106 protein-coding genes, 2 pseudogenes and 1 other annotated feature (1 of these 109 cut by a window edge) are annotated in these 115,343 nt (G+C 38.4%); of the genes and pseudogenes, 84 read left to right on the top strand and 24 right to left on the bottom strand.

Features of this window, described 5'->3' with window-relative positions; genetic code table 11:
• The 6 genes from IGI37_RS14485 to IGI37_RS14460 form a co-directional block, all read left to right on the top strand.
• On the top strand, positions 1 to 656 hold the 3' end of the coding sequence (locus IGI37_RS14485) for an ABC transporter ATP-binding protein (protein ID WP_438762774.1). 1,138 nt of this gene lie to the left of the window's left edge; 656 of the gene's 1,794 nt are visible here — the last part of the coding sequence; its start codon lies off the left edge, out of view; the stop codon is at positions 654 to 656.
• Positions 657 to 668: 12 nt separating this feature from the next.
• Entirely contained in the window at positions 669 to 1,670 is a 1,002-nt protein-coding gene (locus IGI37_RS14480; RefSeq protein WP_438762773.1) for a hypothetical protein, read from the top strand.
• A 290-nt stretch (positions 1,671 to 1,960) separates the two neighbouring features.
• On the top strand, positions 1,961 to 3,265 hold the full coding sequence (locus IGI37_RS14475) for a hemolysin family protein (RefSeq protein WP_438762772.1): 1,305 nt from the start codon (positions 1,961 to 1,963) through the stop codon (positions 3,263 to 3,265).
• A 331-nt stretch (positions 3,266 to 3,596) separates the two neighbouring features.
• The gene (gene istA / locus IGI37_RS14470; protein ID WP_438759505.1) at positions 3,597 to 5,162 is read left to right on the top strand and encodes an IS21 family transposase; all 1,566 of its coding nucleotides are present in this window, start codon (positions 3,597 to 3,599) and stop codon (positions 5,160 to 5,162) included.
• Positions 5,152 to 5,910, top strand: a complete 759-nt coding sequence (gene istB, locus IGI37_RS14465) for an IS21-like element helper ATPase IstB (RefSeq protein ID WP_438759506.1) — start codon at positions 5,152 to 5,154, stop codon at positions 5,908 to 5,910. The genes istA and istB overlap by 11 nt, the downstream gene beginning before the upstream one ends.
• Positions 5,907 to 6,101, top strand: coding sequence for a hypothetical protein (locus IGI37_RS14460; protein WP_438759507.1), 195 nt, complete (start codon positions 5,907 to 5,909; stop codon positions 6,099 to 6,101). Before istB ends, IGI37_RS14460 begins: the two co-directional genes overlap by 4 nt.
• A 348-nt stretch (positions 6,102 to 6,449) precedes the next feature.
• Here IGI37_RS14460 and IGI37_RS14455 read toward each other — a convergent pair whose 3' ends face one another.
• From IGI37_RS14455 to IGI37_RS14440, 4 genes are all read right to left on the bottom strand, one after another.
• The gene (locus IGI37_RS14455) at positions 6,450 to 7,067 is read right to left on the bottom strand and encodes a GNAT family N-acetyltransferase (RefSeq protein ID WP_438762771.1); all 618 of its coding nucleotides are present in this window, start codon (positions 7,065 to 7,067) and stop codon (positions 6,450 to 6,452) included.
• A complete protein-coding gene (locus tag IGI37_RS14450; RefSeq protein ID WP_438762770.1) occupies positions 7,057 to 8,412 on the bottom strand; it encodes an MATE family efflux transporter in 1,356 nt (451 codons plus the stop codon). The genes IGI37_RS14455 and IGI37_RS14450 overlap by 11 nt, the downstream gene beginning before the upstream one ends.
• Before the next feature lie 261 nt (positions 8,413 to 8,673).
• Positions 8,674 to 8,994 (bottom strand): DUF960 domain-containing protein, encoded by a 321-nt coding sequence (locus IGI37_RS14445; RefSeq protein ID WP_438762769.1) that lies wholly within the window; start codon positions 8,992 to 8,994, stop codon positions 8,674 to 8,676.
• A 247-nt stretch (positions 8,995 to 9,241) separates the two neighbouring features.
• Positions 9,242 to 9,859 carry a 50S ribosomal protein L25/general stress protein Ctc gene (locus tag IGI37_RS14440; protein WP_438762768.1) on the bottom strand — a complete coding sequence of 206 codons (618 nt, stop codon included), beginning with the start codon at positions 9,857 to 9,859 and terminating at the stop codon, positions 9,242 to 9,244.
• Between the two features lie 328 nt (positions 9,860 to 10,187).
• Here IGI37_RS14440 and IGI37_RS14435 point away from each other — a divergent pair, with 328 nt between their 5' ends.
• From IGI37_RS14435 to IGI37_RS14395, 9 genes and pseudogenes are all read left to right on the top strand, one after another.
• Positions 10,188 to 10,904 carry a 16S rRNA pseudouridine(516) synthase gene (locus tag IGI37_RS14435; RefSeq protein WP_438762767.1) on the top strand — a complete coding sequence of 239 codons (717 nt, stop codon included), beginning with the start codon at positions 10,188 to 10,190 and terminating at the stop codon, positions 10,902 to 10,904.
• A 15-nt stretch (positions 10,905 to 10,919) separates the two neighbouring features.
• Positions 10,920 to 11,606: a YjjG family noncanonical pyrimidine nucleotidase gene (locus IGI37_RS14430; protein ID WP_438762766.1), complete on the top strand. Its 687-nt coding sequence runs from the start codon at positions 10,920 to 10,922 to the stop codon at positions 11,604 to 11,606.
• A gap of 121 nt (positions 11,607 to 11,727) precedes the next feature.
• Positions 11,728 to 12,351 carry a uridine kinase gene (udk, locus tag IGI37_RS14425; protein ID WP_438762765.1) on the top strand — a complete coding sequence of 208 codons (624 nt, stop codon included), beginning with the start codon at positions 11,728 to 11,730 and terminating at the stop codon, positions 12,349 to 12,351.
• 182 nt (positions 12,352 to 12,533) lie between these two features.
• On the top strand, positions 12,534 to 13,949 hold the full coding sequence (locus tag IGI37_RS14420) for a glycoside hydrolase family 1 protein (RefSeq protein WP_438762764.1): 1,416 nt from the start codon (positions 12,534 to 12,536) through the stop codon (positions 13,947 to 13,949).
• An 88-nt stretch (positions 13,950 to 14,037) separates the two neighbouring features.
• Positions 14,038 to 14,757, top strand: a complete 720-nt coding sequence (locus tag IGI37_RS14415; RefSeq protein WP_438762763.1) for a GntR family transcriptional regulator — start codon at positions 14,038 to 14,040, stop codon at positions 14,755 to 14,757.
• A gap of 143 nt (positions 14,758 to 14,900) precedes the next feature.
• Complete coding sequence (gene celB, locus IGI37_RS14410) at positions 14,901 to 16,166, top strand: PTS cellobiose transporter subunit IIC (RefSeq protein WP_438762762.1); 1,266 nt, start codon at positions 14,901 to 14,903, stop codon at positions 16,164 to 16,166.
• 206 nt (positions 16,167 to 16,372) lie between these two features.
• Positions 16,373 to 17,305: pseudogene (locus tag IGI37_RS14405) on the top strand (Gfo/Idh/MocA family protein); the annotation flags it as partial.
• Between the two features lie 39 nt (positions 17,306 to 17,344).
• The gene (locus IGI37_RS14400; protein WP_438763660.1) at positions 17,345 to 17,845 is read left to right on the top strand and encodes a GNAT family N-acetyltransferase; all 501 of its coding nucleotides are present in this window, start codon (positions 17,345 to 17,347) and stop codon (positions 17,843 to 17,845) included.
• A gap of 103 nt (positions 17,846 to 17,948) precedes the next feature.
• Positions 17,949 to 18,263: a hypothetical protein gene (locus IGI37_RS14395; RefSeq protein ID WP_438763659.1), complete on the top strand. Its 315-nt coding sequence runs from the start codon at positions 17,949 to 17,951 to the stop codon at positions 18,261 to 18,263.
• Positions 18,264 to 18,453: 190 nt separating this feature from the next.
• On the opposite strand, the gene IGI37_RS14390 is transcribed toward IGI37_RS14395, so the two are convergent.
• Entirely contained in the window at positions 18,454 to 19,218 is a 765-nt protein-coding gene (locus IGI37_RS14390) for a DeoR/GlpR family DNA-binding transcription regulator (RefSeq protein ID WP_438762761.1), read from the bottom strand.
• A gap of 191 nt (positions 19,219 to 19,409) precedes the next feature.
• Between IGI37_RS14390 and ulaG the strand changes: the two genes are divergently transcribed.
• The 23 genes from ulaG to yicI all read left to right on the top strand — a co-directional run bounded on the left by ulaG (position 19,410) and on the right by yicI (position 45,852).
• Complete coding sequence (gene ulaG, locus IGI37_RS14385; RefSeq protein WP_438762760.1) at positions 19,410 to 20,477, top strand: L-ascorbate 6-phosphate lactonase; 1,068 nt, start codon at positions 19,410 to 19,412, stop codon at positions 20,475 to 20,477.
• A gap of 29 nt (positions 20,478 to 20,506) precedes the next feature.
• Entirely contained in the window at positions 20,507 to 20,968 is a 462-nt protein-coding gene (locus tag IGI37_RS14380; RefSeq protein ID WP_438762759.1) for a PTS sugar transporter subunit IIA, read from the top strand.
• An 11-nt stretch (positions 20,969 to 20,979) separates the two neighbouring features.
• Positions 20,980 to 22,467 carry a PTS ascorbate transporter subunit IIC gene (locus IGI37_RS14375; protein WP_438762758.1) on the top strand — a complete coding sequence of 496 codons (1,488 nt, stop codon included), beginning with the start codon at positions 20,980 to 20,982 and terminating at the stop codon, positions 22,465 to 22,467.
• A gap of 72 nt (positions 22,468 to 22,539) precedes the next feature.
• Complete coding sequence (locus IGI37_RS14370; protein ID WP_438762757.1) at positions 22,540 to 22,839, top strand: PTS sugar transporter subunit IIB; 300 nt, start codon at positions 22,540 to 22,542, stop codon at positions 22,837 to 22,839.
• Positions 22,840 to 22,889: 50 nt separating this feature from the next.
• A complete protein-coding gene (locus IGI37_RS14365; RefSeq protein ID WP_438762756.1) occupies positions 22,890 to 23,531 on the top strand; it encodes a 3-keto-L-gulonate-6-phosphate decarboxylase UlaD in 642 nt (213 codons plus the stop codon).
• The gene (locus IGI37_RS14360) at positions 23,532 to 24,392 is read left to right on the top strand and encodes an L-ribulose-5-phosphate 3-epimerase (RefSeq protein WP_438762755.1); all 861 of its coding nucleotides are present in this window, start codon (positions 23,532 to 23,534) and stop codon (positions 24,390 to 24,392) included.
• Positions 24,382 to 25,095, top strand: a complete 714-nt coding sequence (locus IGI37_RS14355; protein ID WP_438763658.1) for an L-ribulose-5-phosphate 4-epimerase — start codon at positions 24,382 to 24,384, stop codon at positions 25,093 to 25,095. The genes IGI37_RS14360 and IGI37_RS14355 overlap by 11 nt, the downstream gene beginning before the upstream one ends.
• Positions 25,096 to 25,882: 787 nt before the next feature.
• On the top strand, positions 25,883 to 27,157 hold the full coding sequence (gene ltrA, locus IGI37_RS14350) for a group II intron reverse transcriptase/maturase (RefSeq protein WP_438762754.1): 1,275 nt from the start codon (positions 25,883 to 25,885) through the stop codon (positions 27,155 to 27,157).
• A 438-nt stretch (positions 27,158 to 27,595) separates the two neighbouring features.
• Positions 27,596 to 28,906 (top strand): PTS sugar transporter subunit IIC, encoded by a 1,311-nt coding sequence (locus IGI37_RS14345; RefSeq protein ID WP_438762753.1) that lies wholly within the window; start codon positions 27,596 to 27,598, stop codon positions 28,904 to 28,906.
• A 56-nt stretch (positions 28,907 to 28,962) separates the two neighbouring features.
• Positions 28,963 to 29,226 carry a hypothetical protein gene (locus IGI37_RS14340; protein ID WP_438762752.1) on the top strand — a complete coding sequence of 88 codons (264 nt, stop codon included), beginning with the start codon at positions 28,963 to 28,965 and terminating at the stop codon, positions 29,224 to 29,226.
• Entirely contained in the window at positions 29,223 to 30,311 is a 1,089-nt protein-coding gene (locus IGI37_RS14335) for a DUF871 domain-containing protein (protein WP_438762751.1), read from the top strand. Before IGI37_RS14340 ends, IGI37_RS14335 begins: the two co-directional genes overlap by 4 nt.
• A gap of 22 nt (positions 30,312 to 30,333) precedes the next feature.
• Positions 30,334 to 31,440, top strand: coding sequence for an amidohydrolase/deacetylase family metallohydrolase (locus IGI37_RS14330; protein WP_438762750.1), 1,107 nt, complete (start codon positions 30,334 to 30,336; stop codon positions 31,438 to 31,440).
• Positions 31,430 to 32,521, top strand: coding sequence for a DgaE family pyridoxal phosphate-dependent ammonia lyase (locus tag IGI37_RS14325; RefSeq protein ID WP_438762749.1), 1,092 nt, complete (start codon positions 31,430 to 31,432; stop codon positions 32,519 to 32,521). Before IGI37_RS14330 ends, IGI37_RS14325 begins: the two co-directional genes overlap by 11 nt.
• 91 nt (positions 32,522 to 32,612) lie before the next feature.
• Positions 32,613 to 33,353, top strand: a complete 741-nt coding sequence (gene dagF, locus IGI37_RS14320) for a 2-dehydro-3-deoxy-phosphogluconate aldolase (RefSeq protein ID WP_438762748.1) — start codon at positions 32,613 to 32,615, stop codon at positions 33,351 to 33,353.
• Positions 33,354 to 33,365: 12 nt separating this feature from the next.
• Positions 33,366 to 34,379, top strand: a complete 1,014-nt coding sequence (locus IGI37_RS14315; RefSeq protein ID WP_438762747.1) for a sugar kinase — start codon at positions 33,366 to 33,368, stop codon at positions 34,377 to 34,379.
• Between the two features lie 420 nt (positions 34,380 to 34,799).
• Positions 34,800 to 35,828 (top strand): zinc-ribbon domain-containing protein, encoded by a 1,029-nt coding sequence (locus tag IGI37_RS14310; protein WP_438762746.1) that lies wholly within the window; start codon positions 34,800 to 34,802, stop codon positions 35,826 to 35,828.
• 152 nt (positions 35,829 to 35,980) lie between these two features.
• Entirely contained in the window at positions 35,981 to 37,597 is a 1,617-nt protein-coding gene (locus IGI37_RS14305) for a zinc ribbon domain-containing protein (RefSeq protein WP_438762745.1), read from the top strand.
• Positions 37,598 to 37,957: 360 nt separating this feature from the next.
• Positions 37,958 to 38,416: a YaiI/YqxD family protein gene (locus tag IGI37_RS14300; protein ID WP_438762744.1), complete on the top strand. Its 459-nt coding sequence runs from the start codon at positions 37,958 to 37,960 to the stop codon at positions 38,414 to 38,416.
• A complete protein-coding gene (locus tag IGI37_RS14295) occupies positions 38,413 to 39,282 on the top strand; it encodes an AraC family transcriptional regulator (RefSeq protein ID WP_438762743.1) in 870 nt (289 codons plus the stop codon). The genes IGI37_RS14300 and IGI37_RS14295 overlap by 4 nt, the downstream gene beginning before the upstream one ends.
• A 238-nt stretch (positions 39,283 to 39,520) precedes the next feature.
• Entirely contained in the window at positions 39,521 to 41,002 is a 1,482-nt protein-coding gene (locus IGI37_RS14290; RefSeq protein ID WP_438762742.1) for a glycoside hydrolase family 1 protein, read from the top strand.
• A gap of 149 nt (positions 41,003 to 41,151) precedes the next feature.
• Positions 41,152 to 42,561, top strand: a complete 1,410-nt coding sequence (locus IGI37_RS14285) for a response regulator transcription factor (RefSeq protein ID WP_438762741.1) — start codon at positions 41,152 to 41,154, stop codon at positions 42,559 to 42,561.
• A gap of 127 nt (positions 42,562 to 42,688) precedes the next feature.
• Positions 42,689 to 43,591, top strand: a complete 903-nt coding sequence (locus tag IGI37_RS14280; RefSeq protein WP_438762740.1) for an ROK family protein — start codon at positions 42,689 to 42,691, stop codon at positions 43,589 to 43,591.
• Complete coding sequence (gene yicI / locus IGI37_RS14275; protein WP_438762739.1) at positions 43,588 to 45,852, top strand: alpha-xylosidase; 2,265 nt, start codon at positions 43,588 to 43,590, stop codon at positions 45,850 to 45,852. Before IGI37_RS14280 ends, yicI begins: the two co-directional genes overlap by 4 nt.
• A gap of 91 nt (positions 45,853 to 45,943) precedes the next feature.
• On the opposite strand, the gene IGI37_RS14270 is transcribed toward yicI, so the two are convergent.
• Together IGI37_RS14270 and IGI37_RS14265 are read right to left on the bottom strand one after the other, a co-directional pair.
• Positions 45,944 to 47,716: a sensor histidine kinase gene (locus tag IGI37_RS14270; protein ID WP_438762738.1), complete on the bottom strand. Its 1,773-nt coding sequence runs from the start codon at positions 47,714 to 47,716 to the stop codon at positions 45,944 to 45,946.
• Between the two features lie 10 nt (positions 47,717 to 47,726).
• Positions 47,727 to 48,332 (bottom strand): YesL family protein, encoded by a 606-nt coding sequence (locus tag IGI37_RS14265; RefSeq protein ID WP_438762737.1) that lies wholly within the window; start codon positions 48,330 to 48,332, stop codon positions 47,727 to 47,729.
• Positions 48,333 to 48,584: 252 nt separating this feature from the next.
• Here IGI37_RS14265 and IGI37_RS14260 point away from each other — a divergent pair, with 252 nt between their 5' ends.
• The 18 genes and pseudogenes from IGI37_RS14260 (at position 48,585) to IGI37_RS14175 (ending at position 67,276) form a co-directional block, all read left to right on the top strand.
• On the top strand, positions 48,585 to 49,526 hold the full coding sequence (locus IGI37_RS14260; RefSeq protein WP_438762736.1) for an ABC transporter permease: 942 nt from the start codon (positions 48,585 to 48,587) through the stop codon (positions 49,524 to 49,526).
• Between the two features lie 17 nt (positions 49,527 to 49,543).
• Positions 49,544 to 50,485 (top strand): carbohydrate ABC transporter permease, encoded by a 942-nt coding sequence (locus tag IGI37_RS14255; RefSeq protein ID WP_438762735.1) that lies wholly within the window; start codon positions 49,544 to 49,546, stop codon positions 50,483 to 50,485.
• Between the two features lie 24 nt (positions 50,486 to 50,509).
• Positions 50,510 to 52,240, top strand: a complete 1,731-nt coding sequence (locus tag IGI37_RS14250) for an ABC transporter substrate-binding protein (RefSeq protein WP_438762734.1) — start codon at positions 50,510 to 50,512, stop codon at positions 52,238 to 52,240.
• Between the two features lie 82 nt (positions 52,241 to 52,322).
• Positions 52,323 to 52,991, top strand: coding sequence for an SGNH/GDSL hydrolase family protein (locus tag IGI37_RS14245; RefSeq protein ID WP_438762733.1), 669 nt, complete (start codon positions 52,323 to 52,325; stop codon positions 52,989 to 52,991).
• Positions 52,978 to 54,442: pseudogene (locus tag IGI37_RS14240) on the top strand (alpha-L-fucosidase). The gene IGI37_RS14245 and the pseudogene IGI37_RS14240 overlap by 14 nt, the downstream one beginning before the upstream one ends.
• Before the next feature lie 15 nt (positions 54,443 to 54,457).
• Positions 54,458 to 55,261, top strand: a complete 804-nt coding sequence (locus IGI37_RS14235) for an alpha/beta hydrolase (protein ID WP_438762732.1) — start codon at positions 54,458 to 54,460, stop codon at positions 55,259 to 55,261.
• 211 nt (positions 55,262 to 55,472) lie between these two features.
• The gene (locus tag IGI37_RS14230; RefSeq protein WP_438762731.1) at positions 55,473 to 56,555 is read left to right on the top strand and encodes a Gfo/Idh/MocA family protein; all 1,083 of its coding nucleotides are present in this window, start codon (positions 55,473 to 55,475) and stop codon (positions 56,553 to 56,555) included.
• 1 nt (position 56,556) lies between these two features.
• Entirely contained in the window at positions 56,557 to 57,306 is a 750-nt protein-coding gene (locus IGI37_RS14225) for a sugar phosphate isomerase/epimerase family protein (RefSeq protein ID WP_438762730.1), read from the top strand.
• A complete protein-coding gene (locus IGI37_RS14220; protein ID WP_438762729.1) occupies positions 57,303 to 58,019 on the top strand; it encodes a ThuA domain-containing protein in 717 nt (238 codons plus the stop codon). The genes IGI37_RS14225 and IGI37_RS14220 overlap by 4 nt, the downstream gene beginning before the upstream one ends.
• Positions 58,020 to 58,058: 39 nt before the next feature.
• Positions 58,059 to 59,027, top strand: coding sequence for a sugar phosphate isomerase/epimerase family protein (locus IGI37_RS14215; protein ID WP_438762728.1), 969 nt, complete (start codon positions 58,059 to 58,061; stop codon positions 59,025 to 59,027).
• Positions 59,028 to 59,066: 39 nt separating this feature from the next.
• Positions 59,067 to 60,116, top strand: coding sequence for a Gfo/Idh/MocA family protein (locus IGI37_RS14210; protein WP_438762727.1), 1,050 nt, complete (start codon positions 59,067 to 59,069; stop codon positions 60,114 to 60,116).
• Between the two features lie 335 nt (positions 60,117 to 60,451).
• Positions 60,452 to 61,531 carry a D-alanine--D-alanine ligase gene (locus IGI37_RS14205; protein ID WP_438762726.1) on the top strand — a complete coding sequence of 360 codons (1,080 nt, stop codon included), beginning with the start codon at positions 60,452 to 60,454 and terminating at the stop codon, positions 61,529 to 61,531.
• 76 nt (positions 61,532 to 61,607) lie between these two features.
• Entirely contained in the window at positions 61,608 to 62,975 is a 1,368-nt protein-coding gene (locus IGI37_RS14200; protein ID WP_438762725.1) for a UDP-N-acetylmuramoyl-tripeptide--D-alanyl-D-alanine ligase, read from the top strand.
• A gap of 336 nt (positions 62,976 to 63,311) precedes the next feature.
• Positions 63,312 to 64,892 (top strand): degradosome RNA helicase CshA, encoded by a 1,581-nt coding sequence (cshA, locus tag IGI37_RS14195; RefSeq protein ID WP_438762724.1) that lies wholly within the window; start codon positions 63,312 to 63,314, stop codon positions 64,890 to 64,892.
• A 126-nt stretch (positions 64,893 to 65,018) separates the two neighbouring features.
• Complete coding sequence (gene acpS / locus IGI37_RS14190; protein WP_438762723.1) at positions 65,019 to 65,369, top strand: holo-ACP synthase; 351 nt, start codon at positions 65,019 to 65,021, stop codon at positions 65,367 to 65,369.
• A gap of 16 nt (positions 65,370 to 65,385) precedes the next feature.
• On the top strand, positions 65,386 to 66,507 hold the full coding sequence (gene alr / locus IGI37_RS14185) for an alanine racemase (RefSeq protein WP_438762722.1): 1,122 nt from the start codon (positions 65,386 to 65,388) through the stop codon (positions 66,505 to 66,507).
• Positions 66,508 to 66,518: 11 nt separating this feature from the next.
• Positions 66,519 to 66,926 carry a type II toxin-antitoxin system PemK/MazF family toxin gene (locus IGI37_RS14180; RefSeq protein WP_438762721.1) on the top strand — a complete coding sequence of 136 codons (408 nt, stop codon included), beginning with the start codon at positions 66,519 to 66,521 and terminating at the stop codon, positions 66,924 to 66,926.
• Between the two features lie 62 nt (positions 66,927 to 66,988).
• Complete coding sequence (locus IGI37_RS14175; protein WP_438762720.1) at positions 66,989 to 67,276, top strand: DUF2500 family protein; 288 nt, start codon at positions 66,989 to 66,991, stop codon at positions 67,274 to 67,276.
• 151 nt (positions 67,277 to 67,427) lie between these two features.
• On the opposite strand, the gene rpsN is transcribed toward IGI37_RS14175, so the two are convergent.
• Positions 67,428 to 67,697 (bottom strand): 30S ribosomal protein S14, encoded by a 270-nt coding sequence (rpsN, locus tag IGI37_RS14170; protein WP_438762719.1) that lies wholly within the window; start codon positions 67,695 to 67,697, stop codon positions 67,428 to 67,430.
• Between the two features lie 129 nt (positions 67,698 to 67,826).
• On the opposite strand from rpsN, the gene murI reads away from it, so the two are divergent.
• The 5 genes from murI (at position 67,827) to IGI37_RS14145 (ending at position 74,925) form a co-directional block, all read left to right on the top strand.
• Positions 67,827 to 68,588, top strand: coding sequence for a glutamate racemase (gene murI, locus IGI37_RS14165; protein ID WP_438762718.1), 762 nt, complete (start codon positions 67,827 to 67,829; stop codon positions 68,586 to 68,588).
• A 118-nt stretch (positions 68,589 to 68,706) separates the two neighbouring features.
• Positions 68,707 to 69,666, top strand: coding sequence for an NADP-dependent oxidoreductase (locus tag IGI37_RS14160; RefSeq protein WP_438762717.1), 960 nt, complete (start codon positions 68,707 to 68,709; stop codon positions 69,664 to 69,666).
• Positions 69,667 to 69,669: 3 nt separating this feature from the next.
• Entirely contained in the window at positions 69,670 to 69,984 is a 315-nt protein-coding gene (locus tag IGI37_RS14155) for a hypothetical protein (RefSeq protein ID WP_438762716.1), read from the top strand.
• 408 nt (positions 69,985 to 70,392) lie between these two features.
• Positions 70,393 to 73,101, top strand: a complete 2,709-nt coding sequence (locus tag IGI37_RS14150; protein ID WP_438762715.1) for a YhgE/Pip family protein — start codon at positions 70,393 to 70,395, stop codon at positions 73,099 to 73,101.
• A 168-nt stretch (positions 73,102 to 73,269) separates the two neighbouring features.
• Positions 73,270 to 74,925, top strand: coding sequence for a MutS-related protein (locus tag IGI37_RS14145; protein ID WP_438762714.1), 1,656 nt, complete (start codon positions 73,270 to 73,272; stop codon positions 74,923 to 74,925).
• Positions 74,926 to 75,105: 180 nt separating this feature from the next.
• On the opposite strand, the gene IGI37_RS14140 is transcribed toward IGI37_RS14145, so the two are convergent.
• Positions 75,106 to 77,040 (bottom strand): fructose-1,6-bisphosphatase, encoded by a 1,935-nt coding sequence (locus tag IGI37_RS14140; protein ID WP_438762713.1) that lies wholly within the window; start codon positions 77,038 to 77,040, stop codon positions 75,106 to 75,108.
• Positions 77,041 to 77,359: 319 nt separating this feature from the next.
• Here IGI37_RS14140 and IGI37_RS14135 point away from each other — a divergent pair, with 319 nt between their 5' ends.
• The 3 genes from IGI37_RS14135 (at position 77,360) to IGI37_RS14125 (ending at position 80,034) form a co-directional block, all read left to right on the top strand.
• Complete coding sequence (locus IGI37_RS14135) at positions 77,360 to 79,183, top strand: APC family permease (RefSeq protein ID WP_438762712.1); 1,824 nt, start codon at positions 77,360 to 77,362, stop codon at positions 79,181 to 79,183.
• Positions 79,184 to 79,433: 250 nt separating this feature from the next.
• The gene (locus IGI37_RS14130) at positions 79,434 to 79,622 is read left to right on the top strand and encodes a type II toxin-antitoxin system HicA family toxin (protein ID WP_438762711.1); all 189 of its coding nucleotides are present in this window, start codon (positions 79,434 to 79,436) and stop codon (positions 79,620 to 79,622) included.
• A gap of 31 nt (positions 79,623 to 79,653) precedes the next feature.
• Positions 79,654 to 80,034 carry a type II toxin-antitoxin system HicB family antitoxin gene (locus IGI37_RS14125; protein ID WP_438762710.1) on the top strand — a complete coding sequence of 127 codons (381 nt, stop codon included), beginning with the start codon at positions 79,654 to 79,656 and terminating at the stop codon, positions 80,032 to 80,034.
• A 78-nt stretch (positions 80,035 to 80,112) separates the two neighbouring features.
• Here IGI37_RS14125 and IGI37_RS14120 read toward each other — a convergent pair whose 3' ends face one another.
• The 4 genes from IGI37_RS14120 to IGI37_RS14105 are packed head-to-tail and all read right to left on the bottom strand — an operon-like array spanning position 80,113 to position 83,556.
• Positions 80,113 to 80,775, bottom strand: a complete 663-nt coding sequence (locus IGI37_RS14120; RefSeq protein ID WP_438762709.1) for an ABC transporter permease — start codon at positions 80,773 to 80,775, stop codon at positions 80,113 to 80,115.
• Positions 80,776 to 80,779: 4 nt separating this feature from the next.
• Positions 80,780 to 81,700: an osmoprotectant ABC transporter substrate-binding protein gene (locus IGI37_RS14115; RefSeq protein WP_438762708.1), complete on the bottom strand. Its 921-nt coding sequence runs from the start codon at positions 81,698 to 81,700 to the stop codon at positions 80,780 to 80,782.
• On the bottom strand, positions 81,700 to 82,338 hold the full coding sequence (locus IGI37_RS14110) for an ABC transporter permease (RefSeq protein WP_438762707.1): 639 nt from the start codon (positions 82,336 to 82,338) through the stop codon (positions 81,700 to 81,702). Before IGI37_RS14110 ends, IGI37_RS14115 begins: the two co-directional genes overlap by 1 nt.
• 3 nt (positions 82,339 to 82,341) lie before the next feature.
• Positions 82,342 to 83,556, bottom strand: a complete 1,215-nt coding sequence (locus IGI37_RS14105) for a betaine/proline/choline family ABC transporter ATP-binding protein (RefSeq protein ID WP_438762706.1) — start codon at positions 83,554 to 83,556, stop codon at positions 82,342 to 82,344.
• A 609-nt stretch (positions 83,557 to 84,165) separates the two neighbouring features.
• Here IGI37_RS14105 and queA point away from each other — a divergent pair.
• From queA to IGI37_RS14070, 7 genes are all read left to right on the top strand, one after another.
• Positions 84,166 to 85,197, top strand: a complete 1,032-nt coding sequence (gene queA, locus IGI37_RS14100; protein WP_438762705.1) for a tRNA preQ1(34) S-adenosylmethionine ribosyltransferase-isomerase QueA — start codon at positions 84,166 to 84,168, stop codon at positions 85,195 to 85,197.
• 718 nt (positions 85,198 to 85,915) lie between these two features.
• Positions 85,916 to 88,558: a cation-translocating P-type ATPase gene (locus IGI37_RS14095; protein WP_438762704.1), complete on the top strand. Its 2,643-nt coding sequence runs from the start codon at positions 85,916 to 85,918 to the stop codon at positions 88,556 to 88,558.
• Between the two features lie 167 nt (positions 88,559 to 88,725).
• Entirely contained in the window at positions 88,726 to 89,871 is a 1,146-nt protein-coding gene (gene tgt, locus IGI37_RS14090) for a tRNA guanosine(34) transglycosylase Tgt (RefSeq protein WP_438762703.1), read from the top strand.
• Positions 89,872 to 89,952: 81 nt separating this feature from the next.
• Positions 89,953 to 90,282 carry a preprotein translocase subunit YajC gene (yajC, locus tag IGI37_RS14085; protein WP_438762702.1) on the top strand — a complete coding sequence of 110 codons (330 nt, stop codon included), beginning with the start codon at positions 89,953 to 89,955 and terminating at the stop codon, positions 90,280 to 90,282.
• 106 nt (positions 90,283 to 90,388) lie between these two features.
• Complete coding sequence (locus IGI37_RS14080) at positions 90,389 to 90,667, top strand: post-transcriptional regulator (protein ID WP_438762701.1); 279 nt, start codon at positions 90,389 to 90,391, stop codon at positions 90,665 to 90,667.
• Between the two features lie 250 nt (positions 90,668 to 90,917).
• Entirely contained in the window at positions 90,918 to 93,515 is a 2,598-nt protein-coding gene (gene adhE, locus IGI37_RS14075; protein WP_438762700.1) for a bifunctional acetaldehyde-CoA/alcohol dehydrogenase, read from the top strand.
• Positions 93,516 to 94,139: 624 nt separating this feature from the next.
• Positions 94,140 to 94,649 carry a hypothetical protein gene (locus IGI37_RS14070; RefSeq protein ID WP_438762699.1) on the top strand — a complete coding sequence of 170 codons (510 nt, stop codon included), beginning with the start codon at positions 94,140 to 94,142 and terminating at the stop codon, positions 94,647 to 94,649.
• Positions 94,650 to 94,762: 113 nt separating this feature from the next.
• Here IGI37_RS14070 and fni read toward each other — a convergent pair whose 3' ends face one another.
• From fni to mvk, 4 genes are read right to left on the bottom strand one after another with little or no spacing between them, the layout of a single operon-like run.
• Positions 94,763 to 95,806 carry a type 2 isopentenyl-diphosphate Delta-isomerase gene (gene fni / locus IGI37_RS14065; protein WP_438762698.1) on the bottom strand — a complete coding sequence of 348 codons (1,044 nt, stop codon included), beginning with the start codon at positions 95,804 to 95,806 and terminating at the stop codon, positions 94,763 to 94,765.
• Positions 95,803 to 96,885 (bottom strand): phosphomevalonate kinase, encoded by a 1,083-nt coding sequence (locus tag IGI37_RS14060; RefSeq protein ID WP_438762697.1) that lies wholly within the window; start codon positions 96,883 to 96,885, stop codon positions 95,803 to 95,805. The genes fni and IGI37_RS14060 overlap by 4 nt, the downstream gene beginning before the upstream one ends.
• Positions 96,886 to 96,897: 12 nt before the next feature.
• Positions 96,898 to 97,875: a diphosphomevalonate decarboxylase gene (mvaD, locus tag IGI37_RS14055; protein ID WP_438762696.1), complete on the bottom strand. Its 978-nt coding sequence runs from the start codon at positions 97,873 to 97,875 to the stop codon at positions 96,898 to 96,900.
• Complete coding sequence (mvk, locus tag IGI37_RS14050; RefSeq protein ID WP_438762695.1) at positions 97,868 to 98,806, bottom strand: mevalonate kinase; 939 nt, start codon at positions 98,804 to 98,806, stop codon at positions 97,868 to 97,870. Before mvk ends, mvaD begins: the two co-directional genes overlap by 8 nt.
• Positions 98,807 to 99,174: 368 nt before the next feature.
• On the opposite strand from mvk, the gene IGI37_RS14045 reads away from it, so the two are divergent.
• Together IGI37_RS14045 and IGI37_RS14040 are read left to right on the top strand one after the other, a co-directional pair.
• Positions 99,175 to 99,819, top strand: coding sequence for a deoxynucleoside kinase (locus IGI37_RS14045; protein ID WP_438762694.1), 645 nt, complete (start codon positions 99,175 to 99,177; stop codon positions 99,817 to 99,819).
• Positions 99,820 to 100,594: 775 nt separating this feature from the next.
• The gene (locus IGI37_RS14040; protein WP_438762693.1) at positions 100,595 to 101,095 is read left to right on the top strand and encodes a QueT transporter family protein; all 501 of its coding nucleotides are present in this window, start codon (positions 100,595 to 100,597) and stop codon (positions 101,093 to 101,095) included.
• Positions 101,096 to 101,682: 587 nt separating this feature from the next.
• On the opposite strand, the gene cbpA is transcribed toward IGI37_RS14040, so the two are convergent.
• The gene (gene cbpA, locus IGI37_RS14035) at positions 101,683 to 102,327 is read right to left on the bottom strand and encodes a cyclic di-AMP binding protein CbpA (RefSeq protein WP_438762692.1); all 645 of its coding nucleotides are present in this window, start codon (positions 102,325 to 102,327) and stop codon (positions 101,683 to 101,685) included.
• Between the two features lie 343 nt (positions 102,328 to 102,670).
• Between cbpA and IGI37_RS14030 the strand changes: the two genes are divergently transcribed.
• The 6 genes from IGI37_RS14030 to IGI37_RS14005 all read left to right on the top strand — a co-directional run bounded on the left by IGI37_RS14030 (position 102,671) and on the right by IGI37_RS14005 (position 106,873).
• Positions 102,671 to 104,086, top strand: coding sequence for an ISLre2 family transposase (locus tag IGI37_RS14030; RefSeq protein WP_438760992.1), 1,416 nt, complete (start codon positions 102,671 to 102,673; stop codon positions 104,084 to 104,086).
• A 260-nt stretch (positions 104,087 to 104,346) separates the two neighbouring features.
• Positions 104,347 to 104,499, top strand: coding sequence for a 50S ribosomal protein L33 (gene rpmG / locus IGI37_RS14025; RefSeq protein WP_161841189.1), 153 nt, complete (start codon positions 104,347 to 104,349; stop codon positions 104,497 to 104,499).
• A gap of 12 nt (positions 104,500 to 104,511) precedes the next feature.
• The gene (gene secE / locus IGI37_RS14020; RefSeq protein ID WP_438762691.1) at positions 104,512 to 104,682 is read left to right on the top strand and encodes a preprotein translocase subunit SecE; all 171 of its coding nucleotides are present in this window, start codon (positions 104,512 to 104,514) and stop codon (positions 104,680 to 104,682) included.
• 170 nt (positions 104,683 to 104,852) lie between these two features.
• Positions 104,853 to 105,395, top strand: coding sequence for a transcription termination/antitermination protein NusG (nusG, locus tag IGI37_RS14015; protein ID WP_438762690.1), 543 nt, complete (start codon positions 104,853 to 104,855; stop codon positions 105,393 to 105,395).
• A 60-nt stretch (positions 105,396 to 105,455) separates the two neighbouring features.
• Entirely contained in the window at positions 105,456 to 106,316 is an 861-nt protein-coding gene (locus IGI37_RS14010; protein WP_438762689.1) for an alpha/beta fold hydrolase, read from the top strand.
• Positions 106,317 to 106,378: 62 nt separating this feature from the next.
• The gene (locus tag IGI37_RS14005; RefSeq protein ID WP_438762688.1) at positions 106,379 to 106,873 is read left to right on the top strand and encodes a prolyl-tRNA synthetase associated domain-containing protein; all 495 of its coding nucleotides are present in this window, start codon (positions 106,379 to 106,381) and stop codon (positions 106,871 to 106,873) included.
• Positions 106,874 to 107,041: 168 nt separating this feature from the next.
• Here IGI37_RS14005 and sdaAA read toward each other — a convergent pair whose 3' ends face one another.
• Positions 107,042 to 107,917: an L-serine ammonia-lyase, iron-sulfur-dependent, subunit alpha gene (gene sdaAA, locus IGI37_RS14000; RefSeq protein WP_438762687.1), complete on the bottom strand. Its 876-nt coding sequence runs from the start codon at positions 107,915 to 107,917 to the stop codon at positions 107,042 to 107,044.
• Between the two features lie 13 nt (positions 107,918 to 107,930).
• Complete coding sequence (sdaAB, locus tag IGI37_RS13995; protein ID WP_438762686.1) at positions 107,931 to 108,599, bottom strand: L-serine ammonia-lyase, iron-sulfur-dependent subunit beta; 669 nt, start codon at positions 108,597 to 108,599, stop codon at positions 107,931 to 107,933.
• Positions 108,600 to 108,868: 269 nt separating this feature from the next.
• Here sdaAB and IGI37_RS13990 point away from each other — a divergent pair, with 269 nt between their 5' ends.
• The 5 genes from IGI37_RS13990 (at position 108,869) to rplL (ending at position 112,107) form a co-directional block, all read left to right on the top strand.
• Positions 108,869 to 109,408, top strand: a complete 540-nt coding sequence (locus IGI37_RS13990; protein ID WP_438762685.1) for a hypothetical protein — start codon at positions 108,869 to 108,871, stop codon at positions 109,406 to 109,408.
• Between the two features lie 294 nt (positions 109,409 to 109,702).
• Positions 109,703 to 110,125 (top strand): 50S ribosomal protein L11, encoded by a 423-nt coding sequence (gene rplK, locus IGI37_RS13985; RefSeq protein ID WP_438762684.1) that lies wholly within the window; start codon positions 109,703 to 109,705, stop codon positions 110,123 to 110,125.
• Positions 110,126 to 110,253: 128 nt separating this feature from the next.
• Positions 110,254 to 110,943, top strand: a complete 690-nt coding sequence (rplA, locus tag IGI37_RS13980) for a 50S ribosomal protein L1 (protein ID WP_438762683.1) — start codon at positions 110,254 to 110,256, stop codon at positions 110,941 to 110,943.
• 54 nt (positions 110,944 to 110,997) lie between these two features.
• Positions 110,998 to 111,124: a sequence feature (ribosomal protein L10 leader region), on the top strand.
• Positions 111,125 to 111,177: 53 nt separating this feature from the next.
• Positions 111,178 to 111,678: a 50S ribosomal protein L10 gene (gene rplJ, locus IGI37_RS13975; protein WP_438762682.1), complete on the top strand. Its 501-nt coding sequence runs from the start codon at positions 111,178 to 111,180 to the stop codon at positions 111,676 to 111,678.
• Positions 111,679 to 111,738: 60 nt separating this feature from the next.
• A complete protein-coding gene (gene rplL / locus IGI37_RS13970) occupies positions 111,739 to 112,107 on the top strand; it encodes a 50S ribosomal protein L7/L12 (RefSeq protein WP_438762681.1) in 369 nt (122 codons plus the stop codon).
• 87 nt (positions 112,108 to 112,194) lie between these two features.
• Here rplL and IGI37_RS13965 read toward each other — a convergent pair whose 3' ends face one another.
• From IGI37_RS13965 to IGI37_RS13950, 4 genes are all read right to left on the bottom strand, one after another.
• Positions 112,195 to 113,334 (bottom strand): tyrosine-type recombinase/integrase, encoded by a 1,140-nt coding sequence (locus tag IGI37_RS13965; RefSeq protein WP_438762680.1) that lies wholly within the window; start codon positions 113,332 to 113,334, stop codon positions 112,195 to 112,197.
• 91 nt (positions 113,335 to 113,425) lie between these two features.
• Positions 113,426 to 113,701 (bottom strand): DNA-binding protein, encoded by a 276-nt coding sequence (locus IGI37_RS13960; protein ID WP_438762679.1) that lies wholly within the window; start codon positions 113,699 to 113,701, stop codon positions 113,426 to 113,428.
• A 44-nt stretch (positions 113,702 to 113,745) separates the two neighbouring features.
• Positions 113,746 to 114,594 (bottom strand): rolling circle replication-associated protein, encoded by an 849-nt coding sequence (locus tag IGI37_RS13955; protein ID WP_438763657.1) that lies wholly within the window; start codon positions 114,592 to 114,594, stop codon positions 113,746 to 113,748.
• Positions 114,595 to 114,809: 215 nt separating this feature from the next.
• Entirely contained in the window at positions 114,810 to 115,181 is a 372-nt protein-coding gene (locus IGI37_RS13950) for a hypothetical protein (RefSeq protein WP_438762678.1), read from the bottom strand.
• Positions 115,182 to 115,343 lie beyond the last annotated feature (162 nt).

Raw genomic sequence — 115,343 nt, 5'->3', positions numbered from 1 at the left:
AAGTTGCAATCGTTGGCGAAAACGGCGCAGGGAAAACCACGCTGATAAAGTTGATTTGTCGATTGTATAAACCAACCAAGGGAAGAATATTGATGAATGGACTCGATATACAAAAAATTGATCATAAGGAATTTACACAATTAATTGCCACTGTATTTCAAGATTTTAAACTATTTTCCTTTAGCCTTCGAGACAATTTGGTCTTTGAAAATAAAGGGAAGATACCTGATTTCTTAATATGTGAGACACTCAAAAATAATGGTTTTGACATTGAGAAATATGAAAATGGTTTAGATACCTCGCTCTATAAAAATTTTGATGAAAAAGGATTCGAGCCGTCAGGTGGAGAAGGGCAAAAGATTGTATTGTCTAGAGCAGAATTAAAACAGGCACCCATTATTATCTTAGATGAACCAACTGCAGCGATGGATCCAAAAGCAGAAATGGAACTATATACAAGATTTAATTTATTAACAAAAAACAAGACGACCTTTTTTATTTCTCATAGGTTAGCCAGTACAAAGTTTTGTGATTATATATTCTGTTTGAACAATGGAGAAATCATTGAAAAGGGTACTCATGAGGAGTTGCTTAAGGCGGAAGGACTGTATAGTAGCTTGTATTTCATGCAATCGGAGTTGTATGCTAATGACTAGGGGAGAGTAATCGTGAGAAAGATATTACCAATCTCAACACAGCCTATTGTTTCTTGTTATAATGACGAATCATTTAGGTATAATATAATTGACCAAGATTCATCTTATGAGGGATGGATTGCAATGGAATATATTAACTTATGTATGCATAATAATGTATCACTTAAAACAAGTCATTTAAAAGGATATCATAGTTGGCCATATGTAGTACCAAATTTGGAAGAAACAAAAATACAACGAAATTTTCTGAAAAAGTATTTAAATAAAGTAAATATTATCTCCTTAATTGTCGATACCTTAACAAATGATGTGTATGTATACTTGTTTCTAGATGAATTTTTTATACCGAATCGTTTTGCATATAAAAAAGAACAATGGGTTCATGACAATTTAATAATCGGATTTGATACTGAAAAATCAGCATTTTACATGCTAGGATATGGAATTTCAGGCTTAATTGAAATCTCAGAAGTATCATTTGAGCAATTTGAGAATGGCTTCAGATATCTAAACGAAATTCATGAGACTTTATCCGACATATTTTTTATGAAACCTGAAATGTGTACAGTTGATTTTGATGTAAGGCTTTTCCGTACTAGGTTAGAAAGATATTTAAATGGAAGTATTTTAAATGAGGGTTTAACTGATTTTAGCTTTGGATATGAGGTTTATACTAATTTAAGAAACTACTATAAACAAAATTTAGAAGAATATGATATAAGAAATGCACATAAATTGTTAGAACACAAAAAATGTTTGTTACGCTCTTTAAATTTTATAAAGAAACAATCATTAGTAGAAAAGCATACATTAGATTTAGCGATTCAAGGAATTGAAGAGTTAGTAGTGAAATGTGAGAAAATTAAAAAGATGACAATAAAATACAATATATATTCTGTTAATCATAAAAAAATAAAAAGAGAGTACATTAAAGAAGTTTTAGTAGAATTAGCAGATATAAAAGTTGAAGAGAAGAAATGTTTAGAAAGCATACTAAAAGATATAGAAGGATGATTCTCCAGTTCAATTACGCTATTTTTGCTTATTAGTTTTGACTCACTTCGTTCTAGATATTATTTAATTTACTAAAAATTGTATAGCGGTGTCTAAGATAGCTAATCTAACAACAAGTTGAACTTATTTTAAGTGAAGAAAAGTAACTTCGTGCAAAATAGGATCGTTTCTTTATTATAAATAGCAAATTTATTGATTATTCAAGACTCTAGCCAAATGTAATGGTTTTTAGTGGGGATTTTCATCGGAAAACAGTATAATAAGCCATGAAGAAAAAAGGAGCGTTATATATGTGGCTGAATTTTATAATACTGATTTTGATGATTGTTTTGACAGCAATTTTTGTGGCGAGTGAATTTGCACTTGTCAAAATTCGTCCCTCTCGGTTAGAGCAGTTGAAGAATGAGGGCGTGAAAAATGCCAGTCTGGCTTTACAGGTAACGCATCATTTAGACGCTTACCTTTCAGCAAGCCAATTGGGGATTACATTGACTGGATTAATTATTGGTTGGGTCGGGGAAGGATCCGTAGCAGCTGTTTTAGAACCATTAATTGGTCAGTTGCCGCTTAGTGAGGCACTGATAAAGACTATCTCAGTGGCTATGGGCTTTGTTATTGTGACCTATATTGATGTAGTTGTTGGAGAGCTTTTGCCGAAAAGTTATAGTATTGTTTATACGGAAAAAGTTGTTTTGGCTATTGTTAAACCGTTGCACTATTTTTATAAGGTAATGTTTCCCTTTATCTGGTTGTTAAATCATTCAGCGGCAGGTTTGGGGAAAATTTTAGGTGTCAAATTAGCCACTGAAGGAGAAGAAACGTTAAGCCAAGAAGAATTGACTTTGGTTGCTATGAATTCGTATCAAAAGGGAGAAATTACTAAGGAAGAGTATCATTATTTGGAAAATGTGTTCGAATTTGATGATACTTTAGCAAAGGATATTCAAATTGACCGAACTTCAATGGCCGTGTTTGATGCTACAGAAACAGTCCAACAAGCGATTAAAAACTCGCTAGAACAAGGGCATACACGTTATCCTGTAGTAGAAGGCTCAAAGGATAGGGTGTTGGGATATGTCACTTTACCGAATTTGATTCGTCAATCCTATAAAGAAGCACAAGTACCTGTAAGTGAGTTAGTTGAAGAGGTTATTGTCATTGCTGAAAATATGCCAATTAAAGCGGTTTTGACTTTGATGAGAAAAGAACGCAAGCATTTAGCAATTGTTAAGGATGAATATGGTGGGACAAGTGGTTTGGTTACGATAGAAGACATTCTTGAAGAGCTGGTGGGGGATATTCGTGATGAAACGGATGTGGATCGTTCACTAATTGTGAAGCAAGCGGATAACAGTTATATTGTTTCTGGCAAGATTACTCTAGATGATTTTCAACGATACTTCCGAGTTGAGTTACCAGAATTTGAGTTTTCCCAATTTACAACATTAGCCGGTTATATTTTGGATCTTGATAAAACAATTAAAACGGATAGTCAAGTAACCGTGGGGCCGTTTGAGTTGACGGTTTTAGACTACGAGCCGGCCCACGTGAATTATTTTAAGGTAATAGTCAAAAAAGAAGAGCCAGTGAAATAAGATAAAACAACCTTTCATAATGTCGGCATATCTATCTAGGCCACCAACGTTATAGAGGGTTGTTTTTAAATGATAAAGAGTTTATCTGGTGTCGAAATACTAGGAAGCATAAGGTATTCATAGTTTGCAATTCAACGTATAATTAGAAACTGAGACAGAATGAAGGCGGCATTGTAAATTGACCACCTCTGCGAAAGAATTGACCAGTCAGTGCGAAGAAGTTAACCACTCTCGGCGAAGAACATGACCAATATCTAAATTAGCATATAAAACCTCCTGTATAATAGTCTTTCATGCAAGTGCATGAAGAATAAATACAGGAGGTTTTTTTATGCTTCAATATCGAAAAATTTTGGAATTGAATGAACAAGGGTTTAGTATGCGTAGTATTGCCGCAAACACAGGTAATTCGCGACCCAAGGTCTCTGAAATCATTAAGAAAGCAATGGAAAAAGGAATTAAAGAACCGTTCACTGAAGAAATGACTGATTCCTGGTTTGAGGGTCTACTGTTTCCTGAAAAAATGCGTGAATCTAAAGGAAGGGAGTTACCTGACTTCGAATATATTTATAAAGAACTCGCAAAACCAAACGTTACATTATCGTTGCTTCACCATGAATATGAGCTTGAGTGCAGAAATAGTGATAAAATTCCATATGCCTATCGAACCTATTGTCAGTATTACACTGAGTATGCAAGAAAATACAAAGCCACTATGCGTATAAAACGTAAGCCAGGAGAAATCATGGAAGTCGATTGGGCGGGTGCAACACTTAAATTAGTCGATAGAGATACTGGTAACCAAGTTAAAGCGTATCTTTTCGTTGCCACACTTCCGTGTACACAATATACCTATTGTGAAGCAACACTATCGATGAAACAAGACGATTGGATTAATGTTCATATTCGCGCATATAATTATTTTGGCGGTGTAACAGAACTATTAGTACCGGATAATCTTAAAACGGGTGTGAGCAAAACTGAATATGGTGCAGCTATTTTGAATGAAGTTTATCGCGAATTGGCTGATCATTATGGGACTGTGATTCTTCCGGCTCGTATTAGAACACCTAAAGATAAAGCGAGTGTTGAAGGAAATGTTGGAAACCTGTCAACATGGGTAATCGCTAGTTTAAGAAATTCGGTGTATTTTACACTTGATGAATTAAATGCAGATATAAAAAAGAAGTTAGATGAATTCAATGACCGGCCCTTTACAAAAAAATATAAGTTGGGAAATAGAACAACGGCATTTGAGGAAGAAGAAAAGTTCGCGCTTAAACCTCTTCCTCTTACACCATTTAGATTAGCAACATGGAAAACAGCAACCGTTCAATTAGATTACATGGTTTCGATTGAAAGCATGTTTTACTCAGTCCCTTATGAGTACATCCAAAATAAAGTTGATATTCGCCTTACAAAAGACTTAGTAGAAGTTTTTTATAAAGACAGCCGTATTGCCACACATAAGCGATTATACGGTAAATTCGGACAATTTTCGACTAATCGCGACCATATGCCAGATAATCATAAACTCTATATAGATCACACGAAAGAATCAGTCATTGACTGGGCGAATACAATTGGTGAAGCGACCACTAAAGTGGTCACGTTTATTTTTGACTATGCGCAAGCTGAAAGACAAGCGTTAAAAGCTACCATGCGCTTGAAAAATCAAGGAAAGAAATACTCGAAAGAAGAGCTTGAAACAGCTTGTGAGGCAGTTCTTAAGTTAGCATCAACTCCAACTGTTCGTACAGTTGAAACACTATTAGCAAGTAATAAGAAGAAAAACGCAAAAATGAAATTGAATGGAGACATACCAGAGGAAACAACGAAAGACTATGGGTTTACTCGAGGAGCGAGTTATTTTGGAGGGAAACTAAATGATGAATGAAGATACGAAACGCAAGCTACATGAAATGCGCCTCAACGGCATGGTAGAAGCAATAGAATCACAGCAATTAGATAATAAAAGTTACAACGATATGCCATTTAATGACCGGCTCAATTTAATTGTCGATGCTGAATATGCTCGTCAGAAATCAGCTCGGCTTGATCGTTTGATTAAAAGTGCAAATTTTCATAACCGACAGGCGGCAATTGAAGACATTGAATATTATCCAGATCGTCAATTAGACAAAGAATTAATTCTAAAACTTAGAATGGGGACATATTTAGCAGAGCATCATAATATCATACTCATGGGTGCTTCAGGGAATGGGAAGACCTGGCTTTCTAATGCCTTTGGTATTGAAGCATGCCGTCAAGGTTATAAAGTACGTTATATCCGGCTACCTGAACTATTAGATGAACTAACAATTGCCAAAAATGAAGCCGATGGAAGCTTCAGGAAAGTATTAAATCGTTATAAAAAAGTGGACTTACTTATTTTAGATGAATGGTTATTGACCCCTTTAACGCTTGAGCAATCCACTTATATTCTTGAGTTGGTAGAAAGCAGGCTTCAAGTGACGTCAACGATCTTCTGTTCACAATTTTCCCCTGAAGGTTGGCATGAAAAACTTGGTAATCCACAAATTGCCGATGCCATACTTGATAGAATTATTCATGATGCCTATCCTATTTTAATTGATGGAAAAGTATCTATGCGTGAACGGCATGGTTTGGTCATAAAGCCATGATGATTCCGGACAATGTTTATATACGAATTAAGGACTTCCATTACCGCTTAACAGCTCCTGAGGATCTGATAAATTTGGTAGATGAATCACTTCTACAAGCCATCTGGGACTCACAAGAATCCCTTACAGACGATGAGCTCGTTGCCCTTGGGATTAAATTAATTAAGAAATATGACCATTTAAACCACTAAGGGCCACTTTAGTCTAAACTAGCCCTTAATAAATACCTTTACAAGCCTAACGACGCTTTTAGGGGTATTTATGTATTTTTCATATGGTATAAACTGTTGATATTCATTTAATTTTCTTTGAGTGGCAAATTACTGCGCACAAAGTGGTTCATTCTTTCGCCGAAGGTGGTCAATTTCTTCGCAGAGGTGGTCAATTTACAATGCCGCCTTCACAGAAGGAGCAGCTTTTTATTTTTGCCGCATATTCGTGTTTAAGTAGATGGAAATGATATTTTTGAGTACCATTGTTGCTCCGATCTCTAAAAGATATACCCCACTAATTACTATTTTTTGATAGTGTATCAGCTTTTATAAATCTGTGTCTTGTGGCGCACGTTTCTTTTTGTTAGGAAAATTCTGTTCAAATGCTTTCACCGCGTCTGATGTAACTGAGAATTCTGGTGCAAAGGAAAAGATTCCTAATTGGTCTGGCGCTTGACGGGAAAAGTACTGAGGGTTTAATTCAAGCGCCATAAAATAAGGTGCATCATCTGTTGAAGAAATTCCATCTAGTTGAATCCCGAATTCTTTGGCTGTTTTGAAACCAAATCTATGATAGTAGCCAGGATCTCCCGTGATTAAAACGGCTTGATAACCTAACTCCTTGGCTTTTTCTAAAGTGAAGGTGATAAGCTTTTGTCCAATTCCTTCTTTTTGATGGTCAACTGCAACACTCAGTGGGCCAAAACAGATGACCTCATCAGAAAGAGTACCATTTATAAACAGCTTGCTATAGGCAATCTGTCCAATCACTTGTTGTTCTTCAACTGCTAGATAGCTAAGTTCATTGATAAAAGCCGGGGACGTTCTTAACTGGTGGAGCACTAGATGCTCTGTACAACCAGGTTGATAAACGTTCCAGAAAGCTTCGCGAGTTAACGCTTCACTTACTCGATATTTAGAAGGGGTCTCAAGTTCAAATCTCATAGTTTGTTGCTCCTTTTTCTAATTTTTTTAAGGATTTCATAGCTTTACTATAGGAATAAAGCAGGACTGCGACGGAGCCAATCCAAGCAAGTGGAGAAGCAGCTGCCGCTCCTGTATAGCCAATGAGTTGCGTTAAAAAGATGGCGGCAAATGACCGCATAATTAACTCCATGATGCCAGCAATGGTTGGGATTTTACTTTGCCCTAAACCTTGTAACGTGTAACGCAAAATAAATAATATAGCTAAAATCCAATACATTGAACCATTTACATTGAAATAAATCTGAGAAAGCTCAAAGACCTTGACTTCACTTGTACTGACAAAGAGACGAACGAGATAATGGCCAAAAGTGATAACAACAAACCCAGCGGCGATACTGAATCCACAGCTCATAAGTAAACACTGTTTGACACCTCTCAATATTCGGCCATATTCCTTTGCTCCATAATTTTGAGCCGTGAAGGTTGCCATGGTGACACCAAAAGACATCATTGGTTGTGTGGCAAACTGATCAATCCTTCCTGCTGCGGCTTGGGCAGCAACAACATCTGTTCCTAAGCTATTTAGTGCAGACTGTAGGATAATCGCTCCAATCGCAATAATCGATGCTTGAAAGGCCATGGGTAAAGCAATATTTAGATGTTTACGTAGTTCTATTTTATCCCAAACAAAGTCTTTTCGATGAATTTGTAAGAGTGGAATTTTCTTTTTGATATAAATCAGACAAAGTAAACTAGCTGATACCTGTGCAATTACTGTAGCATAGCCAGCTCCGGCAACGCCCATTTTAAAATAGATAATAAAAACCAAATCCAAAATCACATTGACAATGACTGCGATGACAAGAAAAAATAACGGTGTTCGACTATCGCCCAATGCTCGAATAACATTTGAGAGAAGGTTGAAACTCATGGCCGCAAAAATTCCAGCTAAAATGACTGAGATAAATGATTGTGCTTGATCAATAATTTCTGCAGGAGTTTGCATCAGCAAAAGCATTGGTCGTAAAAAGGTCAGACTTAAAATAGTCAGAATAGCCGTGACAATTAGACTAAGAATAATGCTTGTCGCAAAGCTTTTTTTGACTCCCCGAAAGTCTTGTGCGCCGAAGCGTTGAGCGGTAATAATTGAAAGTCCAGAGGTTAGCCCTTGAGCAAATCCGATGATTAAGAAGGTCAGACTACCCGTTGAGCCGACCGCGGCCAAGGCGTTTTTACCAAGTGTTTGACCGACAATGATCATGTCGACCATGTTATAAAATTGCTGGAAGATATTCCCAATTAATAGAGGAATCGTAAAAATAAAAATCAATTTGGCAGGATTTCCTTTTGTTAGTTCTCTCACAATGACACCCTCATCTCACAATAGTCTCAAATAATAAGTACAATACTAGCACACGAAAGAAAAGTTAGCTATCGTTTCAAACGCTTTTGAGCAAGCTAACGAAAGATTTCAGCAAATTAAAACCAACCGGGTATCTGACTTATTTGCTCCTGTGAAAAATAACACATCGAATCAACATGAAAAGCAACGAACTTCTGTAGAAATAAGCGCAAATAAATGCTTAAATGAAGAAGTTCATTGTTTTCACCGATGAGCAATTCCTTATTGACGAATCTCACTGGGAAGAAGAATGGTTTCTCGCATCCCATCGTCATAAGCAAATAGTTGTTTAGGAAACGTGTCTGAATATGGAAAAGGGAGATCAATTGCCATTTCTACCTCAGAATTTTTTTGAGAGAAATGCATGGTCACAAAGCCTTTTCGGTTAACCAAGTCAACCGTTAGACTATTGGTTAATGGAAGCACTCCTTTTAGATTTAGATCAATATTTATCCAGACGCTGTCTATTAATTCACCAGGCAAGCTTGAAACGACACCGACTGAGGCAAATCGACTACGGTTGCTATCAAATTTTTCAAACATAAGTAAAACCTCCTTGTATGAATCGATTACTTACTTTAAGTATAAATCAAAATAGAAAAGAAACCCATTTTTTCGCTTTGATATAGCTTGAATTTTTTGAAAATGAACAATCCTATATCAAAACGAAAAAAACTCCAACAAGCAGGACTATCCGCTTGTCGGAGAATCTAATAAGTAATCAGGAACAATAGGAAGAACAGGCTCTTAACAAAACCCGAACGCTTAGCTCCTAACCCTAAAGTACTAGTTATTTTTCTTCTTTTTCACCAATTACTTGAGGTTCACTCGGAGTGTTGGCGTTATCTTCCTCAAGTTCTGCTTTTGGTTCAGTGATTGAGACGATTTGTTCTTCTGGATCAGCGACAATAGTGAATTTGTCATTTTTAGGCAAATCAGCAATTGTCATAGAATCACCAATCTCTAATTTAGTAATATCGATTTCGATGTTTTCTGGAATATTATCTGGTGTAGCTGAGACAAGGACGTTGTGTAGATTTTGGTTTAGAACCCCGCCACTTTTTACGCCGGCTGCTTCACCAACTAAAAGAATTTCTGCTTCTAATTCGGTAACTTCCGTCATATTAACTGATAAAAATTCTAAATGTGTTAATTTTTTGGTAAAAGTATCAACTTGATATTTAACAAGCAAAGTATTGATTTTTTTTCCTTCAATATCTAAAGAAAACACTGCATTGGCTCCATGATCACGTAATAGTCTACTTAATACTTTATCCTCTACTGTGATTGGTGTACTTTCAATTTGATACCCATAAACGACGGCCGGAATTTTTCCTTCGTGACGTAGCTTGTTTCTTAATGAACGGGGACGGACTACTCTTTTACTTACTTCCAATGATACTGACATAACCTAAAACTCCTCCTTAAAAAGTGACTGTCCTTGGTATCAGACAGATTTTATTTAAGTGAACTTGTTTTTTGGTTATTCTCGTGCACATTGAACGGTGCGAAAAACACAAAAAGGACAATTGTCCACACAACTGTCCTAAAAAGTTTGAGTCAACTTTTCTCCACCAGGTCATTACGCTGTGTATGAGAAACCATATTCACTTTACTCTTCTACCCTAGTCCCTATTTTGAGGGAAGTCAAGGATTTACCCTTTGCTCGTTTCTTTCTCTGTTTTTTTGGCGTTCTTTTCGTTATACTGTTTGATGAACAAAGAGAGGGAGTCTGTATGCGTTTAGATAAGTTAATTGAAACGGAACTTCTTACTAGTCGTAAGGAAATGAAACAGTATTTTGCTCGGAGGCTTGTCAAAGTAGATGGGCAGGTAGAGATGAATGCCAGTCGAAATGTCGATAGTCAACTACATACGATTCAAGTAGGGACCGATTTTTTAACCACCAATCATGTGTATCTTCTATTAAATAAACCAATAGGTGCCGTGACAGCTGTTAAAGATGAACGGCATACAACGGTTACACAGCTGATTGCCTCCGCTGATCAAAGGGAGAATCTTTATCCGGTGGGGCGTTTAGATAGAGATACTGAGGGATTGTTGTTAGTAACGGATAACGGCCAGCTAGGTTATGAACTGCTGTTACCTGATAAAAAAGTAGAAAAAACCTATGAGGTCTGGATCAATGGCCTACTTGATACGTCAGATGTTGTAGCTTTTGAAAAAGGGATTCAGTTTATCGGCGGTGAAATCTGTAAGCCAGCAGAATTGGTTATTGTTGAAAGCTTTGCTAAACTAAGTCATTGTTATCTGACTATTCAAGAGGGAAAATTTCACCAAGTAAAAAAGATGTTTCTTGCAAGAGGGAGTAAAGTCCTCCGTTTACGAAGAACCAAGATGGGTCCTCTAACCTTGGATGAGAAATTACCACCAGGCGGCTACCGGCCCCTAACTGGCATTGAGCTAAAAGAACTTGCACACTATTTTAAATGAATATGGAGGAATGAAATGAATTATTCAACTTTATTATTTGATGTGGATGACACATTATTGGATTTTCAAGCAACCGAAGAGAAGGCTCTCAAGGCTCTGTTTAAACAACAGGGAGTGAAACTAACGCCAGAAAGAAAAGCTAGCTACAAAACGTTAAATCACCAACTGTGGCGTGAATTTGAGGAAGGTCTACGAACACGTGATGAAGTAACAAATCAACGTTTCTCTCTGTTTTTTCAACAATTTGGAAAGATTGTAGATGGCTTAGAATTGGAGAAAAATTATCGGGAGTTTCTGAACCAAGGGCATGATTTGTTAGGAAATAGTCGGGAAATTATCGCTGACTTATCAAAAAAAGCTGATTTATATATTGTCACAAATGGTGTTTCCAAGACACAGTATCAAAGGCTTGGAGACGCGCGATTGACTGATTATTTTAAAGGGATTTTTGTCTCGGAGGATACGGGCTACCAAAAACCAATGACAGAATATTTTGATTACGTTTTTGCTCGAATCAAAAATTTTGACCCGCAAGAAACTTTGATTATTGGTGATTCCTTGACTTCTGACATTAAGGGTGGTCAGCAATCTGGAATTGACCAAGTTTGGTTACAGCCAGAAGGTGCCAAGGAAGATCTTTTTATTCAACCAACGTATAAAATCCGCCGCCTTGAGGAAATTTATTCAATTTTGGAAGGATAAAATGACTAATTTTTGTCAGAAAGCATAGAAAAATCATGTTTTTTCGTTATAATAGACACGGGACTATCGGTAATGTTATAACCAAATAAATGTAACTCATAATGAAAGAGGTTTTTACGTAATGACAAAGAGTAAACCCATTATAATCGGTGTAACGGGAGGTTCTGGTAGTGGAAAGAGCAGTGTTAGCCGAGCGATTTTGAATCATTTTCCAGATCATTCAATTATGATGCTCGAACATGATTCTTATTATAAGGATCAGAGTCATTTGAGCTTTGAAGAACGATTGACTACGAATTATGATCATCCATTTGCGTTTGACACGGACCTCTTGATTGAACATTTAGGACAACTTTTGAACTATGAATCAATTGAAAAACCAGTTTATGACTATGTGGCACATACGCGTAGTGAAGTGACAATTATTCAAGAACCAAAAGAAGTAATTATCTTAGAAGGAATTTTAATTCTTGAAGATGAGCGCTTGCGTGACTTGATGGATATTAAACTGTATGTAGACACAGATGATGATATTCGGATTATCCGCCGAATCAAACGTGATATGGAAGAACGTGGCCGAACATTGGATTCAATTATCCAACAATATCTAACCGTTGTAAAACCAATGTATCACCAATTTATCGAACCTACGAAACGGTATGCAGATGTGATTGTGCCAGAGGGAGCCGAAAATCACGTGGCAATCGATTTAATCACAACCAAGGTAGCAACGTATCTAAATTAAAAATGAAGAGAAACTGTTAAGTCTGCACTATCAGTCATTTTGACGAATAGTGCAGGCTTTTTTATGATTTCTTAACTGGTATAGAATAATTTGTTTAAAAGTATAGACATTTCTTGATTATATATATATAATTTGGAGGTGCACAAAACAAAAGTAATTAAGATAAGTGGGGGATAAATTGAATGGAGCTTAAATTTCCAGAGGGTTTTTGGTGGGGTGCTGCTACATCTGGTCCACAATCAGAGGGGCGTTTTGAGAAGGAGCACGCGAACGTTTTTGATTATTGGTACGACATTGAACCAGAAGCTTTTCATAACCAAGTAGGGCCAAATGTTGCCTCTAATTTTTACAATAGCTACAAGGAAGATATTCAATTAATGAAGAAAGTGGGCTTAAATTCCGTTCGAACGTCTATTCAATGGACTCGATTGATGGATGATCTTGAAGAGGGCACAGTTAATGAAACAAATGTGCGTTTTTACAATCAGGTCATTGATGAATTTATCGCAAACGGGATTCGTCCGGTGATTAATTTGCATCATTTTGATTTGCCTGTTGAGCTCTATCATAAGTATGGTGGATGGACGTCCAAACATGTGGTTGATTTATTCGTGAAGTTTGCTGAAAAGTGTTTTGAACTATTTAGTGACCGAGTGACAGATTGGTTTACGTTTAATGAGCCCATGGTAATCGTAGAGGGGGAGTATCTGCATCAGTTCCATTACCCAAATCTTGTTGATGGAAAAAAGGCTGTGCAAGTGGCCTATAATATTCAGCTTGCCTCAGCAAAAGCGATTGCTTCTTTTAGAAAATTGAATAAGCGGGCAGAGGGCAAGATTGGGATTATCCTCAATTTAACACCAGCATACCCAGCCTCACAATCGGAGGGGGATTTGAAAGCCTCTAGATTTGCTGACTTGTGGCTCAATCAATTGTTTATGAATGCTTCTACATTGGGTGAATTTCCTAAAGAGCTAGTCGAAGTTTTAACAAAAGACAAGGTACTTTGGTCAGCTACCAAAGAGGAGTTAGCAATTATTAAAGAACATACGATTGATTATCTAGGTGTAAATTTCTATCATCCCCATCGAGTGAAGGCACCAGATGTTTCTCCAGATAGTTTAGCGGTTGATTGGTTGCCTGAAAAGTATTTTGATGAATATCAAATGCCAGGCAGACGAATGAATGTTGATAAAGGTTGGGAAATCTATCCTAAGGCGGTCTATGATATTGCCTTAAATATTCGCGATAACTATCACAATATTGAGTGGTTTATTTCGGAAAATGGGATGGGCGTTTCCCGTGAAGAGCGTTATCTGAATGAACAAGGAATGATTGAAGACGATTATCGGATTCAGTTTATTCAAGAACACTTATATTGGCTTCATAAAGGGATGGAAGAAGGCTCGAATTGTTTTGGCTACCATTTGTGGACGCCGATTGACTGTTGGTCTTGGAAGAATGCTTATCGCAATCGTTACGGATTTATTTCGACAGATATTCGCACGCAAAAGAAAACAATCAAAAAATCAGGCTACTGGTTTAAAGAGGTGTCTGATAATCATGCTGTTCAGGTCTCAGACACGCTTAAACGATGAAGTCAAAAGAGAAATCAGGCATACAGTTTATGTAGAAATGCTACTTGATAAAAGAAACACGTTGGTAATTAGTGGGGGAACAATTGAGATGAAAAAGTACGTACACATTTTTAATGATATAAAAAATAAAATGATTGATGGTACCTACGTCGCAAATCAAAAGCTCCCTTCTGAAAAGCAGCTGAGTGAAAGGTATCAAGTTAGCAAGATGACGATAAAACAAGCGTTGGATATTCTCGTCACGGATGGTTTAATTATAAAAAAGCGGGGCTTGGGAACGTTCGTTAAAGATTTATCACAAGAAGAACTAGTGAGAATGTCGTTGATGGCACAATTTCGGGGAAAGACCGCTGAATATCCCCGAGAAAAGGTGACTAGTAAGGTGTTACAGTTTTTAGTGAGTCATCCTTGTGAGGCAATCCAGCAGAAACTGAATATTTCTGAAGAGGATTTTGTTTATCATCTGTGTCGCGTTCGTTATATAAATGATGAACCGTTTGTTATAGAGGAAACCTACATGCCGATCTCGCTTATAAGAGATTTGAAACGGCGTCATGTGGAGCAATCAATTTATGAATATATAGAAACTGAATTGTCGTTTAAGATTCAAAGTGTGCATAGAAAAATTACGGTTCGAAGGTCCAATCAAAAAGACGCGAGAGAATTAGCGATGTTGACAGGTGACCCTGTTGGAGTGGTCGAGCAGATAGGATACTTATCCAATGGGGCAGCGTTTGAGTACTCAATCTCCACTCATCGGTATGATCGGTTTCAATCAGAGATGATTTTAAATCGGACATCCATCTGAGTTGAGCAACTGGTGCGACAGTCAATAATTAATTTTTTTGGAAGGAAAACAGATTTGGTTGATTCAAGTCCAAATTTTCGGACTGTAGTTATAAGTAATTAGAATTGCTGAGGATTTTTAAATTTAAGAATGAGGTGGAAAAAGTGAACGGATTTATGGATAAGCTTAGTGAAAAAATTATGCCTTTAGCTAATTGGTTGGGACAAAATAAATATTTAATGGTATTGAGAGATGCTTTTATGCTCTCGTTTCCGCTGACGATGTTCGGCTCAATTATTGTTGTTATTGCTAACTTACCCTTCTTTAGTGATGAGACCAAAGCTACATTAAACACGCTTCTTGGAAGTGGTCAAAGTGCTACAATGAGTATTATGACGGTCTTTGTAACTTTTGGTATCGGGTATTATTTGTCAAAAAGTTATGAGGTAGAAGGAATATTTGGTGGGGCGGTTGCCTTCTCAAGTTTCCTAATATTAACGCCCTTTTTCATTGATACAGAGGCAGGAGAAATCTCTGGTGTGTTGAGCCTCGATCGTTTGGGCGCTAAAGGGATGTTTATCGGGATGTTGGCGGCCTTTATTGCTGCTGAAATTTATTGTCGAGTAACCAAACGTGGTTGGCAAATCAAAATGCCTGATGGTGTACCACCTGCCGTTTCAAAATCGTTTGCCGCGATGATTCCGGCAATTGTTACGTTGAGCTTTTTCTTATTAATTAATGTCCTCATGACGGGTATTTTTCATGCGAACCTACATGACGTAATTTATGAAGTGATTCAAAAACCATTAACAGGTCTAGGAAGCAGCTTGCCTGCGACATTGATTGCCTTATTTTTTGTTCAATTCTTATGGTTCTTCGGTTTGCACGGTCAAATTATTGTCAACTCAGTGATGGATCCGATTTGGAATACCTTGATGTTAGATAATCTGGAGGCCTACAAAGCAGGAGATAAATTACCTCATATCATCACAAAACCTTTTATGGAGACCTTCACTGTTGGTTTGGGTGGTTCAGGGATGACGTTAGCTGCAGTGCTGATTTTGGCTTTCTTCATGAAGAAAAAACAATATAAGGATATTGGACGATTAGCATTAGGTCCTGCTGTTTTTAACGTAAACGAGCCCGTCATCTTTGGGTTTCCGATTGTTTTAAATGTGACCATTTTAATTCCTTGGATTTTGGGTCCGCTACTTGTAACAACGGTTAATTATCTCTTGATGGCAGCTGGAATTTTCCCAGCACCAACAGGGGTTTCAGTTCCTTGGACAGTACCAATCATTGCTAGTGGTATTTTGGCGACTAATTCATGGTTAGGTGGTTTGCTACAAGTGATTGATTTTGCGATTCTTTTTGTCTTATGGTTCCCATTCTTAAAGACGTTAGACCGCTCAAAAGATATTGTTGCCTAATATAAAGTAAATAAAGTAAGGAGGCCGGGGCTCAAAGTGTGAGATCCCGTCCTCCTTTTTGTATAGACTAAAACAGAACAAATCCTTCATTTATAGAGGAGTTGCATGAAATAAAAAGTTAGGTATACTAAAAAAGAGGTCCTGCTTTGCGATGAATAAAATCAAAGTAGAAATTTTAGAAATAGCTAAAATGGAGGAGTTGGAAGATGACCATTCGATATGGCATTATAAGTACAGCACAAATTGTTCCTCGATTTGTTGAAGGGGTGCGACAAAGTGATAAGGGTGTAGTCGCAGCTATTGCGTCTCGTTCAATAGACAAGGCTGAAAAGATGGCGCACGAATTATCAATTCCAAAAGCTTATGGAAGTTACGAAGCGCTTTGTCAGGATACAACCATTGATGTGGTATATATTGCTACCTACAATAAAGGACATTTTGAAGCCGCAAAGCTTGCATTAGAAATGGGCAAACACGTGCTATTAGAAAAACCGTTTACCTTAACGACTTCTGATGCCAAAATACTTTTTAGAGTCGCAGCAGAAAAGGACCTGTTTATTATGGAAGCGCAAAAGGCTGTTTTCTTACCGATTACTCAAAGAATCAAAGAAGCGCTTCAAAAGGAGATCATCGGCAAGGTGCATTACGTAAAAGCGGTCACTTCGTATCCCAAGATTGACCACCTGAGCTGGTTTTATTCTCTGGAAGCAGGCGGCGGGTTGTTACATGGTTCAGGTAGTTATCCAATCGAGTATTTAACGTATTTATTCGGTGATATAGCCGAGTCTAGCGGTGCGGCGACTTTTTCTGATGGTGTGGACGAGCAAGTCTCTCTTACTTTAAAATTTGAGCCGAATCGTTTGGCGGATCTTTTTCTAACGGTTAAACTGGATTTACCAAGTCAATTAATTATTTATGGTGAAAAAGGCCGAATAGAGGTTCCAAATTTCTGGAAGGCAAGAACAGCCGTCATTTATGATAATCAAGAAAAGGCACAGGCTATTTCTTCGGCGTTTACGAATGAGTTTGTATTTGAAGTCAACCATGTCAATAAGTGTGTAGAAAATGGCTGGCAAACAAGTCCGATTATGACAAAAGAAAGGACGCTTCAATCGGTTGAACTGGTCGAGTCGTTTTACAAAAAATGGTTTGAGAAAATCAAAGAGGGAGAGAGTTCGATGCAGCTTGAGAAACATGCAGTGAAAACAAACGATGAGGTTGACGCGTTATATGCAGTAATTAAAGAAATTTGGCCAGAGGTATTTACTCCGATTATTGGGGCGGATCAAGTGGCGTACATGTTGAGAACCTATCAATCTCCTGAAAATATACTGTCAGAGATAAAGCGAGGCGCCAATTACTTTGTCTTAAAGGAAGGAAACGTGTCAGTGGGTTATACAGCCTACGAGGTGAAAGAGGAAGCAGTTTATATAAGTAAGATATATTTGAATGATTCTGTGCGAGGAAAAGGCTATTCTTCTGCTTTGTTTGATTGGTATGAAGAAGTGGCACAAGAGAACCACAAAAATAAGCTTTATTTACGTGTCAATCAAGAAAACGCCCAGGCAATTGCTGTCTATGAGCATAAAGGCTTCATCAACAAAGGCGTTTTGGTTTCTCCAATCGGGGAAGGGTTTGAGATGACGGATTTTATCTTTGAAAAAGAAATCAGTCAGTAGCCATGAGGTTGGGACATAACTTATAAAGTCATGACCTTAAAAGAGTGATAGTAGCTGGGCATTACCTGGTGGTTGGGCGGATGTTGGTTTTTCTCCGGGTGAAATTGCGACAAAAGAAACCAAAGAAGAAGCAGGATTGACGGTTACGCCTAAACGGCTAATTAAGGTTGTCGATAAAGCCAAGCACGAATATCCGAAAAGTTTGGAATATGTGTATAAATTTTTTATCTACTGTGTCTGTGAAGCTGAGTCTGTTGCTCCTTTCTCTGGGCTTGAAACGAGTGCCGTCGCCTTTTACAAACGTGACGAGATCTCTTCAATAGAGGCGACTCTCTCTGTTGAAAGAAACACATTGGCCGATATTTACGAGGCCTTTGATTACTTTGAAAAACCGTGGAGCCACACCAAGTTTGACTGATTGTACAGAAAAGCATAAGAGAAAATAAACCCCAGATTGAATAGATGAACTGGTCGTGGAGGCTGATAAAGCTAGAATGCTCGTCCTCATTACAAAATAGAATACAAGCCAGAACAATGAAATTAACTCTTCAAATTTCATTGTTTTGGCTTATTTTGCGTATCCTATTATAAGACATGTTGGCTTACGATTAGCTGACTTGAATTACTTTTAAGCCGAGTTTTTTGATTTCTTTTAGTAGTTCAGGGGAGCAATATTTATCGGTGATTAAATAGTCAAACACGGAGATGTCGGCAATTTTAAACTTAGAGGTTCGTCCCATTTTTCGGTGATCGGCTACCAATATTTTATGTTTAACGGTGTGCTTAATCATTAATTCGTTAATCTTTGCTTCATTAAGAATTTTGGTTGTAATTCCATTCTCTATACTTACGCCACTACAACCGATAATACAAATATCAGAGTTCATTGACATAATCGTATTTGCTGCGATGTCACCAACGAGAACTTCTTTTGGAAAACGCAGTTCGCCACCAGTAACGATATAATTATAGTTCGCATTATGTGGTGTTGAGGCAATTTTTAGATTGTTTGTGACAATAGTCAAGTGCTCGGCCTTAAAATGATTGACCGCGCTCAAAGCTGTGGAGCTTGAATTAATAAAGACGGTGTCATAATCACTGACATAGGTGCTAGCGATACGAGCGATAGCCTGTTTAATCAACTCGGGACCGGACTGATCAAAGTCTCGTTGATTATTGTAGTTAAAAATACAATACCCATATTTGCGAATGATGTCGTTTTTTTCTTCTAAGATATTCAGATCACGACGAATTGTACTAATAGAGACCTCGAGTTTATCTGAGAGCTCTTGGGTGGTTAGTTGTTGATGTTTTTCGAGGACACCTAATATTTTTTGATGGCGGGCCTCGATGTTGGCAATTGAATTTTTCATGCGAAGGACTCCTTATAGTAAAGTTTTATGCTTGATTAGTTTTTATATGATTTATTATACAGGATACAAAATATAAACGTTCTGAAAAATCATATAAAGTTCAAACAATCATATAAAAGGGTTTTCATTGTGTTTTATTGACGTTATGATTTGGTTGTAAACGATAAATAAATCACAAAGGAGCAATTAATATGGCAAATACAGTGAACGAAGTTTCAAAAGAAAGTTGGATATTGTCAACATTTCCGGAATGGGGAACTTACTTAAATGAAGAGATTGAACAAACGATTGTAGAGGAAGGGACAGTTTCTATGTGGTGGTTAGGTTGTACCGGGATCTGGATTAAATCACATGAAAATACCAATATCCTGTGTGACTTATGGTGCGGAACGGGAAAAAGAAGTCATGGCGATGGACTGATGAAAAAAGGGCATCAAATGATGCGTATGAGTGGGGTCAAAAAAATGCAGCCCAATTTACGGACACAACCATTTGTTATTGATCCGTTTGAAGTCAAGAATGTAGATGCTTTAGTAGTGACGCATATCCATTCTGATCACTTAGATATCAATACGGCAGCGGCTGTTCACCAAAATTGCCCAGACGCCAAATTTATTGGTCCTAAGGAAGTGGTGGAAACATGGTTACGTTGGGGGATTCCTAAAGAAAAAACGATAATTGTGGCTCCTGGAGAAGAAGTCAAAATTAAAGACATCAATATTGTCGCATTAGAAGCGTTTGATAGAACAGCATTAGTTACTTGTGAAGATCCCGATATGGAACTAAAAGGAAAAATGCCGCAAGATATGAATTTAATCGCGGTGAACTATTTATTCGAAACGTCAGGTGGATCGATTTACCACGCAGGCGATTCTCATTACTCTAATATGTTTGCTAAACACGGGAATGAACACAAAATTGATGTTTGTCTAGGTGCTTATGGGGAAAACCCACGTGGTATCACGGATAAAGTGACATCTGTTGATATGCTACGAATGGCAGAATCATTAAATGCCAAAGTGGTTATTCCTGTTCATTATGATATCTGGGCTAACTTTATGGCAGACCCGAAAGAAATTACAGAAATTTGGAAATTTAAGAAGGATCGTTTGCAGTATCAATTTAAACCCTACATTTGGCAAGTTGGTGGCAAATTTACGTATCCAACAAATAAAGATGATTTGGAGTTTAATTTTTATCGTGGATTTGATGACGCGTTTACAGGAGAAAACGATACACCATTCCCATCGTTTCTATAAATTAATTTTTACAAGGAGGTAGAAGTAGGATGTTGCGCTATTTTTTAGAAAATGATCTGGTCTATTATTCTGAATCAGATAGCACAGATTGGAAAGAAGCAATACAAGAAAGCTGTACACAATTACTACAGAAACAAATCATTGATCAAACCTATGTCGATGAAATCATTCATTGTGTGAATGAGCATGGTCCTTATATTGTGATTGTTCCGGGTGTAGCAATGCCACACTCTTCTGAGGATAGTCAGGGTGTGTTTGGAACGGCGATTTCATTTACGAAAATGAAGCAGCCCATTATTTTTGATAGTGAGCAGCAAGAGGAAAAGTCAGCGAGCTTATTCTTCACCTTAGCAGCGAAAAATGCGGAAGAGCATATGCAAAACATTCAGAATCTATCGGAATTATTAATGACAGATGGGTTAATTGATGACCTACTTCAAACACAGTCAATAGAAGAATTTAAGACAGTTGGAAAAGAATACAATCTCTAGGAGGAGAAAAAATGGGTGAATTTTTGCTAAGTATTTGGACATATTTTGCAACAAACATTTTAACACAGCCTGCTTATTTAATCGGATTTATTGTATTACTGGGGTATATATTGTTACGACGTCCATTATATGAGTGTTTGGCAGGCTTCTTAAAGGCTACGGTAGGTTACTTTATTTTGTCCGTTGGTTCAGGAGGATTGGTTAACAATTTTCGGCCGATTTTGGTGGGCTTAAAAGAGCGTTTTAATCTAAATGCGATGGTTACTGACCCCTATTTTGGGCAAAATGCGGTTGATGCAGGCTTGAAGGAAACGTTTGGTCGAACGTTTGGGGATGTGATGATTCTATTATTAATCGCCTTTATTATGAATATTTTGTTAGTTCGTTTCCAAAAATATACGAAGCTTCGTGCCGTTTTTACAACAGGGAATGTTCAAATTCAACAAGCTGCTACAGCATTTTGGATTTTATTATTCTGTTTCCCAAGTTTGGGAAGAATTGAAGTACTTGTTTTTATGGGCTTAATTTTAGGTTGTTATTGGGCAGTGGCAAGTAATTTAACAGTAGGTATCACACAAGAGTTAACAGAGGGCGCGGGGTTTGCGGTCGCTCACCAACAGATGTTTGGGATTTTCATTTTTGCTAAGTTAGCAGAATTTATGAGAAAACGGGATCAGAAAAACCATAAATCAGAAAAAGCAGATAAGAAACTAGAGGATATGGAATTGCCAGGGTTTTTATCTATCTTTAATGAAAATATGGTTGCAACCTCCATATTAATGCTATTTTTCTTTGGAATCATTCTATTGGTATTAGGGCAGGATTACTTAATACAAGCAGGCTTTATGCAAGAGGGGCAAAGCTTCTTGTTTTACATTATGACGACTTCACTTAATTTTGCGGTTTATCTCGCTATCCTACAATTGGGCGTACGTACCTTTGTTGATGAATTAACACAGTCCTTCCAAGGGATATCCAATACAATTCTTCCAGGTGCTGTACCAGGAATCGACGTGGCAGCAACATTTGGGTTTGGTTCACCGAATGCAGTGACAATTGGTTTCTTGTTTGGAGCTTTAGGTCAGTTCTTGATGATTGCCTTACTAATTATCTTTAAATCACCAACAATTGTAATTGCTGGGTTCATTCCACTATTCTTTGATAATGCCGTTATCGCAGTATTTGCTAATAACCGAGGCGGGTTCAAAGCAGCATGTATCTTCCCGTTTTTATCAGGAATTATCCAAGTCGGTGGTTCAGCACTATTTGCGACATGGATTGGTCTTTCTCAATACGGCGGCTATTTAGGAATGTTCGACTGGGCAACTGCTTGGCCTCTATTCACTGTTATCATGAAATTCTTGGGTTATGTAGGTGTGGCGGTTGTTGTCATCGGCTTACTTATTATCCCTCAATTACAATATCGCAAAAATCCAGAAGGTTACTTTATGATTGTTGACGATTATGAAGAATATGCTGAAAAATTTTTAAATAAATAAAAAAAATGAGTGTAAATGAAATAAAAAATCTTATTGACTGAAAAAAAATAGAGAGTATCGGAGGAATTACAAATGAGAATTTTAGTATCTTGTGCAAATGGTTCTGGAACCAGCTTAATGATGATGAGAAGTGTTGAAAAAGCGATGAAGGAATTGGGCGTCAAAATCACAAAAATTCATCACTGTGCAATTTCTGAAGGGGAAAGCTCAGCTAGCCAGTATGAAGTTGTCTTTACACCAATGAACTTTTTATCGATGTTTGCTCAAGCAGAGAAAAAAGGAGTCACGGTCATTGGTATTCGTAATGTGATGTCAGCTAAAGAGATTGAAGAAAAATTTGCTGAGTCAGAGCTCTACAAAAAAATGAAATAACGGTACTGAATCTGTGTTATCAAAAACAACTAATAAAAGGAATGAATAGAATGGGAATCCCTAAATTACAAATTGCATTGGATCATAATGATTTGGAGCATGCTTTATCAGACGCGGTAAAGGTTGGTCATATTGTTGATATTATTGAGGTTGGTACTATCCTTTGTCTGCAGGAAGGGCAAAAAGCGATAAGTTGTTTGCGTAGTCTGTTTCCAGATAAGTTAATGGTTGCAGATACGAAATGTGCAGATGCTGGGGGAACGGTGGCTAAAAATGTTGCAGATGCTGGAGCTGATTTTATGACTGTCATCTGTTGTGCGACAATTCCAACCATGGAAGCTGCAAAAAAAGAAGTCAAAGAATTGCAGGTTGAGCTTTATGGCGATTGGACGTTCGAGCAAGCGCAACAGTGGTTAGATATCGGGGTTAAGCAAGCGATTTATCACCAAAGTAGAGATGCTTTATTATCTGGTGAGACTTGGGGTGAAAAAGACTTGAATAAAGTCAAAAAGCTGATTGACATGGGCTTTAATGTCTCCGTAACGGGTGGTCTAGATGTAGGTACACTTTCGTTATTTGAAGGAATTGACGTCTATACATTTATTACCGGAAGAGGAATTTCAGGTGCTGCTGAACCAGAAAAAGCAGCGCAAGCGTTTAAAGATGAAATTCAGCGGATATGGGGTGAGTAAATGGCCCAAATAGGAATTTATGAAAAAGCATTACCTAAAGATATCTCTTGGGCAGAACGTTTCCGTCTGGTCAAAGAATTAGGCTTTGACTTTATTGAATTATCGATTGATGAGACGGATGAGCGAATTAGTCGCTTAGATTGGACTAAAGAAGAAATCCGCCAAGTTCGCGAGGTTATGTTTGAAGCAGATACTCGGATTCAATCAATTTGCTTAAGTGCTCATAGACGCTTTCCATTTGGTTCAGTAAATGCTGAAACACGCGAAGAAGCAGATGAGATCATGAGAAAGGCAATTATTTTAGCCCATCAGTTAGGCGTTAAGATTATTCAAATTGCTGGTTATGATGTCTATTATGAAAAAAAATCTGTGACGAGTCGTGAAGGATTTATTGAAGGATTAAAAAAAGGTGTGAAATTGGCCTCAACATATGGGATTATTCTCTCAATAGAAATTATGGATGATCCTTTTATGAACTCTATTCAAAAATTTGTCCAAATAAAACAACAGATTCATTCACCTTATCTGCAGGTCTACCCTGATTTGGGTAATCTTTCAGCCTGGCCTGAGAATAATCCAGCCAATGAACTCGAGTTAGGGATTGATTGTATTACTTCGATCCATTTAAAGGATACTTATCCTGTGACGGGTGAATCTGCAGGTCAGTTCCGAGATGTTCCTTTTGGCGAAGGCTGTGTTGACTTTTTGGGCATGCTGAAAAGTCTCAAGCGTTTAGAGTATGATGGCACTTTTTTGATTGAGATGTGGAGTGAAACAAGTCCTGAGTTTAGACAAGAGATTCAGCAAGCAAAGGCGTATCTATATCCTAAATTATTGGAGGCGGGTTATGATGTCAAATGAGCAAATAATTGCTGCAATGAAAGCACGTGTCTTTGAAGCGAACCTTATCTTACCCAAGTTAGGATTAGTCAAATTGACATGGGGAAATGTCAGTGAAATCAATCGCGAATTGGGCATTATTGTGATAAAACCAAGTGGGGTTGATTATGAAAAGATGACCCAAGAACAAATGGTCGTAACGGATTTGAATGGGCAGGTTTTGGAAAAAGAAAGCCTTCAACCGTCATCAGATTTAGCGACCCATGTCGTTTTATATAACGAGATGCCAAGTATTGGTTCAATCGTTCATACACACTCAACACACGCAGTAATGTGGGCTCAGGCTGGTCGAGCACTACCAGCTTATGGAACCACTCATGCAGATACCTTTTATGGCCCCGTTCCTTGTACACGACAGCTGACAAAAAAAGAAGTTGAGGAAGCTTATGAAGTGCATACAGGAAATGTGATTGTGGAACGATTTACAGAAAATAAACTAGATCCTGAAGCAGTGCCTGCCGTCTTAGTCTATGGCCATGGTCCATTTACATGGGGTGAGACACCAAACAAGGCAGTGCAGAACAGTTTGGTACTTGAGGAAGTCTGTAAAATGGCGAGCGAGACGGAGAAGCTAACTCCAGAGGTTGAACCAATTCCTCAGTTTTTATTAGATAAACATTATTTTCGTAAACATGGCGAAACGGCTTATTATGGGCAAAAATAAACAAAGGATTCAAATAGATTTTGAGAAAAACTAGTGTATTTCTTTGAACTGTGTTAAACTACTATTTATGCGACGGGTCGAGATGGTTTCGTATTCTTTTAGATGCGACAACCAGATTGATTTAGCGGAGGCCACGACGCGAGTCACCTACCGGATGTAGGGGGTCGGATGAAGACTTTTGTGGAGAAGGTTTTATCTATTTGAGCAATTGAATACCGCACAAACACCAACGAGAAATCGTTGGTGTTTTTTTTTGGTGCGCCAGGCATGGCAATTAGCTAGGTGGTGAAAGTCCACTGCGAGGGTACACATCGACCAATCGCTAGAGAAACGCAAGGTGGCATTCGTGAGGATGTGGCTGAAGGAAGCGTGTATCAAATTCTTGGCTCGACGAACAGAAATCTGATACCAAGGCTCGGTAAGTGGATAAGGTTCCCAAACAAACCAAAGTCCAAAAGATGTGCGTAAACTTATCGGGTAGATCAGACGAGTAAAAGAGGAAAGTTAGTTGTCTTACCCTGGGAGGTCTCACGGACGATTGAGGAGTCCCCTAATAAGAAAATCGGTCGAAAAAGGTTTATCGTGAGAAGTCAGCCGAGGTCATAGTAGTGAAAGGTTTTTTTTTTTTTTTTTTTCATGAAGGACCGAACAACTTATAGTGTTTCTACACCACGAATGCGCGGAAGAGTTAGTTCTGAATGTGTTAATGATGAAAGTATGAGCGTATCTCAAAGGATAGTCAAAAGAGAACGATTTTTCGTTACGTGAAAGGAAGGCAGAAACGAGTATGGAACTTTTAGAACAAATACTGAGTAATCAGAACATGAACCAAGCCTACAAACGTGTTTACCGTAATAAAGGGGCAAGCGGAATAGATGGTATTACGGTTGAAAAATTGAAGACCTATCTTCGGGAACACAAAGAAGAACTTCGCTCCCAAATTCGTCAACGTAAATATAAGCCACAGCCAACTTTACGAGTTGAAATCCCAAAGGAAAATGGGAAAATGCGTCAATTAGGTATTCCAACAGTAGTGGATAGAGTTATCCAACAGGCGATTAGTCAAATCATCACCCCGTTATTTGAAAGACAATTCAGTGAGTATAGTTATGATTTTCGCCCAAACCGTAGTTGTGAAATGGCGATTATTCAAGCATTGGACTATATGAATAACGGATATGATTGGTTAGTGGATATTGACTTAGAACGGTTCTTTGATACCGTCCATCATGATAAACTAATGCGAATTGTTTCGTTCACAATAGAAGATGGAGATGTTATATCCCTTATTCGGAAGTATCTAGTAAGTGGCGTAATGAAGAATGGAAACTATGAAGATACCCTTATAGGTACACCGCAAGGAGGAAATCTCAGCCCATTGTTGAGTAACATTATGTTAAATGAACTAGATAAAGAACTAGAATCAAGAGGTCTCCATTTTGCTCGCTATGCAGATGATAGTGTGATTTTTGTCAAAAGTGAAAAGTCAGCGCAGCGAGTACTAGAGTCAGTGACGACGTTCATTGAAAAGAGATTAGGATTGATTGTCAATGCAGAGAAAAGCAAGATAAGCCGTCCAAATCAAACCAAGTTTTTAGGTTTTGGCTTTTATTTTGACAGTCATACAAAAAGCTATCAACCAAGACCACATAAGGACTCTATTCAGAAATTTCAACGGAAATTACGTCAGCTAACAAAAAGGAACAGAAGTATTTCTCTTGATGAACGGATTGTGAAACTCAAACAAGTGATTTATGGTTGGATAAACTATTTTCGCAAAGCGAAAATGAAAGGGAGACTCACGGAAATAGACGCGAAACTTCGTTCAAGGATACGAGTCATTATCTGGAAGCAGTGGAAGAATAATAGGAAAAGAATCCGTTCTTTGATTCAGTTAGGAATACCAGAAGAAGAGGCAAAAGGCTTAACGTATTGTCGAAAGGGGTATCGGTTTATTGGCTTATCGAAAGTTGTTCATAGAGCGTTATCCACTAAACGACTAAAGCAAAGAGGAATTCCCTCTGCATTAAGTTATTATCTAAAAGTGCACACTGCAATATAAGTTGAACCGCCGTATGCCGAACGGCTTGTACGGTGGTGTGAGAGGGGTGAAAAGTTAATTAACTTTTCCCTCTACTCGATCATTAAAGAAAGGATAATCTTTTGGATGGTAGAAAGTTTTTTCACAATAAATTTCCTGACACTTTTCAGGTTTCTGTTTGGTTTATTTTCAAAAATCTAAAGTTTTCATAATAGGTATTTTTTGTTTTAGAAAACACATTAAGTAGAACAACCGAATTTTCAGAAAGCACAAGTTTACGGAAGGAATGTTTTAGTCCACTGATTTGAGCCAGATTATCGCTCATTATTGTAGACTATTTCTTTAAATAGACAACAAATGAACTTCATCTTAATCGTTTACATTATAATGTTAGTATGTTATATTTATTTTGCATTCATTGATAAAATAAAAGATTACGAATAAATGGAGGGACACAAAATGAATGGATTTGTAGGAGTCATCGAGCAAAAGATCATGCCGTTGGCGAATAAGATTGGCTCACAACGTCATATGACAGCAATAAGAAAAGGGATTATCGCAACGATGCCACTGACAATTGTCGGCTCATTCTTTACAATTTTATTAAATATTCCGATTGAATCAGTTGCAGCAATCATTGAACCCTATAGAGAAGTCTTAGATATTCCGTTTCGTTATACAGTTGGGATTTTAGCATTATATGCAACGTTTGGGATTGCCTCTTCTCTAGCAAAAAGTTACAAATTGGATTCATTAACTGCAGGGATTTTAGCACTGATGGCTTTCTTAGTGACCGCAGCACCCCCACTTCGCGTGTTTAAAGATGTTGAGAATATTGTTGCTGCTGGACGTTATATGAACATTGCTAATCTAGGTTCAGGATCATTGTTTGGTTCTATTGTGACAGCTATTATTTCAGTTGAAATTTATCGACTATTTATCGTAAAAAATATTACGATTAAAATGCCTGAGGGGGTACCACCGGAAGTTTCAAATTCATTTATTGCTTTAATTCCTGGTGCCGCTATTTTAATTTTATTTTGGGTGATTCGCCACATGTTAGGCTTTGATATTAATGGGTTCTTAAGTCAGATCTTAATGCCGTTAAAAGACGTGTTGGCTGGAAATAGCTTGTTTGGAGGATTATTAACAGTCTTCTTAATTTGTTTCTTCTGGGTACTTGGGATACACGGGCCTGCTATCATGGGACCGGTCATTCGTCCATTTTGGGATATGTCAATTGCAGAAAATATGGACGCCTTCCAAAATAATGTCAGCGCATTTGATATGCCAAACATTTTTACTGAACAATTCTTACAATGGTTTATCTGGATTGGTGGAGCAGGAACAACTCTTGCTTTAGTAGTCTTAATGATGTTCTCAAAATCAGAGTACCTAAAAAGTTTAGGTCGCTTGTCATTTTTACCTGGGATTTTTAATATTAATGAACCAGTTATTTTTGGGGCACCGATTGTTATGAACCCAGTATTAGGGATTCCCTTTATCGTAGCACCATTAATTACAACAACCATCTCTTATTTCTTAACGATTACAGGTGTGGTACCAATGATGGTGGCACGTTTAGGATTTGCAATGCCATCACCAATCGCGGCTTGGATGAGTACAAACTGGAGTGTTCCAGCGGCTATCTTGGTAATCTTTAACTTTGTTTTGACTTTAGGAATTTACTACCCATTCTTTAAAGTGTTTGAAAAACAACAGTTACAAAAAGAACATGAAGAAAAACAAGCAGAAGCAGCTACAAAATAATATAATAAAAAGGTAGAGGAGGGTGAAATGAACCTTCCTCTTTGGTGAATTCTATGATGAGCTTTATCTATTATATTGGGTTGTTTTTTATTTGCCAGATCTTGGTAGAGAAAAAAATGTTGCCTGAGAAAATTTTAGCTATGCGCTTACGATATGTTTTATTGTTCTCATTAGTGGCGATTGCTTTAGCGATGGTTTTGGGGCAATTAATTGGCATCGGTGTGTATGCGACAGCTACAGTGACGGTGATAGCAAGTTCCATCATTGCCGGGAAATATCGTTCGAAATTTGAAGACATGGAAAGAGGGAAACGTGTATGAAACGTCAATTAGGAGTCTCAGTTTATCCAGACCATAGTGATATAAACAAAGACAAGGCTTATTTGAAAAAAGCGAGTGAGTGTGGGTTTAGCCGCATCTTTATGAGTATGCTTGAAGTAACAGAAGGAACAGAAGTCGTAAAAGCTAAATTTAAAGAATTAATTTCATATGCAAAAGGGCTAGGATTTGAAACCATTTTAGATGTTGCCCCTAATATCTTTGACGAGCTACAAATTTCCTATGACGATATGACCTTCTTCCATGAAGTTGGCGCAGATGGCATTCGTTTAGATGTCGGTTTTGATGGCAATAAAGAGGCGATGCTGACCTTTAATCCGTTTGGCTTGGCTGTCGAATTAAATATGAGTAATGATGTGGCTTATCTAGATAATATTTTGACGTACCAAGCGAATAAACCGTTTCTTTACGGCTGTCATAATTTTTATCCGCAAGAAGGAACAGCTCTACCTTATGACTTTTTTGAAAGCTGTAGTATTCGGTTTAAAAAAGAAGGACTACGTACGGCAGCCTTTGTTTCTTCACAGACAGGAACGGTGGGACCATGGGATGTCAATGATGGTTTACCAACATTAGAAGCCCATCGTCATTTGGCGGTTGATGTGGCCACAAAACACTTATTTGCGACGGGTTTGATTGATGATGTCATCATTGGCAATGCTTATGCGTCAGATGAAGAATTAGAAAAAATGGGTGCATTGAATCGTTATCAGACTGAGCTTGCGGTTGAATTTGTTGATGATGTGAATGAGGTGGAAAAGGCGATTGTTCTGAATGAGCAGCATTTCCGTCGAGGGGATATTACTCATCAAGTGGTTCGTTCAACTGAGGTCCGAAAAAAATATAAAAATGAAGCCAATCAGCCACACAATAATCATCAAGAATTTCAAGTAGGAGACATTGTGATTGGAAATGATACTTTTGGGAAATATAAAAATGAACTACAAATTGTTTTAGAGCCACACACTGATGATAGAAAAAACAAAGTGGGGCAAGTGACCGAGACTGAGAGAATTCTATTACCATTTATTAAGCCGTGGACTAAATTTAAATTTTCCGCAAAGTAAGATGAGAAAAGTAGGGATGAAAATGTTAGATTTACTTATCAAAGAGGCAAGACTAATTGATGGGACTAAACTCGAAATTGGTGTGAGGGATCAGAAAATAGTCGCAGTTGAAGAAAAAATCACAGAGGATGCAAAACAGACAATCGTTTTAGACCCAGATGTCTTTCTTTCGGCGGGGTGGATTGACGATCATGTTCATTGTTTTGAAAAAATGAATCTTTACTATGACTACCCTGATCAAATTGGCGTTGAAAAAGGCGTGACATCGGTGATTGATGCTGGAACAACTGGGGCAGAAAATATTCATGAATTTTATGAGTTAGCACAACAAGCAAAAACGAATGTTTATGCGTTGGTTAATATTTCAAAATGGGGTATCGTAGAACAAGATGAGTTAGCCGATTTGTCTAAAGTCAAAGAAGCGCTTGTCAGAAAAGTCTTGCAGTCATTACCGGATTTTATTGTGGGTATTAAAGCACGTATGAGTAAAACCGTCATCGGTGATAATGGGATTACTCCGTTAGAGATGGCCAAAAAAATTCAAGCAGACAATCAACACCTCCCATTGATGGTTCATGTGGGATCTGCGCCACCAGAATTAGAAGAAATTTTGTCGGTAATGGAAAAAGGAGATGTCCTGACACATTGTTTTAATGGAAAAGTGAATGGAATCTTGGACCAAGAAACAGATAAAATTAAGTCCTTCGTTTGGGATGCTTACAATAAAGGAGTTATCTTTGATATTGGTCATGGGACGGATAGCTTTAATTTCCATGTTGCACAAAAGGCATTACAAGAAGGGTTGCAGGCTAGGTCTATCAGTACTGATATCTATATTCGCAACCGTATGAACGGGCCTGTTTATGATATGGCGACAACGTTAGAAAAATTATTTGTTGTTGGCTATTCATGGGCAGAAATCATCAATAAAATAACTGAAGCACCAGCGCAGAATTTTGGTCTTCGAAATAAAGGAAAAGTCCAAGTGGGTTATGATGCTGACTTTACGTTGTTTAAGATTGAGGAGAAGGAAAAAGAGTTAACAGATTCTAACGGTTATACTCGTATGACTAATCAACAAATTACACCAGTAAAAACAATTATTGGAGGAATCGTTTATGACAATTAGTTATGAAAAGTTTGGGCTAAAGGAAGTCATTAATGCTTCCGGACGAATGACGATTTTAGGTGTTTCAAAGGTTTCTGAAGCAGTTCTAAAGGCACAACAGTTCGGTGGGGAACACTTTTTTGAGATGGCTGATTTGAGTGAGAAAACAGGGGCGTATATCGCCAATCTATTAAAGGTGGAGGATGCCCAAATCGTCTCTTCAGCTTCAGCCGGGATTGCCCAAAGTGTGGCGGCTGTGATTGGACAAGGCAGTCTTTTTCATGCCTATCATCCGTACACGGAAAAAATAACCGCGCGGGAAATTCTTTTACCAAAAGGCCACAATGTTGACTATGGGACGCCGGTTGAAGTAATGGTTCAACAAGGTGGCGGTCAAGTGGTCGAAGCAGGGTATGCTAATATGTGTTCAGCAGAACATGTGGAGATGATGATTACTGATCAAACTGCAGCAATCTTGTACATTAAGAGCCACCACACGGTTCAAAAAAGTATGTTAACGGTGAAAGAAGCGGCGGCGGTTGCTAAGAGCCATCAGCTGCCACTGATTGTGGATGCAGCAGCGGAAGAAGATTTGTTTAAATACGTAGCTGAGGGTGCTGATTTGGTGATTTATTCGGGTGCCAAAGCAATTGAAGGACCAAGTGCGGGCCTTGTAATTGGCAAGAAAACTTTGATTGAGTGGGTTCGTCTGCAAGGAAAAGGTATTGGTCGGGCGATGAAGATTGGGAAAGACAATATTCTAGGCTTTACCCAAGCGATTGAAGACTATCTGGCAAAGGGCAGTGAATCAGGGGTGTCAATGAAAACTCGCTTAGTCCCTTTTATTGAGGGTCTCAATAAGATTAAAGGACTTACAGCTCAAGTGGTTCAAGATGGTGCGGGGCGTGATATTTATCGCGGCAGTGTTCAGGTGACGGGTGAAAAATCAGCCAAGGAAGTCATCGCTGAATTAAAAGAGAAGAACCCAGCTGTCTATACGCGTGAATATCAAGCGAATAATGGGATTATTGAGTTTGATATCCGTTCTGTTAATGAAGAGGAAATGAATAAAATCGTCCAACGATTGAAAGAAATTATGTAGGCGTTTGGTAAGGTTTACTAGATGAGTACGAATAAAACTATCGCTCATGGGAACCAATAGACTAACAAGAACAATGAAGGAGAGAAAATTTATGTCATTAACACCCAATTATTTAGAGGATCGAATCTGTTTGAACGTTTTAGCGAATTCTGTAGAAAATGCGAAGGCTTGTTACGAAGCGGCAGAAGGACACGTAGTCTTAGGTGTCCTTTCAAAAAATTATGCGACAGATGAAGCGGCGATTGAAGACATGAAACGTTATCAAGAAGCAACAAACAATGCCTTGTCTGTTGGACTAGGCGCGGGAGATCCGAACCAAAGTCAAATGGTGTCTCGTCTGTCAGGTGTGTTGCAGCCACAACATGTGAACCAAGTGTTCACAGGAGTGGGAACTTCTCGTGCGTTATTAGGTCAAGACGAGTCGATCATTAACGGCTTGGTCTCACCAACTGGAAAAGTCGGGATTGTAAATATTGCGACAGGGCCACTAAGCTCAGGCGCCCCAACAGGAGAAGTCCCTATTGAAACAGCTATCAAGTTGTTAAAGGATATGGGCGGCAGCTCGATTAAGTACTTCCCGATGAAGGGGTTGGCCCACAAAGAAGAATATAAAGCCGTCGCAGAAGCTTGTGCGAAGTATGATTTTTATTTGGAGCCAACAGGAGGCATCGATTTGGAGAACTTTGAAGAAATCGTTCAAATCGCCGTAGATGCTGGCGTCAAAAAAATTATTCCTCATGTGTATAGCTCGGTTATCGATAATCAAACAGGCGATACCAAGGTTGAAGACGTCAAGAAATTAGTCGAAATGATGAAAAATACGTTAAAATAAAGAGGGATGTCAATGAAGGTCGCTGCTTTCGGTGAAGTGATGCTTCGCCTTACACCACCAGAGTTTTTATTACTGGAACAAGCCCGTTCCTTACGAATGGAGTATACGGGAACCGGCGTTAACATCATGAGTAACTTAGCACATTTTGAGGTAGATAGTTATCTTGTTACGACGCTTCCTGACAATCGAATTGGGGATGCTGCCAGAGCTAGTCTTCGTCAATTGGGTATCAAGGATTCATTTATTCAACAAAAACATCAGCATATGGGGACGTATTTTGCCGAGATGGGTTACGGTATGCGCCCCACCCAAGTGACCTATCAAAATCGTCATAGTAGTTCATTTGGTCAAACTGATGACAAAGATTATGATTTCACAGAGTTATTGAAGACAGTTGATTTGGTGCATATTTGCGGCATCTCATTGAGTTTGACGGATGAAACAAGACGTGCAGCGCAAGCTCTAGCCAAACAAGCTTTTGAGCAAGGAGTTAAGGTTTGTTTTGACTTCAATTTTCGTCCTAGCTTGAATACGGAGAAAAACAAAGTCCAACTGATGAAAGAACAATATGAAACCATCTTACCCTATTGTTCAATCGTTTTTGGAAGTATCCGAGATTTGACTGATTTGTTAAAATTGCCAGTGAATGAGCAGCTTGAAAAAGGACAACAAGAGAGAGAATTGATTCAGCGGTTTATCAAACACTATGATTTGGAATTGTTTGCTGGAACAAAAAGACAACAGATTAACATGGTTAAAGAAATGACAGGCTTGCTTTATACAAAGACTCAAGTGATTGAATCAACTCCTAAGCAATTGAACGTTTTAGATCGAATTGGAACCGGGGATGCTTATGCAGCAGGTTTACTGTTAGGCTACTGTGAAAACTGGACACTTGATGAAACGGTGGAATTTGCGACAGTTAATGCGGCAATCGCCCACACGATACAAGGCGATGTACCCTTAACGACAAAGGAACAAATTCGACAAATCATGGAGAATCCTACCATCGATTTGATTCGCTAAATAAAAAAGACGCCAAGCCAAAAGCGATTAGTTAGGAGTCTTTAATTCAAAAGTATGTGGCCTGTGTAGAGGTTGTTGAGAGCGAAGATGGAGATGCTTTTGGCCTACCGTTTATTTTTCTTTAAAGCGTGAGGTTGGGACAGAACTTTACAAGTTTATGTCTCAACTTCATGCTTGTTTTTTTCTTCATCAAATAGTGTGGTTGAGAAAAAATAATCCTCTTTAGAATTATCAAAAGCTTATAGAATTTTTAGTAAAAATGACTATTCATATGAATGAGTAGAGAAATATCTTAAGAAAATGAGTATTTAAACAAAACTGTCACAAAAAATTTAAAAAAATAGTGCAAGTCAACTGAAAATACGGTATTGTTATAACGATGAACATTATTATTAAATGACAGAAATATAGGAGGTAGACATGAAGTATTGTGCGGAATGTGGGAAAGAAATTAAAGTCGATGTCAAATTTTGTCCATTTTGTGGTGCGCCACAAAAATTAAGCGAGACAGAGGAACAGCCTCAACAAGAGTCTGTGAATTTATCAAGTTCTGAGACGGAACCAAAAGAAAAGGTGCAGGAATTAGAACCGGTAAAAACATCGACACAAAACCAGCAGGGAGACCAATCAACACAGATAGCTGAATCAGAAGAGGTCGTTAACACGGCTCAAGAGCCTCCCTTACAAAATAAATCTGAACAAGCACCTGAGACAATAAGTGAACCTATACAGGCAGTATCAAACCAACAGTCAGAACAGACTAATTCTGGCAATTCAGGGTTCTCAGCAGAACAATTAAAAAATAATGAGACAGTTCAGCAATTATCTAAAAATGGAAAAAATTATTTAAATTATTTAAATCAAAATGTGAAGGAACCAAAAATCGGCCAGGTAGAAACTAATTGGTTTGGCTTAATCAACTTTATTTTGATTTCTTTATTCAGTAGCTTAGCTATTAGCCATGCATTTTCACCAATCTTCCATTATACATCAACAAAGGCTTCAGCCTTCCCATATGCTATCCACATTTTCTTATGGATTGGATTGAGTTTATTGGGTGGCGTTCTTGTCTTGTATCTCGTCGGAACGAAGATTTATAAACGTTCGATGAGTTTTCTCGAAGCATTTGATTATATCTATGCACCAAACAGTCTCTCTGTTTATATCAGTTTATTTACTTTTGTACTTTCATTTTTACTCAAAGGTGATTCACAGCTTTTCTATCTATTCTTTATCGCTTCATTTGTTTTGATTAATATTACAAATGCGATTTGTTTATGGGAGTTATCTATTGATAAAAATCAAAAAAACAAATTTTATATCGTTGTTTTATCAATCGTTGTTGGGTTGATAATTTCAGTTTTTGTTGCTAGAATATTTGGAGAAATCATTGTAAAAGATTTTACTACAAATAATCCGTTTATGAACCTCTTTGGTGGCAGATTCTAAGAGAGTATAAAAAAGGACAACACCAAACAATCACTTTTGGGTTGTCCTATTTTTTTCGAGAAAAATTGGGTATAATATACTAGGTAAAATTATGGGGAGTTCCCAAGCGGCGAGTGAAATAAGGCATGTTTTGGGCTATTGGAGGAAATTTTATGAAATTGTGTAAAAATTGTGGACATGAAAATGTCGAAGAATCAAAATTTTGCGAAAACTGTGGATCGGTTTTAGAAACAAGTGAAACAGAAACATCCGTTAACAAGGTGACGCAAGAAGTACCAGAAGATCTCGCGGAAAACGAAGAAGTTTTGGCGAATAAGACAAGTGAATCGACGCCTGCAGAAGAAGCTAGTTCACCAGAAACTGTGGAAACAACAGAGCCAGAAACAGCGGATCAAGTCGAGGCTGATGTGACAGTAACGCCAACAGAAACAGCCAAAGAATCTGGGGAAGATATGCAGGACTCAAAAGCGATAAATTCGCAAGAACAATCAAACCAAGAGACACCGACACCGGCTAAGAAAGGTTCTCTTTCTAAAAAGCAAATCACTATAGGCGCAGTTGTCGTGATTATTTTAGTTGCTTTATTTGGAGGGTATAAGTATGGTAGCTCTATCTATACATCTGAAAACCAAATCGACGCTTTCGTGCAAGCAATTACCGACAAAGATAGTAAAAAAGTCGTTCAGATGATGACAACAGATGATGATCATCTAGATTTAACTGAAAAGAACGTGAAGCCACTAATCAAGTATTTTACTGAGAATAAAAAAGCATTGGCTGAAATGAAAAAAGACATGAAAAAAAATTTACGGACATATAATCTTGAAATAAAAAAATCTGGCAAGAAATTTTTAGTTTTTGATGATTATAAGGTTGAGGTTTATCCTGTCTATCCAGAGGTTTCGACTAATCAAAAAGGAACAATTATTTCCGTTAATGATGAGAAGTACACGACGACAAAAGAAGACAGCTTCGATGAGGAGCTTGGACCCTTTGTACCGGGAGTATATAAATTTAGTGCAGCTTCTGAAAAGCTGACCGAATCAAGCGAAAGCAATGAGAAAACTTACAATCTGTTTAATTCGGAAGATACAGAGATTGATCTAACCTTTTCTGTGATGATTATCCCGATTGAGTCAAATATTAAAGATGCCAAAATTTTAGTTGATGGAAAAGAAGCAGGTAAACTGAAGGATGGTGAGGGAACAGTTGGCCCTCTTGTCTGGCATGATGGCTTAACGATTCAATTAACAAGCGGTGAAGGAAAAGACCAAATCACCACTGAGGAATATGAAGTAGAAGAATGGGAGTACACTGAAGACTCTGAGGATGACTATCCAGTTTCTCTTGATTTTGATGTTGTGGATATGTATAAGCTTGAAATTGCAATTGATAGTTTTTATTCTGATATTCAAGATGCTGTTATTGAATCAAACAAATATGACAAAGAGTCATTGGGCGAATATTTCAAAGATGGCACTAAAAATGCTAGCTTTAAAGCGATTGATGAGTATATCACGTCTTCAAGAGAAAAGAATAAGAAAAAGGAATTCGATGGTGTGTGGTTCTACCAAGAAATAACCGATATGGCTCCTTTAGAAAAAGATCAATATAAGATTGACTATGAAGTAACCTATTTTATTAATGGTGATGAAGATAACGTTACGTATAAATACACGGGTGTAAAAGTGACGGCTTTTACTGATGAAAACGGGAAACTCAACTTTGAGTTTATTGATTTAGGTGATGGTGGAAAAATAGTGAAGTAATCATTATAGTGAGTACCAACTAAAAAGTGATTCAAGAGTCATTTTCTAATAATGAATTGAAGTAATTTAATCTAGAAACTAAAAAAGGCGAACAAGCACCAAATCATTTACTTGAGAAAGCGGGATAGTTTTCTCATTCAGAGTAAATATTTGGTGTTTGGTGGTCTTTTTTTATAAAATAATCTTTTAATATTTAGAGACTAGGAAATAAAAGTAGTTAAAAAAGACGTGTCATCTGCATTGGAATCTCCTCATATTAATGATAAACTAAAAAATATAGTTACTATTTATAGAATCAGCAAATGTAACCTACACATAGCAGATTTATAGAAGAGAATTTGAGTGAATTGAGGTGTACAATTGAAACTATTTATTGATGGGGATGGATCTCCAGTGAAAGAAGAAACAATTGCACTGGCGCAGATGTACCATCTTCCAGTTGTGATTGTTACCAGTATTGATCATTATACTACAAAAGAATACCCAGAATTTGTGACATTTGTTTATGTAGATAAAGGGGCAGATAGTGCGGATTATCGGATTGTAGGTCTGACGCATCCAGGAGACATTTTAGTGACTCAGGATTACGGACTGGCCTCTTTAGTTCTTAGTAAAGAGGTTCGAGTGCTTCACCAGTTAGGGACAGAATACACCCTAGAAACGATTGAAACCTTACTTGAGCAACGATATTTTAGTGCTAAATTAAGAAAAGCAGGTCAACGAACGAAGGGACCAAAAGCTTTCACACTAGAAGACCGCATGCGCTTTAAAACAAGCTTAGAAACCATAATTATTGAGCAGGTAGGTGAGAGACCGTGAGTACCTATTTAGAAATCCCAACGTTTGATAGCGATTTATTATACCGTTCGTTTCTAAATGATGGTATGGGAATTGTATATCCACACTGGCATAAAGAAATCGAGATTATTTACTCAATTGTTGGAAATGTTCGTATTGGTGTCGGAGAAGAGATTGTTCAAGTGAATCAAGGGGAGATTTATTTCTTTTCTAGTGGCGAGCCTCATTATTTTTTGTCCTCACCGGATAGTGAACGTTATGTGTATCAGTTTGATTTGAAGATGTTTGATGAAAAAACCTTACGGATAGGTGAGAAATCACTGGTCTCACTCTTTGAAACAAGCGAGCGTCACAGTTATAATTGGCCAAAAGAAACAGAAAAAAAGGTTCGTGAAATTTTGTTAAATCTTTACCGTTACAATGAAGATACGGCAGATGGTGCCAACTATCTCCTTTTATCTGAGCTGTATCATTTGATGGGGGTCTTTTATCGTGAACTGCCGACAACTAGCCAAGAATATCGTCTATCACATCGGTCAACCATCCACTATAAGGAAACATTAGAGCGATTGAACAAGGTGTTTGACTATGTGGAAGAACGTTTCCTAGAGCCAATTACCTTAGAAGAAGTGGCCCATTTTGTTGGTTTCAGTCCCTATTATTTTACGCGTTTTTTCAAAACGAATACGGGCAAAACCTTTATGGGTTTTCTAAATGAGTACCGAATTACACAAGCCAAATTTATCTTAGCTAATGAAAAAATCCCTATGGCAGAGGTAGCCGAAAAATCTGGGTTTACCAGTGTTAAAACATTCCATCATGTGTTTAAGGAGTCGGTTGGACTAGCGCCATTACAGTATCAAAAACAGTTAAATGAGCGTTTATAAGTACTGACAAAAGAGCGTTTCTAAAAGGAGTCCAATAGTCGACTGATCTTTAGAAACGCTCTTTTTTTCAGATGTTTTTTAGTGTAGATTTTTTTGAAAGCGTTGACTTTTAAAAAAATCTACGCTATATTTTATTTGAAAAGTAAGTTTATCATACTAACTAACTTACGAGAGTCTATTGAGGATTTGTGGATTGGTTTTGCGCAGAGAGTTGATAGATGCTGAAAGGATTATATTTATGTATTACAAAGAGCTAGAATCATTTCCAGAGAATTTTTTATGGGGAGCGGCTTCTGCAGCGTACCAAATTGAGGGTGCTTGGGATACTGATGGGAAGGGGCCGTCTATTTGGGATGAATTTTCTCGAATTGAAGGGAAGACGTTTGAGAAAACAAATGGTGACGTAGCAGTCGACCATTATCATCGTTATAAAGAGGATGTCGCTTACATGAAGAAGATGGGGTTAAAGGCCTATCGGTTTAGTGTAGCTTGGAGTCGCGTGATTCCTGATGGAGAAGGCGAAATCAATGAAAAGGGGCTAGCCTTTTACGAAAACCTTGTTGATGAACTACTTGCCAATGGTGTTGAACCAGTTCTTACGTTGTATCATTGGGATATGCCGCAAGCCTTACAAGATAAGTATGGAGGTTGGGAGTCAAGAAAGGTGATTACAGCTTTTAAAAAATATTGTGAAGCTTTATTTATTCGTCTAAAAGATAAAGTGAACTATTGGGTAACTATGAATGAGCAGAATGTTTTTACCTCACTAGGTTATCGTTGGGCGGCGCATCCACCAGCAGTCACAGACTTGAAAAGAATGTATGCAGCGAACCATATTGTCAACTTAGCGAATGCCGAAGCAATTTCATTATTTCACGAGCTTGTTCCTAATGGACTGATTGGTCCTAGTTATGGATATGGTCCGATTTATCCATTAACAGCAGATCCTTCTGATGTTTTAGCTGCTGAAAACGGCGAGGCCTTTAATAACGATTGGACACTAGACGTCTACTGTAAGGGAACCTATCCCAAATTTATTATGAAACAATTAGAGCGATTAGGGATTGCTCCAGAGGTTACACCAGAAGATAGTCGAATCCTAAAGGCTGCAAAACCAGACTTTTTAGGGATAAACTATTATCATGGGGGAACAGTGCGCCAAAACCGCATCGAAAAGCCAGAAGAGAGCTCCTCAGACCAAATAAATACCGAAAAGAATTTTTCGAAGACAGATCCATATTTGATGCAACCAAAAGAAGAACAAGCGATGGCCCCTGAAGTTCCGATGTTTAATGGCATTGAAAATCCTTATTTAGAAAAAACGAAGTGGGGCTGGGAAATTGATCCAGTTGGGTTCCGAGTTGCATTGCGAAGAATTCAATCAAGATATGATTTACCTATTTTTATCACTGAAAACGGATTGGGTTCCCTTGATGAGCTGACGGAGGATAAAAAAGTGCATGATGACTATCGAATTGCTTACTTAAATGAACATTTACTTGAAATGAAAAAGGCAATCACAGATGGAGTCGAAGTCATAGGTTATTGCGCATGGTCATTTACAGATTTGCTGAGTTGGTTAAACGGTTATAAAAAACGGTATGGTTTTGTCTATATTGATCGCGATGAGCATGACGAGAAAACGTTAGAAAGAATCCCTAAAGATAGTTTTTATTGGTATCAAGAAGTCATAAAAGAAAACGGCGAGAACTTGAAATAAGACACAATTAATTGAATACATGATAAACTATAAACGATCAATGCAACAGCATCTGAAAGTTCCAAATTATCTAGAAAAGAAGCTGAGATAGACTAGTGGTTCCGTCTCGCTTTTTTTCTTTTTCAATATTTATAGAAATGAGGGGTTAGATGAAAAAGATTTTAGTGGTGGATGACGAGCAAGCCATTCGTGAAGGTTTAACGTATCTGATTGATTGGGAAAGCTATGGGTATGAAATTATTGGGACAGCCAAAAATGGCAAAGAAGGCTTGCAATTACTAATCGAACAGATTCCTGACTTAGTGATTACAGATATCAAAATGCCACAATTAAACGGCCTTGATATGATTAAGGAAGCCAAAAAATTAGGGCATTGTCCTCAAGCAATTGCCCTATCAGGCTATTCTGAATTTGAGTATGCCAAAAAAGCAATTCAGTTAGATTTTTTTTCGTATTTATTAAAACCAATTGACGAGGAAGAGTTAATAGAAAGTTTAACCAAACTCAATGAATTGGAAGAATCTGAGCGTACAGTGAGCTTACAGCATGAGCTAGTGAATAAGCTATTTGGAAACGATGCAAAGCCGCTAGTTGGTTACACCTGGGTCAATTGTTTGCGCACAAGACAGCCGTTAGAGGAGAAAGTTCTAGCAAAATTTAAGAAACACCAGCTAGAAGTAATTTCGTTGAGTCACTATGGGTATACCTACCAAGTGCTACTGTCAAATGCGACGGATACACAAAAAATAGCTGTTGAAAAATTGGTGAAATCTAGTCAGGAAATTATTTCGACAGGGTGGGTAGAAGCGAACCAAAACTTAGGTGTGTTGTATTCTGAAATTAATTACCTGTCGAGATTGACCTTTTTATTTCCTAATCAATATATTTCACCTGAACGTTTTTCAAATGAAAATCAGGGCGTTTTTTCGCATGAAGAAATTGTGCAACAGTTAGTGAAAGCAGTTGTTACAGCAAATGAGTTAAAAACGACAATCACCAACTATGCCGCTTATTATTACAATAGATTATCGTTTGAAGAGGATGTAAAATGGCAAATAAACCAGGATTATCACTTGATTATTCGTCAAGTCCGTGGGCAAGCGACCGTTGATATTCAGGAATTTACGATGACCTTTAGCACAGATATCTTTGAAGCAACGACCTTTGATGAATTATTAAAGCGCTTTACAAGGCAGATGGTCCGCTTATCATCCGTTGTTGCGGAAGCCTTAAATAATGTGGATATCATTTCAGAGATTCTCCATTATGTGAGTGAAAACTATATCGAAAATCTTTCCTTAAAATCAATTGCTGAAAAATTCAATTATAATAGTGCCTATTTAGGCAAAAAATTCCGTAAAGAAACCGGGAAGAGTTTTGTGAATTATCTCGAAGGAATTCGGATGGAGAAAGCGGCGAGTTTACTCTCTTCATCTAATTTGATGGTGTATGAGATTTCTGAGCAGGTCGGTTATAAAAATGTGGATTACTTTTATAAGAAGTTTCGTCAGTACTATAAGATTTCTCCAAATGAGTATCGTAATTTGAAGAAACAATAGACGCATCAATTAGCTAATCACTACTTTTGTGGGTATAAAACACTAATCTGCGCTGTATAAAAGTTTGGGTGCCATTCGCTATAATATGGGTAGTATGATAACGTTTACTTTTCAAAGGTGGGATTCGATGTTTTTATGTTTTGATGTAGGTGGAACCTTCGTGAAATATGGGCGATTCGACCAAACTGGTAAAAAAATAGAAAAAGGAAAATTTAAGACCTGTTTACAGTCTAAAGAAGCGTTTATTGATTCTCTTGTGGAACAGATAAACAAAGCGGATAGGCAATCACAAAACCAACTAAAAGGAATTGGCTTAAGTTTTCCGGGCTTTGTTAACACAGAAACAGGTGAAGCAATCTTGGCGGGGGCACTGACACCTCTACATGGAGAAAATATTTATGAGTTGTTGAAAGAACGACTTGGTAAAGAGTATCCCATGGTCATTGAGAATGATGCCAATTGTGCAGCACTAGCAGAAAACTTTGGCGGAAAGGCAGCGGCGGTTTCTGATTTTGCACTTATTACACTTGGAACGGGGATTGGTGGCGCGATTGTCGTGAATAATCGAATTCTGCATGGTCATACGTTTCGGACAGGAGAGCTGGGTATGATGGTGACAGATTACCATCAATCTGCTTATAAAACGCTTCATGAACTCGCCTCAACACAAGCATTGGTTACGAGTTATCGAAAACAAAAAGGAATGTCTGCCTCAATTGAGGTTTTAGGGGAGACCATTGTTTCAGAGCTCGAAGATCCGCTCGTAAAAGAAGTAGTCCAAGAATGGGCGCAGTTCGTCGCGATTACCGTATTTAACACCGTCGTTATGCTAAATCCAGAAAAGGTTTTGATTGGTGGAGGGATTAGTCAGAGTCACCAGGTTATTGAAATGATTCATGAAGAATTAAAGAAAAACAGTCATTGGGTTGATTTTAAAGTGCCTGTTGAGGCCTGTCAATTTTTTAATGACTCAGGTTTAATGGGAGCTTATTATTTGATTAAGCAAAAGGTTGAGGAGGAGACAAGATGAAATTCACAGATGGAGGCTGGCTTGTAAAAGAAGGCTTTGAAGTCAATTATGCCGTTCATGTATATGATACAAGACAACAAGACAACACACTAATTTTTTATATGCCGTATAGTTATATTGGTCATAAAGGTTTTACTTTAGATGGTGGGCTAATGACTATGGAGGTATCCACACCCCATGAAGATGTGATTGGCGTTAAACTGTACAATTATAAAGGCGTTCAGCCAAAAGCACCCGATTTTCTTATCCAAACACAAGAGGTAATCCCAGTGATTGCAACAGATGGTGAAGTCTACCAGTTTGAATCAGGGGACTTACGTGTGGAAATTACTAAAGGTGAACAGCTATTTACGCGTTTTTATTATAAAGGAAAATTGATTACTCAGAGTAAACCACGAGGAAAAGCCCTAGTGCATGATCCAAGAGGCGAGGCTCATATTAGTGAACAGCTAAGTATTGATGTGAGTGAAGCTATCTATGGTTTAGGAGAAAGGTTCACAAATTTCGTAAAAAACGGTCAGACTGTCGATATTTGGAATGCGGATGGTGGAACAGGTACAGAACAAGCCTACAAAAATATCCCCTTTTATGTGAGCAACAAAGGGTATGGTGTGTTTGTCAATTCACCAGATAAAGTCAGTTTTGAAGTTGGCAGTGAAAAGGTCTCAAGAGTCCAGTTTAGCGTGCCGGGACAATCGCTTGAATACTTTGTGATTGCAGGCGAAACCATGAAAGGCGTCTTGAAAAACTATACGGATTTAACAGGCAAGCCTTCTTTACCGCCTGCGTGGTCCTTTGGGTTGTGGTTAAGTACTTCTTTCTTAACTGATTATGACGAAACAACTGTGAACTCGTTTGTGGATGGCATGTTAGAGCGTAAAATTCCACTAGAGGTCTTTCACTTTGATTGCTTATGGATGCGCGAATATGAGTGGTGTAATTTTACGTGGGATGAACGAACATTCCCAGACCCAATCAACATGTTGCGTCGTTTGAAAGAAAAAGGCTTAAAAATCTGTGTCTGGATTAACCCGTATATTGGTCAAAAATCTCCGCTATTTGATGAAGGAATGGCCAAGGGGTACTTCTTGAAACGGGCAAACGGCGATGTTTGGCAGTGGGATAAATGGCAAGCAGGGATGGCCATTGTTGATTTTACCAATCCAGAAGCGACTGCTTGGTATACAGAGAAGTTAAGAGAGCTGATTGGTATGGGCGTAGATTGTTTCAAAACGGACTTTGGAGAACGAATTCCAATCGATGCTGTTTATGCGGATGGTTCTGACCCAGAGAAGATGCATAACTATTATGCCTACCTGTATAATAAAGTCGTTTATGATTTATTAGTTGAAGAAAAAGGGCAAGAGGAAGCTATCTTATTTGCGCGGTCAGCCTCTGTTGGTTCACAAACATTGCCTGTTCACTGGGGTGGTGATAGTACATCTGATTACCCATCAATGGCTGAAACCTTGCGTGCAGGTCTTTCATTCGGGTTGGGTGGTTTTGGTTATTGGAGTCATGACATTTCAGGCTTTGAAGCAGGTGCGACACCTGATTTGTATAAACGGTGGACCCAGTTTGGCTTATTGTCTTCTCATAGTCGCTATCATGGAAGCTGGGAATATAAAGTGCCATGGATTTATGGAGAAGAAGCGGTTGATGTCGCTCGAGACTTTACCAAATTGAAACTCCGCTTAATGCCGTATCTACAAGCACAATCAGTCAAGACAGCAACAGTTGGTTTGCCAATGATGCGAGCGATGGTCTTAGAATTTACTGAAGACCGTGCCACGCATCAATTAGATCAACAGTATATGTTTGGGGATGATTTATTGGTGGCGCCAGTCTTTAATGAAGAAGGCCAAGTCAGCTTCTATGTTCCAAATACAGAAGGACGATGGACAGATTATTTAACAGGCAAACGTTATGCAGGTGGTCAATGGTACCATGAAACGGTGGATTATTTCCATCTACCATTATTAGCTAGACCAAATGCCATCATCATCGAAGGAAATACTGATGACAAAGCCGTGTATGACTATACTGAAACGCCAACGATCCATGTCTTTGAGTTAGGGGCAGATGAAACGGCCTCAGCATTTGTCTATAATGAACATGGCGACAAAGTGGGCGAAGTATATGCCAAACGAGTGGCAGGTCAAGTGGAAGTCAAACTAGAAGGAATCAAACAAGCAACTCTGGTATTACATGAAGACGAGACAAAAGAAGTGGCAGTAAAAGAAGGAACAACATCTATTTAAAGACACTCAAACAGTAGAGACTGGAGCATAACTGATAAAGTTATGTCCCAGCCTCGTTTTTTAGCCATCTATAAGTGGATGATAGACTTGTTTAATAGGTTGTTAGACTGTTAATGATGATTTGGACTTTGGTTCCTTTCATGACCTCACTTCGGATACTGAGCCCGTATGTCTCTCCATAAAACATCTTAATTCGATTGTTAACATTACGTAACCCGATATGCTCGGTAACATCCAGATCATTATGTGTCATCTGCGTACGAAGATAATCTAGGTGTTCTTGAGAAATGCCGACCCCATTATCTGTGACTTCGATGATTAGTTTGTGGTCGCGTTTTTCGATGTTTAGGGTAACTAGCCCATTTTCTTCGATGCCTTCTAGCCCATGAGCAATCGCATTTTCAACAAGAGGCTGAATGAGTAGCGGTAGTAGTTCAATTTGTGTAGGATTGATGGTATCTGATAGAAACATTTGAAAGTTTACACGATCGCCAAAACGCATTTTTTGAATATCCGTGTAAACTTTAACCGTTTCGAGTTCTTCTTCTAAAGTAGTAATTTTTTTCCCTTGGTAATCTAAAGTAAAACGCATGGATTTTGCCAAAAGTTTGATGGAATGTGCCACGTCAGGATTGCCGTTTTTTAGAGCCGTCATTCGAATTGTTTCAAGTGTATTAAACAAAAAATGCGGGTTAATCTGCCCTGCTAAGAGTCGGAACTCCATTTGTTGCTGCTGGTTTAAGAGTTCTTTTTCTAGTAACTGGGCTTCAAAAATCTGTTCTTCTTTTTGTTTGATACGCTGGGTAATCGTATGGAAATCTAGAGAAATTCTGGAAACTTCATCAGCACCGTCAATTTGTTTGAAAAAGTTATAATCTTCTATGGAAGCATGGTAGACGGCTGCTTGAAGATTTTTGATTCGGCTTGAAAAAAAGTTCGCAAACACAAGCATAACGAGAGAAGTCATAACTAACACAATGATTAAGATGCTAATCCAACGAATGACATTGGCGCGTAAATTGCGATAAGCACTGTAGTCCACTGAATAGACCACTATTTTATCCTGATCGTTTGGTAGATGCAGGGTATTCAGGGCAACTAAGGCATCTTTTTTTTTATCTGTTGATTGAAAGGATTCTTCTTCATCTGAGTGATTTTCTATGGGAAATGAGACCTTTTTGCCGGCCAGTTTAATGGTATCACTATAAAATAGCTTTTGATTATTTAGTTGGATTTCCGTGTAATAACTGGAATGTTGCATGCGATTTTTTAAATAATTATAATCCACTTGCATCTTTAGAACCGCTTGATAATTTGTTAAAGGCAGAGGTAAAGACATATATAATGCCAGCTTTGGAATACTATCTTCCGTTTCGATTTGCCAAAATTCGTTTGGTTGACTGACCGCTTGACTGAACCATGAAGAAGTTTGAATTTCAGGTGTTGCATAGGCAAAATTTTTATAGTTGACGAGTGTCGTATTGGTTGAATAAATAGTGATACTATAAATCGATGTTTCTTGTTTTTTAATCCGATTAATGTAAGAATACTGATCCTCAGCATACAAAGAATCTGACTCATCTTCGTAGGTCGTTGAGAGAATTTCACGCAGCTGGGGGTCTGTGGACATGTAATTCGCGATATTTTTAAACGAGTTGGTTGTATCAAGAACTACCGACTTCGCTCGTTGGGCATTGGCAGCAGCTAGGCCTTTATAGTTTTCGGTTAATTGCCGGGTGGAATCAGTCGTTAAGATGAGGCCGATAGCCAAAGTTGATAAGAGAACTAAGGGTACAAAGATGATAAACAGTTGCTGTCGGATTGGGTAACGGTTGATTTTATTCATGAATAAGCGCAAATTCATAGCATTCATCCTAGTCTAAGTATTGTTTATAAATAGAAAGAAATAAAAATGAGCAGCAGTACGCTGCAAAAGAAAAACCAAAAACAAATAATAGAAGCTTCATACCAGGCATTAGAACAAGTAAACAAAAGATCGTTACTGGTAATAAAAGCACACCTATCACTTTAACAGGATTGTCAAAGGGGAGCAATAAAGCATTTTTTAGGGTTTGCTTTAACGTATTTTTATAGCGACCAATCAAAGAGAAGCTGAGAAGTAAAGAAAGTAAAAAGAAGGCGGCTATAAAGAGAGCAAAAATACCAATGATACTTGTTAAGATGGTTTTAAAGGCAAACCAAAAGATGCTACTAAAAAATAAGAATAGCATAGGCAGACCAAGACTAAAGAAAGCGGCAGTGGCCTGTTTGAAATTTTGTTTAAAATAGCTGAAATAATCTTTAATAAGATAGGCATCTTGATGCTCTGCGTATTTAGTTGTCACAGCGAGTAAGGCAGTGACAGATGCACCGATTGTTACAATAGGTAAACAAGTCAAAATAAATAGCACGTTAAGTAGAACAAATTGAATAAAAAGAGTCAGACCTTGATGGAATGAACTATCCATGTTGAATTTCATATAGAGAACCTCCGATTGTTTTGATTGTCTTCATTTTACCCGAATTATTCGTTTTGTGAAAGCGGTCGCAAAAATGATTGCGTAGTTTAGAAAGCCTATTTAACAGCGTTTGTAGAATATTTTGTGGTAAAACACTAAAAAAGATGTCTATTTTTTACTGTACGGAGGTGCACTTTGTCATAGTTTCAAAAAAGAAATCGGATGCTATGATTACAAATGTAAAAGCGGTTACAGATTAAAAGGGGTGAAAAAATGGAAATCAGACAGAGCACGAAAGAGAAAGCGAAAAGTCGGAATAGAAGAGACGGAAAAATAATGTTTCTCTGCATTATTCCCTTTCTAATCCTTGTCTTTTTATTCTCTTATTTCCCTTTACATGGTTGGATTTATGCTTTATATGATTACAAACCAGCCTTGGGATTATCGGGAAGTGAATTTGTTGGATTGAAATGGTTTAAGATTCTTGTTTCCAGTCCAACACAGCTCAGTCAAATTATTCAAGTATTAAAGAATACATTTGCGATGAGCTTTTTAGGAATTGCAACTTCGATGTTGCCTGTATTTTTTGCAATTTTATTAAATGAAGTGAAGTGTAAATGGTTCAAAAACCTCGTTCAAACATTAACGACTTTACCAAACTTCATTAGTTGGGTGTTGATTTATACAATCGCATTTAGCTTATTTTCTTCTACAGGCTTAATCAATACGTTACTACAAGAAAATGGCTTTATTTCAGAAGCAATCAAGTTTTTAGATAGCGACAATCATACCTGGTTGATGATGTGCTTGTGGAATATCTGGAAGGGATTAGGCTGGGGGGCTATTATGTATTTGGCCGCCATTGCCGGGATTGACCCAGAACTTTATGAGTCAGCCAGAATTGATGGCGCCAATCGTTTCCACCTGATGCGTTATATCACCTTACCGGCATTAATGCCGACCTACTTAGTTATGTTGATGTTATCGATTGCCAATCTTTTAAACAATGGGATGGATCAATACTTTGTTTTCCAAAATGCTTTTAATAAAGAACATATTCAAGTATTGGATTTGTATGTCTATAACATTGGACTAGGTGGAAATAGCCTGTCTCTAGCAACTGTTTTAAGTATGTTGAAGAGTCTGGTTAGTGTGGCGCTGTTAGCCATCGTGAACTTTGCTTCGAAAAAAATTAGAGGAAGCTCTATCATTTAAGGAAGGAGAAACGTACCATGGAATTATCACTAAAGAAAAAAGACAAAACGAAACCTCACAAGCTTCCTCGCACGAAAGAGGATATTCTCTTTAATGTCGTGAATTATACCTTCTTTGGACTGATTACATTAATCTGTGCCTATCCATTTTACTATTTGATTATCAATTCGATTAGTAACAATGAGTTTAGCGCTCTAGGATCCATTCGTTTTGTTCCTGAGGGGATTCATTTTGAAAATTACAAGGAGGTTCTACAGTTAGATGGCCTTTCTATTGCGGCTGTTGTCTCTGTCGCTAGAACAGTAATCGGCACAGCCTGCACTGTTTTGGCTTCGGCTTTCTTAGGCTTTATGTTTACACAACGTAAAATGTGGAAACGTCAATTCTGGTATCGGTTTGTGATTGTTACCATGTACTTTAATGCTGGGCTGATTCCACTATTTATTACAATGAAAACGCTGGGCTTAACGAATAATTTTTGGGTGTACATTTTACCAGCGATTGTTCAACCGTTTAATATTATTTTAGTTAAAACTTATATTGAATCGATTCCGGCTTCTTTACAAGAGGCGGCTGAAATGGATGGTGCCAACATCGTCCAAATTTTCTTTAAGGTAATCTTGCCGAACTGTACACCTATCTTAGCGACCGTTGCAATATTCTCAGCCGTTGCGCAATGGAATTCATTCCAGGACACACTTATCTATATTACTGATCAGAAGTTATATTCTCTACAATACTTATTATACACCTACATTAACCAAGCGAATTCATTAGCGCAGATGGTTAAAAATACGACAGGGTCATTATCAGGGGTTATCTCTGCGGCAACTACCCAGACACCAACCTCCATTCGGATGACCGTTTCAGTTATTGTTGTTTTACCAATTATGTTTATCTATCCTTTATTTCAACGCCACTTTGTAAAAGGAATTATGTTAGGCGCGGTCAAAGGATAAGACTACTTTTAAGGAGAGTTTATGATGAGTTTAAAAAAGAAAATTGTTGCGGGGTTATTAGGGGTTTCGCTACTTGTCAGCATGTCTGCTTGTGGTTCTGAGAAAAAAGAAAGTAAACCAGATAAAGATGAATTGTTGACGATTGATGTATATGACGGATTAGCCAACTATATGGGGATTCAAAAAGGTTGGTTTGCTGAAGTGGTTAAAGAAAAATTTAATATCGAACTAAATATCATTGCGCCAAACGTTGCTGGAAACGGCGATACCTTGTACCAAACACGAACAGCAGCAGGTGATTTGGGTGACTTAATTATTGTCGATAACGGCAAACAATATAACGAGTTAGTACAAGGTGGGCTGTTATATGATGCTACTGATTTATACAAGGATATGAAAAATGTCAGTAAGTATGATGCGGCGGTTCAGCATTTGAATGATGGCTCTGAAGGAATCTATGGGTTCCCAACCAGCGTCTCTAGTTTATCACCGACAACTCCGTCAGAAGGGTTAGACTTGAACTTCGGCGCCTATATTCGTTGGGATTTATATAGTAAAGAAAATTATCCTGAGATCAAGACAATCGAGGATTTGTTACCAACATTGAAAAAAATGCAGGATGCGAATCCAACGACTGAATCTGGGAAAAAAGTTCATGCGTTTTCACTATTTAGCGATTGGGATGGCAATATGATGGCTATGGCTAAACAACTGAGCAATTTATATGGTTATGATGAGGTTGGTTTTGCTTTAGCAAAAGCAGATGGTTCTGATTATCAAAGTATCATTGATAGTGATTCAGAGTATACACGGGCATTAAAATTCTATTATGCTGCGAACCAAATGGGGTTAGTGGATCCAGAATCAACGACACAAAATTACGATACAATGTATTCCAAATATCAAGATGGTCAAGTGTTGTTCTCATGGTGGCCATGGTTGGGTCAGGCCGCCTATAATACAACGACAAATCTCGATAAAGGACAAGGCTTCATGTTGGCACCTATTAAGGATCAAAAGATTTATTCATTTGGTGCAGAAGTGTATGGTGGCAAACAATTTATCGGAATTGGTTCAAAAGCGAAAGACCCTGAACGCTTAGCCAAATTTGTTGACTGGTTATATTCACCTGAAGGCGCACTTGCAAATACTTCTCAAACACAAGGAAGTGCTGGGATTGAAGGTTTAACTTGGGAAATGAATAAAGATGGCTTGCCTGAGTTGACTGATTTCGGGAAAGAAGCCTTATTTGGTGGTGAAGCAACGGTTCCAAAAGAATACGGTGGGGGCAGTTACAAGGATGGTGTTTCTGCATTAAACGTAACGACTATTCTAGGGATTGATGTTAATCCAGATAATGGGTTCTCATATAATTATACGTTATGGGAAACTTATCAAAAAGAAAATACCAATCCATTAAAAGAAGACTGGTCGAAAAAAATGGATGGCGCAGAAACAACTTTAGATTATTTAGAAAAGACAAACCAAATTGAGGTGGCGCCAGGAGCAAGTTATGTGGCACCAGAAGATAGTTCAGAGATTTCTGTGTTAAGAAACCAAATTAAATCAACAATAGTTGAATATTCATGGAAAATGGTCTTTGCCAAAGACGAAAATGAATTTAACAAGCTTTTAAAAGAAATGCAAGATACAGCAAATGGTTTAGGTTATGACCAAGTGTTCGAAGTAGATATGGCGAACGCGAAGGATCAAAATGATCAGCGTGTTGCAGTAGCGAAGGAATTTGCAAAGTAGGAACGTTCTAGTTAAAGAGTGAAACATGCAAACAGATAGTTTGGTTGCTGTTTCGCTCTTTTTTGCGGAAAGGAAGAGGACAATGTTTATTTCAAAAAAAGATCGAATCGTTTTTGTAGGGGATTCAATTACCGATAGCAATCGTAATTTAGAGATGCCGCCAGCTAAATGGGCATCTTGGGGAGATGGTTATGTTCATTTGATTAATGGCTATACGACAGCTTTTCACCCCGAAAAAGAGTTAATGGTGGTTAATAAAGGAATCAGTGGGGATCGAGTGGTCGATCTTTCAAAACGTTGGCAAGAAGATGTGCTAGATTTACGACCAGATTGGGTAGTGATAATGATTGGGATTAACGATGTCTGGCGTCATTTCGATAGTACGTTTAGCCAAGATGAACAGGTTACCCAGGAGATGTTTACTACAACCTATCGAGACTTACTGACAAAGACAATACCCAGTGTTAAAGGACTCATACTATTATCTGCATTTATGGTAGAAAAGAATTTAGAAGATCCGATGAGAAAAAAAGTGGACCAGTACAATCGATTGACGAAACAGCTAGCTGAAGAATTTTCTTTACGATTTGTTGATGTGCAAGCCTATTTTGATGAGTTTTTGAAGCATCAGTCTTCATATGTTCTGAGCTCAGATCGTGTCCATCCTTCTACAGCTGGGCACATGTTAATTGCCAAGGCCTTTATTGAATCTTGTAGTTTAGGGGGAGGTATGGCAGATGAAAACCATTGATGATATTAAAAAAATTGCAAATGCGGGGCCGTTTCAACCAAACTGGCAATCGCTTAATGAATTTGAAACGCCGTCATGGTTTAAAAAAGCCAAGTTTGGGATTTTTATTCACTGGGGCCTCTATAGTGTTCCTGCATTTAATAATGAATGGTACTCAAGAAATATGTATAGAAAAGGGACGGAAGAATATCAACATCATATTAATACGTATGGATCGCATGAAGAATTTGGGTATAAAGAGTTTATTCCACTATTCACAGCAGAAAAATTTGATGCGGATGAATGGATCCAGCTGTTTAAAGACGCAGGTGCAAGATACTTTTTCCCAGTGGCAGAACATCATGATGGTTTTCAGATGTATCAAAGTGAGTTGTCTAGATATAATGCTTTTGAGATGGGCCCACAGCGAGATATTCTAAAAGAGCTAAAAGTGGCCGGAGAAAAAGGAGGTCTTGTTTTTTGTACCTCCTCACACAGAGCAGAGCACTGGTTTTTTATGGGTCATGGTAAAGAATTTCCAAGTGATATTAAAGAACCAATGAAAAAAGGCGACTTTTATTGGCCAGCACAACCGGAGCCAGATAATCAAGCGTTACAGAGTCAGCCCTATCCAAACGCAGAGTTTTTTAGAGGATTGGTTGCTTCGAACAGTAGAAATCATTGACCGTTATCAGCCAAAAGTTTTATACTTTGATTGGTGGATTCAGCATGAGGCATTTAAAGAATCTCTTCAACTATTGGCGGCTTACTACTATAATAGTGGGGAGACATGGGGACAAGAGGTTGCGATTTGTTATAAACACGATGCGATGATGTTTGGATCGGGTGTGGTTGAAATCGAACGTGGGAAATTTTCAGAGGCTCAACCATTTTACTGGCAATCAGATACAGCTATTGCAAGAAATTCTTGGTGTTATACAGAAACACTGGATTATAAAGAGGTAAAAGAAATTCTCTATGATTTGATTGAAGTGGTTTCTAAAAACGGTAATCTACTATTGAATGTCGGTCCTAAAGGAGATGGTTCAATCGCTGAAAAGGATCAGCAGATATTAAAAGAAATCGGTCGTTGGCTGAAGACGAATGGGGAGGCAATTTATGCTTCGAAGCCTTGGAGAAAAGCTGGAGAAGGTCCGACACGTTTAATATCAGGACAGTTTCAAGAAAATACACCTACAACATATACAAAAGAAGATATTCGATTCGCGGTTGCAGGAGACGCAATTTATGCCTTTCTGTTAGCACCAAACGAAGGGGAACCATTGACTATCAAATCATTGGCCGCTTCATCGAATCAGGATGTTCCTGAATTTCATGGTTTAATCAAAGAGGTTCATTTATTAGGTGGAAAGGAAGAACTCGATTGGCAAGTGACCAATCAAGGGTTGACACTGACTCTTCCTGAACACTTAGATGACCTTCCAAAAGTATGTAAAATAATAATTGTGTAGAGGAGTAATGAATAAATGAAACATGAACGAATTCAATTGGATAACAGCACGGCGTACGTGGATACGTACTTTTTATCAAATTCACCTGAGATGATTGAAGATAGAAAACGTCCTTTAGTTATTATTTGTCCAGGGGGAGGTTATGAGATGACCTCTGATCGCGAGGCTGAACCAGTAGCTATTCGGATGTTGAACATGGGGTTTCATGCGATGATCTTACGTTATAGTGTCGCTCCAAGTCGTTTCCCAGAGAGTCTTGTACAGCTAGCAAGAACCGTCCAAATCGCGCGTCAACATGCTCAAGATTGGGGAGTGGATACGGCTAAAATTATCGTCGCTGGTTTTTCAGCAGGCGGTCACTTAGCCGCTAGTTTAGGTGTCTTTTGGCACGAAGATTTTCTTAAAGATTCTCTTGAAGGGGACCAAGAGACGTGGCAGCCTAATGCTTTATTATTAAACTATCCTGTAATAAGCTCGGGATCCTTTGCGCATCTTGGCTCGTTTCATTCTTTGTTAGGCGAGAACTATGAGGAGTTAAAGGAATTTGTTTCCTTAGAGAAGAGAGTTTCTAATAAAACACCACAGACATTCTTGTGGCATACGCTTGAAGATGATACCGTACCTATGGAAAATAGCTTGGCCTTTGCACAAAGCTTGCGTAAATATGACGTTCCTTTTGAGCTACATTTGTTCCCTAAAGGTGGACATGGCTTAAGTCTAGGAACCAAAGAAACCAGTGTTAGTAACGGTTATGGCATTCAAAAAGAGATTACCGTTTGGCCCGATTTGTTTCGAACTTGGGTTGAAAATAATTTATAAAAACTAGTCTTATTAATCGACGTGGTGCGCAAAAATTGACTCACTGCGTCGATTTATTTTTTTGCTGAATTTAAGCAGTTTGAAAGACAAAATAAAAAAGCGCAATATTCGGGAATTTTTTAGATGGAAATTGGGAAGAAAGCCTTCTCACAATCGGCTAAAATGGAACTATCAAAAAGAATTCAAATAAAGAATTACTAGGAGGAAACAAATGTCAGTAAAAGTTGGAATCATCGGATGTGGCGGAATTGCCAATGGGAAACACATGCCTTCATTATCAAAAGTCAAAGAAGTTGAATTGGTGGCATTTTGTGATTTAGTCGTTGAACGAGCAGAAGAAGCAAAAGAAAAGTATGGAACGGACTCAGCAAAGGTTTACACAAATTATAAAGAAATGTTAACGGATTCAGACTTGGATGTTGTTCATGTCTGCACACCAAATTCTTCTCACTCAGAGTTAACAGTAGCAGCTCTAGAAGCTGATTGTCATGTAATGTGTGAAAAACCAATGGCAAAAACTTCAGAAGAAGCTAGAGCAATGATTGACGCTGCAAAACGAACAGGTAAAAAATTAACGATTGGGTATCAAAATCGTTTTAGAACGGACTCACGTTACCTACATGAAATCTGTGAAGATGGTGAGTTAGGTGATATTTACTTCGGAAAAGCGCATGCTATTCGTCGTCGGGCTGTCCCTACTTGGGGTGTTTTCCTTGATGAAGAAGCACAAGGTGGCGGACCATTAATTGATATCGGCACACATGCGTTAGATTTAACTTTATGGACGATGAATAATTACAAACCGAAATTTGTAGTAGGAAAGGCCTACCATGAGTTGTCACAAACGGAAAATGCAGCAAATGCTTGGGGCCCTTGGGATCCAGCTAAATTTACAGTTGAAGATTCGGCGTTCGGTTATATTGTGATGGAAAACGGCGCCTCTATTTTCTTAGAATCTAGTTGGGCATTAAATAGCTTAGATGTGAAAGAAGCAAAAACCAGTTTGTATGGCTCTAAAGGTGGAGCAGATATGGATAATGGCTTGACCATCAATGGCGAAAATCGCGGCCTTCTTTTTGAAAAACAAATTGAATTAGAAACTGGCGGTGTGGATTTCTATGATGGTGCTACACAATCACCAGAATTATTAGAAGCACATTCTTGGATTCAAGCGATTTTAAATGATACGGAGCCCGTTGTAAAACCCGAACAAGCACTGGTTGTAACAGAAATTCTGGAAGCTTTGTATGAATCATCAAATACAGGGAAGCCTGTTTACATCAAAGGAGAATAAGATGAAACCACAAATCGCCTTACAATTATGGAGTGTTCAAGAAGCTTGTCGCGAAGATTTTTTAGGCACCCTAAAAGCGTTGAAAGAATATGGTTATGAGGGGGTTGAATTTGCTGGCTACAATGGGTATTCGGCAGAGGAAGTCTTAACAATGCTAAAAGAAACCGGCCTTCAAGTGGCAGGTTCGCATATTCCTTTTGAGCAAATGGATACAAATCTGGACGAAGTGATGGCCTTCGAAAAAACAATTGGCAACAAACGAATTGTTTGCCCCTATGCTAGCTTTGAAACGGCCGAAGAATGGCATGCTTTTATTAAACGGATGGCAGAGATTGCTACAATCGTGAAAGAGCACGGCTTTGAGTTTTATTATCATAACCATGCGCATGAATTTAAAGAAGTCCCAACAGAGGATTTGTTGGAAGTTATGACACAGAAATCTTCGGCTATTCGTTTGGAAGTCGATTTATATTGGTTGAGTGCTGCAGGAAAAGATGTCGCGCAATGGGTGAAAGCTCATTCAAACGCAATTGGGCTATTCCATATGAAGGATATGCAAAAAGAGCCACAAGAAAGTACAGAGATTGGTTCAGGAATCCTTCCTATGGGTGAGTATGTTGCGTTGGCTAAAGAGCTTAACTTACCGTGGTTAGTTGTGGAACAAGAAGCATTCCAAGCGTATACACCAATGGAAGCGGCAAAAATTGATTGTGATGTGTTACATCGTTTAGTAGAGGAGCGTTTCAAATGATACAAGTAACTATATGGAATGAATTTAGACATGAAAAAACAGATAAAGCCGTTCAGGAGATGTACCCAGAGGGCATCCACGGACAGCTTGCTAATTTCTTGAAAGAGGACTTTCAAGTTCGAACAGCAACTTTGGATGAGCCAGAGCATGGACTTTCAGAAGACGTTTTATCTGAAACGGATGTTTTGTTGTGGTGGGGACATATGGCGCATGATGAGGTCAGCGATGAGATTGTTGCTCGCGTGCATCAACGAGTATTAGAAGGAATGGGGCTGATTGTTTTGCATTCAGGTCATTTCTCTAAGATTTTCAAAAAACTGATGGGGACTTCTTGTGATTTAAAATGGCGTGAAGATGACCAACATGCTCGTGTGTGGAATGTTAATCCAAGTCATCCGATTGTGGAAGGTATTGGCGAGTACATTGAGTTAGAAAAAGAAGAGATGTATGGCGAGCACTTTGATATTCCGGCTCCAGATGAACTTGTTTTTGTTAGTTGGTTCCCAGGTGGAGAAGTCTTTCGAAGTGGCGTAACTTACCGTCGTGGCAATGGCAAAATTTTCTATTTCCAACCAGGTCACGAAACATATCCTTCTTACTACAACGAGAAGGTCCAACGTGTCATCAAAAATGCAGTTCGGTGGTGTAAACCAACAGAAAATACCTATCCTTATTATGGACATTTTGAAGCGTTAGAAAAGTCAAAAGACTAGAGATTAGTTGAACGGATTAGAAAAAGGAGAGAAACAAACATGAAATTAGGCGTATTTACCCCTTTATTTAATAATTTAAGCTTTGAAGAAATGATTGATACAGTTTCAAAAGCTGGTTTACAAACAGTTGAGATCGGAACAGGTGGTTCGCCTGGCGATGCTCATTTATCGATTGATAAATTATTAGCAAGTAGCGATGAGAGAAAAGAATATCTAGCAAAATTAGAGGATAAAGGATTATCAATTTCAGCGTTAAGCTGTCACAACAACCCTATTTCTCCGTTAAAAGATGTTGCTAGTGAAGCAGATGAATTGTTAAGAAAAACAATCAAGCTAGCAAGTTTGATGAATGTTCCTGTCGTAAATGGCTTTTCAGGAATCTCTGGTGGGAATCCAACTGATACACAAGTTAACTGGCCTGTTTTACCTTGGCCAACCGAATATGATGATAACTATAACTATCAATGGGAGAAAAAACTCATTCCTTATTGGAAAGAAATCAATCATATTTCAGAAGATGCTGGAGTTAAGATTGGGATTGAATTGCATGGTGGGTTCTTATGTCATACTCCTTATACAATGCTTAAGCTTCGTGAAGCAACAGGAAAAGCAATTGGTTGTAACTTAGACCCAAGTCATTTGTGGTGGCAAGGAATTGATCCAGTAGCCGCAATCAAAATCTTAGGCGAAGCAGATGCGATTCACCATTTCCATGCAAAAGATACGTATTTGGATCAAGACAATATCAATATGCATGGGTTAACAGATATGCAACCTTACGGCAATGTGAAAACACGTGCATGGACATTCCGCTCAGTCGGCTGTGGTCACGATTTACAGACTTGGTCAGATATGATTTCGGCACTTCGAATTTATGGTTATGATTATGTTTTAAGTATTGAACATGAAGATCCTATTATGTCAATCGAAGAAGGCTTAACTCGAGCTATCACAAACTTGAAGAGCATTATGATTAAAGAACAACCTGCTGATATGTGGTGGGTGTAATAATCACCTAAACAGACTAGAGAGAAACGAGGAATAAAGATGTCAGCTATAAATTTTGCAGTGATTGGTTATGGAGGTATGGGATCGTATCATGTGCATACAATCATGCCAAAAGAGCAAATTCATGTGAAGGGAACGTTTGATATTTCAAAAGAGCGTCAAGCTGTTTCTGAAGAAAAAGGGCATTACGTTTACACGAGCTACGAAGAAGTCTTGAATGATAAAGAAATTGAAGCAGTCTTAATTGCGACACCAAATGATAGTCACAAAGAGCTAGCAATTCAAGCAATGAGAGCTGGTAAACACGTAATATGTGAAAAACCGGTTGCTATGAATACACAAGAGTTTGATGAAATCTTAGCCGTGGCAAAAGAAACGGGGCAAACCTTCATGGTTCACCAAAACCGCCGTTGGGATCCTGATTTTCTGATTATTCGTGAATTATACAAAAACAAACAAATCGGTGACTTTTTCCAAATTGAATCACGCGTTCAAGGAGCAAACGGAATCCCTGGTGATTGGCGTCATCTAAAAGCGCATGGTGGAGGAATGTTGTTAGACTGGGGCGTACATTTGTTAGATCAATTGTTATTTATGATTGATAGCCCAGTCAAAACCGTTGCAGCTGACTTTAGTTATATCTTAGGCGACGAAGTGGATGATGGAGTGGCTGCATTCTTAACCTTTGAAAATGGTGAAAAAGTAGTAATGGAAGTGGGAACAACCAACTTCATCAAGCTTTCTCGTTGGTATGTTAAAGGAACAAAAGGAACAGCAGTGATTGAAGACTGGGATCTATCAGGAAAGCTAGTTACACCAACTTACGCACCTGATGTGGTAGCTCCAACGCCAATTCAAGCAGGAGTCGGGCTTACAAAAACAATGGCGCCACCTTCTGAAGAAGCAACCAAAACCTTGCCTTTACCAAAAGGTCTGGCAGAGTATCCTGAATTCTATCAAAACTTTTATGATGTGATTCGTAACGATGCTGAACCTGTCGTTAAAAATGAAGAAGTCTATCGTGTGCTAAAACTAATCGAAACAATTTTTGAAGCAGGCGAAAAACAACAAATTTTAACCTTTGAATAAATAAATAAATAAAACAAGAAGGTCTCAACCAAACTTCCACAAGAGAAGGAGGTAAGACACTTCTTGTTTTTGTTTTTATTTAAAGTGCGGATCAGGCTTTAAGCATTGTGTGGTTTTCATGAAATTAGATTTTTTCAAGCAGATTAAATGTTTTCTGAAAAAAATAGAAAGCTTGAATGGCCTCTGTAGTGAGCAAGCGACTTCAAAAAAAGGCAAAAGAATCGTTAAATTGGTGTGAAAGATAGTCACTGTTCACAGATTATGCTAAAATATGAAAGGATACATGTAAAATAGCCAGAATCAGTCACGTAAAAGTGAAACAGGAGGAAAATCTTTTGAAGATTATTTTATTATACGGCGGACGCAGTGAAGAGCATGATGTCTCAATTTTATCTGCATATTCTGTACTAAAAGCTGTCTATTACAACTATTATAAGGTTCAATTAATATTCATCAGTAAAGAAGGTCAATGGGTAGAAGGCCCGTTATTAACGCAGGCACCAACAAGTGAAAAAGCCCTTCATTTAACTTGGGATACAAGTGGAGAACAGACAGAAGGTTTCACTGGAAAAGTCATTCAGCCAGGGGCAATTCAACAATCAGATGAGGAAATCATTGTCTTTCCAGTATTACATGGACCAAATGGAGAAGATGGTACCATTCAAGGATTTTTAGAAACGATTAATGTTCCTTATGTCGGAGCCGGCGTTCTAACAAGTGCTTGTGCGATGGATAAAATAATGACAAAATATATTCTTCAAGCAGCAGGTGTGCCACAAGTACCTTATGTTCCTGTTCTTGAAAGTCAATGGAAAGAGAACCCTAGAAAAGTTTTTGAACAATGTGAAGGCTCCTTACTTTACCCAATGTTCATTAAACCAGCAAATATGGGATCAAGTGTCGGAATTACGCGTGCAGAAAACCGTGAAGAGCTACAAAATGGTTTAGCAGAAGCCTACCGTTTTGATTCTCGTGCGATTGTGGAACAAGGCATTGAAGCAAGAGAAATTGAAGTTGCTGTCTTAGGAAATGAAGATGTTCGGACGACGGCACCCGGTGAAATTGTGAAGGATGTTGCCTTTTATGATTATAATTCAAAATATATCGACAACAAAATTACGATGCAAATCCCGGCAGAAATTCCACTAGATGTTCAAGAAAAGGCACAAAAGTACGCAAAAATTGCATACAAAATGTTAGGCGGAAGTGGCTTAAGTCGTTGTGATTTCTTTTTAACGAATAAGAATGAGCTTTTCTTAAACGAGTTGAATACGATGCCTGGTTTCACTCAATTTAGTATGTATCCTGTTTTATGGGAGAATACGGGACTAAAATACAGTGATTTGATTGAAGAACTTATTCAATTGGGCTTAAATCGTTACAAACAGCGTCAAAGTTTTTTTACAAATAAATAAGTCATAAGGGATGAAGTTTTTGTCAGGATATTGGCGAAATGTTTCATCCCTTGTGTTTGAGAAAAGGTGGAAGAAGATGCATTTAACAATCAAAGAAGTCGTTCAAGCAGTCGAGGGAACGTGCGGAAATGCACAGGATGCAGTGATCTCTGGTGTCGAATTTGATAGTCGAAAAATAACTAAGGGCGATTTGTTTGTGCCACTTTCAGGCGCCAGAGATGGACATGAATTTATTCAACAAGCGATAGAAAATGGGGCAGTGGCAACATTTTGGGCACGTCCGTATCCAGCAGGGTTAGAAACTGTTTCTGATATTGCCGTGATAAATGTCAATGATCCTTTAGAAGCAATGCAAAAACTAGCTAGTTATTATTTGAGCAAAGTCGGCGCAGATGTGATTGCTATTACGGGTAGTAATGGCAAAACAACAACAAAGGATATGACCGAAGCAGTTCTCGCGCAAAAGTTTGTGACTTACAAAACGCAAGGCAACTATAATAACAATATCGGGTTGCCTTATACCGTTCTTCACATGAAGGATAACACAGAAAAGATTATTCTTGAGATGGGGATGGACCATGCAGACGAAATTAGCGAATTGTCTCTGATGGCTAAACCAGTTGTTGCGGCTATCACGATGATTGGGGAAGCGCACATCGAAAACTTGGGTTCACGGCTTGGAATTGCCAAAGCTAAGATGGAAATAACTGAAGGGCTTTCGGATGAGGGGTTACTTGTCATTCCTGCACATGAAGAACTGTTAAACCCTCTTGTGACGCACTTACCCCAAACGATTCAAACGTTTGGGTTGAACAGTGCAGACGTCACGGCGCAGATTATTTCTGAAGAGAAAATGCGCACAACGTTCACCGTTGAGGGCCACTCATTTACGATTCCTGTTCCTGGAAGCTATAATGTGACGAATGCGCTGATTGCTTATCAAATTGGTCGTTGGTTTGGTTTATCTATAGAAGAAATTCAGCAGGGGTTGGCTCATTTTCAACTAACTCAAAACCGAACACAATGGTTAAAGGCAGCAAATGGTGCAGATATTTTAAGCGACGTATACAACGCGAATCCAACAGCAATGGGCTTAGTCTTGGATACGGTGAGAAATCTTAAAGCCGAGGGGCAAAAGATGGCCGTTTTGGCAGATATGCTTGAATTGGGACCAGATTCAAAAGCGATGCATGCGCAAATGGCTGACCATTTTGACGCCTCTTTTTCAAAAGTTTTCTTATACGGAGAAGAAATGCAGGCCTTAAAAACACGTTTAGATAGTCAAAATTCGCCAATCGACGTTCAATTGTTTTCAAAGAATGAGAAACCGGCGTTGATTAAAGCGATTATCCAAGCTCTGCAGCCAACTGATTTGGTTGTTTTAAAGGGTAGCAATGGGATGGGTTTGGCTGAAGTAGTGAAAGAATTAGAAAATATGAAATGAAAAAGGGTAAAACTTGCTGAAAACAAGATAATATGATAGAATAACCTATTGCCGAAAGATGAAGAAATTTAATTGGAACTATCTATATGAGAATAGATTTTTATATTGATAACGAAGCTGAACGAATCCCGTTTGGCTTTTCTAATGCCTGACTTCGTGAAGAGAATTTTTCGGTGGTGTCACAATAGCTGGGAATGCGCGGAACCATTAATGGCAATTGTAGACAAAAGACTTATTTTTCTCTTCAACTAAACGAATCGACGGGAGCCAGCAAGCGATTGAATAAATTGCAATAAGCTAAATCCTCAGTCAACAACTATCTTAGGAGGATACCACTTGAAATTTAAAGAACTAAGTTTATCACCAGAATTATTATCAGCAGTAGAAAAAGCAGGATTTGAAGAAGCAACACCTATCCAAGAAGCAACGATTTCCCTTGCACTAGAAGGAAAAGATGTGATTGGTCAAGCACAAACGGGAACAGGTAAAACGGCCGCGTTTGGGTTACCTATGTTAGAAAGAATTGATACGAACAACCGTGACTTACAAGGATTAGTCATTGCGCCAACGCGTGAATTAGCTATCCAAACACAAGAAGAATTGTTCCGTTTAGGTCGCGACAAAAAAATTCGTGTTCAAGCAGTTTACGGTGGGGCTGACATTGGTCGCCAAATCCGTGGCTTAAAAGATCGTCCACATATCGTTGTCGGAACACCAGGCCGTATGTTAGATCATATTAACCGTCACACATTAAAACTTGGCACAGTTCAAACATTAGTCTTAGATGAAGCAGATGAAATGTTAAACATGGGCTTCTTGGAAGATATCGAAAAAATTATCTCTCAAGTACCATCTGAACGTCAAACATTATTATTCTCAGCAACGATGCCCCCAGCAATCAAGAGTATCGGTGTGAAGTTTATGAAATCACCTGAGCATGTTCAAATTAAAGCAAAAGAAATGACAGCGGACTTAATTGATCAATATTATGTCCGTTCAAAAGATTTTGAAAAATTTGATATCATGACTCGTTTATTAGATGTTCAAACCCCCGAATTAACGATTGTTTTTGGTCGTACAAAACGACGTGTTGATGAATTGGCTCGTGGTCTTGAAGCACGTGGCTATCGTGCAGAAGGAATCCATGGTGATTTATCACAACAAAAACGTATGAGCGTTTTACGTTCATTCAAGAGTGGTCATTTAGATATTTTAGTGGCGACAGATGTGGCAGCACGTGGTTTGGATATCTCTGGGGTCACCCATGTCTACAACTACGATATTCCTCAAGATCCAGAAAGCTATGTTCACCGTATTGGTCGTACAGGGCGTGCGGGTAAAGGCGGAATGTCTGTAACGTTTGTGACACCAAATGAGATGAGTTATTTACATGTAATTGAAAACTTAACTAAAAAACGCATGACTCCTCTACGTCCACCTTCAGAAAAAGAGGCTTTCAAAGGTCAGCTTGGTGCGGCTCTTGAAGAAGTGGAAACAAAACTTGAAGAAAACGGACTAGATAAATATCTTAGTGCGGCAGATGATTTATTAGAAAAATATGAAGCACAGGATTTAGCTGCTTTATTACTAAAAACGATCTCAAAAGATCCATCAGATGCTGTGCCAGTTAAAATCACGCCAGAACGTCCATTACCAGCCAATAAAAAAGGCTTTAACAAAAATGGCAAACGTGGTGGCAACAATAATGGTCACCGCAATCGTAAAGAAGGCGGAAGCTACCGTGGGAAAGAAAGCGGTGGTTACCGTGGGAAAGACGGCGGAAGTTATCGCGGCAACAATAAAAACGCTAAAAGTGGTGGCAGTAGCTACAACAACAAAAACAGCAATCGCCCATCAAATGGCAAACGTCCAAATGATAAAAAACGTGGCTTTGTAATCCGCAGTAATAACGATTAATCCAGAAGAAAATCTCTCGAAAGTTTATGAGAGATTTTCTTTTTTGTTATATATAGGTTTATGAGTGGTTTTTCTATTTATTTTTGGTAGAATAAGGATATCTTAACTTTGGAGAAAAGAAAAATTATGATAAAAGGTATTGGAATCGATGCAGTTGAATTAAAGAGAATTGAGAGAATTATTAAAGAAAAAAGAAGTTTTACTACAAGAGTGTTGACAACTAATGAGTTGATGTTGTTTAATGACTTGACACTACATCGACAGATTGAATTTTTGGCTGGTCGATATGCTTGTAAAGAAGCATTTTCGAAAGCTTGGGGCACTGGGATTGGGAAAGTGAGCTTTCAACAAATTGAGATTCTGAAAAATGAATTTGGTGCACCGATTGTTACAAACTCTCCACATACAGGAAACGTATTTGTTACGATTACGCATACAGATACCGTGGCAATTGCCCAAATCCTGTTGGAGGATTGAGAAAGAAGGATGAAGCATGGTTGTCGCAAATTATCGACCAACAAAAGCGATTATACATACAAAAGCAATAGAAGAAAATGTCAGAAATGAACGCAACCGCCTACCACAAGAGACGGAGCTGTTTGCGGTTGTAAAAGCAAATGGTTACGGGCATGGGGCGGTAGAAGCTGCAAAGGCTGCAGTAGCTGGTGGAGCGACAGGGTTTTGTGTGGCGACACTGGATGAAGCCATTGAATTACGTGAGGCCGGTTTTATAGAACCTGTGTTGATCTTAAGTATAATAGATCCAAGTTATAGCGAGCTCGCTTTGTCACATGATTTATCGGTTACAGTTGGGACGATGGAAGCTCTAAAAATAACACTTGAACTGTTGAGTCAATCGACTTTGACAAACAAGTTAAAGATTCATCTAAAAGTTGATACAGGCATGGGCCGAATTGGCTTTCGTTCTTCTGAGGAAGTGAATGAGGCAATTCAGCTGATTGATCGCTCAAAAAGCAGCCAGTGGGAAGGGATTTTTACTCATTTTTCAACTGCCGATCAAGCTGAGGATAGCTATTGGCAACAACAAGAGACACGATTTATAGGAATTCTTGAAGAGTTGCCCTATAAGCCACGTTTTGTTCATACGAGTAATAGCGCAACCGCTTTGTGGCATGAAGCGGGTATTGGCAATCTAGTGCGTTATGGTGTTGCGATGTACGGAATGAATCCATCTGGAAACGCTCTGGAAGCACCGTATCAGTTACAACCGGCTTTGGAGTTGGTTTCAGCACTTATCCAAGTGAAGCAAGTGCCAAAAGCTGAGGGGATTGGCTACGGTAAGACGTATGTCACACCCGAGGTTGAGTGGATTGGGACAGTCCCAATCGGATATGCAGATGGTTGGCTACGAAAGATGCAAGGTTTTCATCTGTTAGTTGAAGGAGAACGTTGTGAAATCGTGGGAAGAGTGTGTATGGACCAACTAATGATTCGGTTGCCACGAGCGTATCCTGTGGGGACGAAGGTTACGCTTATCGGTCAGAATACTGGGCAAGAGATACACATACAAGATGTGGCAAATCAATTAGGCACCATTCATTATGAAGTTGCATGTACGATTTCGGCTCGTGTGCCTAGAATATATGAGATATAAAGGAGAAGCTAATGGTAAAACGTGGTGATATTTATTTTGCAGATCTTTCACCAGTTGTTGGTTCGGAGCAAGGTGGAATAAGACCTGTTGTAATTATTCAAAATAATTTAGGGAACCATTTTAGTCCGACAGTCATTATTGCTGCTATTACCGCAAAAATGGCTAAGCCTAAGTTGCCTACTCACATTGGAATTAAGGCAAGTAAAGATGGCATTGATAGAGACTCTGTCATTTTACTTGAACAAATACGAACAATCGATAAAAGTCGTTTGAAAGAAAAAGTGTGTCATTTAGATGCAAAAATCATGAATGGAGTGGATCGTGCTTTACGAATTAGTATCGGTATCGAACCAACCACTCATGGCCATCATGGACATGAGAAAACGCATGGACAGGGATCTAAAACAAGTCATACATAAAGAAGGAGTGAGGCTTTGGTCTCACTTTTTCTATAGAAAAAATTGAACTAGGAGAAAAGAAAATGGCTTATCTAGTGATTAGTGCGATTGGAATAGTTTTTATCTTATTTGTTATAAAGGGTGTCAGAGGGTGGAAAAATCAGCTGAAGAATCCCATAGAAGAAATTTATGGTTTAGTGGTGAAAAAGTATGCTACAGAGATAGAGGGAATCAATCGCTACCATATTGTTTTTCAACTTCGTGATATTGAAACGGTTTATCAGGTTCCCCATGAGGTGTATATTCGTTTAGAACCGCCAGTCCGAGGGGCACTTAGGTTTCAAGGAGACCAGTTCATTTCGTTTGAATAATACGTCTATCATAAAAAAAAAGGCTCGTGTAACATAACCCAATTAGTTATGTCTCACGAGCCATTATCCGAATAAACGGTGAGTCGGGTACCTGTCTGGTTCTCGGAATGAAAGATGCCTGTTCCAACCTTTTACTATTTTATCGCAGGACTCACCAGCTTGCTTTGGTTACCCCAGGAATCTGCCCTTTTCGCGCAAGTTCTCTAAATTGAATGCGGGATAGGCCAAACTTCCTCATGTATCCACGTGGACGACCATCAATAGAGTCCCGATTTTTTAAGCGAGTCGGATTTGCATTCAAAGGTAGTTTTCGAAGACCCTCGTAGTCCTTATCCGCTTTTAATTCAGCTCTAATTGCTGCGTAGTCTTGAATGATTTTTTGTTGTTTTTTAAACTTTGCCATTTTCGATTTTTTAGCCATCTACTGACTCCTTTTCGTTTAGTGGCAAACAAATTGAGCGGTAAATCAAAAGGGTTCCGATTTACTTGGTAAAGATATCATTTTTTATAGGAAAGTGCAATTTATCTGTTTGTAAAGTGAGGGAAAAGTATGAATGTACAGCCAATCGGTGTGTTTGACTCAGGCGTTGGTGGGATTAGTACACTAAAAAAATTAAGTCAATTATTACCAAATGAACAGTTTATTTTTTATGGCGACTCTCTTCATGCACCTTATGGAGATAAAACGATAGAAGAGGTGTATAATCGCTCAAAAGAAATTGTCGATTATCTTCTGACCAAGAATGTCAAAGCCATCGTCATCGCTTGTAATACAGCGACGAGTGCGGCCAAAGAAAGACTGATAAGAGACTATCCAGAGTTACCAATTATTGGTATCGAGCCTGCGCTAAAGGAAGCAATTGATCAAGGAGAAAAACACATTCTTGTGCTGGGCACACAGTTAACGATGAATTTGCCAAAATATCAGAAGATGGTGACAAAATACGCGCATACGCATACGATTCACTCAGTTGCTTGCCCTGGATTAGCAGAATATGTTGAATCGGGGATGAATCAGCCACAGTTATTGAGCCAGTTACTAGATGAGTTTTTGGGTAAGTATCAAGACAAAGAGTTGGAAGGTGTGGTGTTGGGCTGCACACACTACCCATTTTTGGAAAAAGAAATTAGAACGTATCTTACAACGAATATCTCTGTTCATACGGGCTACCAAGGAGTGGCTAGACAATTACAACATTTATTACAAGAAAAACAACAATTAAATCAGAATAACAGCAAGGGTGCCGTTACACTTTTGGGGAGTAAACCAAAAGAAATTCCTTATTATCAACAGCTATTTGAGTTCTTTTAAATGATGTTCGTAAATTTTGTGCAAGACAATAAGTAAAAGAAAGTGCAGGTATAGCTGTCGAATTTTTGGTTAAATTCAGTTGTTTGACGTACATTAGAAGTAAGGAGTGTGAGAATCAATGAAACGATTTGCAATGAAGGATTATGGTAAGGCTGAGGATGTTTTTACACTGATTGATGCACAGCCAAGAGAAGTTAAGTCAGAACATATTCGAGTAGCAATCGAAGCATTTGGGATTAATCCTTATGATAGTCAGGTAAGAAGTGGTCTAATGAGAGAAGTTCAGCCAGTGAAATTTCCTTATGTCTTGGGTCATGATGGGACAGGAGTTGTGACAGAGGTTGGAGATGAAGTGACTGAGTTCAAAGTGGGAGATGCGGTGATTATTTACCCGATTTCAGGAACTTATGGAGAAGAAGTTGTGCTACCTGCCAAAAAAGCCATCAAACGACCTGAAAACATGTCAATCGCTGAAGCCGCTGCTATACCAACTGTTGGAATTGCAGCATATAATATTTTATATCAAGAACTCAAAATAAAAAAAGAAGCCGTGGTCATGATACAAGGTGCCTCAGGTGGTGTTGGTTCCGTTCTTGTACAGCTATTAAAGGCTAATGGCAATCAGGTTTTAGCGAGTGCTTCTTCTAGAAATGCAGAATTTGTAAAAAGCTTAGGTGTGGATGCGTTTGTTGCCTACGATAAAGAGGACGCAGGAAAAGTATTCTCTAATCGTGCAGATATCGTTATTGATGCCACTAAAGGCAGTAGAACAGCCAAAAATGGCATGGAAATTATGAAAGAGATGGGGACCTATGTGGCGTTGAACAGCTTACCAGAAGAGGACAAGCGGACAAAACAGGGGACGTACATTTATTTTCAACCAAAAAAAGAATATGCAGATAGAGAAGCATTTAAAGGACTACTGTCTGCTTATGAAACAGGACAGTTGAATATCAAGGTAGCTGAGGTACTCCCCTTTACTCTAGCAAGTGTCGTACGTGCCCACCAAGAGATAGAGGGACATCCAACAGCTGGTAAACTGATTATACAAAAGGAAAAAAATGTGGAGATGGCGTAAAGCATGGATAAGAAAACATGGCAGCTACTAAACGAAAATTTTAATGAATTCGAATTTATCGAGATGGGCTATTATCGGTTACGTCAAATAGATGAAAATCGTTATGAGATGGCCTATATTCTCTTAGGCCCTTGTGGGGATAAAACCTATCACCCACAAATTACCCTGGATGTAGGCGATGAGATACAGCCTCTAAAGTTTATTGATACCGAAGTTGTCCCTAATGTTCGACTGTCTAGTGAAGAAGAACCAGAAAAATTGCAGCAGGCGTTAGAGAAATTAGTGGATAAATTCTTAGGAGCAAAAGGATTGTTGTAGAGACAAAGGGCTTTAGGCAAGTTTGGTCTCATCCTTTTAAAAAGAGTTTCATCAAAGAACATGCGTCATCAGTTGGATTTGACTGGTGATGTAGTTTTTTTTGACTAATTACTTCTAAGGTAAGCGGCTAAAAAATTCAAAAATCGAGCGACTTAATGCGAGTTTTTGAATTAAAGGAAACCCGCGATTCGTTCCAATACTCTTTCTTGATGAAGAGTGGTAAAGTAAATTAAGAAGAGTTATTTTAATAAATATTTAAGGTTTCTTTTTTGTAAAGGGTCTCATTTTTGACAGTTATTCTTATCTGTCAAAAAAAAGCCATATTCTCGGTGGTTCTCGATTGCATTCACTGAAAAAAACATGGTAAAGTAGTTCAGCTAATGAAAATGCACGAAGGATGTGTCTGAAGTGAAACATATCAAAAATACATTAAAATTATTCGTACTAGACTGGAAACGAATAGTGAAAAATCCAATCGCTACATTATTGATTATTGCGTTGATGATTATCCCCTCATTATATGCTTGGTTTAATATAAAAGCTTTGTGGGATCCCTATGCCAATACCGGCGAACTACCGATAGCTGTCTATAGTGCAGACGAACCGACAACCTTTCAAGATAAAGAGGTAGGAATCGGTGATGAGGTGATGAAAAGCCTCCATAAGAACAAACAGTTAGGTTGGCAATTCGTTGATTCAAAAGCAGAATTAGACGAGGGAGTTAAATCAGGTAAGTATTATGCAGGAATTTATTTGCCAAAAGATTTCTCGAAGGATTTGCTTAGTTTTACTACTGGGGAGATAAAAAAACCAACGATTGACTATTCTATTAACGAAAAAATCAACGCCATTGCACCAAAGATTGCCGATAAAGGAGCTAGTTCTTTACAGGCCCAAATTACGGATGAGTTTACAAAAACGGCAAGTTCAACTTTAATCAAGGTCTTTAATGAAATTGGTTACGATTTGGATAGCAATCTGGTCAGCATCACCAAAGTCAAAAACATGATTCTTTCAACAGACAAAGATTTAGATAAAATTGATGGTTATACCAAAGAAGTGGTTGAGTTAAATAACAAAATGCCTGAACTAAAAGAAAAATTAGCAAAAGCGAATGAGTTTGTTGAATATATTCCTAAAGTTGACGAGATGGGCAAAAAGTTGGTGTCATTGAACGATAAAATGCCACAAATTAAAGAACAAGCATCGATTATCTTGACCTTACAAGAGAAAATTCCTGAGATTCAAAATGCGGGGAAACAATTGGCAGAGGTAGACAGTGATTTTGATTCGATTGAACAAACAATGAATGAAGGAATTGGGGAAGCTAAAACAGGCTTAAAGATTATTCAACAGGTCCAAACAGCCTTGCCTAATATTAAAGAATTAGGCAATCAGGCAAGTGATTTGTCTAAAACAACAAGTGATGCGCTTGGACAGTTTCAACAAGCACTGCCAGGGATTACCACAAGTGTGAAGGTGACACTAGAAACTTTAGGCGATGTCTCTTCTGATGTGGTGTCCATTACCGGAGAGTTACAAGAAGTGATTAGTGACAATCAACTAACTGATGATGAAAAGGCAGCGGTTATTTCTGCATTATCTAGTTTTTCAGAAAAATTAGGTAACCAAATCACCGCAATTGATGATTTGATTGCGTTATTTGAAAAGATTCAAGGCTTACCAGAGGGACCAGATTTGAGCAATCAAATTGCTAGCTTGAATAACTTAAAAACATTAATTTCAGGAATGAAAACCCGTATAGATGGGATTGTTTCTGCAGGACCTGATGCGTTAAATGTAGATGGTTTATTAACTCTTTTGAGTGATATCAACGCATTCGCTGGCTCCGTCAATTCAATCGTTTCGGGGATTGATGCGGATGCGATTAGTGCAAAAATTTCGAGTGTACTTGATAAAAGCTTAGCGACTTTAAAAAATGCGGATGATCTGCTAGCCAAAGCACAAAAAATTGATTTTGATTCTTTATTATCATCTACGGCTAAAACAGTCAGTAACGCCATTGATATTTTGGAAAAATATCAAAAACAGATGCCAGCCATTCATCAAGAAATTCATGATGCTAATGTGATGTTGAATGGTCATATGGATGAGATTGTTAATGGTATTAATAAGGGGGCGGATTTATATAACAATGAACTACCAATTTTAGAGGATAAACTAGGCTTAGCTGCTGATTTTATAGAGAATGATTGGCCTGGATTAGAAAAAGAAATCACAACTACCTTAGATACGCTAAATGATAAGATGCCTGTTGTTGAGAGTGCTTTGACGAAGGCGACGGATTTAATTAACAACGATTGGCCAAGTATCAAATCAGGAGTCAGAAAAGCGGCAGATGCTATTCGTAAAGGGGAAAGTGAAGTAGACCTTGGTCAAGTCATCAAACTTTTGAAGCTCGATGCGAACAAAGAAAGTGATTTCTTTACCAAACCTGTTGAGCTGCATACAAATCAATTGTACCCAATTGCTAATAACGGCTCTGCAAGTACCCCGTTCTATACGGCTCTTTGTTTGTGGGTTGGGGCTGTCTTGTTCTCAAGTATTGCAACGACGGACTATTTCTTAAAAGAAAAAGACAAACACAAATACAGCAAACGTGAACAATTTTCAGCACGTATGTTGACCTTCTTAACCATGGGACTTGCTCAAGGGTTGATTGTTACATTAGGAAATTATTTCTTAATTGGAGTGGATGTTCGTCATCCGGTCTATAGTGTGCTCTTTGGTCTATTGATTGCTTTGACATTTATGATGATGGTTTATGTTTTAGTAGCGCTCTTTGGCAATGTCGGGAAGGGCATCGCGATTATTATCTTGGTGCTTTCCATCTCTGGTGGGGGTGGGAATTATCCGATTCAAGTATCTGGAAAATTCTTCCAAATGATTAATCCTTTCCTACCCTTTACGCATGCGGTTAATTTATTAAGAGAATCGGCTGGTGGAATCTACTGGGCGAATGCAACAAAAGATATCTGGATTATGGTTATTCTAATGATTGTTTTTGCGATTGTCGGGGTTTGGTTCTATCCATATATTGAAACACAAATGAAGAAATTGACGAAGGTTTCACACGAGAGTCATATCTTCCATTAATCTACAATAAGCCGATTGGGATAAGGTCCTAATCGGTTTTTTACAAGCTTTTGGTTCTTGGAACATCGAAAAACAAATGCCAATTGTTTGAGGTTGTTAAATTTGTGCTTTTTCTTTTTTTTGTGAAGTGATAAACTTAAAAGAAAACGAATTCGTGAGGGCGCTTATATGACAACAAAGTCTTTTATTATTCTTTTAATTGTGTTTGTAATTGTAGTAGTGATTGGGATGGAGATTTCTAATCGAATAAAACTACGCAAATTAGTTCAACAAAAGTGGGGTAGACAACCACGTCAGCCACGCTTTGATAAGGAAAAGAGTCTGAAAGACGCTTGGCAGTCGGCAAAAGGTTATCAACAATTTGATAGTGAGATTGATGATATTACTTGGTATGACTTAGATATGTTTGCTGTTTTTGAGTTATTGAACTCAACCTATTCGAGCACGGGTTCAGAAGCCCTTTATCAACGGCTTAGAAATTATAATTTTGATCAAAAAGAAAATCAAACGCTGGAGAAACTGATTCAGTTTTACGAGGAACAGCCAAAAATCAGAGAAGAGATTCAGTTTCATTTTGCGCGGTTGGGAAAAAAGGATAATAATTTTGTGAAGCAGTATCTTTCGGATGCCAAGTCCAAAACAATCGCCAATCCTTGGATTTATATCTGTTTAGGATTGTTGCCACTTGTTGGTGTGGGTCTGATTTTTGTTCAACCAGCGACAGGAATTCTTTTGACTATTGGAGCGATTTGTTTTAATACGGTCTATTATCTTATCAAAAAACAAACCCTTGATACAGAACTTAACAGTATGAGTTATTTGGTTCAAACGATCTCGACGGCTAATGCCATCGCTAAACTCCCTAATCCATTAAGTCAAGAGTTGAAGGGACATTTATCGACTTTGAAAAGTATTCCAAAATTTGGTTTTGCGTTTCGTGTCAAAGGAAATAGTGAGGCAGAGATGTTTTTTGAGTATATCAACATTATGTTTATGTTGCCGTTTATTTCTTATCACTATGTACTAGGTCATCTTGAGAAAAATCAGGAAGAGGCCAAAAAGTTATGGGACATTTTGGGGCAATTTGAGGTCGCAGCCGCTGTTTTAAATTTTAGAACCTATATGCCAATCACTTGCCAACCTGTCTTTTCCAATGGTGGGGTTACCTCAGAGGGTATTTATCATCCATTATTAACACAAGCGGTTATGAATGAAGTCGATTGGCAAGAAAATACATTGGTAACCGGCTCTAATGCGTCTGGCAAATCAACCTATGTAAAAAGTGTCGCAATCAGTTGTATTTTGGCTCAGACGATTCAAACTGCAGTCGCAGAAAGTTTTACCTTACAAGAAGGCCACGTGTTGACTTCGATGGCTATTGAAGATGATCTATTTGAAGGGGACAGTTATTTTGTAGCTGAAATTAAATCAATCAAACGGGTTCTGGATAAGGCAGCAACGAATCAGAGATGTTATTGTTTTGTTGATGAAATTTTGAAAGGAACCAATACCATTGAGAGGATTTCTGCTTCAGCAAGTGTGGTGGATTGGTTAACTGGCTATCCTTCTTTAGCATTTGTAGCAACACATGATATCGAGTTAACAGAGATCCTAAAACACCGTTGTAAGAATGTTCACTTTGAGGAGCAGGTAACTAAAGAACAAGGAATTACCTTTGACTACAAACTTCGTCAGGGACCCTCTAAGACCCGTAATGCGATTCGTTTGTTAGAAGTGATGAATTACCCTGAAAAAGTTGTTGAACGCGCAAAAGAGGAAGCAGAGGCATTTGATACGACTAGACAGTGGCCGGTCTTAAAGTAGTCGCTCTTTTTTAGAGGATAGCCTCAAGTAGTAAGAAATTTCATGGGTGAGTGAAGCCATAATAATAGAAACGAGCAGTGAGTTTATGATAAAGCTAAACTCACTGCTCGTTTTTTGTTGTACAACGTTGACTTTGGAGATCCTTCATCCCTAGCTAACAAGCCCAGGGCATGGAGTTAACTAACGATTTTTTTCTTTTAGGTAAGCCAGTAGTTCGGTTAGGACTTGGCATTGCTCTTGGATACTTGCTCCGATAGTTGTTTCTTTTATTAACGTTCGTTTGACTTGGGTATCAATTACCTTTTTCAAATAAGTAGGATCGCGTTGCTCGTCCAACAACTTTGGAATCGAGTGGAAAGGCTGATGCGTCACAATTTGGAACCCATAGGAATTATTGAGTAATGAATAGCCCGCAATTCCAGTCGTTTCTTGATAGGCCTTTGAGAGCCCACCATCAATCACAAATAGCTTACCAGAGGCTTTAATTGGAGATTCACCTTTTGTCACTTTGACTGGTGTGTGCCCGTTAATTATTTTCGACTGCTCATGTTCCAAACCGAAATGAGTCAGAATCATCTGACAAGTTTTTTCCGTATTTCGCAAACGATAATATGGATTGTTGTGCTCCTTGTGCGTCTGTTTATCGTCAATAAAGTAACGCTCAAAAGTGGTCATCGCACTACGACCAAACAGTGGAGAAGCCTTACCCACCCAACTGTACCAAATTAAATCCGTCGCCAAATCATCATGGACAGTCGGCTGTAGACAACTTTGGCGAATTCTTTTTTCAAATTGTTCAAGTAAAGATTTTCCAAAGTAAAAGACACCATCGATGTTCAATTCCATGAACCGACCCTCTTCATTTAATGGAATGCAACCATGGAACAAAAGGTGGTTATTGTAGACGAGATACATGCTTCCCTTCGCTAACAGGAATCTCATATGTCGTTGTAATTTTTCAGAATGCTGAAACGAGTGCATCAGACTTTTCACGACATATTGTTCTTCATCAGACAATTTATACGGTTGCTCTTTTGAAAGTGTCTGGAAGCAAGAATGATTAAGCGGATAGGTTTGTTCGCCCACTTGTAGCTGATTCGTTTTTAAATCAATTTTGTCTAAAAACAAACGATCCTCCATCTGAAACGAGGGTCGTCTCAGGATAATTTGCCCTTCTAGCTTGAATTGAATAATCGCTAGCGCTTGATGGACTTTCTCTAAGCGCTCATCGCTTTCAGGTTGGAAGGGTTTACCGCCCTTACGCTCTTTGGGTGAGAAACCATCATTTTCCTGATAGGTGTCTTCAGCAAAGAGAAAAAGGGGACGTAAGTTTAAGGAATAGGCACTTTCGAGTTCATAGAGATAATTGTAGCGTGCGGCAATTCGCAGCAGTGTCAACAAACAAGCCTCTGATCCTGCATAGGCCCCTAGCCATAAAATATCGTGATTTCCCCATTGAATGTCTAATGAATGATAAGTCATCAAACGCGTCATAATTTTGTCTGCATTTGGACCTCGGTCAAAAATATCTCCGACAACATGTAAATGGTCAAGAACCAATTGTTGAATGCTTGTTGAAACCTCGATAATAAATGAGGGAGCTTCCCCCAATTCAATCAGACGAGTGAGAATCTCTTGATAGTAGACCTCTTTTTCGTTTAGTGAAATATCGGTATAAAGAAGTTCTTCTACAATGTAGGTGTAATTTTTTGGAAGGGCCTTTCGAACTTTGGAACGAGTATATTTTGAGGCCGCATAAGTCAGTAGTTGGATAAGCTGTAAAATCGTTTTTTCAAACCATCTGTGAGTTTTCTCTGAAAAAAAGGAAGAGTCTTTCAGGATTTCTCTAGGATAAGCCACAAGTAGAGAAAATTTATCTTTTTCAGTTTCTGATAATTGATCACCAAAGCATTCGCTAATTTTCTCACGTAAATTTCCTGCCCCTGTTCGTAAAATGTGATCAAAAGCAGGGTATTCTCCATGAATATCGCTAAGGTAAAGCTCGGTTCCTTTTGGTAAATTTAAGATGGCTTCCAAATTTATTAACTCAGTAATAATCTCTCCGCTGTTTTCAAATTCTTTTGCCAATAAGTCAAAATATCTTTTTTGATCCATAAGCTCTTCTCCTGTAAAATTGGTCTAGTTATACAATATCACAGTTATTGGTATTTTAATAGGGTTATTCGTCGTTAGGTATAGATTGAATATTGAATCTTCAATAGTAGGAACTTTATTATTACAAACGTTATTAATTAATGTCGATTGTTAAATGAGAAACTAAAATAGAATCGGCCAATTTGCTCAGTGTCTTCTTATGAAAAATTATTGGAATTTTCATTGACTTTATGGGTAAGTGAGCGTAGCATACTGTTTTGTTTATCTGTTTATTTTAGGTACAATAAAGTAAACGGGATAGAAGGAAGGATGTTGGAAAGTGGATTATTTAAAAAGATTGTTGGTAGGAAAACCATTGAAGTCTGCCGAGAATGATGAGCAAAAGCTGAGTCGATTTTCGGCTTTGGCCTTGTTGTCTTCCGATGCATTATCTTCTATTGCTTACGGGACAGAACAGATCGTAGTTGTCTTAGTAGCTTTATCCAGTGCCGCGATTTGGTATTCATTACCGATTGCAGCTGTCGTAATTGTCTTATTAGTTTCATTAACATTATCTTATCGCCAAATTATTCATGCGTATCCTCATGGCGGTGGAGCTTACGTTGTTAGTAGCGAAAACTTAGGGAAGAATGCAGGACTGATTTCTGGTGGTTCTTTATTAATTGACTACATGCTAACGGTAGCCGTATCTGTCTCGGCTGGTGCAGAAGCGATTACTTCCGCTATTCCGGCATTGTATAATCATCAAGTAGCTATTTCGGTGATGATTGTTCTCTTAATCATGATGTTAAATCTAAGAGGATTAAGAGAGTCGGCAGGGTTTTTAGTTTTCCCAGTATATCTATTTATTGGAATTATAACAATTTTAATTTTTATTGGTTTATTTAATATTCTCACCGGTGCAGTTCCATTACATGCGACTGCTATCCCTGGAACGGTGGTTCCAGGAATTTCCATTGCGCTGATATTACGAGCCTTTTCATCGGGGTCTTCTTCATTGACAGGGGTAGAAGCAATAAGTAATGCAGTGCCTTTCTTTAAGAAACCACGTGCCAAAAATGCTGCAGGAACTTTAGCGATGATGGCTTCTATTTTAGGTTTCTTTTTTGTCGGAATTACGTTTATTAACTATTGGTATGGGATTGTTCCTGAAACAGAAGTGACTGTCTTAGCTCAAATCGGTAAAGCGGTTTTTGGTTCTGGTTTTATGTATTATGTCTTACAATTTTCAACTGCATTAATTTTAGCAGTCGCAGCTAATACTGGATTCTCAGCATTTCCTGTCTTAGCTTTTAATCTGTCTAAGGATAAATTTATGCCTCATATGTATCAAGACCGTGGGGATCGATTAGGCTATTCAAATGGGATTATGACCTTGGCAGCAGGCTCAATTATTCTATTGTTTATTTTCCATGGTTCGACAGAACGTTTGATCCCTCTTTATTCAATTGGTGTATTTATTCCGTTTGCGTTATCTCAAACAGGAATGGTGATTCATTGGCGTCGCGTAGGAAAAAAATGGCTACGTAAATCATTGGCCAATATTGTTGGGGCCGCTATTTCGTTTAGTATCATTTTGATTTTATTTATGTACCGTTTGCAAGATATTTGGCCATTCTTTATTATCATGCCTATCTTATTATTTATCTTTTATAAAATTCATGATCACTATAAGAAAGTGGCCGAACAGCTTCGCCTAGAAGAAAAAGCAAAGGCACACGAATTTGATGGAAATACAGTGCTTGTTTTGGTCGGAAATGTGACTCGGGCCAATGTTGGTGCTTTAAACTATGCTCGTTCAATCGGGGACTATGTGGTGGCGATGCACGTTTCTTTAGATGAAGATGTGAAGAAAGAAAAAGAAATCGAAGCTGAGTTTCGCGAGAATTTTCCGGATGTTCGTTTTTCGGTGGTTCACTCATCGTATCGTTCTATCGAAACACCAATCATTCGTTACGTTGACCTAGTCAGCAAAAATGCTATGAAGCACAACTATACAACAACGGTCTTAATTCCACAATTTGTGCCAAATCATCGTTGGCAAAATATTCTGCACAACCAAACAAGTCTTCGTCTAAGACTACGGTTATCATGGCGCCAAAACATTGTCGTTGGCACCTACAGTTATCATTTGAAAAAATAAGAAGAAGCTGTTTGAAGAAAAGAAACAGACAAACGAGATTTATAAATTGGAGCTATGAGTGAATGTAAACAGCATTTACTCATAGCTTTTTTGCAAAAAAAATTATTCGTCATTCAGTTAAGAAAAGGTCAACTCCTATCAAATGCGTAAATAAACTAGAGAAGCAATTTTTTGTCTTTCGAGTGAGAGCATTAGTTGTTGCTTTAATACGCATTGTGCGTATAATAGAAATGTGAGGGAGTTAAGTGAAATGTCGCTTACTGGAAAAGAGATGGTTCGTCTTGCTAAACGTTCCGGTTGGAGAGAAGTCCGTAGAAATGGTAGTCACCATATTATGTTTAAGGTCGGCCATGAGCCGGTTTCAATCCCTGTACACGGGAATAGAGATTTAAAAAAAGGAACAGAACAAATGATATTGAGAGGGCTTGGCATAAAATGATAGTAGCTTAACTTTATGAGGAGTGAGAAGTATGATTAAGACCTATCCAGCAATTTTTCATGAGGAAGACGATGGGTATTGGATTGAATTTCCGGAGTTTCAAGGAGCAGCTGAGGGAGAGACCTTAGAAGATGTGATGAGTGAAGCAAGTGTATTTTTGTCTAGTATGGTGGCCTACTACATTGATGAAGGGCTCGAGCTACCGACTCCTAGCGATATTCATTCGTTAACGGTAGATCAAGGCTTTATTAGTATGGTTCAAGCAGACGCAGCCCCTTATATTAAGGGCAACAAAGCAATTCGAAAAAATGTGACAGTTCCCGAATGGATTTCTAAAAGAGCAGATAAAGCAGGAATCAATTATTCGGAGGTTTTGACACGGGCTTTGATGGAGAAACTACATCTTTCGTAGGTATAGGTCGGAATAGAATAAAAAGGTGCAATGCCCAATTTTTGGGATTGCACCTTTTTAAATTCGTTAAGGTATCTCTTAGGCTGTGTGTTTACTTACTGGATCTAATTTACGTTCGATGATTCCTAATACCCAGTCTGTAATGATAGCCATTAAAGCGGTAGGAAGTGCTCCAGCAAGAATAATCGAAGTTCCTGAGGTGGCGTTAGTTCCTCGAATAATGATATCTCCTAAACCACCAGCACCTACGAAGGCACCAATTGCAGTAATCCCAATGGCTACGACTAACGCATTTCGAATTCCAGCCATAATGACTGAAACAGAAAGTGGCAGCTCAACCATATAGAGACGTTGCCAAGCAGTCATGCCCATTCCTTTTCCGACATCGAGAATATTTCGATCCACTTGAATCATGCCTGTATAGGTATTCTTTATGATAGGCAATAAAGAGTAGAGGAAGACTGTGACAATTACGACAGTGGGGCCTAAGCCTAAACCAATCATCAGAATCGAAATCATTGCTAGAGAAGGAACTGTCTGAATGATGTTCGCCAGTCGAATAATCCAGTTAGCTAACTTTCTTTTTTTAGAAATGGCAATCCCAATAGGAATGGCCACGATAGCGGCAAAAATGACTCCGTAAATAGAGATAAGAAAGTGGCGGAGAAATTGTGAAAAGACATAGGCGCCGTTTTCTTGGAAATAATAAATAAATTGTTGAAAGACGTTCATCTTATCCATTTCTTCACTTCCCTTCAAAGTAGTTATTTTCTTTTAAGAAACGTTTTGCAACGACAGAAGGTTCAACTAAGTTGTTATCTGCTTCATAGTTTAATTCCTGCATTTTTTTTGTATCAATCGTTCCCTCAAGTTTTTTCATTGCTTCTTCTAATCCAGGGGTATCATTTAATAATTGGTCATCCACCACAGAAGCGGCATCATAAGGGGGGAAGAATTTCAAATCATCTTCTAGCATGACTAAATCATAGCTAGCAATTCGACCATCCGTTGAATACCCTAGTACGATATCCATTTTTCCAGCATCAACGGCATCATAGACCAAACCAATTTGCATAGGTAAAATCGACTCAAACTCAAAGCCATAAGCTTTTTTAAAGCCATCGTAACCATCGCCCTCACGTGTAATCCAGGCGGTATCGACACCAGCAACAAGTTGATCGGCGACTTCTTTTAAATCACTGACTTTTTTTAAATGATACTTCTCAGCCGTATCTTTTCTGACAAGAAAAACATACGTGTTATCAAAACCATAAGAGTTAAACCAGGTCTGTTGGTAACGACTTTCAAACTCTTTTTTGACGATGGAAAAGGCCGCCTTTGGATCCTTTTCAGGTTTTAAGTCAAGGGTAGTCGTTAAATCAGTTCCGGTATAACGTGCAGCAGAAATACTCGCATCATGATTCATCATGGCTTGATGGTTAATGGTGGTTGTCGCTAGATTGTTAATTACTGTCGCTTTTTTATCTGTGTAATGTTCAACCATTCCAGCAACTAGACTACCCAAGATTTGAGCTTCAGAGGTAATACCACCTGTAATTGCAATAGTGTCTTTATCTGAGCTTGTCGAAAGACCAGGTAGGGAACAACCTGAGAGAAGGGTGAGGCTCGTTAAAAAGACCAAAAAAATTCGTATTCTTTTTTTCATTATTGTTCACGCTCCTTTAATGCTGCAGGAGTTAATTTGTTTTCTAAGACACCCAATAAAAGATCGGCTAATAAAGCCAGAATTGTTACGGGAATGGTTCCTGCAAAAATTAGGTCAGGCTGATAGTTATTTAAACCACTAAAAATCAAATCACCTAATCCACCTGCACCTATATAAGAGGCGAGTGTTGCCCAAGAAATAACATAAACGGCGGCCAAACGAATTCCTGCCATAATGGTTGGCATAGCGATTGGTAGCTCGACACTAAAAATTGACTGAAGATTGGTCATGCCCATTCCTTTTGCGACATCTCGATAGTTCCAATCAACACTCTTCATTCCGATATAGGTATTTCTCAAAATAGGAAGAAGTGAGTAGATGAACAAAGCGATAATTGCTGGTGTTTTTCCAACACCAAAAAAAGGAATCATTAAAGCCAGTAATGCAAGAGAAGGGACAGTCTGCAATGCACTGGTAATCCCAATCACGATATTTGCTACTTTTTGAAACCGAGTGAGCAAGATTCCTAACGGGACTGCGATGATAATGCCAATCAGTAAAGCAAAAAAGGAAATATACAGATGCTCGACACTCTTTGATAAAATTTCTTCGCCATGTTGACTAAAAAAATCACTCATAAACTACACACCTTCTTTTATGTTCGTGTCTGTCTGGATCTCTTTATCTGTAGGAGCTACTTCTGGTTTGGCCGCTTCTATGGCTTCGGTGATGGAACCTTCTTCTCCCCAAATGACATCATAGACGATATCAACAAGAGAAGCACGGGTTAGGATTCCTACGATTCGGTTCTTTTCATCTACTACGGGAACATATTTTAGTCCTCGTTTTAGAATTCTTTGTAGGGTGTCGCGAAGTAAAGCTGTTTTTTTCACAGAGAAGACTTTCGGATTAGTAATGTCCCCAACGCTTGAGACTTTGCCACGCATTTTATCAAGTGTTTCAACATCAATAAACCCTTTTAGCGTACGTGAATTGTCGACAACTAATAAGGTATCTACTCGTTTTTCACGCATAAGTTTGATGGCTTCTTGTAAGGATTTTTCTGGTGTGATAGTAATAGCTGTACTTAACATGACTTCTTCAACACGTGTGACGTCAGGTTTAGCTTGAAGTAAACGATCTTCTCCAATTAGCTCTTCAACGAATTCATTGGCTGGACTGCGTAAAATGTTTTCTGGGGTATCGAATTGTATGACTTTTCCTTCACTCATGATGGCAATACGGTTGGCAAGCTTTAGTGCTTCATCCATATCATGCGTAACAAAGACAATTGTTTTTCCGAGACGTTCTTGCAAATCCTTTACTAGATCTTGAAGTGCGTCTCTGGTAATTGGATCCAAAGCGCCAAAAGGTTCATCCATCAAAATAATATCTTGATTGGCAGCCAATGCGCGGACGACACCGATTCTTTGTTGCTGGCCTCCTGAAAGCTCATCTGGGTAACGGTCAAGCATTTCACGGGGGAGTTCAACTAAATCAATCATTTTCTCCGCTGTTTTGTCACGATCTTCTTGACTTTGTTTTAAAAGCTTTTGGACAAGTGTGATATTCTCTCTAATCGTCATATGTGGCATTAAGCCAATATTTTGAATGACGTATCCAATTTTTCTTCTTAGTTCAACAGGATTCGTTTTTTGAATATCTTGTCCATCAATCAAAATTTTCCCTTTGGTTGGATCCGTCATTCTGTTAAGCATCCGCATGGTTGTTGTCTTCCCGCTTCCACTTGTACCGATAAAGCAAATAAATTCGCCTTTTTCAAAGGAGATATTTACATCATCAACGGCAATTTTTCCACCCTTATATATTTTTGACACATGTTGAAATTCTATCAACTTTCTCACCTCGAGATTTTCATTTTGATTTTTGTTTACGTTATCAGTATGCATGATAATCTTGGGATTCTCAAATAGGACACATTATAAATTTCTTTGATAGTCTAACTTTTGAGTCGAAGGATTAGAATAAAATAACTATTTTTCTGAAAATTTTCAATAATTTAGCAAGGCGGTTTCATTAGAGACTGTCGTGAGTACGTGAAGGATAATTTTGGAAAATAGAATAACCAAAGTCGGTAAGTAAAAACAACCTAAGAAACAAAATGACGTTCTATAGATTCTTTGTCTGAGGCGTTTACTTTGATAAAGCGGTAAGGAAAGGAGACACGCACAATCAGTTAACCGTGCATATCCATGGTTGTTTGAACGTAGGATTATCACAAGAGGAGATTATAGAAGTCTTCACACAATGTATTCCGTAGGGTTCCCCGAAGCCTTAAATGCTATTTATACCGTGCAGACAGTCTTTGAGTCATTAGAATAGAACTTCGTGTGAAATAAAAGAGTTGTGCTAAGTCCTCCAAAAAAAGACAAGGGCGATGTTCGCCTTTCAAGTGAAAAAGTGATAAAATGACGAAGACTATAGTGAAGAAAGAGTGAATAGGAATGTTAACAACTGAAGATTTTGATTTTAATTTACCAGAAGAATTGATTGCTCAAACGCCTTTACAAGACAGAGCAAGCTCTCGTTTATTAGTTTTGAATCGTGAAACAAAGGAAATGGAAGATAAGCATTTCCATGAAATCATCGATGAATTAGAGGCTGGCGATGCCTTGGTTATGAATGATACGCGTGTTCTACCTGCCCGTCTGCATGGAGAGAAACCTGAAACAGGGGCTCACCTGGAGATTTTATTATTAACAAATACATCAGGGGATACATGGGAAACTTTAATTAAACCTGCAAAAAGAGCAAAGGTTGGCACAGAAATTGTTTTTGGTGACGGACGCTTAAAAGCAATTGTGAACGAAGAGCTGGAACATGGTGGACGAATCATTACTTTTTCTTATGACGGCATTTTCTTAGAAATCTTAGAATCTTTAGGCGAAATGCCTTTACCACCCTATATTAAAGAACGACTTTCTGATCCGGATCGTTATCAAACAGTGTATGCTAAAGAAAATGGCTCAGCAGCAGCACCAACTGCCGGCCTTCATTTTACTCCTGAGTTGTTAGAAGCGATTCAAGCAAAAGGAATTCAGCTGGTTTATTTAACACTGCATGTGGGACTTGGAACTTTCCGTCCAGTGAGTGTTGAGAATATCTCCGAACATGAGATGCATAGTGAGTTTTATCGATTAACTGAAGAGGCGGCCAATCAATTAAACCAAGTTCGGGAAAACGGTGGAAAAATCGTCGCAGTCGGCACGACCTCGATTCGAACACTTGAAACAATTGGTAGTAAATTCGATGGCGCAATTAAAGCAGATAGTGGTTGGACAGATATCTTTATTACGCCAGGGTATGAATTTAAAGTGGTTCAAGCCTTCTCAACCAATTTCCATTTACCAAAGTCAACATTAGTCATGTTAGTCAGCGCGTTTGCAGGAAGAGATTTAACTTTAGCGGCTTATCAACATGCAATTGACGAACAGTATAGATTCTTCAGTTTTGGCGATGCGATGTTTGTAAAATAAGTGCTCAGTTCATTAATGATAGTAGAACAAACATTAGTAGCAAACAAATTGATACGAAGTTGCTTGTTTTGATAACTGTCTAAAATTCGGTTATCGCAATCTTTGAAAATGAATGGACAACCTATAAAACTAAAAAAAGCTGAGCTCTCGATGGGCTCAGCTTTTCTGTATTCGGAAGGGAATTAGTTGGTTAATTGGTTAACGTTACTTTTCATTATCCATGCAAAGTATCTTTTGAATTTCTTTTATCTCATAAACAAACATCTTGTTCTTCGTAACAGTTTCTACTTTTTGTAACATGAGACTCTATTCAATTGTTTTTTATTACGATATTGACTTACTAATTGATGTCGTGCTCCCACGCATCACATGTCGTATCACGCATTCACTATTTTTAAGTTTCTTAAATACTCCACACGCATAATCTAAAAGGTGAATCTAATACTTTTAACAACTTTGTTTACAATGTTTCTACATCGAGAAATTCTTTAACCTAACTAATTTATCCTCCTTCCTTACACTCATAATATACCACGGATAGAAAGCGTTTGCAAATTTAAAGCTCGTTTTCGAACTGTTTATTTTTTTGTCAGAAAATATGAAAATTTTGTGACTTTTCTAAAGAAAACGGGCATTTATTATAAAAAATAGAAAAAAACATGCTATAGTAATATAGGAAGGAAAACTTTCTTTTCACTAGAAAATAAGGAGGAATAGAATGGATGCATACAAAAAAACTGTGGATTACCTAGTCGAAGAGGTGCAGACAGATGTAAAAATAGGTCTGACAAACACTCAAGCTAGTCAACGCTTGAAAGAACAGGGGCGAAACAAATTTGAAGAGGCAAAAAAAGACTCGCTTTTGAAAAAGTTTCTACATAATCTGACTGATTTTACGACAATGATTCTATTGGTGGCAGCAGCGATTTCATTTTATACGGCAATTGCTACGGATCACGGAGATTATTTTGAAGGAATTTTAATCATAGCAATTGTAGTGATTAATTCAGTTCTAGCAATTGTTCAAGAAGGTAATGCTGAAAAAGCTCTTTCTGCTTTACAGGATATGAACAAACAAACCTGTCTAGTTCTGAGAGAAGGTAAGGTTGAAAAAGTTGATGCTGAAGAAATAGTTGTCGGTGATGTTTTGGTATTGGAGTCTGGTTCCATGATTGTAGCTGATGCTCGGCTAACGCAAACTTCCCAGCTAAGGGTTGAGGAGTCTGCGTTGACCGGGGAAAGTGAAGCCGTAGAAAAAGATGCGGAGTTCGTAGGAAAAGAGGATGAAAACTTAGGCGATCAATTGAACATGATTTTTAAAGGCTGTACAGTCGCTAATGGCCGTGGTCAAGCAGTGGTTACAGCAACGGGAATGCAGACGGAGATGGGGAAAATTGCGGGGTTATTGAATGATCATACAGCCCAAAAAACACCTTTACAAAAACGTCTAAACTCATTAGGAAAACGAATCAGTTTACTTGCATTAGGTGCAGCTGCATTAGTTTTTATCATTGGTCAACTGCAAGGAGAGCCTATGCTTGAGATGTTTATGACAGCTGTTTCCTTAGCGGTTGCTGCAGTTCCCGAAACATTGACAGTGATTGTGACATTAACCTTGGCTTTTGGTGTGCAAAAAATGGCTAAGAAAAATGCGATTATCCGCCAATTACCAGCTGTTGAGACGCTTGGAACGGCCAATGTAATCTGCTCAGATAAAACAGGGACCCTCACACAGAACAAGATGCGTGTTCGCCGCGTTTGGACACGTGGAGATGAGGTTATCCATACAGAAGATGCGATGACAGACGAAGCAATGGAAGTATTGAAAATGGCCTCTCTTTGTTCAGATGTTCTTGTAGAAAAAGAAGATGGCGAACTAATCGTGAAGGGAAATCCGACTGAAGCTGCGATTGTTCGAGCAGTTGAGGAAAACTATCATACGAAAGCTGAGTTAGAGGAGGCATATCCAAGAATTGCCGAGCTTCCGTTTGACTCGAGTCGAAAAATGATGACAACCGTCCATTCGATGGGGAAAAAGTATATCTCCATAACAAAAGGGGCGTTTGATGTTCTACTTCCCAGATTCCGTTTTGGAGATGTTGATCAAGCCGCTGTTGTAAATGATCGTTTTGGTAAAAAAGCTTTACGTGTGATTGCAGTCGGTTATGCGATTCACGAAGAGGAACCAACGGATATTCGTTCAGAGGTTTTGGAAAAAGATTTACGTTTACTAGGCTTAATTGGAATGATTGATCCGCCAAGACCTGAGAGTAAAGGGGCGATCGCTAGAGCCAAGCGCGCCGGAATTAAGACAGTAATGATAACAGGAGATCACGTCGTTACAGCTAGTGCCATAGCAAAAGAGTTGGGCATTCTTTCAAACAAAAGTGAAGCCCTAACTGGCTCTCAGCTACATCAATTAACAGATGAGGAGCTAGATGCCCGTGTTAAAGATTTGTCAGTCTATGCTCGTGTAACACCAGAAGATAAGATTCGAATTGTTAAATCTTGGCAGCGTACAGGAGCGGTTGTGGCTATGACAGGGGATGGCGTTAATGATGCACCTGCTTTAAAAGCGAGTGATGTCGGCTGTGCAATGGGAATTACTGGAACAGACGTGGCTCAAAGTGCCGCTGATATGGTCTTAACGGATGATAATTTTGCGACGATTGTTGATGCAGTTGCTCGAGGTCGTGCAGTATATCGCAATATTAGAAAAGCAATTAATTTCTTGTTGAGCTGTAATATTTCAGAGATATTTATTGTCCTACTAGCGATGTTGTTTGGCTGGGGGGCGCCGTTTACCGCCGTTCAATTGTTATTTGTTAACGTTGTAGCAGATGGGTTACCTGGATTTGCTTTAGGAAAAGAACCTGCTGAAAGAGGCATTATGGATGAAGCACCGATTCCAAGAAATGAAGGCGTCTTTGCACGTGGTTTATGGCAAAAAATTGGGATTAATGCGAGTGTCTTTACCGTCATTACATTGTTTGGTTTCTATTTAGGTTCATTTGTTGACAGTGTCAGCCCTTGGATTGATGCTAGTCATGAAGTTGGTCAAACAGTGGCCTTCTTAATCCTAGCTTATTCATCTATTTTACATGTCTTTAATGTCAGAAGTTCACAGTCCATTTTTAAAGTGAAGCTAGAGAGTAATAAATCACTCTTTGAGATGGCTGTATTAGCAACAACGATTACCACGGTAATTGCTTTATTACCATTCACACAAGATTTGTTTGGACTTGTCCGAATCAGTTTAAACCACTGGATGTTGGCGATTGTCTTATCAATTGTTCCTATCTTTGTTAACGAGCTGATCAAGTTCCACCAAAGTCCAGAAGAAGAAACAGAAGAGCTTTAAAAGCGTTAGTTTCCTATAGAACAAAAAGGGAGGTACTCTGGCCAAAGTGAGGGTCGGGTGCCTCTTCTAATTTTTGAGAAGAACTTTTGTGAAATCTTGCCAAAAGAAGGGGAAACTATTATGATAGAGAAAGTTGTATAAGTTAAAAATAGAAAGTAGGGAAATGAATGTCTCAACCTGCCATTCGTTATCGATTAATAAAGAAAGAAAAACATACAGGTGCTCGTTTGGGTGAAATTATCACGCCACATGGGACGTTTCCGACACCAATGTTTATGCCTGTTGGAACATTAGCCACTGTGAAAACAATGTCGCCTGAAGAATTGAAAGAGATGGGCGCAGGAATCATTTTAAGTAACACGTACCACTTGTGGCTTCGACCAGGAGAGGATTTAGTGGAAGAAGCTGGTGGATTGCATAAATTTATGAATTGGGACCAACCGATTCTCACTGATTCTGGTGGTTTCCAAGTGTTTTCGCTTAGTGATATGCGAAATATTGTGGAAGAGGGCGTTCATTTTAAAAATCATTTAAATGGTTCAAAAATGTTCCTTTCTCCTGAAAAGGCGATTAACATTCAGAATAAATTAGGCTCAGATATCATGATGAGCTTTGATGAATGCCCGCCGTTTGACGAGAGTTATGATTATGTCAAAAAGTCAGTTGAACGGACTTCTCGTTGGGCAGAACGTGGCTTAAAAGCACATGCGAATCCAGATCGTCAAGGTTTGTTTGGGATTATTCAAGGAGCGGGCTTTGAAGATTTACGTCGGCAAAGTGCGAAGGATTTAGTTGGGATGGACTTTCCTGGCTATTCGATTGGTGGCCTTTCTGTAGGTGAATCAAAAGAAGAGATGAATCGCGTGCTTGATTTTACGACACCTCTGATTCCTGAAAATAAACCTCGTTACCTAATGGGTGTGGGAGCTGCTGATTCTCTGATAGATGGCGTGATTCGTGGCGTGGATATGTTTGACTGTGTTTTACCAACAAGAATTGCCCGTAACGGTACTTGTATGACTTCTCAAGGTCGTCTTGTTGTTAAAAACGCACAATATGCACATGACTTCCGTCCAATCGATGAAAAATGTGATTGTTACACTTGCAAAAATTACTCAAGAGCGTATGTTCGCCATTTGATTAAGTGTGATGAAACCTTTGGGATTCGTCTAACTTCTTATCATAATCTTCATTTCTTGTTGCACCTGATGAAGCAAGTTCGTCAAGCGATTATGGATGATAATTTACTTGAATTTAGACAAGCCTTTTTTGAAGAATATGGCTTTAATAAAGAGAATCCGAAAAGTTTCTAAAAAATAGAGGAAAAGGCTAGTTAAACGAGCCGTTTTCTGCTAAAGTTAAGATTGTGATTACAAAACTGTGAGGTGAAATAAATGGCTTCTTTACCAATGCTTATGATGTTCGTTGTTCTTATCGGGATGTGGTTCTTCATGTCACGTTCACAAAAGAAACAACAACAAGAACGTCAAAACTTATTAGACAGTATGAAACCAGGTGATAACGTCGTAACAATCGGCGGATTACATGGCGTGATTTCTGAATTTAATGAAGACAAACGAACAGTCGTTTTAGATTGTGAAGGAATCTTTTTGGAATTTGACCGTGCGTCTATCAAGACAGTCAAACCAGCTGCTTCTGTTCAAGTTGATGATACTGTAACATCAATTGAAACATCTGAAGAGTCAAGCGATTCAGAAGAATAAACAAAAGCTTGGACGCCTCACTTACTCAGTGAGGCGTCTAGTAGAAGGCTCTGGAGTTGGCAGTTCTTGCTGGACTCCAGAACCTTTTTCTTTTTAGGAGGAAACGATGTTCAAACCATTAGAGAGATTTATCATCAATCAAGCCTACAAAACAAAGATAAAAGAATTCCATTCTACTGGTTATCAAGCGATTGGTTTAGAAGAATTAAAAAAATATTGTTCTGATTATCGGTGGCAGAAGAAAAAGAATCTTCCTACAGTCAAAGAAAAGAGGATGGACATTTTATCTATTCGCCCGAATGAATTCTTTGATTATCAGCAATTAAAAATTCAGACAACTACGCAAAAATTCCAAGAACTAGAAGATTTTTCTGATTTATTTTAATAAATATTGTTGGATTTCACGCAAGATTGTGTAATGATTAATTAGTTAAAAAGTTGTTTTCATGAAAATGGAAACAACTTTTTATTGTAAAGAATAAAAAAATATATTGGTTTACCCCTTGACGTATATGAGTTTATAAAATAACTGTGAAAATAATCACAAAAACTATTTACATTTACCTTTAAGTGTTGTATGATTTAAATGTGAAATGAGTAACAAATAAAAATAGTATCCAAATGGGAGGAACACAATGGCTAAGACGTTGAAAAAAGAAGAGACAAAAGAACTTGATGTTCAAGGAATGATTGATGAACTAGCAGCGAAAGCAAATGTTGCCTTAAAAGAAATGGAAGATTTCGATCAAGAAAAGGTTGACCATATCGTTCATCAAATGGCAATGGCTGCGTTAGATCAACATATGCCTCTTGCGAAATTGGCAGTTGAAGAAACAGGACGTGGGATTGTTGAAGACAAAGCAATCAAAAACATGTATGCTTCTGAATATATTTGGAATAGTATCAAACATGACAAAACAGTCGGTGTAATTAATGAAGATCCTCAAACAGGAATCATCGAGATTGCTGGACCAGTTGGCGTTGTGTGTGGTGTTACACCAACAACTAACCCAACTTCAACAACAATCTTCAAAGCAATGATTGCATTGAAAACAGCAAATCCAATTATCTTTGCTTTCCATCCAAGTGCACAAAAATGTTCTGCAGAAGCTGCACGTATCGTTCGTGATGCAGCGATTGCGGCTGGGGCTCCTGAAAACTGTGTACAATGGATTGAACAACCATCAATTGATGCAACATCAATGTTGATGAATCATCCTGGTGTCGCAATCGTCTTAGCAACTGGTGGACCTGGAATGGTTAAATCAGCTTATTCTACTGGTAAACCAGCATTAGGAGTTGGCGCTGGTAACGTTCCTGCTTACATCGAAAAAACAGCAAAAATCAAACGTGCAGTAAATGATTTAATCGTTTCTAAATCATTTGATAACGGTATGATTTGTGCTTCTGAACAAGCAGTTATCGTTGATAAAGAAATCTATGCAGCAGTTAAAGCTGAATTTGAAGCACATCAAGTATACTTCGTAAAACCAAACGAATTACAAAAACTTGAAGATGCAGTAATGAACGAAGGGAAATATGCAGTTAATCCAGCAATCGTTGGTCATTCTGCAGAAGCTATTGCAAAATTAGCGGGCATCAAAGTCCCTGCTGGAACAAAAATCTTAGTAGCTGAATTAGAAGGCGTTGGTGCTGAATACCCACTTTCACGTGAAAAATTATCACCAGTCTTAGCGATGATTAAATCAAATAATACAGAGCATGGCTTTGATTTATGTCAAGGAATGCTTGAACTTGGTGGATTAGGACATACTGCTGTTATCCACAGTGAAAATGAAGATTTACATGTAAAATTTGGTTTACGCATGAAAGCTTGCCGTATCTTAGTCAATACACCATCAGCAGAAGGCGGAATCGGTAATATTTATAATGAAATGATTCCATCATTAACATTAGGCTGTGGATCATATGGTAAAAACTCAGTTTCTCGTAACGTATCTGCCATCAACTTAATTAACGTCAAAACTGTAGCGAAACGGAGAAATAATATGCAATGGTTTAAATTACCGCCAAAAATTTTCTTTGAAAAAAATTCTTTACAATACCTACAAAAAATGGAAAATGTTGAACGCGTTATGTTAGTCTGTGACCCAGGAATGGTTCAATTTGGTTATGCTGATGTTGTTCGTAAAGAATTACAAAAACGTAAAAATGATGTGAAGATTGAAGTGTTCTCAGCAGTAGAACCAAATCCATCAACAAACACAGTTTACGCTGGAACAAAAGTTATGAATGATTTCCAACCAGATACAATCATCGCTTTAGGTGGTGGGTCTGCAATGGATGCTGCGAAAGGAATGTGGATGTTCTATGAGCACCCAGATACAGAATTCTTTGGCGCAAAACAAAAATTCTTAGATATTCGTAAACGTACGTACAAAATTGAAAAAGCAGTAAAAACTCAATTTGTATGTATTCCAACAACTTCTGGTACTGGTTCTGAAGTAACACCATTTGCGGTTATTACAGATAGTGAAACACATGTAAAATACCCATTAGCAGATTATGCGTTAACACCAGATGTAGCAATTGTGGATCCTCAATTTGTTATGTCAGTCCCAGCCTCAGTAACTGCTGATACAGGAATGGACGTATTAACACACGCAATTGAGTCATATGTTTCAGTTATGGCATCTGACTACACACGTGGTTTAAGCTTACAAGCAATTAAACTTGTGTTTGATTACCTAGAAAAATCTGTGAAAACACCTGATATGGAATCACGTGAAAAAATGCATAATGCATCAACAATGGCTGGTATGGCATTTGCTAATGCTTTCTTGGGGATTTGTCACTCAGTTGCACACAAAATCGGTGGAGAATACAACATTCCACACGGACGTACGAACGCAATTCTATTGCCTCATATTATCCGTTACAATGCGAAGGATCCATCAAAACATGCAATGTTCCCTAAATATGATTACTTCCGTGCAGACACTGATTACGCAGATATTGCGAAATTCTTAGGTCTTAAAGGAAAAACAACGGCTGAATTAGTAGAATCATTAATTAAAGCTGTAGCTGATTTAGGAACATCTGTTGGTATCGATATGAACTTGAAGGCTCAAGGAGTGACTCAAGAAGTATTAGACGCAACAGTAGACCACATGGCTGAATTAGCTTACGAAGACCAATGTACTACAGCGAATCCAAAAGAACCATTAATCAGCGAATTGAAACAAATCATCATTGATGCTTATAACGCATAATTCGAATTTTTAGTGGATAGAAATGCTTTAAAAAGAGGTTGAGACTGGGACATAACTTTATCAGTTATGTCCTAGTCTCTTTTTATCCGAATAAACGGTGGGTACAGAAGCAACTCCATCTGCACGTTGTTCCGCTCTCAACAACTTCTACGCATGAGACATGCTAGAGTTGAAGGTCTTCACTCCGCCCCACCAATTTCTAAAGGTGGAACACCTGTAGAACAGATGGACTGCGCTCCGCTCTCAACAACTTCTACGCATGAGACATGCTAGAGTTGAAGGTCTTCACTCCGCCCCACCAATTTCTAAAGGAGGAACACCTGTAGAACAGATGGACTGCGTTCCGCTCTCAACAACTTCTACGCATGAGACATGCTAGAGTTGAAGGTCTTCACTCCGCCCCACCAATTTCTAAAGGTGGAACACTTGTAGAACAGATGGACTGCGTTCCGCTCTCAACAACTTCTACGCATGGGAGATGCTAGAGTTGAAGGTCTGCGCAAAAAGACTCCGATTTCATTTGGACCTTATAGGCACTGATGCAAAAGATAGATTGAAAAAGAGGCGGAAAATAGGTACACTAGGTATACAGTTGAAAACGTACACAAAGGATGTGGATTTATAATGGAAACAATTCAAACCGCATTAGATGAATTAGTTAAGTCAAGAAACAAACTAATGACTTTATTACCAAGATTAAAAGGGAACAAACAGCTATCTGCAAATGAGGAGATAAGGACCTTTGTCTTTGATTTACAGGATTATAGTGATGCACTGACTGTCGTGACAGATTTTTCTGATAGTCAAAAAGAGGCGAGTGTTTCGGTTGTGCCTCAAGAAATCAGCCAGCTGTTTTCAGAGCAACGTCAGGTGTTACAAGCTTTAGTGGCTGAATTTACACAGTTATCTGATAAGATGGAAGCAGGGGAAGAAACTGAACCCTTTCATGGGCTGACAGCGGGAGGTATACGCCGACTAGCTGGGAGTTTACAAGGGCTGATTGAGATGAATGGTCAGCTACTTCAAGAGAATCTAAATTTCCAGCGTTTCATTCAAGGAGTAGAAGTCTCTGAAGAAGTGCCAACAGAGGTGGAAGAAAAAACAGGCTTTTTCAAAAAACTGTTTGGGAAATAAAACAGCTTCGTGAGTAAATAGCCATGGCAGGCACCGATAGTCATAGTTAGTAATCAGCCTAAAACAAACGAGCAACACTCTGAAGCATCTAAGAGTGTCGCTCGTTTATTTTTTTAGTTTCTCAAGCCGTATTTACTTAGATCAATCTGTCGTGCTTGTGCCCAATCTTTTGGATAACCAGTAAGAATTAGGGGCTGTTTTTTAAGGTCCGCTGTTGTTTTACTGCCAGTCATAGTATAAAGGACGCGCAGTTCTTCTTGCCAATGTTGAATCAATTCGATAGTTTTATCGGTGCCATCTGAAAGTAGTGAATTGAGAATGGTTCCAGACACTCCGACTGCATCTGCACCTAGACAAAGTGCCTTAAAAATATCATAGGCATCGCGTATGCCACCAGAAGCAACCTTTTGAAAATTTCTAGTTAACTCATTGGCTTCTAGTAAAGAAACCACGGTTGATTGGCCCCAATTGTCTAGGTAGCTGAATTCTCGTTTCTTTCGGCGCGCATTCTCAATTTGAGTAAAGCTAGTCCCTCCTTGGCCACTGACATCGATTGTTTGAATACCAACAGATAGAAGTGCTTGGATGGTCTCGCGTGTCATGCCAAAGCCAACTTCTTTGACTAAAATTGGCACATTCAGCTCTTGATTGATTGCTTCAATCGTAGATAACCAGCTGTTGAAATCCCGATCTCCTTCAGGCATCACTAGCTCTTGAGGGGCGTTTAGATGGATTTGTAAGCCATCTACTTTGAACAATTCAACAGCTCGTTTTGCCTGCTCAACAGCAACCCCACCACCAATGTTAATAAGTATCTTTCCTTCTGGATAGACCTCTCTCATCACTCGGTAAGAGTCAATTAGTTGCTCGTCTTTGAGTGCCGCACTAACAGAACCTGTCGCAATGAGTAAGCCTGTTTCCTTAGCAATAAGTGCTAGTTGGCGATTGATTTCTTTTGTTTTTGGACTACCACCAGTCATTGCATTGATATAAAAAGGGCTACTCAAAGTAAAGTTAAAAAGTTTTGTCGACAAATCGACTTCCTTCAAGGATATCTCTGGCAACGAAGAATGGACGAGTCGAACGCTGTCAAAGTCATTTGTTTTTTCTTTATGAAAAGCTTTTGCTAAAGAGACGTGTTCGTCTTTTCGATTCATTTATAATCCTTTCTGGGACGGTTATAGACATGAAGGGGAAGGGGCGTAATTTCTGCTTTTTCCCACGCGCTCATCAAAGGTAGAATACCTGATTTTTGATTGAATAAGACAATCCCGCAGTCTCCTCCACCAGCACCAGAAGATTTAGCCGCACCATCAAAGGACTCTGCCAAATCACAAAGCTCTTTTAAGGCGGTTGTTTCAATGGTAACACCAGTCAAGTGAGACAGTTCGTTTAGTAAGCGACGATTTTTTCGAATCATCTGCTGAATTAAATGGACGTCATCAACCATGAAACCATGGATAATTTGTTCCACACATTTTTTGCTTTCGGAAAGAAATTCTTGATACCTAGTTTGTTGTTGTTCTTTTGATTGATGAACTTGATCAACTAAGTCAGAAGTTGAGGCAGGGCTTCCTGTCCAACCAATAATTAAGCGTAAATCTTTCGGAGCCTCCAGCGGTTGAATCAATAGACCCGGCCAATCCATTTGAAGTAATTGAGTAACAGAACAACCTTTTTGTTGATGAATCCACTGATGGTCAAAGGTTGAGAAGGCTAACCAGCCGCCATAACAACTAGCTGCGATATCTCCGCAAGAGCCGTTTCCTTGGACTTCTAAGTGAGCTAAAGCCGCTAGCTTGAAGATTTCCAATAAATCTAGCTGTAAGCCGTAGAACTCATTTAAGGCCTTAATTGTTGCGACTGTAACGGCGCCACTTGATCCCAGCCCGTACTTGCGACCATTTGAACTATCTAGTTCGCTAGTCACTTTTAAATCGTAAAACGAAAGTAAGACATTTTTTTCTTGCGCATACTTTTCAGTTAAACGAATGGCGGCGAGAATGTAGTGAAAGGGATTTTCACGAATATCTAAAACTAGTTCGCCATCTCTTCTTGTCCAACGAATAGGTAGGTCGCTATATTGGGTAGAGCGGATACTACCGATTTTTCTAGCGGCGTTCATAGTAACGGTCACAAACTGATCAACAGCTACGATAATTGCAGGATGGCCAGTTTCAACAACTGCATACTCTCCAGCAATATATAGTTTTCCAGGTGCAGATACTTCAATCATGATAGACTTCCTTTACTTTAAGATTTCAATTCCAGGGCCGGCATATGCGCAGACCAATTGAGAAGAATCAAAGAGTGTTTCTAAATATTTTTTGACATCTTTGCTATTCTTTTTTTCTACTAGGATTTTGACATTTGGGCCAGCATCCATAGTGAAATAACAATTTATACCATCTGCACGTAACTTACGAACTGCTTGCATCGCTTTTAGACTATCGGGTGACCAATAAGTGAACGGCGGTACAGCGGCCAAAGTTGTGCCATGCATTTTCAAACCATTTGCTTCAGTGACTTCGCCTAACGCAATAAAATCTTTTTCTTGGATCGCTTTTTTGGCCGTTGCTAAATCTTTAGGAGCATCAGCTAACCAGCCAGGATAAAAGCTTGAGGTTGTGACTGTTCTGTACATACCATCTCGACTCGAAACATCCTTTTGTTGGTCATTTACAAGAACAAAAAGCATAGCCAAATCATCTTCCCAGTGATCTGAACTCAGTGGTGTAGCATAGGAGGAATGATCATCGATTCCTTGTTCCCATTCAACAAAACCACCAAAGATACTTCGACAAGCAGAGCCTGAGCCGCGCCGAGCTAACCGAGAAAGGTCAGTCTCAGATAGCTGTAGCTTGAGGGCTTCATTACTAGCTGCCGCCAAAGCTGCTAAACCACTTGCTGAAGAAGCTAATCCTGCAGCAGTGGGAACAAAATTTTCGCTGGTGACTTGTGCATAGAGATTCTTTTTGGCAATCTCTCGAACTAAATCAAGAAACTGACTGATTTTTTTTGTCGCTTTTTCATCCTGTAATACGCCATCTAAATAGAAGGTATCTTGTGTGAAGGTCTCATTAAAAATGACTTCAGTCTCAGTGTAAAAGGCGTCCAGTGTTAATGACAAACTGTTATTCATTGGAAGAATCAGTGTTTCATCTTTTTTCCCCCAATATTTAATTAAAGCAATATTTGTAAATGCGCGTGCGCGTCCTTTATGCATAGGTATGTACTCCTAATCCTTGAATCCAAGTAGAGACGGCACCATTTTTTTCCAGTGCTTCACAAACTACCTGTGCTTCTTTTTTTGTATTGGTTAAAGCAATCATACAGCCACCACGACCGCCACCTGTCAGCTTAGCGCCCAACGCACCTGCGCTTAAAGCGGTCTGAATTAGCGTGTCCAATAGCTGATTGCTTACAGTTAATTTCTTTAAATGTTGTTGTGCTTCATTCATGATATCAGCGAGTCGTTGAACTTGGTTTTCACTAATCGCTTTTTTAGCTTCTTTAGAAAGTGCGCCTAACAGATGAATGTGTCGCATGATTTCTTGACCAGGATCTCCAGAGACCAGATTCGAAACATCTTTAACGGCTTCTCTTGTTTGTCCTTTTACGCCCGTATCGGCTACCACTAAGAAGGCATCAATATTTAAAGGAAAGAAGTTGAACGGATGGCCCTTTGTAAAGTACATCGGGTCGTGACCGCTTGTTGCTGCAGCATCGATACCACTAGGGTTGCCATGAGCAATTCGTTCTGCTTGTTCGACATAAGCCAGCAACTTTTCTTGTGAAAGTGATTGGTCTAGTAAATCAAAAAAAGCGCGAGTAATTGCTACCGCGACGGCAGCGCTTGACCCCATCCCGCGTTCAGCAGGAATGGTACTTTCAATGTTCAGTGATAAAGGCCCTATTGGAAAGTCCTTTTGTAATTGATTGATTAACACTTTTATACTATTTAAAGTCTCAGGGGCTCCTTCTAATGAACCGTCATAATAGGCACAGTGTAATTGGAAAGAGTCGCAGGGGTGAATCGTTGCGTTAATATTAGTTGCTAGAAAAGGAAAGGCGATTGCAGGTTCTCCGTAAACAACAGCATGTTCGCCCATCAGAATGATCTTTCCGTTTGCTTTTCCGTAGCCAATAGTTTTCATTTGATGTAGCTCCTTTAACGAATAAAATCCTATTCTATTTTACACGATAATTACTGAAAACCAAGTAAAAATAGTGAAAAGTTAGAACTTCCCATGAATTTCAGGTGATTTTAGCAAAAAAAATCCCTCATCTATAGATAAGAGGTGAATATATAGGGATACTCGACTTATTCATTTTATCCGTGAATCCTCTATAAGTAAATTAAACTTGCAGAGTTTTATAAAAATTTGTGATTTTCTTAAAGGATTTTTGAGAAATGGATGAGTCTTTCTTGGTCGAGATTGACGACTATTCACGAAGAGAGTATAGTAAATGAGTTAGATTTTTATCGTATATCGAGAATAATGATGAAGTGAGTTGGAGGTCAATGAGTGTGATAGTATTAGCAGGTACCATTGGAGCAGGCAAATCTAGTTTGACAAAAATGATGGCGGAACATTTGAATAGCCAAGCATTTTATGAATCTATCGATGATAATGAAGTACTGCCCTTATTTTATGCAAATCCTGAGCAGTATGCCTTTTTATTACAAATCTATTTTTTAAATAAACGCTTTGAGAGTATTAAACAGGCGCTAGTGGATGATAACAACATTTTGGATCGTTCTATCTATGAAGATTCTTTATTGTTTCATTTAAACGCAGATTTAGGTCGCGCCACAGAAACGGAAGTTAAGGTTTATGATGAACTATTAGCCAACATGATGGAAGAGTTGCCGTTTGCTGCACAAAAGAAACATCCTGACTTGTTGGTCCACATCCGAGTTTCTTTTGAGACCATGCTTAAGAGAATCGAAAAACGAGGGCGCGATTATGAGCAATTGGCTGCTGACCCGACCCTTTATGATTATTATAAAGAGTTAAACAAACGCTATGATAGGTGGTATGAAGAATACAATGAAAGTCCCAAAATTCAAATTGACGGTGATCGTCATAATTTTGTGGATGACGCTAAAGCAAAAGAATATGTGCTTCAGCTAATTGATGAAAAACTGGCAGAGATTCGAAAGTAAATTTTGGCTAGGTCTAAAAAAGTAAATAGACGACAATAGAACTAGAAAATAAGAAGGATTCTCCTAAGAAACTAAAAAACAGAAGACTAGAAATCATTTTTATGATTTTCGGTCTTCTGTTTTATTTTGTCTTAAGACTTATGTCCCAAGCTCTCTTTATCCGAATAAACGGTGGGTACAGAAGCAACTCCATCTTCACTCCGCCCCATCAATTTCTAAAGGTGGAACACCTTTAGAATTGATGGACTGCGTTCCGCTCTCAACAACTTCTACGCATGGGACATGCTAGAGTTGAAGGTTCGAAAAATAAGCTGAAATTGCTGTGAAACACTATTTACAAAGTAAATAGATGTAGAACAGTACCTACCTGGTCACAAAAATTTGAAGAACACCACGTAGGAATCAATCAACATCGAAAGAAAGGCTTTCGTTTTTCTTGTCATTTCCGTGAATTCCATCTACACTCCGATCTCATCAATTTCTAAAGGTGAAACACCTTAAGAATTGAAGGACTGCGTTCCGCTCTCAACAACTTCTACGCATGAGACATGCTAGAGTTGAAGGTTCTTATTGCTGTAAAACACAACGAAGTATGAGTTGATGTGGCACAGTACCTACCCGGTTCTCGGAGTTAAACACTCCTGTCCCAACCTCTTTTTGTCTACACTAGGAATTGAAACTCTAAGGGAATCTGTTATAATAGGTGATTGTTGCAAGTCAACCGCAGTTCATCAACCATCCTGCGACATCAAAACTAGGAGAAAGGAATGGTTTTATGCAAACAAAAAGTAGTAAACGGTTAAGATTTATTGTAGTAAATGGTATTATTATGGCTCTTTATCTAGTCCTCTCAATTCTTGTACAGCCCGTTTCATCAGGACCTATCCAGTTACGCATTTCCGAAAGTCTCAATCATGTAGTGGTGTTCAATCGGAAGCTAATGTGGGGTGTCTTTGGCGGGGTAGTCGTCTACAATTTGATTTGGGGTTATGGGGCGATGGATGCCTTGTTTGGTGGGACGCAGACGCTTCTTTCATTGGGGCTGACCGCGTTAATCTATCATCAAGTGAAAAATGTCAAGCTTCGATTGTTCATTAATACTTTGGCATTTACAGCTAGTATGGCTCTTATTGCTTTGATGCTCAATATGACGGGTGGCGAAGCATTCTGGGCGACGTATGGTACGCTTGCTGCAAGCGAGTTTATTATCATGGGACTATCGGCTCCTCTTATGTATTACGTGAATAAACGCGTACAGTTTGAGAAACGAGCTTAATTAAATTAATGAGAAAAAGGAGGTTGGGCGCATAACTAAAAAAGTTATGTCCCAACCTCCTTTATCCGAATAAACGGTGGGTACAGAAGCAACTCCATCTTCACTCCGCCCCATCAATTTCTAAAGGTGGAACACCTTTAGAAATTGATGGACTGCGTTCCGCTCTCAACAACTTCTACGCATGGGACATGCTAGAGTTGAAGGTCTTCACTCCGTAAAACCACTCCGATCTCATCAATCTCTAAAGGTGAAACACCTTAAGAATTGAAGGACGTTGTTCCGCTCTCAACAACTTCTATGCATGAGACATGCTAGAGTTGAAGGTTCGGAAATAAGCTGAAATTGCTGAGAAACACTATTTACAAAGTAAATAGATGTAGAACAGTACCTACCTGGTCACAAAAATTTGAAGAGCACCACGTAGGAATCAATCAACATCGAAAGAAAGTCTTTCGTGTTTCTTGTCATTTCCGTGAATTCCTTCTTATTTCTCGGAGTTAAACACTTCTGTCCCATCCTCTTAAATAGATAGAGCAAGTTTGTTTGGCCGTAAAAGTAGACAGAATGAACAAGCTTATCTGTTGATTTTAATGCTCAGAATTTTGAAGATCCTCAATCTCAAGCACTTTGAAGCTCTTACGTTCCAAATGTTCAACAACTGTATCACAAAGGTCCTTACTTGTTTTGGCAGGAAGTGTGATAAGTGTTCGACGAATGAATTCATCTTTGCCAATATCAAGAGTAATACAGCTTGCTACGCTACAATATTTTGAGATGATCTTTGTAATTGCTGCAAGGTCACCTTGTTTCCCAGTTGATGCAATCGTTAATACATAACTTCCATTGTCAATGCTCCAAGATTGAGATAACATATTTAATAAAGAACTGTGCGTAAGAATACCGTAAAAATGATTGTTATCATCTAGTACAGTGATGTAAGGTAATTCTTTAATCGTGAAGAAAACTTTAAAGAATGAAGTATTTACATAGATGTATTTTGTCGCATTTTTTAAGAGATGAGTGACTGGAAGCGTCATATCTCCGCCGTTTGATTTGTGGCGATAAATGTGCATCTTATAAATATTTCCACGGAAAATTTTTCCGGAATCATCTAAAATAGGGACACAACGATACCCAGAATCTTCGAGAATCTCTAATGCTTCTTCTAAAGTATTGGTTTCTTTGACAGTTGTTAAATCCTTTTTTTTGTAAACCATCGTTTTTAATAACATAAATATCCCTCCGTCAAGACATAAGTATTTTGTCATGTTCATCATATCATACCTTAAGAAAAAACAACAATAGAAGTCAGTGATTCAAAGAGAAAATCGTCAGTAGAAAAACTATCTCAAAAATAGAAATCGTCGCTCGTTTATTCTAAAAAAATGACGATTGTCGTGAGTGGGAGTAGGTGAGAAGTAAAAATGGTTGAAATCGACAGAAAAGATAGACAAAAGAAGACGGAAAAAGTAGACTAAGTGTAAAATATATTGCGGTAAGATTTGAAAAAAAGAAAGAAGACCATTATTCTAATTGTTAGGTTTAGCGGCCAATAACAATAAGAGGATGGTCTTCATGGAAACTATTGTAAACGAAATTGCAGAAATTTTAAAGAGTGAATCGCATTTTATTGCAAAAGAAAAAGCATTAGTCATTTATCTTGCCAATTTGATCCGAGAAATCATCACAATGGCCTTTGAACAAATAGATGATGATTTAATTGGAGAATACAAAAAACAAGGGTATCAAATAGAAAAAAAGAACGATCGGAAATTATTGACAGTATTCGGCGAAATTCAATTCCGTAGAAGGCGATACATCAAGGAAGGCGAGTCTTCAGTTTATGCGTTAGATGTCTTTTTAGGATTGAAAAGCCATGATAGGTACAGTCATTTACTCAAACGAAATGTTGCGGAGCTTGCCAGCAAAATGACGTATCGGAATAGTGAGAAAGCCATAGAACTCTTGACTTCCTTCACCATGAGTCATCGAAAAATAAACCGGTTGGTCTTACAGGTGGGTGAAGAAATTAAAAGCCAACAAACGGCGGAAGAACGCTATGATGAAAGAAAAGATAAAAAGAGAAGACCTTCAGCGATTTACATTGAAGGAGACGGTATTCAAATTAAAGGTCAGAAAAAAAACCAATTAGAAATTTATCGATTTCAAGTATGTGAAGGTTCAAGACCAGTCGGGAAAAATCGAAGACAGTTGAAAAATTATCATGAGTTTGTAAGCCTTAGCCGTAAGCAAGCACTAAAAGAAACACAAGAGTACCTAGCAAACACGTATCGCCTTGAAAAAACCATTGTCATCAGTAATAGTGATGGTGGTTCAGGCTTTGAAAAAAATGTATTTGAAGAGCTAGCGGGAAATTGTAGACGGCATGAATTCTTTTTAGACGCGTACCATGTTAATCGAAAAATTAAAGAAAGACTCTCTAACTTCAAAGATTTACAGCCGTATCTAATGGAGGCTATTTGGCAAGCTTATAGTTGGGACAAGGTCGTTGTAGCGTTAGATACGGCGGCGAGCCTGTTAGTGGACGAGCAAGACACAGAAAAAAACCGAGAATCTCTGCGTCTATTAGAAAACTACTTAACTAGAAACTGGAAGTGGCTACAACCTTTTGAACAACGAAATTTAGCTGGGATTCAAAAATGCATAGGCACCTGTGAAAGCAATCATAGAGTGTACAGCTATCGAATGAAACGACAAGGACGCTATTGGACAAAGAGTGGAGCTGAAGCCATGGTGCGAGTGATATCAAGTATAAAAAACAAAGAAATTGAACAATGCTTGATGACAGATTATGCACCAGCAGAACCGGAAGACGCGTTGAAGAAACGCTGCCAACAAGCATTAAGAAATACGACTAGTAAGCGTTGGAATCGTTTTGAAGAGCATGTAGGCATTCAATACGGACATGTAACAGGAAAAGAAAAAACATCAACGGGCATGGGAAAACTGATTCGCGGATTATGTAGTTAAAAAAATTCATAATGCCCTACCAAATGGCAATTGTGTCAAGTAAATTATTTTTAGCAAAAATGATTTACTTGACACAATTCAACCAAGCGAAGCGCGGTAGGAAAGTGAAATAATATAAATAGAGCCGTACCTATCACTCTAAAATAATGGTTACCGCAAAATACTTGACACATACAAAAGTAGAAACGGAATTGACAGTTCAGGCAAATCATGCTAATGTTATTTGGTACATTTGTGAGCTTCAGTGAGGAGGAATACCCATGGCAACAAAAAAAGCAGCTCTTGCATGTTCTGTCTGCGGCTCTCGAAACTATACGAAGTCCGTTAGTGAAGGCAAACGAGGCGAACGTTTAGAGATTAATAAATTTTGTAAGTATTGTAATCAATATACACTACATAAAGAGACGAAGTAGGAGGATTTTTTTATGAAATTTTTACGTAGCGTAAAAGACGAGATGAAAAAAGTGACTTGGCCAACAGGAAAACAACTGCGCCGTGATACATTGATCGTTATTGAAACATCAATTATTTTTGCTGTTATGTTTTTCGTGATGGACACATTAGTTCAAAACGTATTCGCATGGATTCTAGGGTAGTCTTTATTCTATAAAGACCGTTTGAAAGAAGTTTGCATTTTTTTTAAAATGCCAACGATATTTGAGAATCAACTAGTAAAACGCGAGTAAGGGTGCTATAATAAGTGAGAAGAAAAACTTCGGGGAGACTGAGGTTTTTTTATTTTAGAATGAGATGAGGAGCCGAAAGAATGGAATCTTTTGAAAAAAATTGGTACGTGTTACATACGTATTCCGGCTATGAAAATAAGGTAAAAGCGAATATTGAATCTCGTGCGCAAAGTATGAGAATGGGCGACTATATTTTTCGTGTGGTTGTTCCTGAAGAAACAGAAACAGAAGTGAAAAATGGGAAAACAAAAGAAATCGTTCATAAAACATTCCCTGGTTATGTTCTAGTGGAGATGACGATGACGGATGATTCTTGGTATGTTGTAAGAAACACGCCTGGTGTAACCGGATTTGTGGGATCTCACGGAGCAGGAAGTAAGCCTGCACCATTATTGCAAGAAGAAATTAACCATATTCTTCGTTCGATTGGTATGAGTACTCGCCAATCTGATCTTGACGTAACAGTCGGAGAAGTTGTGAAGATTATCGAAGGGGCCTTCTCTGGTTTGGAAGGACAAGTCACTGAAGTTGATGAAGAGAAACAAAAATTAAAAGTGAATATTGATATGTTCGGTCGTGAAACAAGCACAGAATTAGACTTTGAACAAGTTGATAAGATTTAATTTGAGCCGAGAATTTCTCGGTTTTTTTTGTATAGTTTAAAGGTGTTGAGGAGGAGAAGGATGAGGAAAAATATTGCTGGATTACTTATTTTTATGCTTGTTTTATTGACTGCTTGTAGTGCAGCAAATCCAATTTCGAGTAACCCAAAAAAGGCTAAGAACGTCATAGCAGAAGTGAAAAAAACAGCTGTTCCAGCGCTGTTTATCCACGGGTATAGTGGGACGAAGGGGTCTTTTGGTGGCATGATTCATCGGCTAGAAGAAACTGGGATTGCAACAAAAGAACTTTTATTGACAGTATCGAGCACGGGGGAAGTCACTTCTGAAGGAACTTTGTCGGGGAATGAAACGAACCCCATCGTTCAGGTGTTATTTACGGACAATAAGAACAATGAATGGAATCAAGCAGAATGGATTCGTGCCTGCTTGTTGTATCTAAAGGAAAACTTCCAAGTCAATCAAGTGAATTTAGTAGGGCATTCAATGGGGGGAGTTAGCAGCTTACGCTATTTAGGTGCGTACGGTGCAGATACGAGACTTCCTACAATTGGAAAATTTGTTGCCATCGGTTCTCCTTTTAATGATTTTGATGAGACACCGAGTTTGACTATTTTAAATGAAGAACTGACCAATGGACCGACAAATAAATCAGCACGTTATCAGGAGTATCAACAGACAATTGGGCAGATTTCAACAGATATAGCCGTATTATTAGTTGCTGGGCAATTAAGCGATTCAGATTTAAGTGATGGCACTGTACCTCTGGGAAGTGCATTAGCCGTGAACGCCTTACTGACACAGAATGGGAATGCCGTTCAAACAAAAATTTTCGAAGGAAAGAATGCTCAACACAGTCAACTACATGAAAATAAAGACGTCGACCAGCTAGTAAGTAATTTTTTGTGGTCAATTAAAAAATGAGGATTGTGTGATGAAGAATACTGGAGATAAAATAATTAATGGAGAGAGGATATTTTAGGGAGATGACAATAAGCAAGTCGGATATTTTAGATTTTTTGAATGAATCACAGATTGACTATGAGCTGATGGAGCATAAGGCAGTTTATACGATGGCAGAACTTGAGAAAGTTGAGCTACTTCATCCAGAAGCAGAGGCTAAGAATCTATTTATTCGTGATGATAAAAAGAAAAACTATTATTTGATAACTGTGCAAGGTGAAAAAAGAATCGATTTAAAAGAGTTCAGAGAAAGGCATACAACGCGCCCCTTATCGTTTGCCTCAAAGGAAGACTTACAAGAGATGTTAGGGCTGACACCTGGAGCGGTGACGCCATTGGGCTTACTGAATGATACAAAACGACAGGTTCAGTTTTGTATTGATGAAGCGCTACTTGATGACCCTGGAATTATCGGTGTCCATCCTAATGATAATCAAGCAACTATTTGGTTGAAAACAACTGATTTGATTATGATAATCAGAAGGCATGGCAATCCCGTGGTCACTTTTACCCTGTGACCATTAGAGCTTAATGACAGAATATCAATTGCAAATAAAAAGTAAAAAAACGAAATGATGGGATTGCCAATCGCCGAGAATTAAACGGCTGTCTTAGAAAACAGCAAACAATGAAGGTCTACCAGAAAAACGTCTGCTCAAAGAGGCGTTTTTTTTGTAGACCCTTGTTTATTGGGTTTGTTTTTCTTGCAGTTCTTGGGTTATCGTTTGAGCAGTAGGGGTTACGGCTAGGCCACCCTCTGCTGTTTCTTTGAAAATAGCAGGCATTTGTCTGCCTACTTGATACATAGCCTGAATCACTTCGTCAGGAGGAATCACGCTTTTGATTCCAGCTAGAGCCATATCTGCAGAGATGAAGGCTTGAGAGGCACCCAAAGCATTTCGTTTCACACAAGGAACTTCGACAAGGCCCGCCACAGGATCGCAAATGAGGCCCATCATATTCTTTAAGGTGATGGCTAACGCATGTCCTGCATCTTCAGCTGTTCCACCGCTTGCACAGACAAGCGCGGCACTAGCCATAGCGCTTGCTGAACCGACTTCAGCTTGACAGCCACCTTCTGCCCCACTAATAGAGGCGTTATTTGCGATGACTAGACCAAATGCGCCAGCAGTAAATAGAAATTCGATTTGTTGTTCCTGTGTTAATTCTAGTCGTTTTGTGACAGCAAGCAAAACCCCTGGGACCACACCAGCGCTACCCGCAGTGGGGGTGGCACAGATAAGTCCCATCTTGGCATTGACCTCGTTAACGGCGATGGCATTTCGCACAGCAGATAGGATTGTTTCGCCACTAAGAAAGTTAGCCGAATTTAGGTAATCGTCTAAACGTTTTGCATCTCCACCGGTAATTTTCGTCACCGATGAAACGCCAGAAACACCTTCATCGATAGATTGTTTCATAACAACCAGATTCTGTTCCATCAACTCGATAATTTGCTCGCGTGTTCGTCCGCTTGTCTGCATTTCAGTTGCAATCATCAACTCAGAAACGCTTGCGTAGTGTTCTGCTTGTTGAATTAATTCTTGGATAGTAAGGAACATGATTTGTCTCCTTTTAGTCAAAATAATTTACGCTATAAATGTGTGGTAGCGTGACTAGTCTTGCCACGGTTTCACCAATTTGTGGGTCATCTACTTCAATAATCATAATGGCATTTTCACCCTTTGATTCTCTAGTTACTGTCATCGTGCTGATATTGATATTTGATTCTGAGAGGACACCAGTGACTTTTGCAATCATGCCAGGAAGGTCTTGATGAACTATGATATAGGTCGGCGTGCCCATACTCAAAGAAATTTTGAACCCATTTAATTCAGACAGCTGGATGTTGCCACCGCCAATAGAAATCCCTGTCACGGAAAGTGTTCGTTTGCCTTTTTTTAAGAGAATCTTGACAGAGTTTGGATGGTCAGCTTTTTCTTTTTTTGGAACAAAAAAGACGTCCATCTGCTCTTCGTAAGCAATTTTTAAGGAATCAGCTAAACGTGGGTCATCTGGTTCCATTCCCAAAAGGCCGCCGACTAAAGCGATGTCTGTTCCGTGTCCGCGATAAGTTTTGGCAAAAGATTCGTAAAGATAAATGTCAACAGAGTCAGGTTGCTCGCCAAAAATACTGCGAACGACTTTTCCGATTCGAGCGGCTCCAGCGGTATGAGAACTACTTGGGCCAATCATGATTGGTCCGATGATGTCAAACACGCTACGATACTTTAATTGATCCAATTGATTCACCTCTTAATTTTCTTGGATTAGCGTTACTATTCTTTGGTTGTAGTGTAGCACAAAGGGAAGGAAATTGAAGAAAATTTTTTGGATTATTAGCAGAAAATTAGTGTAATGATAGCTCTATTTAATAAATGAAAAAGTTTTTCAAATGTTTAGGAGAGCTTTTTGCAAGTAAGTAGGGAATTATCATGTGTTTTTCTCTGTTATCAAAGAAATCAGCGGTATAATTATGAAAATTAGTAGCTGAAAGATTCGGAGGGATAAGAATGATCATCGATGGCAAAGAAATTGTTTTTTTCTCAAAAAAGAAAGAGGTTCCCGCTAAATATTATCAGATTTTAGAAAGAGTGATAGTTAGTGAATTAAAAGCGCTAGTTTTTGTTGAACGGGTTAAAGTTAGGCAAGCAAAAAGAACCAATTCCCTTTATTTTGAAACAAGGGTGAAGGGAGTAGAAGAGGCTTTGACGGTATCGGTGCGCTCTCATTTTCCACTAGAAACCCGAGAAGATTACCTCTATATATTACTTCCTCACTATAAGGTCATGTCTGAAGTCATTGAGGATATTCGAAAAGAGATGACGACTTTGTATAATCAAAAAGCGGATGCAGCAGATAAAACAAAGTATCTTTGCCCAGAAGAACGACGATTGATGCAAGAGGATTTGGCCGATAAAAAGAAACCCAAGAAAAGAAAACACAATCTCCCAAATAAATCAAAGGGGACGCGAACTGATTTCAAGCGAGCACAACTTAGTTCCTATGAAGACTTTTTAAAGGAATTTAAGGAAAATGAATCCAAGCCTTAAAAGAAGGTGTTACGCCTCACAGTTGTGGCAGAGGTAAGAACGTATTTTTTAGCAATAGTTTGCCAAAAATTGGCGGAAATTGAAATACCTAAAGGGAACGGATCTGTTTATTTATGAAAATAAAAAGAAAATAGTGGGAAAAGGTTGAAAGTCGAAGGAATTTTGATATAATAAACCAGTGTGCTCCGAAGCACGCTATATTTTGTGTGCCGATTCTTGGCATAGAAAATGAAAGTGGGAGGAGAAATATGCATCTCCAATTAACCACATCACGGACTCAAGGAGGTATGTCTCGTGGCAAAAAAAGTAGAAAAAATCGTTAAATTGCAAATTCCTGCAGGTAAAGCAACTCCAGCTCCCCCAGTAGGTCCTGCACTAGGTCAAGCGGGTATTAACATCATGGGATTCACTAAAGAATTCAATGCTCGTACAGCTGATCAAGCAGGTTTAATCATTCCAGTGGTTATCTCTGTATACGAAGACCGTTCATTCACATTCGTTACAAAAACACCACCAGCAGCAGTATTATTGAAAAAAGCTGCAAAAGTTGAAAAAGGTTCAGGCGAACCAAACAAAAATAAAGTTGCTAAAGTTTCTAGCGATCAAGTAAAAGAAATCGCTGAGCTTAAAATGGAAGACCTAAACGCAGCAAGTATTGAAGCCGCAATGCGCATGGTAGAAGGAACTGCACGAAGCATGGGAATCACTGTAGAATAATTTTTATAGTCGATGTGACAAGTTAATTGTCAACCCTAAAGAAGTAGCTTCTCAGTCGAATCTGTATTGAAAGATATAGAATACGTGGGAGGTTAAACCGTTATAACCACAATCAAGGAGGAAACAAAATGGCTAAAAAGAGCAAAAAAATGCAAGATGCATTAAAAAAAGTTGATTTAACAAAAGTTTACCCTGTAGCAGAAGCAGTTGCTTTAGCAAAGGAAACAAATATCGCAAAATTTGACGCAACAGTTGAAGTTGCTTACCGTTTAAACGTAGATCCTAAGAAAGCTGACCAACAAATCCGTGGAGCAGTTGTGCTTCCAAACGGAACTGGTAAAACACAATCTGTGTTAGTTTTCGCTAAAGGTGAAAAAGCAAAAGAAGCAGAAGCTGCTGGCGCTGATTACGTTGGTGATGCAGACATGGTTCAAAAAATTCAAGGTGGCTGGTTCGGATTTGACGTAGTAGTAGCAACTCCAGACATGATGGCTGAAGTTGGGAAATTAGGTCGTGTCTTAGGCCCTAAAGGATTAATGCCTAACCCTAAAACTGGTACAGTTACAATGGACGTAACTAAAGCAATCAACGAAGTGAAAGCTGGTAAAGTAACTTACCGTGTTGATAAAGCTGGAAACATCCATGTACCGATTGGTAAAGTTTCATTTGATGATGCTAAATTAGTTGAAAACTTCAACACAATTCATGACACATTAATGAAAGCTAAACCATCAGCAGCAAAAGGTCAATACATGAAAAATATTTCAGTAACAACAACATTTGGACCTGGAGTTCACGTAGACCAAGCTTCTTTCTAATTTGAATTAAAATAATTCTTGACTCAATCGCCTTATCTATGGTAAGGTGGTTGAGGTTAATAATTAACTGTACCGAAGACAGTAGGTGACGTAAGTCTTAATTTCCTACCGAGGACAAATATTGATGAATATCAATAGTCCCTCTATGTCTACGGTGGCATGGGGTTATTTTTTTGCAACAAATTCGTTTGTTGTAGATCAACCTCTCCATCAAAATCAGGAGGTGAAATAAAAATGAGTGAAGCAGCAATTGCTAAAAAATCAGCAATCGTTGATGAAGTAACTGCTAAATTCGAAGCAGCTGCATCTGTAGTAGTCGTTGACTACCGTGGATTAACTGTTGAAGAAGTTACTGAATTACGTAAACAATTGCGTGAAGCAGGCGTTGAAATGAAAGTTATCAAAAATTCTATCCTTTCTCGTGCTGCCAAAAAAGCAGGTTTAGACGGCTTAGATGAAGTATTTACAGGACCAACTGCAGTCGCTTTCAGTAATGAAGACGTCGTAGCACCTGCAAAAATCATCGACGGATTTGCCGCTAATGCAAAAGCATTAGAAATCAAAGGTGGTATTATCGAAGGGAAAGTTTCTTCAGTTGAGGAAATCGCCGCTTTGGCAAAACTACCAAACCGCGAAGGACTTCTTTCTATGTTGTTATCTGTACTACAAGCGCCAGTCAGAAACGTGGCTTACGCTGTCAAAGCAGTGGCAGAAAAAGAAGGAGATGCAGCTTAATCGCCGCATAGAATTTGTTTAAAAATAAAACTATAATTACTCAAATGGAGGAAACAAAAAATGGCATTGAACATTGAAAACATCGTTGCTGAATTAAAAGAAGCAACTATCTTAGACTTAAACGACTTAGTAAAAGCTATTGAAGAAGAATTTGGCGTAACTGCTGCTGCTCCTGTAGCTGCTGCTGGCGCTGCTGCAGGTCCTGCTGCAGAAGAACAATCTGAATTCACTGTAGAATTAACTGCAGCTGGAGATCAAAAAGTTAAAGTTATCAAAGCAGTTCGTGAAGCAACTGGTCTTGGCTTGAAAGAAGCTAAAGCTGTAGTTGATGGCGCTCCTGCACCAGTTAAAGAAGGTATCTCTAAAGACGACGCTGAAGCATTAAAAGCTGCTTTAGAAGAAGTTGGAGCTACTGTAACTGTAAAATAATCACTTTTGATTATTATGAGCTAGAATCCTTGTCAGATAAGGGTTCTAGCTATTTTTTTGTTTTTTGACCATACTTTTGACCATCCCTTAAAAGTTGACATAATTTGAGAACTTTTCTGCCACTACATCTTTTTGTTTCTTAGTGATATGGGTGTAGATATTTAGTGTGGTTTGTACATCGCTGTGACCCAATCGATCCTGAACTTCTTTGACAGATAAGCCGGCTTCGAAAAGCAAACTGCAATGTGTGTGCCTAAATCCATGAATCTTTAAGCGAGGGAAGTCATGATTGTCACAAATTCTAGTTAAAACGTTGTTGAATCTTGTTAACGCGATATAGTTATTATTTTTTGACGCGAAGACTAATTGATTTGGTTGCATTGCATTTTGACCATATGCTAATAAATATTTTCTTTGATCTTTTCTCCATTGTCTTAATATATCGACAGTCCGCTGATCTAATGAAATCGTTCGATTAGAACTTGGAGTTTTTGGTGAAGTGGCGACGACTTTATTTTTCTCGTCTAAGGCGGCCGTTTTATTGATGGTGAGCTGCCTATCTTTAAAATCTACATCATTCCAAGTTAGCGCTAAGGCTTCACCTTTTCTTATTCCTGTAAAAGCAAGTAGTCTGAAGAATGGAAAAGTTAATGGAAAAGAGTCATTTTCACAGTAGGCAAGAAATTTTTTTAATTCATCAGCTTCCAAATAAACTTCTTTTTTAGTTTCAAGACTATTTTTTCCTGTAGAGAAGGAAACATAGGTCATTGGGTTATCCGTTAAAACATTCATTTTGATCGCAAAGTCGAACACTTTAGATACATAAGATTTTAAAGCTCGATGAGTCGCATAGTTTTCTTTCCATTCATTAATGGTATTTTGGCAATAAGAAACGGTGTATTTGGAAATACGCTTATCACCAAATTTTTCGGAGATGTTTTTATCGAAGAGAAATTTCACTCGTTGATAAGTGCTTTCTTTGACAGTATGCTTATACTGCCTGATCCATAAATCTTTGATCTGAGTGAATGTATAATTTTTCTCGGGTGTATATTTATTGTCTTTTACGTCAACTTTTAGTCGCGCTAACGCAATTTTCGCTTCTTGTGATGATTTGAATCCACGTCGAGTCGTGGACATTTTCTTACCAGTTAGGGGATCAATCCCTAGATAGGCCTTGAACATATAGGCAGTATCGCCATTTTTCTTTTGATATTTTTTTATCATAATTTCTCCTTTGTAATTCGCCAGTATATCAAAGGATATTTTTCTCCTTTCTTGTCGTAAGCATAGACAGCTTTACGAAGACAATCAAGGCTTAAATTTTTAATCTACTTAAGAATTTTTGAATATCTGCACGATCAAATCGCACTTCTTTACCGAATGGGATCACTTTTAAACCTCTATCAATCCATTGATTTAATCGTTCATCTCCGATTTTCAGAACTCTTTTAACTTGTTTTCTATTTGGATAAGGCGGAAGCTCATCAACCTCAGAATCCAGTTTTTTTGATTTTTGTAATGCTTGAATCACATTTTGAGTGATGATCTCTATGAGAATGTCATCGTACTCAATTGGAATATCTACTTTCATAACACACCTCATATACAAGAACGTTGCTACCACGAATGATGAATTCAATGAACAGTTGATTTCTTGTCTTTCTTTATTTTTGTATAGGTCACTTTGGATTCTTCAAATTCGATGACTTGTTCAAAACGGTTTTCTTCATTCAGCACTATTAAAAATTTCGGTGTTTTACGAATGTAGTTTGTTGAGAACAGCACATCGAATTCCTCTTTATTGATTTTTTTCTCTGTCAGTCTTTTTGTTTCTCTCGGAAGTTTCAGATTTTGAGATTTGAAAAAGGCTTTTTTCTTATGCTCTTTGATATCCAAATCTTTATCAAAATACTTACTGACATATCTTCCTCGGTTTTCGGCAGCGTCCACATCGATCTTATTGATCCAAACTAATCCATGTCCCCAAATCTCCATCAATCGTTCATGAGGAACGAAAGGGAAGGAGAACAGGATGATGTGGTAGTGGATCGCTCCACGTTGTTGCTTTTCCCACGTTGCGAGATATTTGATTCGGGATTTCTTCGTTTTATAAATTTGGTAGTTTAATCGTTTAATAAATTTCTTGAATTCATCATTCGTAGTAGCAATGTCTTGGATGTTTTCTTTAAAGGTGAGTGTTAAGAATTTTGTGTTTTTATCAAAATTTTCGTCAACTAATCGTGCAATCTCAAAGCGCATATTTCGATAATGTTTTGATTTTCGTTTGAGACTGTCATATTGTTCTTTTGCAGTTAAGTCATCAAATTTTCTATTTCGTTTATTTAAGTTTTTGATCCATTCAGGGGATTCATGTTCGTATTCAAAGGATTTCTTTTCATTGATTTTGTAAATAACTGGTTTTTCATATTCCCAAATTTCGATATACGTAGGAGTTTCAATGACTTTTTGATTGTAAGATTTCAGCAATCATCATCGCTCCTTACTTTTTATATTCAGTTTTCAATGAGCGAGAACGAGTCCATCTTTCGACAGATGTTGTCCTATATATCAAGTAAAGGAGCAGAACGGCTGCGCCGCCCTGCTATCCTGCTTATTTATTGTGCGGTTTTATCGAAATGAACGGCTTTGGCTGGGGCCAGCCGTCCATTTCGAAATCACCCAACAAACAAGCAGGAGAATTAGTTGGCGGGTTTGTTTACTTGGTTGTTAGTGATATTATTTGATTTTTGGTTCATCAACTTTGCGGAATCAGCGGTCGCTGAGAGTCCATAGTTTACAAATTGTCCATTGGCTCGACCCCAAGGTGAAATGATCAGATTTTCAAATGAAACAAATCGTTCACTGTCCGCTTCAAGTTCTTCTTTAGTTAAGACTGGATGTTCACTAGCTACTTTGACATTGATTTTTTCGTAGCGAAGTTTGGATAAGACACATTCGTAACTCCATCCCAAGGCTTCACCATCCTTTTGCCATCTTGCGACATTGACGAGTCGGTATTCTTTTTCTAGTTTTTCTTTTGGTAAGATGAGATCACTGATTTTGATTGGCATAAATATTTTCCTTTCTGATATACGAATTTATATACGTTTTTTATTTAAAAAAAGTAGAGGCCTCTACAACTGTTATAATATACGGTTCGATATACGAAGTCAATAGTTTTTCGAGAAAGACATATACGAATCGATATACGTGTGTTATGCTGTATATGAAAT

The organism is Enterococcus sp. AZ194 (genome assembly GCF_051713825.1).
Lineage (GTDB): Bacteria > Bacillota > Bacilli > Lactobacillales > Enterococcaceae > Enterococcus_K.
The sequence above is the reverse complement of the archived record's forward strand: the minus strand, read 5'-3'. Positions and strand labels throughout refer to the sequence as shown.

Coding starts and splice junctions, on each gene's coding strand:
- IGI37_RS14390 (WP_438762761.1), bottom strand. CDS start 19,218: ATGAAAAATTCAATTGCCAACATCGAGGCCCGCCATCAAAAAATATTA.
- IGI37_RS14270 (WP_438762738.1), bottom strand. CDS start 47,716: ATGAATTTGCGCTTATTCATGAATAAAATCAACCGTTACCCAATCCGA.
- ltrA (WP_438762754.1), top strand. CDS start 25,883: ATGGAACTTTTAGAACAAATACTGAGTAATCAGAACATGAACCAAGCC.
- IGI37_RS13950 (WP_438762678.1), bottom strand. CDS start 115,181: ATGCCAATCAAAATCAGTGATCTCATCTTACCAAAAGAAAAACTAGAA.
- IGI37_RS14220 (WP_438762729.1), top strand. CDS start 57,303: ATGATACAAGTAACTATATGGAATGAATTTAGACATGAAAAAACAGAT.
- rpsN (WP_438762719.1), bottom strand. CDS start 67,697: ATGGCTAAAAAATCGAAAATGGCAAAGTTTAAAAAACAACAAAAAATC.
- mvk (WP_438762695.1), bottom strand. CDS start 98,806: ATGAAAACTATTGGCTACGGAAAAGCAAACGGAAAGATCATTCTGATG.
- cbpA (WP_438762692.1), bottom strand. CDS start 102,327: ATGTTATTAAAAACGATGGTTTACAAAAAAAAGGATTTAACAACTGTC.
- IGI37_RS14265 (WP_438762737.1), bottom strand. CDS start 48,332: ATGAAATTCAACATGGATAGTTCATTCCATCAAGGTCTGACTCTTTTT.
- IGI37_RS14245 (WP_438762733.1), top strand. CDS start 52,323: ATGTTTATTTCAAAAAAAGATCGAATCGTTTTTGTAGGGGATTCAATT.
- IGI37_RS14455 (WP_438762771.1), bottom strand. CDS start 7,067: ATGAGATTTGAACTTGAGACCCCTTCTAAATATCGAGTAAGTGAAGCG.
- murI (WP_438762718.1), top strand. CDS start 67,827: ATGAATGTACAGCCAATCGGTGTGTTTGACTCAGGCGTTGGTGGGATT.
- IGI37_RS14215 (WP_438762728.1), top strand. CDS start 58,059: ATGAAATTAGGCGTATTTACCCCTTTATTTAATAATTTAAGCTTTGAA.
- IGI37_RS14130 (WP_438762711.1), top strand. CDS start 79,434: ATGTCGCTTACTGGAAAAGAGATGGTTCGTCTTGCTAAACGTTCCGGT.
- IGI37_RS14475 (WP_438762772.1), top strand. CDS start 1,961: ATGTGGCTGAATTTTATAATACTGATTTTGATGATTGTTTTGACAGCA.
- IGI37_RS14400 (WP_438763660.1), top strand. CDS start 17,345: ATGCAGCTTGAGAAACATGCAGTGAAAACAAACGATGAGGTTGACGCG.
- rplJ (WP_438762682.1), top strand. CDS start 111,178: ATGAGTGAAGCAGCAATTGCTAAAAAATCAGCAATCGTTGATGAAGTA.
- IGI37_RS14415 (WP_438762763.1), top strand. CDS start 14,038: ATGAAAAAGTACGTACACATTTTTAATGATATAAAAAATAAAATGATT.
- secE (WP_438762691.1), top strand. CDS start 104,512: ATGAAATTTTTACGTAGCGTAAAAGACGAGATGAAAAAAGTGACTTGG.
- IGI37_RS14420 (WP_438762764.1), top strand. CDS start 12,534: ATGGAGCTTAAATTTCCAGAGGGTTTTTGGTGGGGTGCTGCTACATCT.
- IGI37_RS14175 (WP_438762720.1), top strand. CDS start 66,989: ATGGCTTATCTAGTGATTAGTGCGATTGGAATAGTTTTTATCTTATTT.
- IGI37_RS14460 (WP_438759507.1), top strand. CDS start 5,907: ATGATGATTCCGGACAATGTTTATATACGAATTAAGGACTTCCATTAC.
- IGI37_RS14225 (WP_438762730.1), top strand. CDS start 56,557: ATGAAACCACAAATCGCCTTACAATTATGGAGTGTTCAAGAAGCTTGT.
- adhE (WP_438762700.1), top strand. CDS start 90,918: ATGGCTAAGACGTTGAAAAAAGAAGAGACAAAAGAACTTGATGTTCAA.
- dagF (WP_438762748.1), top strand. CDS start 32,613: ATGTCATTAACACCCAATTATTTAGAGGATCGAATCTGTTTGAACGTT.
- queA (WP_438762705.1), top strand. CDS start 84,166: ATGTTAACAACTGAAGATTTTGATTTTAATTTACCAGAAGAATTGATT.
- istA (WP_438759505.1), top strand. CDS start 3,597: ATGCTTCAATATCGAAAAATTTTGGAATTGAATGAACAAGGGTTTAGT.
- sdaAA (WP_438762687.1), bottom strand. CDS start 107,917: ATGTTCCTTACTATCCAAGAATTAATTCAACAAGCAGAACACTACGCA.
- IGI37_RS14115 (WP_438762708.1), bottom strand. CDS start 81,700: ATGAAAAAAAGAATACGAATTTTTTTGGTCTTTTTAACGAGCCTCACC.
- IGI37_RS14430 (WP_438762766.1), top strand. CDS start 10,920: ATGAATTATTCAACTTTATTATTTGATGTGGATGACACATTATTGGAT.
- IGI37_RS14125 (WP_438762710.1), top strand. CDS start 79,654: ATGATTAAGACCTATCCAGCAATTTTTCATGAGGAAGACGATGGGTAT.
- yicI (WP_438762739.1), top strand. CDS start 43,588: ATGAAATTCACAGATGGAGGCTGGCTTGTAAAAGAAGGCTTTGAAGTC.
- IGI37_RS14040 (WP_438762693.1), top strand. CDS start 100,595: ATGCAAACAAAAAGTAGTAAACGGTTAAGATTTATTGTAGTAAATGGT.
- IGI37_RS14310 (WP_438762746.1), top strand. CDS start 34,800: ATGAAGTATTGTGCGGAATGTGGGAAAGAAATTAAAGTCGATGTCAAA.
- IGI37_RS14120 (WP_438762709.1), bottom strand. CDS start 80,775: ATGGATAAGATGAACGTCTTTCAACAATTTATTTATTATTTCCAAGAA.
- IGI37_RS14330 (WP_438762750.1), top strand. CDS start 30,334: ATGTTAGATTTACTTATCAAAGAGGCAAGACTAATTGATGGGACTAAA.
- IGI37_RS14335 (WP_438762751.1), top strand. CDS start 29,223: ATGAAACGTCAATTAGGAGTCTCAGTTTATCCAGACCATAGTGATATA.
- IGI37_RS14145 (WP_438762714.1), top strand. CDS start 73,270: ATGACAACAAAGTCTTTTATTATTCTTTTAATTGTGTTTGTAATTGTA.
- fni (WP_438762698.1), bottom strand. CDS start 95,806: ATGAATCGAAAAGACGAACACGTCTCTTTAGCAAAAGCTTTTCATAAA.
- IGI37_RS13960 (WP_438762679.1), bottom strand. CDS start 113,701: ATGAAAGTAGATATTCCAATTGAGTACGATGACATTCTCATAGAGATC.
- IGI37_RS14305 (WP_438762745.1), top strand. CDS start 35,981: ATGAAATTGTGTAAAAATTGTGGACATGAAAATGTCGAAGAATCAAAA.
- IGI37_RS14365 (WP_438762756.1), top strand. CDS start 22,890: ATGGGAATCCCTAAATTACAAATTGCATTGGATCATAATGATTTGGAG.
- IGI37_RS14010 (WP_438762689.1), top strand. CDS start 105,456: ATGAGGAAAAATATTGCTGGATTACTTATTTTTATGCTTGTTTTATTG.
- IGI37_RS14045 (WP_438762694.1), top strand. CDS start 99,175: ATGAGTGTGATAGTATTAGCAGGTACCATTGGAGCAGGCAAATCTAGT.
- IGI37_RS14230 (WP_438762731.1), top strand. CDS start 55,473: ATGTCAGTAAAAGTTGGAATCATCGGATGTGGCGGAATTGCCAATGGG.
- IGI37_RS14060 (WP_438762697.1), bottom strand. CDS start 96,885: ATGATTGAAGTATCTGCACCTGGAAAACTATATATTGCTGGAGAGTAT.
- IGI37_RS14070 (WP_438762699.1), top strand. CDS start 94,140: ATGGAAACAATTCAAACCGCATTAGATGAATTAGTTAAGTCAAGAAAC.
- IGI37_RS14440 (WP_438762768.1), bottom strand. CDS start 9,859: ATGTCAGTATCATTGGAAGTAAGTAAAAGAGTAGTCCGTCCCCGTTCA.
- alr (WP_438762722.1), top strand. CDS start 65,386: ATGGTTGTCGCAAATTATCGACCAACAAAAGCGATTATACATACAAAA.
- IGI37_RS14155 (WP_438762716.1), top strand. CDS start 69,670: ATGGATAAGAAAACATGGCAGCTACTAAACGAAAATTTTAATGAATTC.
- ulaG (WP_438762760.1), top strand. CDS start 19,410: ATGGCAAATACAGTGAACGAAGTTTCAAAAGAAAGTTGGATATTGTCA.
- IGI37_RS14080 (WP_438762701.1), top strand. CDS start 90,389: ATGTTCAAACCATTAGAGAGATTTATCATCAATCAAGCCTACAAAACA.
- IGI37_RS14160 (WP_438762717.1), top strand. CDS start 68,707: ATGAAACGATTTGCAATGAAGGATTATGGTAAGGCTGAGGATGTTTTT.
- IGI37_RS14325 (WP_438762749.1), top strand. CDS start 31,430: ATGACAATTAGTTATGAAAAGTTTGGGCTAAAGGAAGTCATTAATGCT.
- IGI37_RS14345 (WP_438762753.1), top strand. CDS start 27,596: ATGAATGGATTTGTAGGAGTCATCGAGCAAAAGATCATGCCGTTGGCG.
- IGI37_RS14210 (WP_438762727.1), top strand. CDS start 59,067: ATGTCAGCTATAAATTTTGCAGTGATTGGTTATGGAGGTATGGGATCG.
- IGI37_RS14250 (WP_438762734.1), top strand. CDS start 50,510: ATGAGTTTAAAAAAGAAAATTGTTGCGGGGTTATTAGGGGTTTCGCTA.
- yajC (WP_438762702.1), top strand. CDS start 89,953: ATGGCTTCTTTACCAATGCTTATGATGTTCGTTGTTCTTATCGGGATG.
- IGI37_RS14315 (WP_438762747.1), top strand. CDS start 33,366: ATGAAGGTCGCTGCTTTCGGTGAAGTGATGCTTCGCCTTACACCACCA.
- tgt (WP_438762703.1), top strand. CDS start 88,726: ATGTCTCAACCTGCCATTCGTTATCGATTAATAAAGAAAGAAAAACAT.
- IGI37_RS14380 (WP_438762759.1), top strand. CDS start 20,507: ATGTTGCGCTATTTTTTAGAAAATGATCTGGTCTATTATTCTGAATCA.
- IGI37_RS14375 (WP_438762758.1), top strand. CDS start 20,980: ATGGGTGAATTTTTGCTAAGTATTTGGACATATTTTGCAACAAACATT.
- IGI37_RS14360 (WP_438762755.1), top strand. CDS start 23,532: ATGGCCCAAATAGGAATTTATGAAAAAGCATTACCTAAAGATATCTCT.
- rpmG (WP_161841189.1), top strand. CDS start 104,347: ATGGCAACAAAAAAAGCAGCTCTTGCATGTTCTGTCTGCGGCTCTCGA.
- IGI37_RS13965 (WP_438762680.1), bottom strand. CDS start 113,334: ATGATAAAAAAATATCAAAAGAAAAATGGCGATACTGCCTATATGTTC.
- rplL (WP_438762681.1), top strand. CDS start 111,739: ATGGCATTGAACATTGAAAACATCGTTGCTGAATTAAAAGAAGCAACT.
- IGI37_RS14370 (WP_438762757.1), top strand. CDS start 22,540: ATGAGAATTTTAGTATCTTGTGCAAATGGTTCTGGAACCAGCTTAATG.
- mvaD (WP_438762696.1), bottom strand. CDS start 97,875: ATGCATAAAGGACGCGCACGCGCATTTACAAATATTGCTTTAATTAAA.
- IGI37_RS14280 (WP_438762740.1), top strand. CDS start 42,689: ATGTTTTTATGTTTTGATGTAGGTGGAACCTTCGTGAAATATGGGCGA.
- istB (WP_438759506.1), top strand. CDS start 5,152: ATGATGAATGAAGATACGAAACGCAAGCTACATGAAATGCGCCTCAAC.
- IGI37_RS14255 (WP_438762735.1), top strand. CDS start 49,544: ATGGAATTATCACTAAAGAAAAAAGACAAAACGAAACCTCACAAGCTT.
- IGI37_RS14095 (WP_438762704.1), top strand. CDS start 85,916: ATGGATGCATACAAAAAAACTGTGGATTACCTAGTCGAAGAGGTGCAG.
- acpS (WP_438762723.1), top strand. CDS start 65,019: ATGATAAAAGGTATTGGAATCGATGCAGTTGAATTAAAGAGAATTGAG.
- rplA (WP_438762683.1), top strand. CDS start 110,254: ATGGCTAAAAAGAGCAAAAAAATGCAAGATGCATTAAAAAAAGTTGAT.
- IGI37_RS14140 (WP_438762713.1), bottom strand. CDS start 77,040: ATGGATCAAAAAAGATATTTTGACTTATTGGCAAAAGAATTTGAAAAC.
- IGI37_RS14110 (WP_438762707.1), bottom strand. CDS start 82,338: ATGAGTGATTTTTTTAGTCAACATGGCGAAGAAATTTTATCAAAGAGT.
- IGI37_RS14005 (WP_438762688.1), top strand. CDS start 106,379: ATGACAATAAGCAAGTCGGATATTTTAGATTTTTTGAATGAATCACAG.
- IGI37_RS14290 (WP_438762742.1), top strand. CDS start 39,521: ATGTATTACAAAGAGCTAGAATCATTTCCAGAGAATTTTTTATGGGGA.
- IGI37_RS14030 (WP_438760992.1), top strand. CDS start 102,671: ATGGAAACTATTGTAAACGAAATTGCAGAAATTTTAAAGAGTGAATCG.
- nusG (WP_438762690.1), top strand. CDS start 104,853: ATGGAATCTTTTGAAAAAAATTGGTACGTGTTACATACGTATTCCGGC.
- IGI37_RS13990 (WP_438762685.1), top strand. CDS start 108,869: ATGATCATCGATGGCAAAGAAATTGTTTTTTTCTCAAAAAAGAAAGAG.
- IGI37_RS14235 (WP_438762732.1), top strand. CDS start 54,458: ATGAAACATGAACGAATTCAATTGGATAACAGCACGGCGTACGTGGAT.
- udk (WP_438762765.1), top strand. CDS start 11,728: ATGACAAAGAGTAAACCCATTATAATCGGTGTAACGGGAGGTTCTGGT.
- IGI37_RS14445 (WP_438762769.1), bottom strand. CDS start 8,994: ATGTTTGAAAAATTTGATAGCAACCGTAGTCGATTTGCCTCAGTCGGT.
- IGI37_RS14435 (WP_438762767.1), top strand. CDS start 10,188: ATGCGTTTAGATAAGTTAATTGAAACGGAACTTCTTACTAGTCGTAAG.
- IGI37_RS14340 (WP_438762752.1), top strand. CDS start 28,963: ATGAGCTTTATCTATTATATTGGGTTGTTTTTTATTTGCCAGATCTTG.
- IGI37_RS14285 (WP_438762741.1), top strand. CDS start 41,152: ATGAAAAAGATTTTAGTGGTGGATGACGAGCAAGCCATTCGTGAAGGT.
- IGI37_RS14180 (WP_438762721.1), top strand. CDS start 66,519: ATGGTAAAACGTGGTGATATTTATTTTGCAGATCTTTCACCAGTTGTT.
- IGI37_RS14355 (WP_438763658.1), top strand. CDS start 24,382: ATGTCAAATGAGCAAATAATTGCTGCAATGAAAGCACGTGTCTTTGAA.
- IGI37_RS14200 (WP_438762725.1), top strand. CDS start 61,608: ATGCATTTAACAATCAAAGAAGTCGTTCAAGCAGTCGAGGGAACGTGC.
- IGI37_RS14260 (WP_438762736.1), top strand. CDS start 48,585: ATGGAAATCAGACAGAGCACGAAAGAGAAAGCGAAAAGTCGGAATAGA.